Below are 90657 nucleotides of genomic sequence, written 5' to 3'. Positions count from 1 at the left end.
TTCTATAGAAAGGGCTTGAACTGGCGTAAGAACAAAAAAACTTTTGCCTGTGTTCATAAATGCTTCCATGATGATAGGAAGAGAGTCGACAGCGTTAACGAAAAAGTTGTGTTCCACGCATGGGACAGGTTTCGCATCAGGATCAAAGTGCATGACGACAGGCAAGGGTGGGGGGGTCTCCGACAACGTTCCCAGCCTTGAAAGTAGCTTTGCCCACATTTTGGGATCTTGATGATCATGACAGTTATAGCCGTAAATAAACCCAGGATGTAATGGAGTGTTACCTACAGTGACAACAACCCCCGTTTCTTCTTCCGACTCGACAAACCGGTGTCCACGGGTTAAGCGCTCTACCTCGGCAATGTACTCTGTAAAGTCGAATTTAGATGCCATCTACACTGTTCCCTTGATTTTCTTCTTCATCGTCAACAGTTGGCAGTAACAAGTACGAAATTAACCCGCCGTTGTACGCAGATAGATAGATAAGCAATAAGAGTACGTGGCCTGTAATCACTATAAAAGTTGATAGCATAGATGATTTCAATGCGTCAGGGAGATAGATTTCTGGCGAAACCAGCAATACAAACAAGATCGATAACACAACGTAATAGGGTTTCGTCACGAGCTGTTTCCAAACATTGAAAAACACTATGTAAGAGGGTAAGTAACCGTATTTCTTTCGTTCTTGACGTTTCATACGCTTGGAAATGGCTTTAATTGCATTGTTTTTTGCGAATTGACGCAAGGCTAATGCACTGGCAGCGTAAGGGAAACCCATTACTAAAGGAATGAATAACATCATTGTTCCGGCAATATGTTTGGCATCTTCGGGATCGGTTGGCGTACCGTCAAGTAATGAAGTGCCTCCCAGCGAGGTATATAACAAACCGAGCATAACCAAAGCGGTTATCAAGTAGACAACAAGAAACATTGAACTATAAGCAACGATGCCAAACAGCCCGAAGACTGAAACCTTACCTACCGCTGTTCGTTTCATTTTGGCGGTTATCATACTAAAGATACATATTGCGGCCAGTGTTTCAGCCCAAAGAAGTAACGAGCCCGAAGCCACAGCTTGTGCTATGTCTGTTGGAGCCGCAGACATGGCGGCTTTATACTCTAATGAGTACGCCTGAAGCTGCGTTACGCTGGCTATCACCACATAAAACATCAACATATATTTATGCGTTAAGATGATACGCCACGTTCTGTGTAATTCCTGCATAAAATACACTTTTAATTTCATTGAAAATCCTTTTCCTTTTCTTGAGAAATGTTGCGTTTAAAAGAATCCCATTCCTGACAAACTAGACCGGCGTTCATATTGGCTATACATTCTGATAAATACTCTGCACCTGGAACCCATTTTTTAAAGCCATCGAAAAAAACAATTTTTTCACCTGACACGACACTTTCAAAAGGATCGAGTGCGGCCTTTACATCGTCCATTGTCATTGTATGAGTTACGCCAAAGCATACAATATGTCCAAATTCAGTCGGAATGTAGAAAAAGTCACCGGAAGCCATTCGTTCGCGGTAGTCGTTTTGTACCAGTTGTTCCCTGACTTTATATTCTCGAAATAACCGGTTGAATTGGCTGTGCACGCTAGACTCCATCAACCTTACTATCGGTGTCATCGAGAACGCATCACTGTCATGATTCAGAAAATCATTCGTGTTTGACTCTGCTGAGAACGGATATATAACAATCAAATTAAACCCCTTAGCTAGATAACCATATTACTATAACCAAGATAATACATCAAGTAATATGGTTTTTATTTTTTATAGTCATCAGGATTTTGGCTGTTTTCCTCACCATCATCTTGCTGGTCTTGAGGGGTCTCCGGACCTGTATCTGTATCATCGCTTGGCGTTTCTTCGTCCTGGTCGTCTTGAGGCAAACTGGTCGCTTCACTGTTATCAGTCGCTGGCGCTGCCGCGCTATCCGGCCCCATATTGTCTCCTCCCATGGAGGTATCCCCATTTTCCGCATTGATCTTCTCATGCAACGCCTGCATGTTCGCCAATGTCGCTTCCGCTTGCTGTGCTTCACGCTGTAGCGCATCCGTAGTTTTGAAATTACCACTAATGGAGGCGTCACTTAATGCTCCTGCGAGCTTCCCAGGCATACTAGAAATAGTCTGTGTAAGTTGGTAGCCGACTTGCCCGGCTACATATTGTTCAAAGCCTAACGACTCAATGTACTTTTCATCATTTGCGCGTTTCATGTTAATTTTTTCTCTTAACATGTCAGGCATCGTTTTTAAAATACCCAGAGTAAACTTAAACAAGACAAACAAAGCAACATAGTAAACGACATAAAGAAAGATCTTCATGAACATAACCGCCAACCCTGATGACGATGCCGTTGACGCTTCTAATCCCATACTTAAAATCCAAAACGTCGTATTGACTGCATACAACAACACGACCATCAAGGACCAAGAGACCACTGCTGAAAGCCCAAAAAATACCGGTGTGACGTAGGCACTACCAAAATCTTGATAAAGTTTCATGAAGCCCTGTTTATATTCGCTTTCTATATTCAGAAGCTTTACGAATACATAAAAGGGGATGACGATACAAAAGGCTGCGATTAGAACCAGAAACATCAAGAGCATCATAAAGCCGTAGATATAAGCCAGCATCGGTAATAGGTAGGCAAAAATAATTCCTGCAATGGCCAATATCATGATGACAGGCATAAAAAGGTCTAACACCAAGTACGCCATTTCCATTATTTTAATGATCAGGTTCAACAGAAGCTTAACGAGTCCAGAAACCACACTTGCCACTGTATCGACCAATTGACCAGCATAGCGTTTAGACTTAGCCCACCAAGAATCTCCTTTTGACTTAGAAAAACCGGTCAGTTTTCCTTTCGATTTATTGATAACCTGGTCGAGGTCGGCATTAACAACCACTTTTAATATTCCATGCGTGACCATTAATGTCAGCATATTATCAACCAATTCACTTCCGAAATCAGAAAGCGCGATGAGCGGATGCTTCGCACCTGTTAGGCATTTATTCGTCCCTGACTCGAAACATTCTTGCAAACCACTACTAAAAGAGCTGTCAATCTCCATACCACTCGCTGACTTAATGTGATCCATCGGGCCAAACAGTATTTGTTCGAGATACCCCATGAAAACCTCCATCATTTCCTTCGACTTCATGTCGTCAGATCGGATCCCAGTTGGTCCCCCGTAGCTCCCCGTACTGTTAAAACCAACGGTAAGTAGGTTGTCGAGTTCGAAAGGGGCGTAAAGCTCATCAATCTTGTCCTGGTCCAAATTCTCGCCAAACGCAGAAGATTCAACAAAATTCAACCCCTTACCACCCGATTCAACACTGATCAGCCCCTCAATCGTCTTTCCTAGATGGGCCGCACTCCCTTTCGTTCTCCCATTGTAGAGAAGGGCACCTCCAAATACCCCCCAGCCTAGCTCCCGAAGATTAAGATCATTTGTCGCTTCTTCCTCTGCGGTAGACAGACTTGAACTAAGAGAGTCAGAGAGCGCTTTTTGGACGGAGGCGATATAAGACGCCAAAACAAATGTTTTATACTGAATGTCGCTATAAAGTTCAGAAGCAACATCCTCAGCCATATAATTTTGCGTTTCTATTAAGCCATCACTGTCTGATGAAAACTGGTAGCCGTCACCATCACCAATCTCGACGAGATCAGTAAACGCTTTATCGTCATCAACCATGTAGGTCACGTACCGGTCAAAATCCGTCTCTCCCTCTTCATCTTCAGTAAGAAACTTAATGCAACGATAAGACACAGAACGTGAACCGATGGCCGCAGCCAAATCGTCAGCGCTATCAGCATTCATATTATAATCAGCAATAACCTTTCTTGTTTCACGCTCATCTGCCCAATGTACCGCGCAATAGTATGATCTAATATCTTCCGCTATAGAACGGGCTTCGGAGAGCAGCGTGTCGAGCCCAAAAATGTCTTGGATACTTTCACCCTCATAATTAACGGGTAAATACGCCTTCGTTTTCCACAACCCATTACCGGCCATTTCGTAGAGATGCCCTGTACCGTCCGTCCATGAACCCGTAAAACTCCCACCAAGCAACGCCGTTCCTGCCGCCATGTATTTTGCTTGTCGCTCATCATTAGTCCCCTTACTCAAGGAAGGGATTTCGGCTAGTTGAGCCTCGATAATTGCGGCGTTCTCCATTGCTAATTCATCGATGTCGGCATACTTGTCTTTAGCCAAAATAGCGTCGTCTGATAATATTTTCTTTAAAGAATCTTTAATAATTAATTTGTAGCGACTGTAAACATCGGCTACATCAATAGCATCTTGAACCGTTTCGAGGACATCCTCCATATCATCGCCACTTTCAGATTCTTCCCCTTCAATGAGGGTTGCGTATTTATCCTGACCGTAATCATATTGGATCCTGCCACAGGTATGCGCATACCCGTACGCGTCAGGCTTATAGGAGAGACTTCCGGCACAGTAACTGGACATGAAATTCGTTTTATCTAGGGTAAAACGGCTTATACTGTCTGGAAACAACCCTTTTTCAGCCTTACCAACATAAGACAAGCAATTATCATAACGACCAACGATGTTTTCATTGTCAAAATCAAAATATTCTGTAAATGAAAAATTGCTAAAAAACTCAGAGTCCGGCTTAGCGTTCATTGAGAGCAAGGCGTTCCTTGTTTCATTCTCACACATTTGAGTTTCAACCAACTTATTCGTAGTTGACTGACCTTTTGGGAGCAAAAACTCCTCCTGGAGATTTATTTCTGTGGAAGCGGTATTTGTTGCGGCCAAGTAGGTTGAAAAGATGCCATTTCCGCTTTGAATTGCGGGGAGCCCCGCGGTTATTGCTAAAACCTGCCCTAGCATCAACGGCGGGAGACTTCCATCTTTCCCACCTGACAACCCAGCAGGCGCAACAAGCATTAACAACACGGATAGGTAGGCGATGAACTTAACACCGTCTCCTTGTGATTCAGCAAAATTTACCGAACCCGTTTTTTTAAAATGGTGAAGAACCTTCCAGGCTTTGGTTGCTATTAACGGACTAAGAAGCGTCCAGCCAACGACCGCTACGCCTGACAAAATGAGGTAAATTGGGAAAGAGACACCTAACGATTCATCAGCAAACGAAGTAAAATCACTGTCTAACGTGCTTGAATCTACGAAAAGAAGGAAGAGATCTCTGTAAGCGTCATCACCTAAAATTTCACCAAATAGAATGTAAAGTGATTGGAATGAAATGTCATTGGGGCATATCTCAAAACTTCCTGACTCAACCTCCACTCCATCGGCGGTCATTGTCATACCACAAGGCAACGATTCATCCTTCGCCGTATCCGTCGACTCCGCCTGTGCGTTGATGCTTAAAATACCAATAAAAATTACTAATACAAACTTAAAAAAAGGTGTAATTAAAGTTTTCATGCATCCTTGCCTGTGTGAAACTTATTTCAACTATTCTATCATAAAAATATTCTGATTCCGTCAGTGAGGTAGTAATACACCTGTATCATATGCGTTGATGACGTCATCCCGTCGGGATTGATTTTACTTCTGAAAAGTGAGAGCGATAATTACGCAAAGGATGAGCTTAAAAACAATTCTAGGTAAATGTCGCTTTTCGTTTTTAATTGCACTTAACGACAATACATTGCTTTTTAATAGAAGAAATTCATTAGGTTACATTGAAAGATTCCGCAACGGTAAGTCTCGCTCTCCCAGCTCTTTTTGATTTATAAAGGTAATGGTCTGCAAGCTTGGTCACTTCCCCAGCATTGCTTTCATAGATCACCGAGGGGACAACAAACGCCGCCCCGGCGCTCAAGGTTAGCTTGCCAGAAGGGGCTTGGGCATGCTCCACAGGCAATGTCAGGTTGCTTTTTGACCACTCAGATATCTCTTGGGAACCAAGTATATTTTCCCATGCTTTTTTTGTTATCGCCCCACACAGAACAAACTCTTCACCGCCATACCGAAAACATGAAAGCCCTAAGCGACCTGCTAATTTCTCAAGGTAGCTCGCCACTTGCACAAGACACAAATCTCCCTCTTCGTGACCGTAGTAATCGTTGTAAAGCTTGAAGTGATCTATATCTACAAAAAAAACTACGAAACCGTCAAAGTACTTTGCTGGTTTCCGGCTCAAAGCTCTCACTTCATCATAATACTCATAGAAACACTTCCTATTAGGTATTTTCGTCAAGGGATCTTGGTATATTTCTTCATAAATGGTGGCTTCTAGGCGCTCCATTTGTTTACGACGTATCACAGAAAGAAAGATCGGACTAAGAAGAACAACCATATTTGAAGCGATACTGAAAAAAGCTCTTTGTTCGAGAAGAGACAGAATGATGGACCATGACCAGATTGAAACGCTTAATATAATCACCCATTGAACAAAGCCGAAAAACCCATAATATTCCCGATTTTTCCTCCATGAAATAGGTGAGATAAGCACAAACAGCGAGGTTGGTATAAATGATTGAAGGAAAAGAAACAATTCACCCGATTGTTCTGTTCTGTTGAGTATCGGGGACAGTAGCAGAAAGGTAACCAACACATTCAACGCAGTCATGATGAGTTCAATATGGTTTTCATTCAGCCATTTTTGAGCTACCCCTGTATACTGAATAACAAGTTTAAAACAGAGTGAGGCTCCGAGTGTAGAGACCGCTAATGTATGGTAGAACGAAGTAGGGAAGTCGTTTTTTACTAAAGTATGAGTAAACAACGCGATGACAACCAGCCCTAAAGAATAGACAGTATTAAGCACATGCATTGATGCAGCTTGTTGTATAAACTCGTTTATCTTAACTGATTTCTTTTTTACCATTTCAACATCCATGTCGCGCACCGCGAAGCCAATTATCAGTCCGTTCCTACGATATCGTCTCTCAGTTCATCAAGCTCGTCTTCCCAGCGACTTTTGATGTTCTTCGTAAATTGGGAACTGTCGATCTTACCATTACGATAGAGGAGGCCGGCATCCTCAAACTCAGGTGGGATCACCGCATCCGTCACGTACGACTCCATTGCATCAGCACCATAACGCTCTTTGACTGTTTTTTCAGCCTGCTCACGAAAGGTGTCGATACCGGCGATGATAGCCTCGGTTCCAGTATCCTTAATCACTTCGACCCGAGAACAGATGGACTCAAGCAATTGATCTGAAAGGAGAGACAGAATCTCATCCATACCCGGCAATTGCATAGACATTAAACTATCAGTTGCCATTTCCAACTGATCTCCAATTGCGGACAAATCACCATAGAGCACGGATAAGCAAACAAGAGGATCTGATTCCGACTTCACTAGCTCGGTGCTTTTGTATGCGTCAGTCCATGCGTCATAATCATTCATAACCTTTCTGCTTGGATCTGGTAAATCCATGTAGGCCACAACCTCAGAGTATGAGCATTCTAAAACATTCTCACGATCCCCTAAGACAGAGGAGTCATCCGCGAACAATCCAGGGGAAAACATAATCGACACGGTAAGAAAAATCCCTTTTCTTAAAGAAAACATAACTGACTCCATTACATACATTGCTATATAATGTCACAACAAAAAAAATATTCGCATTTACGATACTTTTTTATCGCTTCGGCTTGGGGGTGGCTACAAGAGGCTCTCTAACTGGCTCTTTTTTCTCACCAATATCAACCCGAAACCTATCTACTATCACAGAGAGGCCTGACCGACTGTATGATTTTAATTCAGGATGCTGTGATGATATTTCTAATGCTTCATCAAGCTGAACGTCTTGTTTTATGTTGAGTAAATGCAATGCGCCACTGAGTTTTTTCGCTACAGAGCCAGAACCAGGGATCCGTAAGTGGCTATTCTCGGGGGTTTCGCCTCTTTTATTAAACAGTTCCGAAACGGAAATTTTTTCTGCGTCGTTAAACGCTCCCTTCCCCTGACGGACTTCAAGTTCAAATCCTGATGGGTCTGTGGCTTTCAACCGAACAACCTGATCTTCTTCGCCAGCCAGTCTTGCATGCCGACTTGGAGAAATAATCGCTGTCACCGCCAAAGACGCCACATTGTCAATCCGCGTCCGGGCTTGTTCATAACTGGAGATCTGTTTGCTTGCTATGTCGTCCTGAACATTCATAACTATATCCTTATTCAACCTTTTGATTATAGTATCTTCTTTTTCAAAATATTTTCCATGCGTAGGGTGTTTTGTTGTAAAAAAAAAGCCCATGCTCGAAAGCAATGGACCTGATGATAGGAATAGATTCAGTTTAGAAGCTTGCTAACCTTAAAGGCCATCGTCTTTGTTAGGTTTGACTTATAGAGCGGGTAGTAACGACGACGCTCCTCAGTTATCGACTTCATTTCACCCACTAGCTGAGCATTGTTCTCTGGCAGGGAGACATCAACACCGAGCTGCGCTAGGCGTTCGACTGCCTGACGCTTCACCACCCCAAGCACTAAAGTAATCGTTTTGATGTACTCTTGGTCATCTTGACTCAACTGTTTAAAATCACCAGTTTTAGTTTGCAGCTTCCACGCCCTATCAACGAAGTTAACAGCCGCAAGCCAACGCAAGGCAACCTCTTTCCCGGATGTTTGTGCGGCCCGCTTATCCAAAACCTGATAACTATTTTCTTGAATAATCGGGGGAACCGCGTGGTATCCAGACCCTTTCTTACGATAGAGAGCCCATACAGCTTTCCCTAAACTTGATTGTGGTTCACCAGAATTTACGTCGCACTGTTCGCAAGAAAACGAAAAAGCCGTTTTGCCCGCCTTGCTGACCGTGACATTCTTTAACATATTACCACTGCACCCCCCGCAACATATTGGGAGAGGAGGGTTCAAGATAGCGTCTCGAACACAGTCTTTCGATAAAAAAAGCGAAAAATCCCTGAATATAGTCGGATAGACCTGGAATGCACTTTTCAAATAAACGTTAATATCCACATTAATCTCCTGCTTTTTGACAGGAACCGACAAATCCCCTAGCAACCAACACTTTACACTTGAAGTTGCAGGTTCTTTTCATTGATGGTAGAAGCCCCCACTTCTAATATCCATAATGAAACCATACACAATTATAGCAACACTCTGTTAATATTACAAAGCTTTAGTATCTATTCTTCCGCTATCGACATAATCAAGAACCTTTTCCTCAATTAGCGAGTCTGCCTGCTCATCAAGTAAACTTGAATAGGTCGATATTCTATTAAACCCTGTTCTGTATCGTGCCCTTGTTAAAACCAATTCTTCTTCAAATCGTGTTATCGCGACATAAGCGATTCGGAAATCCTCTTCATTGCCGCTGCTAAACTCACTGGCTTCTTTAGGGAATACTCCGTCCTGCATTCCCACAATAACACCACATTTAAACTCCAACCCTTTTGCTTTATGTACCGTCATTAAGTTGACTTCATCCTTTTTCTCACCATCAAGCAACACGTCGTTTAACATACGTTGTTCCTGAAAGTCGAGAACGGTCGGTGTTACGTCTCGTAAAACGGCATCATGCACATAGTTCTCTATCACTGCTAAGAGATGAGTCAGGGTTATTGCTCGTTTTTCTCTTGTTTCTTCCTTGTAGAATTGGGTTAAATCCCAGTGGTAAAACCAATACTGGGCTGCTCCTACTAAATCCCCTGCATTAAGTAATTCCTTAGCACCTTCATAGAACATAACCAATTCGGAAACACGCTTTTTCTTCATTAGTGCTGCAGATGATTTTATGTGTGCGACCCAATCTACACCAGACTCGCGGCGATCTTCATCTTCCTTATCGATTGTCGCGGGTCCAATTCCATGCTTAATTTGAGCGAAGATATCTCTTAAAAAAAACGATTCATCGGGACGTTCGGTAAAACGTAAAAGCGCCATCAACAATTGTGATTCTTTTGTATCAAAGAGGGCGGTTCCATTATGAAGTTTGTAGGGGATCCCTTCCGCGATCATTGCTGATTCTAACTCGCGGGACATGCGGTTAGTCCGAAACAGAGTGGCCATACGATCAAAAGGCGTTCCTTGGGCATGCCAACGTGTTATTTGCTGCGCTATAGCTTCCGCTTCACTTTTACAATCTTCATGTATGCTAATTTTAACCGGTAAACCACGCCCCTTATGTGCGACAAGCGATTTACCGGCGCGTAGTGCGTTCTGTCCAATAACTTCATTGGCTAACGTCAGTATATTCCCCGCGCAGCGATAATTTCGGTTGAGCACGATGCACTTCGTTTTCTTGGAATTGAAAGAATCACGATATGATTTGAGAATATGCTCTATTTCTGCGCCACGCCAAGAGTAAATAAGCTGATCCTCGTCACCAACTTGTAGCAACTGGGTGTTTTCGCCACACAAGAGATTGAGGAAACGAAATTGCACTCTATTGGTGTCCTGATATTCATCAACCATCACATAGGGCCACTGAGTCCTGAGCGTGTCGACAAGGGGGCTGTTGGATTCCAGCATCGCAACCGTCTTTTCAAGCAAGTCATCGAAATCCATAACGTGCATTTGCGCTTTCATCTCGCGATATTTTCTTGCAAGCACACGAAACCCGGCAACATACGAGCTGTCGCCGGGTTCAGCTTTTTCAGGGTCAACCCCTTTGTTTCGGTTTAAGCCCAACCAGGATTTGAACTTTCTAAGCTCTATTTCTTGACCGGTTTCTGCCCGCATGTGTCCTGTGAGCAAGCGGAGCATTTTGTCCTTGTCATTATCATCAATAATTTCAACCTTTGACTGACCAAAGGCCCGCAACAAATCCGCCGCCAGGGAGTGAAAGGTACTCATCTTTACCCGTTGCCGCTCCCCAATCAAAGCCAACGTTCTCGTTCGCATTTCTAATGCCGCTTTTTTTGTAAAGGTTAAAGCTAATATGTTTTTCGAGGGTACCTTGCATTTTTTCACAAGGTAATAGATTCGGTGAACGAGGACGCGCGTTTTCCCGCTTCCTGCGCCAGCAATAAGCAGTATTTTTTTTAAGTCCTCGGTTTTATGACTTAAAGTGACAGCTTCCTTTTGTTCCGGGTTGAAATCGTCGAGGTTCAAAGGATTATCCTTAAATAATATGATGATATAAAAATATCAAAAACTTATGGGTATTGCAATAATAAAACCAAGAGTATGACGGAAACCATTAGGTTAAATACGTGATTTGTGTGATAAAATAATTAGACGTATAGATAATTTAATTCATAGATATTTAATAATGAAACCCAAAATTGTTGCTGTAAAATCTGCGCATACAGGTTGGGGCTTAAAGGTTAGAAAGCTCGCTAACCATCGCAATCCTCACAAAGGATTGAATGCTACCCACTTGAACTTACTCAACCCCCAGCGAGAGGGGCTAAAAATATTAAAAAAACCCATTGAACAAGTTACATACAAGGATTTTGATTCATCCTTCATTGTCTCTAGCCGACACATTCTCAATGCGGACAATTTTGACGGTGATATGCAGGAGAACTTTCACACTCTAAGCATAGTCGCAGACACCTTTTTCCCGGTTGCCCGACAAATGTACTTCCGGTTATTGAGTATGCCTAAAATTGATAACGGTATAGAACTCGATATTGACCGCGATATGAGTCTGGTTGTCTCTCCCCCTAAAATTCAAAAGCCGAGCCTGAAAAATAAGGGCAAAACGCCGCCCAAACCTAGATAACAAAAAAAGGTGCGTTAAATTGGTATTTAACGCACCTTTTCCCTCGGCCACTTCGGTTACTGGGAAATAGTTATTCCTACATCACCTAAAATATCAGCGTACGGTTTGTACCCTGGCACCTTTGTCGACTTTCCATCAACGGTGGTAAGGTACATAAATGGCGTTCCGTTAACACCGATGCTTCGGCCTAACTTATAGCCCGAATCAATCATATCACCACTACACCCTTCTTTATTCACTGCATCTGCGTAGGTTGTTGTATCACCTAAAGTAATTTCGCGATAGGCAACCGCTGGATTGTCTGAACAAAGAGCCTGGAGCCATCGTTGATAGCCCGGTTGCTGCTTACGCGCCCCCTCAATTCCAGAGCGAGGGAAGGGGATGTAATGAACAACGATGCCTTGGTCCAGGTAGTGGTCCAATTCCTTTTCAACCATCTTACAGTAACCGCACGTTGGGTCAGTTACGACATAGAGATCACCGGCGTAGGCCACCCCTTCTGGCAATTCATGCGAAATCCAGTTACCTTTACTTGATTCAATCAAAATCGGCGTTAAGATATCTGAGGCCGGCACCAACTTACCCCCGCTGGATACATACATCGCATTTGGACGAATCAAGCCATCACCTGTTGCCGTCGTTAAGAAATAGGAATCAGCGAATAAAACAGGGAAACTTTCACCGTCAACCTTTTCTTGGTAGGGAGCTAGCGTGAAGTCAGTCTTTATAGATTTAGCTAAATCTCCAACGCCAGAGGCTGTTAAGTGTGTTGACAGCTTTGTCAGTGCAGAATCAACTGCCTCACCATCCAAACCACCAGCCATAGCCGTTATTGATGACGCACCCAATACGGTCGCAACCGCAATCTTTTTCATTAATCCGTTAAACTTCATGAACAATCCTTTTATTTGGTTTGGCTAATAATCTGCGTAGCCCTTTCGATTCGGGATGCAGAAAATACTTCGGGATAAACTTGACTTCGATAAACAGTCAGAATCCTTTCAACGACCTGTTTGGCGTTGACTCGCATTTCATCGTCTTCACTTTTTTCAGCTACCCAATTCAGCAATTGGATGAAACGCTGTTGACGAGGCAAGCTTAACTTTTCAATATAAGTAAGAACAGAGACGGTATCTATCGTAGAAAGATGGCAAATAATGGTAAGTAAGATCTTATCGTCAAGCTTATCGTTTTTTATAGCTCGTTCCAAAAGACCGTAAAAGTCCTTCCAGAGCCGGCTCATCTGTGGCAACGTGACGTTTGCCGCCCAGGTTGAGCGTTCGTACTCTGTAATCCTAGCTTTTAAAGAGTCGGGGATTTTTATTGCTGTCCTTAACTCAATAGAACTGATGTGCCCAGCCATTACTTTCCATTCCTCATCCTTGATGATTAAAGGATACATTAATGGCGCTCAAGTAATCAAGGAAAAGTTAAAAAAACAACATAAATTTACAGATTTTAATGTATTTAACCTTTGTTATATTGTATAATACATGCAGTATCAGGGGGCGCTATGAAGCATGTACTTACACTTTTTTCCACGGTTTATTTATGTATCGAGATACAAGCTTGGCTTTTCCTGTCAAAGCTATACTCAACACCTCTAACGGCAAACACGTTGGGTGATTATGAGCGGTTCGGTTACGCCAGTTTTGGGGTGGGGGTTTCTGTACTTTTCTTCCGCGTTGTCGCAAAGAAGTACAGCACACAAAAAACGGCACTTGCTCTTGCTCTCATTCCTTTGATCTATATTACTAGTGTCTGGGCGGTATACGAGGCAGTACAACGTTCTTCATCGCTGATCAGTGATAAGCCAAAATCCTTGGCTTCTACAATACAAACTCTGTCCTCTCCGTCATGGGGTAATCTTTCTCTATATTACTTTGGGAACCCCAAGGTAGATAACGATGATGTGAGCCGATTTATGACGCTTTACCCCCCGTCAGAAAAGTTGATTCAAGCCTCTTACATTTCAGGTATACGCAATATTGCCCTCTATGCTGAGGTTTATAGGAAAGCGAAGAATAAACTCGACCGGAAGGTGATCAACGCGCTTATCAAGCGGGGCTTATTGTTCCAAACTGACCTGGTTAAAAATGCGAGGTTTCAGAAGCACCTAAATATTGTTGCGCTTCGTCAGGCAATCAATGAGTCTTACCTATGGGCTCTTAACCCTTGGTATAACATCGAATATCAAAACGCCATGGACGTTGCTCCGGTGACAATGGAAAAGGCAAAAGCCTATTACAACTCTCACCTAGCTGAAATTCGCTTCCATTCTCCACGTCTCAAGACTCGCTACACCTCGGACGAAGGACTGCTTGTGGAGATTGATCTGTTATCGTGGGATGCGGCCTTACCGTCGTTTCTGCTTGATGCTAAAAGAGTGCGTGAGCGTGAGCTTGTTGCGGATTTCTTGGGTTACAACCAGCCACCCGCCGCTGCCCCTTATCTTAGCGGGGATGATTATTTTCGTTACTTGGTGAGCCAGAAAATTTTTAGGTCGTTGGGAATAGAGGAACAGGCTGATTTCCCTTTAATTCCATGGGGCGAAAACGATCAATACACTCAAGAGTACGCTTTCCTTTTTGGTGCAGAAAAAATAGCGCCGTTCTTTTTTAACGACAGAACGACAATCGTTAATTTTTCAGATCTCACCAAAAGAGAAGTGCGCCTTGACTACATCGACAAAATCAGAGCTGGGCTTAACGCTAACTTGCGGTACTATTGGCACCAATACCAAGCCGAGAGCTACGCTGCGTTAAGTACCGATGCTCGTGCCTGGCAGAACCCGACGGATTACGCGCTAAACAAAGATCTGTTAAGAGTGGGGGCTATCTTGCCTTTGTTGCTGTTGCTTTCCACATTAATGATCATTGTTAATGTGGCGCTTAGCCTTACCAACAATAAGTCCATGGCTATCGGTGTCCTATTCGCCGTAGCCTTCACACTGTGCAGTGGACACCTATGGCCAGAGGATATATTACTCAAGTTTCTCTTGCCTATTTCGGTAAAAGCACCTCAGATTTTTGTATTTTAAGTGTTGGGCAGCGTCATCTAAACCGATAGCGCTGCTCTGGCTTATGCTCAGGTTCATCAACAAGTTCTCTAGCGACAAATAGCGCTGTCTGAAATTCGTTGATTGTCATCGGCTCAAATTTCGCTTGAGACAGAACTTCCTCGTCGTAAACGACCAATTCTTTACCCAGTACATGATGGGCATCCCCAGTCAAAGCCGGGATCTTGTTTTTTGACAGAAAACGTGCGGTTTCAAGGCCAGGGTTCTCTTTTCCCATTATGGAAAATGCGCTTTGCACTTGCTGAACCAAATCACCATACGTGATGCTATCGGGAGTTAAATTTAATCCGTGTAACACAATATCGTTCAACGCATTCTCATACAACTCAGGCATCTTTTCGATAAAATCATCATAGAGTTCCGGGGCTTCACCCTCATTACCCAGAATAATGTAGTCCCAGACCCGGCGAACCTGATCTTCTGACGAATAAAAACTAAGACCATTTTCCAGTGACTCGCTGTAGGCTTCGTAAAACATATCGTCAAGGAGATCGGCTATCTCTTCAGGTGAGTAATTCGATTCTAAATTCATCGCGTCATAATCGAGCGAGAGCACTCCTTTTTCACGGTAAAAGCATGTCAAGAAAGACATTTGGAGTGACATTAGCTTTTCCTCGTCATGAATGTAATCATCCCAATCCGGGGTTTCTTCAATACGGATATTAGGCAATTCAACATTGTGAACCACGCCATGGCGAATTTCGATTTCCAGCGCATCGGAATTAGACTGTAAATCTTCGTTCAGGGCATTGTTTATGGACGATAAATCCAGGTTGTTGATTGGCTGTTCTTGTTTCAGTGCGGATAAAATCCCGAACTCAACCGAGCCGGCCTCAAACATGTGGTTACCAAAGTACGCATATTCATCTGCCTCTTTGTAATGGCGATAATTTTCAAAGTAGTTTTCAACAACATCGGGGGAACCAAAATACATCCCCAAACCATGGCGTTGAACCCCAGTACCACCACCAACCATATCAAAGTTAGCTGTGGTGATTTTTACTGGTGATGCCGTGAAAGTTCGAATCATACCATTATCCTTTTTGGCTATTACTTTTATGTTATCACGAAAAAAGCCGTCGTTTGACGGCTGCTTTTTTCTGAGGCAAGGTCAGGTTTTAGCTCTTGAATCCCAAATGCTGATAGAAAACTGTTATCCAGTGCTCCGCGTAATCGATAATGAGATTGAGATCTTCTATGCGCTTATTCGGAAGGCTTTTGTAATCTAGGGGATCTTTAACGCCCTCAACTTCAAGTGCAATATCAACAATGAACGCCATTGACCACGAAGAAATAAAGTAAGGCTTTTCTGTCAGGTGGGATATCCGTTGATATAGCTCTTGGTATGCGTTTGCATGCTCAACAAAAATCGGGCCTTGGGTATTCAGCCATTTTCTGACCCAATCAGGCCCGTCAGGACTTGTGTTCCTAATCCCCATCGCGTAGGTTCTTTCACAAAATTTAGCGCTAAATGCCATCAACTTTTCGAGGTGTTCATTATTTGTTGGAACCTGGTCCCCTGAATTTTGTAAAACATAGGACTCGATGGCGTCTGAAACTATACGTATGTAAAAACCTGTGTGGGACTTTTCATCGTTTCGAAGTTCTTTTAATTGCTCGTCATTAAGCCCCACTTCATCCAGTTTCACCCAATCAAAAGTCAAGTCACCATAAACATCAATTTTATCGCTTTTGAATTCACTCATATCACACCAACCCATTTAAATATTTGATCAGAGACACAAGATCTTTGAATGGGGCCTTATTGTCCAGCTCTTCCATATTAACAAGGTACTTCCCATTAACGATAAAGGACGGCGTTCCTCTTAGTCCTCGTTTTAACAGTTCATTTTGAGCATCCACTTCTTTCAAAAAGCGCTTATTAATTTCTTCGTCTTGAACAAGGTCTAGCGCGTCCGCTTCATCAATATCGAGCACCTGAGCTAAAGCGGCTATCGGTTTGTCTATTTTCTCGCGGTGGAACTGCGGGAAAACAAGATCAAGGAACGCATCCCCTTTTTCTTTGTCCCTAGCAGCCATAAAGGCCTTAGCCATGAGGTTTTGAGAAGATTCACTGACAAACCCCATAAAATTAACAGGCGTTTGTTCTAGCGTGATATCGTCCCTAAGTGCTTTTTTAAGCATCGGGATACCTTGAAGCTCCATCGCGTAACAATGCCCGCAGTAAACAGAGAAATACTCGGTAACTGTATCTTTTGAATTTACCGAATCTGATACAACGGTGTAATTAACGCCCGGTTCGTATTCGTCAGCAAAACTTAATCCTGGCAAACACATTAAAGTAAAAATACAAATTCCTTTCTTCACATTTAACAACATAACATCTCCTTTAACCTACCCAGAGATAGGTTCTTTGTGGTTTTAAAATTTAAAATCGTCCAGGACTGCGTTTGTCGGCGGAACGAGTTCGCCATTCATCAAATCGCTTTTCCAAATCAAAACGTCTAGACTTAGCCAAAGATTGAGCGCGCTTGGCCGCGGCTTTCGCTCTGACTGCTTGAGCATACTCTGCACTTCTTTTCGCTTCACGACGTTGAAGTTCAACAGACAGGGCCTTATTGCTTTCGGTTGCGTTCTTGAAATCCAAATCTGCCTTGTACATCAAGGATTTCTCTAAGATGTCAACGCCATCTGTCATGAGTGACAACTGGTATTCTGCTTCAGCAAGCTCAAGCGCAGAATTCTCCAGGCTTCGGTAATATTCCTCAGTGACTTCAAAAGGTAAATTATTTTTCTTCATAACATTAATCACTTGGTTGGATGATTTATTATATCCACACCTTTGTTATATTGCAATTTTATATATAACTTGCTTATGTTTTTTTTATTACATAAAATAAAAGTGTCGCTTAGAGCAAAGCGAACGCCGTTTAGAGCAAAACGGTGAGTTTGTAACATCAAAAACAAGGTAATAATATGAACGTAAAGCAAAAAACACACTGCTTATGCGCCTTTTTTATAGGGCTCTTAGCAGCAAGCGTCATCGTCCCTCACGAACCAAGCCAAGCACAGTCTTTAGACTCTTTGGAGAAAAAAAATATTGAGATAGTTTGGGAATAAGGTCCCCCCTTTAAAGGGGGGTTAAGCTAACGCGGTTTACACTAAGCCCCTTTGGGGCTTCTTAGCATCACTGAGGACGTAATCAGGCGTCCCTAGGCCAGGGTCTTGGTATTCTGGAGAAGACAAAATTTCCACCGCTTCCTGCAATGCGTCTCCAGCAGGGTCATTTGTTGGGTACAAACAAAGTTGATTCAATTCCACCATTTCTTTTGATGAGATAGGATCGGGCATGCAAGTTATATCATTTTGCGCATCGACCAACGCCTCTACTGAAATCACTGGTTTCGGTGATGGAACTTCAGGTAACTCAATCGTGGAGCCAGCAAGGATCAGGTTGGGGTCTGTAATTGCGCTGTTCATTTCGACAACTTTATCGACATAGGAATCAATCATCATATAGTCATATGGGATTTGCGCTGCCTCCAGTCTGGCGGCAATAATTTCTGACAAGGTATCACCCGGTTGAATTTTATAAAACTCATTACTTATGTCTGGTAGTTCCTCGCTAGCCGGGGCGTCCCCGCCGGTAGGCTGGGTGCCATTATTCGCTAGCGCATCCTTTATTGTAGGCTCATCATGCGTGCTCGCCACCTCGGTGTTCACATCAGCGCTTGCACTGAGCGTGACATCCGGAGACGGCTGAGCCTCCCCATCAACAACAATTCCCATATTAGAAAGGAGATCCACTTCACTTTTGCTTGGGGCGTTTTCACCTGTAAAGATATCGATATCTCCTGAGCCCAACTTTAACGAAGAGTCCGCATATCCATCCTCTAGTGAGAATGGAAGAAAATCGTTTGTCGTCACGTCATCAACGAAGGCCATGCCTTTTTCTACAGCCTCAACGGGATCTATGACGCCGGTCATAGTTAGGACACCGAACGCTGCAACAGCGAGACCTCCGGCAATCATTTTGGCCGCACGAGGAGATAGTTTCTGGACTTCGCGTTTGATCGACGCTTTAATCCCTGATTTTTCCACCATATTATCTACGCTTGTCTTGATGCTATTCGCAAAAGGACGCATGGTCTTGGTGTTCATAATCACGGAAAGGCCTTTCGACACTAGGTACCCCGAGGGGTTATGCAGAATCATACCTGCTCGCAAGATGGCCGAGGCCTGTTTAAAAGGCTCCATTGCAGCCTCACCGATCGCTTTTGTTTTCATCGATTCAATTTCAGCTTTGAGTTCAGGCTTGCTCGTAGAGAAAAACTCGATCGTGGCGGCATGGGTCTTTCTTACGCCATCCGGTAAAAGAGATTCATCCATCTTTTTAGATATTGCGCGAATAGGGACGTCAACCTTATCAAGGAGTTGTTTTAATTGCTTAGGGTCAAACGTTTCTTTAATCTGCTTGTAAATATCATGGTCAAGGAGTCGAGAACCGACATACTCGAATTCATTCATCTGCATTGTTGCTGAAAGCGTTTCGAACTCTTTTCTTTCAGCATGGGGGAGGGGCGATCCATTTCCTTTTTCCTGCAGTGTTTCCCAACGCGTCCGTTTAGCCTGATATTCAGCGAGGAGATTATATTCTGGCTTGTAGTACTCGCGCGTAAACGCTTCCATCAAGCCCTTAAGCCGTGACTCTGACAGATCCGCAAAAAGTTTTTTATATTGTTCAGCTCGGGCCGCATACGCCGAATCAAAGTTATCGTTTCGAAACTTATTCAGCTCTTCTATATGTAAAATACGGCGAAAACTCTGCGCAGCGGAGGCCGCATATTTACCTCGCCCTTTGGCAAGGTGATCAATAGGCGCTTTCGTTGGCGCGTCGTTTTTTTTTGTTGTCTTTTTGCTGGGCATGACTGTCTTCCTTTATCAATCTACACTATTGATTTTATCACATAAAAAAAAAGGCCCACGCGAGCGTAGACCTTTTTTTGCACCGTAACTTTTCTATTGCGAATGACACATCTCTTGTGCTTCCAGAGGCTCTGCATTCAAATGATGAGCCTGCCTCAGACAGAAATTATTAATATCTGAACTTACGCTAATTAACGCGTTGCTGACGTGTTGGAAATGGGCTACTTGCGTGAACTCCGACTCCCCAGTTTCTCTTTCGACGATGTCGATATCGTCCACCCAATCTTTATTCATTGCAGCAAATCCGTCGTATGGTTCGAAACCAAGATAGGTCGACGCGGTGGATTTTACATGCAACGGATCCGATACTGCATTAATGTAGAGTGTAGCAAATATCGAAATGATGCCTATAAAAAATAATCTCATGGAGACTCCCGGTGATGTGTGAATTGGATGTTATTTATATTTTATTGTTATCCAGTGTAATCACTGTGATTACACTGGCCATCCTACACCAACAAATTTTAAACATCAATGGTGATTGTTAATTTAACAAAGATAATAAAGAAATACGATTGGTAACACGTTATCCCAAACGTCGACGCATGGACTCTTTTAATGACCGGTTGAGCTCTGTATTGCGAATTTCTCGTGGCGGTGGTGCATTCGGGTTGGCGGCCAATGCGATACCCATAAGTTCTCCCGGCATCTCAAAGGCGTCAACCCGCTCTCTAAAATGCTCCCCAAGCACTTCTGCAATTTCTTCCATTGTCAGGTCTTCTGGAGAGAGTTCCTCTTTCTGGAAATGCGGGATCATTTCAACAACACTGCGTTCCATTGGCATAGGAATTGTTGGGAGGTCTAGCTCTCTGAGGTTTTGCAGGGCGTTATCATACTCTTTCCCTAGTCCCGCAGATGCATCACGCGCAATCCGCATATACCCAAATAGGTCACCATCTTCGGTTTCAAAAAACACACCATTGGGATCACCTTTAAAGCTATAGGTGGAATGTGCTGTCTCTTCCAGCACATCACCCTTTGCCGATCCATCCAGAGCTAGATAGAGAAATGCCCCTTCTTTATCCTCAATCCCGGCGTGTAAGAAAATCATTCCATGCTCAACGGCTGCGTCCGTATCACTACCATTTGCAACCAGGATGGCTTCCGGTGAATACATGTCATAATCAACATTTCTACCAGGCCCGTCTGACGTCGGAAAACTTTCCTTGCTAGCAATCCGGAAGCCGGCATTGGAAAATTCGCCAACATCACGCAAAAACTTTTCTTCAGTAGGGCTTTTCGTGTAAGCAGCCTGATTTGTGTCATCCGTGATATCTAGGTCAAAAACCGACGTCCCATCTTCTGTTTTGTACAATTCTCTCACATTCGTCTCTCCATAAACTTCTTATAAAGATATTATCACAGGTCACATACTATTTTTTTTACGATCAAACTTATAATGTTGATTTGAGGCACGCAACAGCGTATTTTATGAGAAATGACTTTGTTAGAAAAACCAAGGAAGAAAATGAATACGGATTATGTAAAGTTAAATTTAAAAAGTTTTTTGGACGACATCTGCGCGAAGCACGTTGTACATTCTTTTGAGCTATCTGGGCGAGATAACGATTACGCCCTCGCAGAATTAAGTAAGCTCGCGAAAATCTGTCGTGCCGTCAATAACCAGGTTACAAAAGAAAGTATTGAGCTCAACGGGCCCGAATTCCGGGTTTACACCAAAGCTAAGGGTATAGAAGAAACCCAGTATTACGCACTGTTTCCTCATTTGCTTGGCGGCCACTGTCCTTTTGTTGTGTTCGAGAATCAAGGTCATAACAAGTCGCAGTACCCCATAAAGGGGGTCTTCGTTAAGATGGCGCGTTACAGTTATAATTACTGTCCTAAAACGATTAAGAAGCTGGCTAAAGAACTCTTCACGCAGCATCTTAAGGTGGGTCATTCGATTACTATGAAGGAGGCGAAAAAACTTATAAAGAAAGGGATTGAGGCAGAAAAAATCGATGTCCCCCTTTCAGAAAGCCGACAGCCTATTTCGTTTTATATTGATGTGGAGCACGGGGTCATCCTTAGTCGCCCGTCAAAAGCGGTTGCCCATGCAATTAGAGCATTCTTTCACATGGTCCTTAAAACAGCGGAAATCATCTTCCCTGGTGGAGGGGCCGAAGTTGGCATCAATGCCTGCCTCGAAAGCAATGAGATAGATGGACTTTCCACATTGCCATTCTCAATGAATGCCATTTCTCAGGGCTTATCTTCCCGTGCATACAACATAGACCAAATCGTTGATTACTATGGTGGGGGTCTTAACGAAAACGCAAACACATGCCCCGTTATGCCAACGTTTACTGCCAGTGCACATGCCCAAGACAACGGTCGTCAGCTCGTTCGATTTACGGATTCTATTTGTTTGTTTTCAGGGGATAGTGAAACAGAATACCCTTCCTTTGATAGGCTCTCGACATTCCGTAAGACCATGCAGCTGGATTACTTATCCCTTCGAGTCATTACCGAATTACCCTTAAGCACACAACTTAAAGCGTTCTTTGAGCTCGACCCCGAATATGCGGAAGAGCAGGGGATTGGCAACTTTGTAAATGTAGGGTTTGAAACCAGCGCAAGCAACGGAAATATCTGCTTCCAAATAAAAGAACGGCTTGGCCTATTCGCAAAGGCATGTAGTTTTCTTATCTACGCACACACTAGAGATAACAGTGTGAGCCCAGAAAACGCAGAATCGGTGCTTCTTTCATACTTAGGCGGGCTATTGGAGCCATTGCATGATAGCACTGAGCTCTTCATCAACCTGTATTTAGAGTCCAGTCAAATAGAAAAAGTGTTTGGGGAAGACGCTGAGGTGGCTGCATGAAAATAAATTAAGGCAGAGGTTCTCTCTGCCTTAATCTTTGAACTTTTCAGGCGGGTTCCTACGCCTGAATATCTAATGTCCACAACTGAAATCTTATTTAAGAAATTCCATCTTCTTCCATTGCAGCATTATCTTTTATCGCTTTTTCCTCGTTAAAGAAACCGTCTACACCATGAATATTTTGAAACTCAAAAAGCCAACCGGGTGTTATATTCTGTTCGCTTGCCTTTTTTGCCTTGGAGGTGAACGTGGGGCTTTTGCCTAATTGCGTCCGCATCGCGTCCGTATTGACACGGTAACCGAATTGCGCTTCTTCAAATCGTAATGCGTCATGAAACACATCAAGGATCACATTCCCCGGGGGACACTTAACGCCTAAAAACACCCCATCTTCAAATATGGCATATTCAGCCGGCGAAAGGAGCGAAAGTTCATCAATTAATATTTTTTTAAAAAGTTTCTTAAATTTATCTTCGATCTCAGGATCCACTACCATTACCTTAAGTGGGATAGGGAAAAACAATGCCATTAACATATTGAGCTTTAAAATAACCCGCTGTTCCTCGCGTCTCGTCGCCGGTTCAAAGGTGAATCCCTCCTCCGAGTGAACTTCGATATCAATAATGTTTCTTGCAAGATTGACTAATCTTGCGAATTTTCGGCTTCCCCACTGCGTGCATGTATAATCATTGAATTCCATTAAACGAATAATAAGTGCTTTGGGAATGATTGAGGAATAAAGTTTCGCCGTTTCTTTTCGGAGCTTTTGGTTTATATTGTCATACTCCAATTGCTCTTCATTACGCTCGCGCTTTTCTTCATCCGTTAAAATTCTCGGCTCGAACGTTCTTTTCTCAATTGAAAACCCCAGCTTACCCCAGAAATTCGACATATCCATCCTTGTGATACAATCATAAATAAGGAATAATTATACATCGTTTTTATGATATACGCATCAATCATAACATTTCGAGAAGACTTACTTTTAAACCGTGAACATATGGTTAGTACTAACCATATTCTGGAGGGGGCGGCGTCGGCCCAATTGTCGACACCTGGCATGACGTTCACGCTAAAAAAAACAACCCGATTTAAGAGTGTAATAGCCGCCACTAATGCTTTTTGTGCCCTGTTTGAAAAACAAAACGGCGTGTCTTCGCTAGGTATGCTTTTACACAAAGGAAAAAACATTTATCACGAGAAAACCCTTGAATTCTTTGTTTTCAAAGATGCAGGGGTCAATAGACGGACTATCATTAACCCGTTATACAAAGGATTGGGTAGCCCGCTTCGTGATCGGATTCACAATGTCATGTGCCTAGATGCAACACCTGCAACACAAAGCCAATTATTTGCAATGATACGAGGCAATAATGCCGACGCGAAATGGATGAAGCAATTTTTGCTTAAAGACCGTCAAAAAATGCAATTATATCGCTGGCAAGAAACCCATTTTAATGAAGAAAATAACCATAGCCCTGAAGAACTCCTGCATGTCGCTCGGAATATTGTTAATTTTGCAAAACTGCCGCCATTACCGATCACTTTCGAAGAGGAAGGGAAATCATGCTTTTTCTCTTTCTCTATGGCGGGGGGGGGCGTTCTAGATTCTGAATCCGTAAAAAAACAAGATTCTAGTGACATTTGGGGGTGGCTGAGGAGAGCAAACGATACGTCGTATGAAAAAATCGGGCAGCGCACTGAAGCTTCATCCGGGGTGAGGATCAGTGCAATGAGATTAACCATCCAGCTTAGCTGGGCGCTTACAGCCCCCATTATTATTCACGAAATCTGTCACTACATTGACTTCATCACGCCTAACCCATACCGAATAAACCAAGGAAAGCATCGGCTTTCCTTCCGCGACTATGAACATCTTTTCGCTGGGCACGGGGCTTCCTATACATCCATATTCGCCAGGGCGCTTATTGATTTCTACGGCGTAGATGAACAAGAAATGTATGAAAGCCTCAAGGCGGCTGACCTCTGGCATTTCTGGATAAAAAGCATCGCGGTAAAGGACATTATTGAGGGGATGGATCACTACGTTGAGCAACGCCTTAAGAGTTAAGCGTCGCGTGAGTAAAATTGTTTGATTTCATTTTCATTGTTTGTTATATTGTACATAAGAAAATAAATAAAGGCAGGGATAGAGCAATTTCTGCACCTTGTATTTCAAAGTGCCTCATTATCCGGTGAGGTCTGCGAATTAAATTTAGGTGATCAGATGGAATTGACTCTGATGAAAAATACGACAAAAACAATATTATCGCTGATTGGAATCGCACTTATAGCTTATTCCGCATATGTTCTCTACGGCTATGTGAAGCCAGGCTTTTATCTTCATGGTGAATCGATGTCTCCAACCATCTTGCCAGACAAAGTCTATTCTGGAAGAAGAATATGGGGGTTTCAAGCGATAGAACGCAACCGAGTAGTGGCGATATCCCCTGAGCTTCTATCTGACATCGACGTCAAACACCCTCCAGGTTTTTACATAAAAAGGATGGTAGGGCTTCCAGGTGACACCTTAGAGTTCTCCAAAAGCGAGGGTAATCTTCTTGCGATCAATGGAGTGCCTGTCCGTCTTACGCCTACAGATAAAGTCAAATCATATTTCTTGCGTAGCAAACGGGCTGATACCTACGGCGAACAAATATCTGGCGTTCCGTATGAATACCATGATCAATACGGCGGGGCGCACTACGTTTACGAATCAACGCGAAATCCAAAATCATCGACCAAAGGCAGTAAAGCTCTCATTTTTGCCGATGTAATCTTTGATATGCCTTTTCTGGATAAATTACCAAGCCAAAACGGGAACGTCTTCGTGGACATCCCTGATGGCTACTATTTCGCACTTTCTGATAACCGCACCGTCGGCACTGACAGTCGGCACTATGGGCTCGTACCGCGGGCCTCTATAAAAGCATATATTGATATTTAGGATGAAAACAATGGTTTACAATATTGAAGAATTTATAAACAAAATGAAAGAGAGGCACAAAGATGATGCCTTGAGCGAACTGATCCCTTGCCTTAATCAATTATGCGAATTGATTTCAATTCACCTCGCCAGAAAAATTGAAGCTGCTCACAAGGCCGGTGCTGACCATGTGAAGTTCATGAACTTTTGGAAAGTTCACTGGCGCTTCAATCGCGATAAAGAATTGACTTTTAGGGCTTCATTCGCGGCCTCGACAACAGCCCGAGGGTTAACCAGCCGTTTCATCGAAAACAATGATAAGGTGGATGATGTTATGATACAGCATTTCTTCAGCATTATTGCAAAACCACCGACTTTTATGGCGCTTGTCGATGAGATCACCGGTATAGTTTATGAGTCAAATAAAATGAATGAGTTCTTTAGTGATGACTTAACGGTTGGTAAAAATGTGTCCTACTTGCTTAACGTTCTCTTTAAGGGCATTCTCATCGTTTGCTATGACGACGGTGCAAAGGTGAACCTTCCTCTGATAGGCTCGTTTCAGCGCGCCTTTCGCTCAAAAAGGAAAAAGGAATTCGCATCTAAGCAAACGTCTGGCGGCATCCTCCAATTTGAAGTGGCACCGCAAAACGTTTGGCTCAAAAGTTGAGCCTTTATTTCAACATTAGAAAAACCCCGCTGTTGCGGGGTTTTTTGTCCTTTAACTTTTCACGTTTCGGCTCGGAGACACGCCTGTTTCAGGAACTAATCGATTGATAATTTCTGACTCTTCTTTACTAAACTGGTTGGTATCATCAATCGTCCAATCTAAGTCATATCCAAAAATTTCTTTGAATATTTTTGGTAAAGAATCATCCCAGTCAGGTTCATTTGGGTCATTTAGCCATTGATGCCTTACTGCATGCAATTCTGGTACGGTAATTAATTCAAAGGTTTTATCAATAGCGCTAAGTTGCTTCTGAGTTTCAAGCAATCGCCTTAAAAATTGTTTTCTGAAACTCAGCAAATAAGGGCCATATGTATAATCGTAAGTTAGCTCTTTTTGATCGTCTCTACGGATGTGGTTTCTAACTTTTCCTTGATTTTCTAATTGCGTGGTATCAGAAAGCTTGTTGCGTAGGTCAAGTAATGGTTCCATCCATTGTTCGCCATTTTGTATTAAACTTTCCATGGCTCTATCTTTAGTAACTACGGTACATGTCCAGCATCCAAACTTAGAATTCCCGCAGGAAGGTGTTGTTTCATCCCCCCCCCTAAGACGTTCCCCTTGACTTGATGAATACTTATATAAATTCCAAAGGGTTAGGTTTTTTCCGCCCCAAGGGTTTTCCCATTCAAGATCATATTTATCGAACCATTTATTTTTTGTGCCGTTTGGTGTTTCCTCACTAACTAAATGACATAGGCGTAGTATTTTCCAAACGTCATCTACACTCCAAGTATCAATTGGGGTATAGATAAAAGCGTTAGATAGTGACATGTGTTTAGCTAAATCTGAGCCATCAATTTTATGTTTTGCTATAACCTGCGCTGGGGATGTGCTTTCCTGAGATCTGGAACCCAAGACAACAACCACTTCTTCATATTTACTCACTTTATCAGTAATAAATGAGCTGACAGGATTGCTCTTCATCCGTTCTGTACACCAACGAAAATTCCTAGTTGGCGCTGGATAACCCTTTCCAAGTATGTTAACCCAAAACGTTTCGGATGTTTTTGGTACAACTTTATGAGAGGTAATTGGTAGGCTATCTCTTTTGGCACCACGGTTTATAGCTGCAAGTGAGTTATTTACATGATTAACTACTGCTGGGGTTTCGACTAAAGTATCAGACGCAACTACAAATATAGGTTTGTGACGCTCCTCTTCTTTTAAACCAAGCAAAGCCATGTATACTAAGGACATAACTGCAGCGGAGTCTTTTCCTCCACTGTATCCAATAACCCAAGGGCGATTGTCTGCTAAGTAAACACGTTGTACATTAGCTACGTATTCACTTAAATACCTTCCAGAAAACTTCTCATTCTCAATGAAGTCGATGTACTCTTCATCAAGATCGTGCTTATTCAATAAATTCATACGTCAAGGAATTCCTTTTCTCTTGTTAGATCATCTTCTAGTAGCGTACATTTTTAAATTTACTGGGGTCGTACTTTTTATTCAGGAACATACATTTAGAGAACATTCCCAGTTTCGAACATTATTTAACGTGCACATTAACTAACCTCTAATGGTTATTCGTTTTTTTTCATGATTCGTTTTCGGCTCAGGATCTTTGGGCGGAGCGGGGTCGACGTCCAGCAAGAGATCTACGTCCCTATCATTGTTTAATTTCAATTTCCCGACAGAGGGCAAGTCAAATTTAATCAACTCGTTTTTGAAATCACTGGACAAGATAAACTTAAGCGGGTCTGCTTTCCTGGCTAACACACCTGAAGCGAGACTGCTGTTTGCATCCAAATGAACCCTCAAAATCTTTCCCAACATCTTTCTTGTGGCGGTTAACTGCGTCGATAAACTCTTTGACCCAAGCATCTCAATACCGAAGGGGATCTCGCCCGTATTCCGCAGTTCTTTAAAACATTGATACTCAAAGCGAGCCGTTTGCAGACCCTCGAAAATCGTATCTTCACTCACCGCAGGAACATAACCTTGATTTTCCTTTAAATTATTAAGAGCCATAGAAATAACAGCTTTTAACGCATCAATGTCGCTATCATCTAGGTGTTTGTTGATCGGCAGTTGAAGAGGTAATTTATCGCCAAGTATTGCCTGACTCACTACCTTCATGACTTTCTTAATCGCCGACTCGCGCTCGGTTGGAACGGACTTCCCAAAAAACGCCTGTATAGCGTCCATTGAGGCTATTACATCTGGGGATGTTGCAATGCTAAGTAACTTAGGTTTAACGCTTGTGTTGACCTTACTCATGCTGTTTACGAGAACAAGGGCGGTGATCGCTTTTTCTACCTCTGCTTTCCAGCGCTGTTTTTCATCATCAGAGAGTAACTTGAAACGTTCCGTTCCGTACTCAGGAAAGAGCACCTGCACATTAACCATATCTCTACTGTTAGATCTGCATTTGAACCGTGCCGTACCCGCCTCTTCATTTGCAATAGAGATACCGTCAGCAGAAAACTGATTCATTAACTGCTTAGCTGACGCATTCACCAAATCTGTTGAATCCATAGAGACATGAGCCACTTCACGGGTAAATTGTTTCAGAGAACTTTCAACGGCCTGACGGGAAAATTGTTCTAAAACATTCATTTGAGGATTTAAGCCTGTCCTAAAACAAATGGCCGGCGTCATATAGGGATTTCTGAGCTTTTCCGCTGCCATATGAGCAACAACCATATACTCTTGAAAACAATCCCCCTCCAACCAAATATTCGCATGGTCTTCATCAACCATACACCTTTTGATTCCTCGAAAGGATTTGTAATCGTACACGTCTTGGTAGATTTGCTTAACCACTTCTGGGGCGATGCCTATCATGCCAGTCACTCCACGAATAAAGCTTGCAGGAACGTTTTTCACCGCCAATTCATGATGGTCAAGGACCAGCTCATACGCCCATGCTAACGCGTATCGTTCGGCATTTTCGGGATTCTTCTTTACAAAACTCTCTGCATTATATTTCAACAAATCAGTGTAGGTGACCCTCTTCTTAGCGGCTTCAATATCCGCCTTTTCCCTGACCCCTAACTTTCGGCCAGGGTTATAGATCTCACCGCACTCTCGTACTTTTGCCAGCAGAACCCCTTCTGGAATACCTCCCAGTGTTTCTGGGGTGGAGGAGTCTAGTAGCTCTCTAACTCCCGGCATTACACTAAACTTTGCAACATTCTGGGACGGCGTTAAATCAAACGCGTAGTGTTCTTGAAAATGACGCCATAACTTAGGTGGAAGCGCTGGAAAACCAAAGCTTTCAAAATCGACATACGCCAATTTTTTTACCGGCTTATTTTGGATCATGTCACGAATAGTGGCCATTCGGAGCAATTTTTGGATCCCATACTTCGGATATTGAACCTTGAACAAGCCTTGTGATATTTGCCCTACCAAATCCGCTCTATCGCTATCCAGTTTTGTCGTGATCCGCGACGACATTTCTGTGATAAACAAGTCATCACCTCGAACCTTGAGCAAGGCATCGCCTTTTATTGAGGGGAAATCAAAATTTTCCTGTTCATCAAGGAATGTATTTAAGTTATAGCCGGTATGTTCTGCATTAAAAAACTCATACCCCCCAATCTTACTTACTTTAAGGTTCATGTAGGCAATCTGATGGTTCTTTGCCAATGGTGCGGAATCCAAATGAATCGCATCTTGCATTCTCCCGTAGACTTCCGGGAAATTAACCCGAATAATGTTGTTGTCGTAAGGAAGATTGTGGGCTTGTATAATAAATTTTCCGGCACCGTCAAGCACTGACAGGATTTTATCTTGCGCCTCTTTAGCGGAACACCCGACCTCCGTCAACATATCCTGATCCATATTCGTTAGGTTTTTGGACTTAAAGGAAATCAGAATCGGCTTTGAACCGTCTTTTGAAATAACAAGGGAAAGCAATGACGCCTGCATCCTTTCGTTAACAATAATTTCCCCGGATTTGCCTCTATGCCAGTTACGCACATACTCAGGGTTACGCTTAAGCTTATCCTCAAACTCTTCTGGACTATTCTCAACGACCGTCCCACTATTAGGCACCGGCGTCATGATAAGCATACCAATGTTAAAACAAGGCGCATTGCCGGCCCCATCCGCCTCAACGTCCACAACAATGTAGCTGTCAGCCTTCTTCGTGCGCATCAAAGATAATGCGATGGCCTCGCCTGTATTAAAAACTTTTTCTGAATTGAACGAAAACTGAAGTGCTTCAATCCCCTCCTTGCGGGTGAATTTTTTCACCGGCACCGGTTTGTTCATGAAATACTCTTTGTAGAGAGCGGTTTGCCTTTCTCGCTCTAGATCTAACGGAGAGACCAATTGGGGAACATTGTGTGGGGCAAGTTGGTCTCCGGTTACAATATCATTTGCCATAAAAGCACCGTTCGGCAATAACTGTAAACTAAGCGCACCTCGATACCCGTCATTACTCACAGCCTTTAGTGCTTGGTTAGGTATCATTAGTGACGATGTCATCCCAAAATCGAGATATTCGCTCGTTATGACCCATTCGCGATTTTTCACCAACTCAGAAACCGTCATTTTTCTGAGCGTTTCTTTATCTTCAAAGGTCGTGTCCGGTGAAAGCCTCATCAACATAGACGGCGCGACCTTTCTTGATAGATGCACTCGCATAACTTCCATCACTTCTTTTACCACCTTTAGATGGGTAGTGGTTAATTCGAAAGAAGCGACCAAGGGTTGCGCATCAATGACCTTCTTCGCTTCTCGGTTAACGAAAGCGACGAACGTTTTTAGCAAATCATGCTCAGAGGTGATTGCTAGCGGGTTGTATTTCAAGGTAAGCCCACCAACTTGGCCATGCCCCCTGTATGTTGGAGAGATAAAGCCTAGCTCATCTCTCAACTCAAAAAGGATGTCGCTAATGGAAATCCTTCCATCGCTCCTCATTGATAAAGTTACTTCCCCTGGTCTCGAATACGTCAGACCCATATCAACAGGCTTACTCAAACTATGGTATGCCGTTTTGAGCTGATGAGCAGTAAATACATCATTAATCTCTGGTGAAATAGACTGCGTCAGCATGGCGAAATCCAATGATATTTCCGAGACAAGTTGATGGTCTCGAATGATCGTTAAAATATCCTTCTCAGCTCTACTAATACTCATCAACGTCTCTTCGGCAACAGCAAGCCACGGGTGCTTACTTTTGCTTGAAACCTGATTTTCATAATTAAAATTAAAAAAGTGCGGCCGCAATTCTTTCACGTAATCACGACCCACCGTTTCAGAGACTTTCACTGATTGGAGGAATTTTACGACCTCCAAACGGACATCTAGGGCTTTTGTTTCACCTTCGTCTCCGCCATCTGTTTTAAATATTTTAGGTAACACACTGATCAGTGCCGCGGCCGTGTGGTTTTCTTTGGCCATCAATTCTTGTATATCAAGTAACTCCTGAACTGCGGGAAGCCCCACAAACCCTTCCAGAGACTGTATTTTCTCTCTTTGTGTTGGTCTTATCCACTTACCTAATGAACGGCCACTACGCGTTATTCTAGCGAGGTCAAGTGCCTTATCGATATCCTCTTTTTGAAGGGGCTTTAAACGGATATCACAATCCACTTCATCAAGGAGGTTGGCTGCCCTCCCCATTTTTTTCATGGGCATGAGGAGTTCGTTAAATTCCTCATCACGCAAGCCGCTAAGGGTAAGGTCCTGGGTACGACGTCGCTTAAACACCTCTGACATCAACATGTAAACGAGAAAGCCGCCGCTGACACCACCACCGTTCCTTAAACCCAAGCTCATTGAGCCTTTCGCAAACGGGGAAACCAAGTAGGAGCGCTTCGTCATATTAACAGTCTGACCTAATGCCTCAACAAACTCATTTTTATCTGACTTCGCGTTTAGCCAAAGTAATTCCAGTTCTTCCTGTGACGCCAATGGCGATAATTGGGCAACATCGCCTTCCGTTAAAAAACCGACGCCAGGCTCGCCCGGGCGTCGATCTGACTCTAGGAAATCCATCAACCCCGCCTCAAACTTCATCATGGCGGAGAAGTCCGGCTTATGGTGATCAGCGACAATTAAATTGGCATTAGGATAGCGGAGGATAAAATCCTTTTGTTCAGCGCCTTGATTGGTCCCTAAATCTGCCACAATCACTGTAAATTCATCGGAGGACATTAAGCCTTGCTCTTTCAACCATCCGTCAATTTGTCCTAACTCAAATCCGTGATGGAATGGACTGTATGATTTCGACGCGACATGGATTTGACCAGGGTTAAAGTACTTTCTAGCATCAATCATAATTCCTTGAGCTAAGGAGCCATCATTGTCCGTGTCAGAAATCAACAGTACAGAGGATCCTGACTGTAAGGCCTGGTAAAGAGTTTCTGAGGCCGGGATAAGAGTGCGAATCGCCCTTATTTCTTCTTCTGGCGATTCGTAATCCACTTGATCAAAGCGATTGCTCATGATGTTACGGGCAAGGGCAACATCTCCTGAATAAACATTCTGCAATATCTTTTCAAAGATTTGCGGCGGGATACTGTTTAAAATATCCCTATCCCCCCTCGCGATCATGGAGGGGGTTGCGTTTTTCACTTCAACAATGAATTTTTTAACACTTTCTTCAGTGATCTTCTGTGGCATCATTATCATCCTATGATTATGCATAGTGTAATGATATCATTTTTTCTTCTATCTAAACGCAACATATTTGTTAACGCATCATATTTATTTCCCCCCATGAAGGAGCGCGGACACCTTCACAAAGACTTTGGACACCAATATGTTCTCTGCGTGTTTAACCACACCATCTGTGTTGCTCGACTCCAGGTTAAAATAAGCAGCCATCTCTCTGGGTAAACGCTCAATATAGGGGGTGCACACTCGCATCTCATAAAGCAGAATTCCGACGATAACCGTATCCATGATAACCCCCATAACCATAGACTCAAGTGACGACATTTCCATTGACCATTGCATGACAAAGTCCAGCGCACCAACAACGAGAACATTGAGTGAATAAAAGAATGAAAACATCACAAACATCACAATGATCCCAATAAGGAAAAATAAGAAATAAAGCCCAAGCCCAATGATTTTATGAAATGCGTCTTTCACTGCGTCCGAAACAAAACCCTCCTCAATATGCTCGGCGGGCGATAGGATAATTTTCAACGTGATTACAAGGATTTCCTTAATCACATCATAAAGCCATGCAACCAACATCGTGGTAATTTTAAGAAGAGGGATCCCTGGGATTATGACAACCAACACAAAACCAATTAGTAAATACAGGATATAAATTTCTTCGAATGTGTCGAAGATCATATATTTCCCCATTTTCGTCTTGGCCGCCTCACTGGGGTCGTAACCTGCTAACTCAAGCATTTGTTTTGAGATTGACGTTAACGTTGTTCTAACCCCCTTGGTTGCAATGATCCCATAAGTGGCATGGTCGATTATTTCAATCCCTCTCTTTGACAGTTCAGTGAAAGGATTGAGCGCAGGGGTTTCGCAGGCTGTTTGGTCAAGCCAACAATCAATATTGTCGAGATATAAGCCTAACCGTGGAAGTATCATGCCGTGACCGATGTTACCATTAATCAAATTGGAGGTGGTATCAGTACCGCTGGGTTTTATCATTTGTAACAACGCCCAGTATTTTTGCCCGGCATCAATTAAATCATAGCCCGTAGACACCTTGTAAACCTGAGCAAGCGTTTTCACAATACGCTTATCATCCATTGATTCACTTACACTACCAAAGAACAATGTGCCTGAAGACCAAACCCCCCGTCTTATCGAGAGGATCACATTATCCACATCGGCCTGGTTAACCCCCAAACTCCCACTGTCCGCGATTTCCGCCTTCCACTCATCCATTTGCGCATCCATTTTTTCCTTTTCTGAATCGGTCATACCATCCAATTCCAGAAGAGAGAGAAGGTCAGAAAAATGGTCAATTAAGGCAGAGGTCTTGCTGGTTATGCTTTCTCTTATCCCGTCTGCACCGTCCATCACCTCTTCTTTAAGTAGATCTTTAGACTCAACAGAAAGTGGGAGACCGTAATATGCCAGTGTTTCAACGCCCGATAAGGTGTCTGTTGTTGTTCCATACTCGTATGAATCACCTTTAACGCGAGCAACAAAGCAATTAGCAACCACCCCCCCTTTGAAATCAGGCAAGTCACCCTCCCGGCAAACCATCTCTTGCAGTTTAAGAGCGACGTTGCGCTTGTCGGTTTCAATATCGTCGTTCATATAGACGTCGAGAGCATTTTCTACTTGTTGTGTGCTCGCGCCGGACGGAAGGCTTATGTAGGTTTCCCCGCAACTGGTAAACGTATCAGGATCCTCCCCCCAACTTGCAATGGTTTGCTCATATTCGGTGACACATTGCTTTGTTTGAGAGAGCGTTTTGGGGGTAACGAGATAAGTGTCCACCCCCGCATCAATCGCAGTGACTTGCGTGATCTCATTGCTAAGGGACGCTCCGAACTGTCCTACCCCCATGAGGCACTTGTACAGTTCGTTTTCTTGAACATATGCCATATCCTGCGCACCCTCATTGTTCTCTTGGATACTCTTAATTAAAGCTTCCCGCTGCTCAATATCACAGGTGTAATTTAAGATTGATGCACCCACTTGGTTTTTAATGGAATCTTCAACGGAATCCTTGATTGTACTGCCCACATTCGTAAAAAATGAAGCAAGAAACAAATAGGTAACAGCTATTTTTGATAGCCATAAAAAAGCAGAAACGGACAATAAAGCGATAAACTGAATTGGGTTTACCCATCCTAAAAACGGGAAGGCTAGGAACCCTTTTACGGCTCCGCTCACACCATATTTCTGAAGATAAATCTTCACTGAATCGCCCGTTGTCCCTCCTTGCTGCCATCGAAGAACTTGGAGTCCTGAATGCCAGAACACCAAGAACACAAACACAGAAAAAACCCCCACATTGAAATAATACAATGTTGTGTGCATCGGGCTAAGTATTGAAAAGAGGAGGTCATCTCTCGAAAATCCGTGAGGCTCTTTGGTAAATGAAGAGAGAACATCCAATACTGAGACGAAATCAGGACCAATCATGGCCCCCAATATTTGAACCGCGACATCATCGGACAAAGGGAATCCTTGGCATGCTTCTATGACTTTGTTGGGGGCAATACCATCCAAGTCATCACCGTTGATAGACATAATTTTCTCACGGCACTCAATCATTTTGATTTCAGAGAGTAGCGCAACATCATCTGTGTCTTCTGCGGCATCTACAATAGGCACCAAAGGGAACAGTAATAGAAAAAAACATAATACCCGAGCCATACTACCGCCCCATCATCGTTAAAATGCCTTTCGCATCTTTCCAACCCACCGCCCGCTGATCGCCGAACGGACTATTTGTCATTTGGCCCAAAACCCACTCAACAGTAAAATCATAAAATGACTCTATGACGGTAAGCACCATGTTGTAGACAATGGCCACTACCACAAGGGAGATGCCCATAATAACAACCGTATCGATAAGTCCCCCTGCGGGCCCGTCGTTTGTTTCAAAAGCAAAAGACATACTACTCATCACTTTTGAAATGACGACATTAGATAAAAGCCAAGCCAACACAACGCCAATGACCGTTAACGGTAATTTCAAAATCACCGCTAGCCAATCAGCCCATACCGCATCAAATCCTTCTGTTAAAAATTCCGTATCACTATCAAAAATAACATCTGTTAATTTAAAGCCATGAAGCACGATTGTTTTAATGATTAAATAGAGGAATTTCGACAGGGCAGACAACACCAACAGCATCGGGAAAAGCGGAATAATTATGCCAAACACAACGCCGGCGATTAAGGCAATCAACAAGACTGTGTCAACAAAAGACATCAGTGCTGAGTCTGTACCGACAAGGCCAATAACGAACATGGCATCAACGCCCATGGTTGCACCCAGATCCGCCCACACAGACGAGTTCAATTCACCAAACTCATCGGTGACACCAAACCCAATATTCCCGGCCATTTCCGTTAAGTAGGAAACCGAGGTTGCTCCTGCTGCTGGCAAAACCAGTTCGCCCGTCCTCCTGATAGCTGACTGAACAGCGGTCCCCGCAGCCTCTTCGAGAGAACCCGTATTTTTCCCTGACAACGAAAAGAATCGACCGGTTCGAGACACGGTATCACCCATCAACAAAGCCGTTTTAAACGCAACTGCACCTTTTATTAGCTCAATACCAAATCGACTAAATTCTTGCGGCACATTGCTACAAACATAGCCATTTTTTACTTGAAGAGGACTTTGAACACAGGTTAATAGTCTGGAGTAGCCGGTGATCTTCGAAACACTCCCAAACTCCGGGGCAGGGGAGATGGTTGGGATACCTAGCCCCGACAAGGGCGTTACCAAATCACTCAAAATATTAGCTTTGTCCGAACCGTTCCCGCCATATTGAGGTACAGTGAAAGAAACAGACAAGGTTGGTTCACCTTGCTCATTGATGATCCCCTCACTGGAGTCGAAGAATGAAAATTGAAGCTGATTAAAAATGTTTTTCGCGCTATCACTGGCAGGGTGATGCAAAAATAGATTAAACATATAAAAACCAAGCATCATACTTCCACGATCTGCAATCCGGAAATCATTAGAACGCGTTGAATACATGTCTACGGCATTCGCACACGCATACAACCCTCCGGACAACAAGTTGGACTCAGAACATTGCTTCACCACGCACGCATCCAGCGCGACACTTTCGATATTTGAGGTGGACGCTGACGATTCTAGCAACTTGTAATTAGAGACATAAACACCTGACATGATATCGTCAATGGTTGCTTGATCCACACACATTGCGATTTGTTCTCTTTGATTTCCTGGAGACGATAGGTATTCATCTAAGGCACTGTAAGTGTCTGGATACACCAGCGCTTTAGTTATATGGTAAGAGCTGCACCGGGCGGTCAGTTGGTTAAAGAGGGCGCGGTCTTTTATCATGATGCTGTCACTGCCACTTGACCACTTCTCAAGTTCGTCACAATCTTCTAGCCACCGGGTCAGTTCGATGTTGTCTTTTTTTTGCGCGGTGTAGCTCAAAAGTGTTGGCTGTCCCGTATTCATATCCGAATAGGTATCCTCTTTGGCCAACTCTGCACTAAAGGAAAGAGCTCGTTCTAGCTGTTGTGTTAACACATTAGTCAACACGCTGATCTGCGTGTTGGCAAACATGTTTTCATCAAAATCAAAGGTCTCAGAATCTAGATTTAGGGCCTGCATGTCTTCATCTGTGCTGCGATCTACTCCTAACCGAACATCAAGACCGCACTCACCTATTTTCACCCGCCCACGCAAGACTTGCTCACCACTTCCTGGCTGCGGATAAAGCTTAAGCTCTTCTTGATACTCCGCATCTTGCTCCCTATATTCCTGCGTTCTAAGGCACGTAAAGAAAATATTCATGGCCATTGCCGAATCTTGTTTTGCATCAGAAGCCGGCAACGGCAATGTCGACAGCGTTTGCCGTTGCCTTTTTATCAAATCACTCGTTGCTTCATCACTTATTGCCGACGCCTTCCCTAATACGTCAAAAAGCAATGCTGTTACCGGGTTTGTATAAAATTGATCGTCAAGAAGGGTCGTTTTTAACGGAACTGGCAAAATGACCAAACCACCAAGTAAAACCAATTTAGCCCAAAAGCCACGACGCGTGTCTCCTGACATTCTCGACTTTCCATTACTTTTGAGTTCCCACACCTCCTTTATTCCAAAACCCCCGAGTTTCACCAGAAAGTAGATCACGCTAAGACCGTAAATTGCCGTTAACCCAATAATGAAAAGCTGACCAAAAACGGCATTAAATGGCTTCGACAATTGTGACAACTCCGACTCGTCAGCCACCGAAACCGCTTTAATATCCTCACTGTCATCGAGAAAATAAAGCAACAACCCTTTGCCGAAGAAAGCATAAATAAACTGGTTACTCGTGTTTCCCATCACCGTTTTCAGTTTTCCATATTGCCCCTCGTCCTCTGACGCTGCAGCGTCTTCAGCGAAGGCATGCCCCGGCGTAATAAGAAGAATAAATACCAAATAAACCCAACGCATCATCAGTCCACTTTCCCTTGCGAATCTTCTTTCCCACCATACATCTCATTGTATTCACCCATTTTACTTTGTGCCTTTTGGATCCGGCTTTGTAGTTCACCGCGAACTTCTCGCCGCCCTTGATTGGCTGTCTTAGCATGCGCGGAATCAAGTAGCTGCCGACCTTTGTCAAATAGCATCGCTTTAACGAAGTCGCCAATTTTGTCATCCATCGCCTTATGGTTCACGCCTAAACGTGTCAGCAGTTCGCCCAGCATATCTTCCATCAATTGGTAGGTGTAACGTAATCCCATGATGAAAATAAAAAAGATAAGAACCAGCGAAAACAACAAATCGAAGTAATGCCGAATAACCCCTGTGCTTTTAAATAATGGCAGCCCTTCAAGGAAGAGCGAAGACACGCCAACCGCGAATGCCACGACATAAAAAAAGTAATAAGCGAACATCGTCGTAACCACGGACAAGGTGGGGGAAAACATGATTTCAACACCATAATGAAGGCCGGCACTCTTAATCAGCTCTCTTTTTTCCTTAAAACGGAACATGAAAATGCACCACAGTAAAACGGAGAAGCTAGCCATAACCACGACCATAAACCATGAGACAAATTTCATATATAGGTATAGCTGGGGAATGACCGGTAAAACGTAAGCTAACACCGCGCCTATAATAGTGACACCCACCATTAAGGTCCCGAGTAAGTCGTACATAATGTCAATACTCGCGCTGGCCATATCAACCAATCCGAATAAGGTCTTTCCGAATTCACCCATTGATGTTTTTAGCAATTCCATCTCGTCATCAGAAACTGTCTTCCCATTATTACTTGGTCCACGCTTCAGAACAGCCTTTGAAATCGCCTTGGATGGAAGCGCTATACTGAAAAACTCAATGCCAACATCTAACATGTCATGTCCCAGCAACGTTAACTCAACAATAGGATCTGACAATGGGAAAGGGCATTCTGAGGGGTCCTCAAGGCATAATTCCTTGTCGTTATCAGTGTAATCAAAAGAGATGCCCAATCGGTCCAAATAGTCTTCTGAGAATGAGAACATTTCGAAAATCTTAAACGTGCCCATGTCATGCGAGCCGTCATCAAGAGGCTTTTGCCGGACTAGCATTTCTCTTTGCATCATCCAGGAGGCACTACTTACTAGGGGATCTACCTTGGTGAATTCTGGGTAAGTGCTATTGAACACTTCATCACCCGCATATGAATAAGGCATAAATTGTGCGTCCGTGGCCCGGTCAGTATCAACACTCGCACTGACATACCGCGAGTTGTAGTTAGGCTTCATGAACTGATATGTGTTTGTGATTTGGCGCACATCGTTTTTGTAGCTTTCGACAACTTGATTGATGTTCTTCAGGTAATCAGCAACGGCAAGGTACCCTTTTTGGCGCACATCAACCCACCAGCGATCTAACGTTCCTTCCTGAACGGATTCGGAAAATGAAGATTCAATGGCGCGGCGTTGTTTGGTTAAAAGTTCGACATGGGTCGTCCAGTCTTCGTTAAACTCCTCTTTTATCTCATTGAACCGGGCTAGCGCTTGTTGCCGATATTCTTCCGTTCCGTACTCTCCCAGATCACCCATGCGCTCCAAGACTTCTTTCTCGTCAATATCTAGACAGCGGGCGGACGCCGCTGCGGACAATCTATCACTCTCTCCGTTAAGGTAATCAACGGTTAGTTGTGTTTTTTCTAAGCCATCTTGAAAATCAAGACACTGCCCCCGTCTGATCCATTTAGCCAACTCCTTAGCTATCTGAAAATGCGAAGATATACCTGATTCAACAAGCGCTAAAGAGCCTGTTTTTCGTGCCCCTGAGCGAACAGAATGAATTTGCTCATATTCATGTTTTGATCCAAACAAAAGTGCATTCATGGCCGCCTGGTGCAACATCCTAGATGCACTTTGATAATGGGATCTTGCCGAATCCTCCAGAACACGATTCAGTGCAGCCCGGGTTTCCATAACTTCATTATCGACTGACACCAAGGTATTATCTTCATCCGCAAGGTTCGCGGCGGCAGATTTCTCAGCTAACGCTTTTTCAAGCAATGCTTTGAGCGTCGTCCAATGCTCGCTCACTAAGGATTTGAGCTCTGTTGGCTGTATATCAGCGGTGATCCCTGACTCCATAGATTCGAGGATATCAAAAAGCTCGCTAGGCTCGTCCAGAAGCGCAATAAGCGGATTGTTGGTCCAATTTGGATTAGATATCGTGACCCCTCCGCAGTGGTAAGGTTCTAACGTATCTCCTTCAATAAGACAGGCATCGGAGCGCGTCGGCTTCGTTTCAAAGACAATGTTTTTCAATGAGCTGTATCGGTACTTGCCCACGCCATAATTCGGCGTAAATCCTGTGTCATACCATCCGAAAGGAGGGATTTTGCTGTCATCTGTCCAATATTCTGTCAAGAAATCACCGTCTTCATTGTCTCCTACCTCGCAGGAATAACGGGATTCGTAACTTTCGGTGGTTGTTGTCCAACTGGATGCGCTCACTTTGTACGCTACAGTTTCCTGTTGGCACAGTGACATGGAGGTTAAGTAACGATAATAACTGTCCGCCATAAAACTATGACGTTCCCAAACACCGCTTGATACATCGGTATCCCGGACAACTTCAGGTTGTGTGTAGTTTTTAAAAAGAGATTGGTTCCCCGCATAAAACACACTCGTCGCCATGTTCGCAAGAGTAAGACTAAATGTCCCTAAGCTAAATACGAGCAATTGGCCGACAAAAAAACTTTTGTACGGCAGCAGGAATATACCGGCGAAAGCACCACCAACGGCCCAAGAACGCACGTCATCCTCATTCATGCTATTCGCATTGATGAACGACCCACCCTTCAGGACCCTTACGATACCGTGAACAGTTAAAAACAGGAGGTAAACTGAAATCAGTAAAATAATCAGAGCATAGAATAACCCTGACAGGGTGAAAAAAATCTCGTCACCATGATAATCGCCTAATAACACTTGGTCTTCGGGCGTATCGGCGACCGCAGAGAAATAATTTAGCGACCAAAGAGGCTTTATCTCTTCGACAAGGCTTGGGAAGATTTCGTTAATCAGCCCAAAAGCAATATCTCGGTCACAAATGGTGCCATCCGCGATCTTTATGCTGCCTTCGTCATCAAGTCCACAGTCGGTCCTAAAAGCTTCATTCCCCGCATCCTGCGCTGAGGCGTAAAAACTAAATATCAGCAGTAGTGCTGTAAAAAAAAAACGCATCACAACCTCACTAATTCGTAGAGAGATCGCGCGATATAATCGCGGGATGAGGGGCTATTTTGGATGTGGGCTTTTATGAGGTGCCGACAGAGTATCTGGGGGTTATCTACACCGGTTTGAATTTGCAATGTCTTTCTTGGTACCGAATCACACTGCAACAAGAAAACGGTGCTCAACCAAAGATTTTCGGCCATCGCGTATTTTAAGCAGGAATCACTCAGGCCCAACTCTAGCGCTTTACACGCATCAGGAAAACGTTCAAACCACGCACTTAAACGTGATACGTCCTGATTCAAAAAATCATCCTTTATGATTGGCCCGACCCGTGATCCTACGTCCACCATTGCCTCCATGCAAAACTACGCGTTCCATCAATAAATTATATCATAAATTATGCCTGCGCCGCGCTTTTATGCGTATCCAGTGGAATAAAACGCCATATCTGTTCTTTCAGTAACGTGTTTCTTTGATGTGAGCGGCGGCTTTTTACAATTTTTTTGATAACACGATCGTTGCCAATCATGTGTGCTTTTACTTGGCACCGAGTGACTAAGGTATATAGCCAATACCGATCCATCAAACTAAAATGATGTTCTGGTATCATAATGATGACATGGGGGTATTCAGAACCCTGTGATTTATGTCCAGATATCGCATACGCCAACGTCAGGTTGTAGAGGTCTTTTTTCGTGTATTCAACCAATCTCCCTGTCATGTCAGCAAGCATGACAGGGTCGTCTTTTGACACGCGTTCATCTTCGTCATAGACGCTTCTTACGATACCGACATCGCCGTTATAAACATCCATGTCGTAGTCGTTTACGGTCTGCATGATTTTGTCATTCTCTTCGATATGATTTTGCCCGTGTGGCTTGAAGCAAGATTTCACAATGCCATTTAGTTCTGCCACCCCCAAAGAACCTTTGTTCGTTGGCGAAAATACCTGTACGTCTTGGAAGGAAAGCCCTTGTGACTTCAACTCACCGATTAAGCCTGTTAGGCGTTCGCGGGACTCATCGTCATTTCGAGTGGGGTAATAAGACCATTCGTCATCATTGGGAACGTCGTAAAACTTCCCTTCCCGGATCCCATTGGAGATATGCAGAGGGGTAGGGAGCGTTCCATCCTCTTTCTTGATCCTCAGCACTTCTGTTAACCAATATACGGGCAAGGTATTGCTGTCAATTAAATCACGAAACACAGCCCCAGCTTGAACCGATGGTAACTGCTCAACATCCCCAATCATTATAAGTCGTGCGGCTTGAGGGATAGCCCTCAAAAGTGACCGGAAAATCAGAGTGTCCAACATAGACATTTCATCAACAAGAACGACGTCGACCGACAGGGGGTTGATGTCATTAAAAAGAAATTCGTCGGACTGATGGGTAGCACCAAGAGCTCTGTGGATCGTAGAGCATTCACGCCCTGTCACTTCACGCAATCTCTGGGATGCCTTCCCGGTAGGCGAGATAGCCAACACATTCAAGTTCTGATCTTCGATCAAGTCTAAAATAGTTCGAAGCAATGTCGTTTTCCCCGCACCTGGACGTCCCGTAATAATCGAAACCTTGTGCTTAAACGGCGCAACAACAGCCCTTCTTTGGTGCGATTTAAGCTTGAGCAGACGTTCATCACTCGCATCAAAAGACAGTTCTTTTTCGGCGGGCATCTCAATCAATAGGCTTAATCGATTCGCGATTTCTTTCTCCGCAGCATAAAACCACTGCGATTGAAGCAGAGGGCCTCTCTGCGTTTCCGTTACATAGATACGGCGGCGTTCTATCATGTAGTTAATTTCGTTTTCGACAAGGTATTTATCGATATTAAGATACCCAAGTGCATTCTTGAGAACCGACTGGTACGAATTAAGTGTATGCCCGTCATTACTCCCGGACTTCATCTGGTGCATAATCACTTCGCGAATACGGACTGGGTCCAACGGCGACCACCCCTGACCAAGGATGGCCCTATCAAACAAAACAAAATTAACTTTATTGCTTATTTTTCGATAAAGGGAGTAGGGGGCTCTTTCCAAAATCAGCAAAGCATTTTCTGGCGCTTGCTTAATTATTGATAATGACTCTGTAAACGTAAACCGGTACCTGTTTTGGAGAATCGTCATTTTTTCTTGTTGTGGCAAAGCATCTTGATACGATTCACGTATTTTTATGAAGGTCTTTACGCCTACCCCAGGCACCATGGTCAGTATGTTGATATCATGATTGAGAAGAGTGAGGGTTTGTTCTTTGTATGTATCAACAAGGTATCTAGCAATACGCTTCGTTATACCCTTAAAAATTCCCGAGGCGAGAAACAGGTAAATTCCCTCAGCCGTATCAGGCGGCATTACTTCGTAATGATGAACTTCAAAATTCATTCCGCCGCCACGGGGGTTCGGAACCTCCTTCCCAACCATGTTTAGCTTGTGACCCGCATATTGTGGCCCCATTTTACCCACAGCAATAAACCGCTTTCCGGTTTGGGTATCCAGCATTTCAATCACTGCAAAGTCGTTTTTTTCATTCAACCACTTTACTTTCTTGACTACACCACTGCGGTTCAAGCGCTATACCTCAAATGTCATTTTACCCGGCATGATACTGCCTACCTTCAATCGTAACGCAATCGTCTTCTGGACCTGTTCCACTTCTTGAGGATCATAACCGCCGGCAATTTCAAAGTGCGCGAAACGCCTTTGCGTTCCCTCTTCAAACTGGTCCATTTCGTAGTCGCGAAAGTACTTAAAAGTGGCTGATAACTTGGCTAGCTTTGGTTTGCCTGAATCGCAATCAGTATCTTGCGATGGGATAAGCAGGACTAAATCGACCTCTTTGACGCTTTCAATGAACGTTAAACTGACCGGCGCAAACACCACAATTTCTCTGCGTTCAATATAAGAAACAGGTACGGAAATAGGATTCTCCTTGTCTGCGATATTATCAATAAAAACCCCAGATACCAGGCCGATCTTTCTTTCGCTTAGCACAATATCTTTTACTGCTATCTTTGATGGAGACAGCAGTCGTTCCTTAATCTTTTTCATCATAAAAATTAACCCTTCCTTGGTTTGTTTTCGGTATGTTTACATGCTGGGTAGCGACTACACCCATAAAATTCAGAACGACTGGAACGCTTTAAGTATACGATTCCACTCTCACATGCGGGGCAGCGTCGGGCTGTCGACCATGTTTTATAATCAACCCCCAATTCCACCTCCACCTCTTCAACAAGGTGCCGAATCTTCCCTTGTAATCTTGCATTTAAATTAACCTTTCTATGTGTAAAGTTACGCAAGAACATCAACCTTTCAGCAAGGGTTTTGGCTAATGTGATTTGAACACGCTTTTTATTTTCATTCTTACGAGTCGGCATCAGAAGTCCTTGTAGTTAACGACGAACCCCGTTCGAGCGTGTGTTTTCAATAGGAATGCCAAGTTCGTGTTGCGGCAATGATTTTTCGAAATCGGGAATCGGTTCCCAGGGAAGCCCCTTGTTTTTAGCATTGAGCTTATGCGCGTCGTAGACTCTCTGAGCATAATCATCATCCGTCCCGCAAACCCCCATACAGACCCCGATGTCGATCTGCAAGCACATCCCTTTGCACGGCTTTCTGGCGTAAAAATCATCCATAAAATTTCCTTTCCATGAGAACACCTATTAATGATTGTATATCATTTTTTTGGGGATCTTGTTCAACTATATATCAGCATGGGAAGCCGGTCAATTCATGTTTATATTAGGTTATATTAATCCTAAGTGGGTTTTGTGTAAACTGTTTTTTACATAAAACCACCCAGCATTAGTTGAAGGAGGGTGGTTTCCGAATGTATAATGACTAAAATTAAAAAGGATTTTAATATGGCTGACTTAAGAAGCTTCTCGCAACTCATCGAAAAAGAAATCGCAATCCATGAGCACGACGTGGTACCTCGCTACATTCCAGATCTCAGAGACACGTTAAACGCTTGCTCTGTCTTGATGGATGTCATATACAATCAATATGATGACTTCAAACTCGTAGGGAAAGCCAAATCGCTCAAAAAAAGCCTTCCTACACTCGAAAAGTTAATGAATTTCATTCATTCAGACATAAAAAAGAATAGGCGCTGGTCTTTTTGGCATTTTATTGCCATCAACATCATCACTTCATTTGCGCATGAATACCTGATTTCAAAAAACAAGCACTCAACTATCGAGCTTGATAAACAAGAAACATGGAACTCCCCAAACTGGGAAATGGCTACGCTTTTTTTCTACTTTATCGCGAGCTCGCTATATAAAGACGAGTTGAATAAATTTATGAGCTTTCAAACCCAAACCGGCGTTGACATTGATACATTATCGCGCTTTCTCGTTCGCAAAATAAATCTCGTCAACGGCGCGGCGTAGACTGCAATGGACACTCAACACACCTCCGCATCGACGATGCGTCAAAATTGGCTTAACGCACAGACTGCGATGCTTACCTCTTTGTCAGCGGTTCATCCTGAATGTCGCCAATTTATTGAAAGCCTAAAAAAACGCATTGCAAACCGAGACATTAGTGATGATGCGGTCACCCAAGAAATGAACCGGTTAGGTCGTTACCTCATTCAAGAAAAAGATCTGCGAAGCCGGGAATACAGGATTGCCGCAGCAGAAATTAAATCTATTCTGAATAAAATTACGGCATCTAAACACCTTTCTGTGGAACAAAGGAAGCAACTGGATGCTTTGGACGTCGATAAATGCTCCTCTCCAACAGAGGCATTATCCTCTCTAGGCTTACTTTGTCGCTGCTTTGCCGATGAGTCTATCAAATTCCGAGAGTCATCCGCTGTCGTTGTCGGAGAAACGCATAAACATATACAACAACAGTCCGGCAACATTATTGCCGGAGATATATCTTGGTCGAGTAAAAAAATAATCAAATCACTCATACCTCTTCTTAAGCGGATAAATTTAACGTACCCTGGGCGAGGTATTATTGAAGCAAATCTACAAAAAGCGACAGCGCTTAACCAGATGTCGAATGTTGACTTTTTCGAAGCCCTTGATGTCATGGAGTCCACCACTCGTGAAGTGACAATTATTCAAGGTCTACGAGAGCAGGCTGAAGCCGAATATCTAAAGAGATTTCACTTACACCTAAAGAATATCCATTCATCACTTAAGTCAACGCTCTTAGGTAACACCACATTCACTGAAAAGACCAACGGTGAAACGAAGGGTTTTTTGGAAATGTTAGACCATTTCAAAGACGCGTCTGACGCTGAAACGGATCCGGAAAAGCTGAAAAAGTTGGTTTCGCACAATCTCGAATCACTTAACCTAAACTTTACGAAAATCATCTCAAGTCATGAGGCTCACATCCGGCAACAGCAGCGTGCGTTGAGCAGCCTTGAATCAGAAGTGCGGACACAGTCTCAACGGTATGCGGCGTCCCTAGAGGAGCAAAAAAAGCTAACGAAACTTGTAGAGTCGGCTACCGCTTTAGCAATGACAGATCAATTGACCGAGATCCCTAATCGTTTCTCATACACCCAAAGCATGAAAATCCTCGAACCGCAGCTGAGCCAACTTGATGACAAAGAACTGGAACGCTTTGGCCTTTGCGTCATAGATATCGACCATTTTAAAAACATTAATGACACTTATGGTCATGCCGCCGGCGACAAAATATTAAAAAACGTCGCCGAACTCTTAAAGCAGCTCATTAAGGGCGCGCATCTTCAACAAAAGGTTGAGCTCTATCGTTACGGAGGAGAGGAGTTTGTGCTTACTTACAAAAATATGCCACTAAAGGAAATGGCAAAATTCGCTGAGTTAGCACGCAAGAAAATGGTGACGACGCCCTTTTTTGTCAGCGAGAAGAAGACAATCAAGGTAACCTTCAGCGCCGGACTGGCCTCTTTCACACAGAACGACAAAAGGGGAGTGCACGTCTTTCAATTAGCAGACAAGGCGATGTATGAAGCGAAGCGTTCTGGCCGTGACAAAGTGTTATTATTCCAACGTGGTAAGCTAAAATACTTAAAAGGAGCTATTCCCATCACATCTAAAGGTGGGGAGGGGGCCCGGCGCACAGCTTGATGTGCTGCCGCCCGATGGCTTGCCGAGGCAGGCATTCTTTGATTAACGAGAAATGTTGTTAAAGCCCTCGCTTATCCCTTCAATAAGCATCCCCATTTTTTTCTTGAATTTATCATAATTAACCGTCACAGCAAAAGTGTATTCCTGACCCACTTCCATGATACTCAACCATGGTTGCCTAGCGTGAAAGAAACACATCGCCGAATGCTCATTCCCCAAGCTGTCGATAAAAAATACCGTCATATGCTCACCGGTCCTTGTCGCCTGCGCACGAGAAAACTTACCGTTAATAGCAAAAATAGGCGCTTCAAAACGTTGACCATAAGGTTCAAGTTTCTTCTGCTCATTAAGTAGTGTTAGGCCGTTTAAAATCTGCAAGCTGCCATCTTTAATTAAATGGTCAACCATTACCCTTGGATAAAAGTCGCCATCGTCCATTCCGGCATCTTTGGCGTCCTCTTTAACTGACCGATCAAACAGCTCTTGGAAGAGTGAGAATTGCTGCAACTCTATCGTTAACCCCATCGCGGCAGGGTGACCACCTGACTTGATAGAAGGGCAAAGCGGCTCTACTTTCTTCTTGACGATGTCTACTATACTCAGTCTATCGATACACCGTCCCGAACCAGAAATATGCCGTCCCGGTGAATCCGTCTCTTTTCTGTCGGATGGACTAAACACGATAGCGGGACAATTAAAGCGCTCTTTTATTCTACTGGCTACTATTCCATGGATCCCATGAGAGCCGTTCGGCAAATAAACAGACAATCCCCGCATCCCTTTTTCATAGTACTGTACAGAAGCATCCTCTAACGCCGCCTCCAGCATGGCGAGCTCTATATCTTTTCGCCGGTTATTTTTCACATTAAGCTGTTCATAGTAATAATTAGCTTCTTCAATGGTTTTTGACATCAAAAAATTCACAGCATTACTGCCGTCACCACCAGTCCTTGAGTCAGCGTTGATTGCGGGACCTAATTTGAAAGCCAGGTCTTGCGCGGTCAGCATATCTGCTGGCTTCCCCACTTTACGCTTTAACACATGCCACGCTGGGATAACTTCATTATTAATATCTTTTAACCCACGGCGAATAACGAAACGATTTATACCGCTCTTCAACGAGACGCAGTCTGCAACTGTCGCCAAACACGCGTACATTAGTAGTGAGCCTAGGTTAGGGGCCTCCGAAGGAAGCTCCCCCTCAGAGACCATGTGAGCGCGCGCTGCTGACATCACTAACAGTGCAACCATGCATCCACAGATAGTGGGGTCCTCAAAGTCATCATCCGGCCTTTGAGGATTAACGAAGGCCAGGGCTTCTGGACACATGTTTCCCTCATCAATATGGTGGTGGTCGGTCACGATAACATCAGCATGCTCATAGCCAAGTTCAGCCATTCGTTCTTTGTAGACACGCACCGTCTCTGAATCGTTAGAGCCTTGATCGGCGGTTATAACTAAGGTTGGTGGATTGTCTCCTGAATTCTCAAACATGGCCTCCATCGCAGGAAGAGAAAACCCATACCCAAGCTTCATCCGGTAGTTAACCCGGATCTTAACTTTATCTTCGTCAAACCCCATGTATTCTACGAGTGCTAATCTCATGACAACAGCGCTGGATATGCCATCGACATCAAAATCCGTCACCAAAGCGATGTGTTCGCCGGCTCTTTTCGCTTTCAAAATTCTATCTGCGGCAATATCAATATCTTTGAGCTTCCAGAGGTCCATATCGCCAATTGAGGGTTTTACAAGATCCTGATAAGCTCGCGCGGAAATATCTGTCGTCCTGTTGGCGGCGATAATAGAAACAACATTCGAACAACCACGGTCATGCATAGTTTTAAAGACACCCTGGTGTCTTTTTCTGAACTTCAATTCAGGCATTGGGACTTTAATGGCAGTGTTATTTATTTTTATCACGATGATGCGTTTCCTTGATTAGCATTGCTTCATTATATTTTAAAATCAGTTTGATTTAAACGAAAATATATTCTAATATTCAATATAACCAAATTACTAATCGGTGAATAGAGTGTCCACAAACAAAATGCTTACATTAAATAAAATTGGGGAAGCGACGAGCCCATTGTCGTCAACCATCGCTTTACCTTTCACTCTGCCTGGGCGAGGATCTAATTCTTTCTCGATGCCTGCCATTTTATACTACTTAGCCAAGGCGAGAACACTACAGAAACTCGGTATTTCTGATGAGTCTGAGGCGTTAAATAGTCATATTGACGGATACTTAGAAGCCACCCGGGTTATGATTAAAGATACCGCTCGGGAGGTCTATGCCAAGTTAGAAATCAGCAGCGGGGGGAAACGAGATAAATCCGTTCGTATCCAAAATGTCCTTCTTGGAAAACTCCTTGATGAGACTAGCACGGCAGTTAACGAATACAGTACAGGATCAATCGACATTAACGCGACGGCCGCGCAAAAGAACATTACCATTCCTAATTACCTTTATGAGCGATACTGCAACATGATTGGTTCTAAAATGGCTACGATCTCTTACATCAATCAGACCATGCGAGAGATTACTGAAACGTTGCGTCGAGAAGGATTTATTGAGACCAACGGTAAAACTGTCATCGGTCCACCTTCAAACTCTTCATGGGCACGTAAACTTCATAATAAAATGATCATAAAATTAGTTGAGATGAGCTTAAGTAAAGAGGTTAGAAATGGCTTACTTGATATTAATATGTGTCGGGATGTAAAGCTGGAAATCTTGTATCAAAAACATCTCCTGGTTGAATAGGGGTACCGCCGATAGCCGGCGGTAAATCCTTAAAAATCAAAACATCCTCAATTGATTCTCCTTTCTGATAACGCCATCTTTGCGAACTGGAGGAACATTAACGTTCGGATCGACGGTCGGGAGCTCTTTCTTAAGAACTGGCCGCTCCTCACCTTCCATCACCGGTGTTATTTCCGGAACACAAACAGGCTCTATCTCAGGTGAATCAGGATTGAGTAACGCCTCAGATACCGAATTGATATAAGGCCGGAAATCACCTCCATGAAGACCACTCTCTACTGCGTAGAGAAGTACGCTCGTTCCGGGTGTTACCAACGCATCCCAATTAACTCCCTCATATTGTGGGAATACAAAATGCGCATTTCCAAACGCTTCCATTCCTTGAAGTACCGCAGAAGCAACATTCTCTGACACTCGTGCGTTCTGTATCCAACGAGTAATTGAGACTCGGCTGTTTTCGTAATCTTGACGGGCGTTCTCGTAACCCAAAACATTCTCCTTGCTAAACGCTGGCGTTTCCGCCGCATGTTTTTTAGCAAGGGAAAGCGCAATACTGACCCCTTGTTCCTTAGCATCATACCCATCTTCGTGTGGATAAGTAGTAAGCACCATTTCTGATGAATTATTAAATTTCACTGCTTTCGTTCGCGATTGTTCCCCTTTTTTACCTGCAGTCATAAACTCATTGACAAGGGCAGCTCTGAGTAGGTCACAACCCGCATCAGAAAATCGTGAGCTAAACGTCACCCCATCTTTTACGCTCTCCGTTTTAACGTTGAAATACGTCTGACTCAAATAAAGAGAGTAAGGGGATTGCTCTCCAATTACGTTTGCCAAAGAACCGTCAGAAAACACGTTCGCCTTTTTCTCATCAATCTCCGCCATCGTATTTTTTGAGATAGCGTCCAGAAGCCCATTCTGGCTAGCTAAAACTTTTTCTAACGCAGAAGACACTACCTGATCACTCACGTTTTCGCCTTTTGTGTAGACCAGGTTCAAGAAGGCGGTCAGTGGGGTCATCGCTCCATCCTCCTCAATCCCTCTATAAAAATTAGGATGACGGATATGTCTACTAGGATAACGTCGGTCACGAGTCCCTTGATGTGCGGGGTGGCGGCTCAGCCCAACCAAAAACCACTTCAAGCGTTCTTCGACTATTGGATTGGGAGTGACGTTCTTGGACCAACGCCATCGCTTAGAGGTGTCATCCCTGCTAAGGCTCTCTGGTGCATCAAAATTATCGATATAATCATGGACCTCCATTTCCGTAATGCCCAGCGTATCCAATAACCCTGACTGAAACATCTCCATAGCAATTTCACTCTCATGGTCGAGCATTTCTGGCATATACGCTCTAATGTTGAACCCGGAAGAAGTGATTTCATCATGCTTAGAGTAAATATATCTTCTCAATTCATCATCACCGAGCTCACTAAACCTAACCGCTTTAAGATGCGTGCTCGCACTCTCAACATAACCAGGAGTAAGATGTCCGCTTACCAACTTTATTTCTTTGGATGCGTACGCGAGAAAATGCATGGCGGCAATGACGTACTGATCATCAAGTGGCAAGTGCGTTATGCTGCCCATTGAGTCAGAAAAAGATGTTACCTGTTCATAAGAAGCCGTTAACACCTCGCGGTAACGCTTGTACAAGTCACTATTGAGAAACCCATCTCTCGTCGGTAACGCGATACCCTGGTAGTGGTTCAATGGGGGGCGTTCTTTTTTACCAGCATCGGGCCATGACCGTAGTGTGTTGACTGCCATAGATTTCATCAGTAAATCCAAGTGTGCCTCACTCGGGTGAAGAGCCTCGGCCAATAACCCAAAACTTCTTCTCGCATGATCAACAAGGGTTCGGTGCCCTAGAAAAACATCAATAGGGCGCTTCTCTTCAACGTGTTCCACTAAATCTAGCAACGCTGATATTTGACCAGTAAATAAGGGGTAGGTTTGCCTTCCCGGCTTTTTCCCCGTACCTTTATCCCCCAATCGGAATAATGCATTCTGAAGCAAAGAAATAAGCTCACCTTCTTGGAATACGCCGGTATCATTTCCTTTTTCGTAAAAAGCACGCAGTGAGCTCTGTTCAAGTTTCGCTAACACCGCATACTGTTTTTCCAGTTCAAGGGTAGATACGGAACTCCCTTTTTTGTTGTTCCCTCGCCGCTTCACGTAGTTTGACGAAAGAGCAGACAACTCCCCCTTTTCCCAACGTTCCATTAAACGTCTGGACACTTCCGGATTCGGTTTATAGAAATAGTCATGAGTGTAATCACGAACCATTTCCAACTCATCGGGACTCCACTTATCTAACTCAAAATAAATGAGTTTTTGATAAAGTGAATTCGTTCCTAAATAATCATCAATGGGCGAGACCATCCTTATGTCAAACGCAAGCTTTTCATCATCGTCCTCGTTCTCTTTGACTTCCGCAATACGCACCCGCTCGGCAAAGCTCTCGATCGATTCGCCATTTTGGTAATGGTGCCGGTTGAGTAGAAATCCAATTTCTCCTACCCGCGCTATAATCTCCCTATCACTTAGCAATGTTGAAGAAAGCCCTGCTCCCCCCGCGACACCATCGAGCATTGAACTAAACGCTAATCTATCTATTTTTCCCGCCATATACTCGGCGATATAATTTCTAAGCCCGTTTTGCTCCATGCCTGTTACTTTGTCCAAAATAGGACGGTCTTGAAAATGCGTAATCTCATGAGCAATTGAGGTGGGATGGTCGACGTCAAAGGCTACTATTTTTAGGTTAGCATTAGCGAATCCTCGTGAGGGGGTATAGGACTCCTCTCCATCGTTATTCACATATGCAGCCAGACCACAAACACCGTAACCACCTAATAATCGACCTTTTAATTCGAATGCATCCGGAACGTCCAAATTCATTTTCTTTATTTCAACCAGGACATCATGAAATTTAACTAAAGGAATGCTTTGATCAATTTCAATACCTTTAATAAAAGGGATCTCTTTCAACATTGCGTTTATTCTCTTCAGTAGGTCTGGGTTGTTTTTATGCTTTGATGAAATCTGCAGTACACCGTCTACCCGTGAAATGTACGTGGACGTTTTCACCACACCATCAACCATCGCCCGTCCCGATGAGACACGTTCAAGGAACTCCGCTTTCTGTCCAGAACCCAAGGTCATTTTGAAATTTTGGACATCAAGGCAGGTGTCCATTAGGCGCTCTACAAACGGGGTCCATTTGTCAGCCATAGTTAAAACAGCGACGTAGTTCATTCTTTCGCTAAAAGGGGATTGAAGGCTTGGGATTGTGTTTTTGTCGAGCGCACGCAGTTTCCTGGTGATTTGACGAAACCCTTCAAAGTCAAACTCAGGGCCATAATTGCTAAAAGCGGCCTCATACACTCTGTCACTGATTTGGGATGGCGTTTTACGGTGTAATTGGTCACCTTTACGGATGGTGACCCCAAAAAGAGTTATCGATTTACTGCCGGGGTCATAGTGACCTTTAAACAATTCTCGTAAATCATTATTAACACTGGTTACTTCCGGTACGATATGACCTTCAGCGCCGCTCAACACACCAGCAACCTCAATGATCTTTTCTGCAGTTTTTAGCAGATCCGAGGCAAGGGATGATAAAACGTCATTTAACGGTGTGGACGCCGATAAATAAGACACTTTATTGACGAGAAAAGGCATGTCTTTTAACGCCAACAGTTCGACAAGAGATTTTGCATTAACTGCCATTTTATCAACGTCACGCATCGTCCCTGATTGCTTTAGCTTAGCCATTCAAAATCCCTATCAATTACTCTAACTTGATATTATCACATTAAATGTTGGGATTTATCAGGAAGGGAATTAATGCATTCTCACGCGAAAACACTTAACGTTTCACCATCGGGTTAAATATTTTTATGGCCAGTTCATCCGAGGTCATGGTGTTTTTAAATGCCCGCATTAAAATTTCATTTTGAATCCGACGGCTAAATGAACCGCCAGTTTTTAATTTATTTGGCGACATTCCCTCAACCACTTTCAGAACATCGTCAATAACCTCCCTTACATAGGGGTTTACATGCTTATATTCCGTATTAGGGTTAAGCCCATCTTTTTCTAATATCCACCGACAAAGATAAGCGTGGATCGTGACTGAAGGGGAACGCATATGCGTGACGGTATGCGCTTTGTTTTTTAACGTTTTTACAACGAGGTTATCTTCCGTGACTTCTAAATACTCATCCCATACAACGTGTCGAAAGATGAGCTCTTGCAACGTATTCGCGACCGATATATCCCGTCCTTTCTCCGCCTCCTCATGTGCAAAAATAAGTATATCGGTAAGATAACGCCTTACTATCTCATTTAACCCTTTTTCAACCTGCCGATTTTCTTCTTTAACGATCCCCATTTCACTCATGTAGCGAACTTTAAGGGCACTATAAAGAATTAAAGGTATTGTCGTGCCACACTGCTTTTTATTGAAGAATAAAGGAACGCGATGAATGTGGTTAATGTTTACTAGAAGGGGGGAAGCTAGCGCCTCTATTGTTGTATGTTGCCCTAGCCTTTTGGCGTTTGTTGTTTTAGTTAAAGCCTGCATTCAGACACCCTAAACGTCATTAATATAACCAAAGCTTAACATTAGCAAGCTGGCTTATCAATGTTTTATTTCAATAAACACCGGATGCTTGCATTTTTTTTGATTGCATATCGACATTAATTAAGCGACCAAATTCCCTCGTTTCTCTTAACTGCTTAAAACCCTCTATCTGCTGCTTGATAAACCGATTCGTTGGGCTAACCATAAAGTGATTATCAACAGTTCGACGACCCTCCTTAATTTTTACTAAATCACGGGAAGGGATGAATTTCTCAATAATGCCGACCTCATAGAGCTCTTCGAGCGCCTTAAGAATATTGTTTTTTCTTTTCGTTACATTTGAGAGAAGTGGGCAACCTGACGCCAAGATTGTCTCGTTCTGTTCAACAATTCTGTAATGACCCGTTTGCTGTTTTTTATTGGCCTGCTGCCAATAATGAGTGAATTGCTTATATAGAAAGCGAGCTATGGGACTTTTCATTGATAGCGCACATTGGGCATCGTAACTACGGTAGTGGCCCTCCAATATTCGCTGACTCGCTCGCTGGTCAAACAAAACGAAGTTGATTCGATCGCTTCGGATCTGATCGGTAGGGTGTCGATTCGGCATACTATCGAGTTCCGACACGATATAACCACGCGTGCGGGTCCTGTCCTCTTCGTTAATATAACGATATTTCGAAAGCGCAAGAACATCTAATCCTTCTCTAAGTTCAGAGAGGCGATACTCCTTTGACATCTTTTTCAATTCTCGACGGAGTTGATAAAGCGTAAAATAAACACCAAGACTGTTGGTTTTCTGGTCATACCGATATCCGGGCTCTCCACGCTCAATACTAAACTCGCCATTTTGGGCGAAAAGGATCAAACAATCTTCAATTAACGATTCTCGTGTACCAGGGTAGACCGCGTACTGAACCATGTAGGGAGAACCATCTTGATTTTCTTTTCCATCAGGCGAGGGGAAAGATAGCGTCGCAGGATGTATTTCATAACGTTCAGAACCGTTCATTACTATCGTTTTGATGAGTGGGCTTGACTGCTTAGAAAGGGGAGTTTTCTTTTCGACATTGCCATGAAGGAAACGAGGCTCTAGGTCATAATTGAGAAGCGTGTTGCCTCTCCCGCAGGAAATAGAAAATATATGCAACTGCTTTTGAGTGTTTGTAAATAAGGCGTTATCCATAACGTCATTTGTTTTTGATTGAGTTTCCACTTTCGCCAACATCCATGTTTGCTTTGGGCCTAATAATACACATTTGATAATCGAAAGTAAAACAAACAGGATCTTGAAATGATCCGGCGGGGCTGACGAAGAAAAAGGAGAGAGTTACTAAAGAGCGAGAATGAAAGAGAACATCTTTTATACTTACTTTAATATAGTTAGAGAGTTTAGAGGGAAGCCTATAAAGCTAAATAAAACAACAATATAAATGCAATGCATTACCTCAAACCCCCGTTAACTTTTCCTCAAACCCCTCTCCAAAACGATAGTCAAATACGAATTGTCAGTCCAAGAGATGCGATAATGTAAAACCAATTTCTTAATTGCCTCATTTTCATTGTTAACACGCCTTATCATTTTTTTTTCTTAGAGAAAATTTATTCGATGCAACTGGAGTACAATAAATTCATCATTATACATTTTTTTGTTTATACAAAGCGGAGCGAAGAGGCGTGTACCGACTATGAGTGAGATAGAAACAACGATCATTATCCCATCATCCTGTGAGAGCAAAAACAAGACGGCGATCCTTAATGCAATCAATAGCGTCATAGAGAGCGAAGGCGGGGCTGCTTGCGTCGTTTTTATTGCGAACGGCCAAAATGTCGATATTGATTTGCTGACGCAGATTGATGCTTTGACCGGAGTAGAGACCGTTTTGTTAAAAGAGCCCTCCGCGTCCAACGCAGTGAAGTACGGCGTGAAACATTATGTAAAAACCCCTTTTTTTGGCTTTCTTGATGATGATGACTATTACCTTCCTGGTGCAATCGCCCAGCGGCAGGCTTTGTTAAAGGCAAGCCCTGAGATCGACGTTGCGGTTGGGTTGGCTTTAAGAGAGCGGGATGGTGACTTAAAGCCTCAGTTGTCCAAATCAGAGATTGAGTTATGCCGGGATGCGCCCTTTAGGGCTATGTTGGAGCGTGGAGTGAATTGGTTGACAAGTTCCGCAGGCCTTTATAGGTCTTCACGCATTGGCAATGCCTATTTCGAAGAGCCAACACGCTTTTTTGAATGGACCTACCTGGCAGTTAAGATGATGATTGATCATGTCTCTTTCAGTTTCTCCGGGGTAACGGATCACGTTATTGTAGATAGCCCTAATTCTCTTTCAAAAAGCAGTGATTACCGTCGTTACGAGAGCGTGTTTTTTGAGATATTAAAGATATTACCTCTGACGCATGAGCAACGAGACTGTCTCTCGATTCGGGAGGCGGATTATTATCATTCTGTATATGATGAGTTGAGGAAGAGTGGTCAACGGGTTTTGGCGCTCAAGGCTCACTTAAAGTCAATGCGCTCTTGGTCCGGATTTAAAAAGTATGCCTTAAGTACAAGGAAAATAGTGTGTTAAGTAAATTGTTATGGTCTAAATATTGCTTTATTTCTTTATTGATTTCTAATTGAGGTATAAGAAAATGATGACATGGAAAAGCTTAATTTGGTGTTTTGTCGGGTTGTACACAACCCTACCAGGAGTCTCGCAGGCTGAGTGGTTACTCCAGGATTACTCCAATACCGAAAACTTGTCGAACGAGACGATTACACTCGTTTTTACCGGCCTAGAAGAGCACAGTTACGTCATGTTGAACTGGAACTTGTATCTTATCGACACTTGGGATGGGTACAATGAAGAACTTTCTTATGCTACCGATTATTGGGGGTTTTCCGTAGATGGAGAGTCGTATTCTTGGTCTTTTGCGGCGTATGGTTCGATGAACTCAGACGTCGACACCAACCCGGACGATAGCGGTGTAAAGTACCAATCCGGATCTTCCTTTTACGAAAGCGCTCCCGTAATAAGCTACACTGACTCAATCTATTATTACGACAATTATAATGGAGGTTGGATTTTCGAACATGACTCGGACACACTAACCATCACATTTTTCGCCTACGGATTGCAGAATATCTACGATGAGTCTTGGGCGATTGACGAGCTGTATATAGCCACGGCAACGGATGCAGAGACGCTGCTGTCTTTGGGCAACTTGCAGGACGTTAGCGAACCTATGTCGCCAGCGGCGTTGTTTAGTTTTTTGTTGTTTGGCTTATGGGGTCGTCGGCCTCGCTTATTTAAGCAAGGAATCTCCGTCCTTCCCCAAAACGTGGGCGGAGAGGATGTCAAGAACGGCTATAACGGTTGATATTAACGGTCGGTTTCCGTGGGTTTAAAGCCAAGGGCATGAGGGGAGTGCAGCTTTCTTTTCCAATTGGGATCCCGAATAACCCTGTCGAGTAATGCTAAGTCGTCAGGGTGAAGCGTTAGGTTAATACTATCTATTTGGGGGGGGCGTCCAATAAATCGCATAAAAAACCATTGTTCTAACTGCACTTCAAGTGCAACTGAAATTTCGACCTCGGGCCAAACGGCCAATGACGCCATGTCAATGTCACAATCCTTAAAGATGAGACGAAGGGATGGGAGTGAGATTTCGACACGAAAAAGGTTTTTTAGGTATTCGCCAAGTGTTTCAAGAAGCGATTCGTTAACTTCAATTTTAGTCATTTTCCTGCCTGGTAATTAGTTATAAGCACAGTTAATTTCATTCAGTATATCACCAAGTAAACCCATTTTATGATGAGTTTCCATAATTAAATAAGCGACTCCTTTCGTTGGGTGATGCAAGTTAATCTACATTTATACAATTATACTTCTATTTAATTATTTTTTTGATAAAGAAAAAAAATATAACTAGAATTGTAATGGAAATGAAACTTCATAGCTATTAGGGTTCGCCATTCCGTTGGCGTGCAAGTGTGATATCTATTTACGCGGAAGCATTATTATATGAATATTAGAAGGCTTAGAGGGCTGTTAAGTATCGGATTGCCCCTGTGCGTCACACCGGTGTTGGCAGAGGATGCCAGCATTATGGACTTCGATCTGGACACATCAAGTTGGGAAGAGTTCGGTGACGATTGGCGCTATGCTCGTCCTTATGACCAAAGCTGTGATTATATGGAAACGCAATCAAAACTTTGCAAAGGAACGCATCGTTTTTACATGTATTACAACAGTCAAAACAATGATCATATTGGTTGGTTGCGTTATGGGTATTTTGTACCAACCGGTGAATTCAGCATCGATGGCAATGCATTAAGAGTGGTGTATACCGGCGGCGCAAAATCTGACGATGACGGAGAAACGGTAGAGCTGGGTGAAGAGATCCGCGGTTATTACCAGTATTTAGATGCTTACGCTGAAAAAGGCGATGCCGTGTTTGCCGACGAAACCCTTCCAGCCACACCGACAATATACTACCATGATCATTACACCACCTCATCGCTAGGTATTTTTGATGATGCCAACCGCTTTACAACATATGTGTGGCGAGGTAGGGATGATGATCCTTACGTACAGTACGACCGCGATGAAAGCGATGTATCCACCGCCAGTAGAACCTTAGCCTGGTATCCATTTATTGATTCCGCCGTTTCGTCACACTATTACCATCAAGTATCAAATCGCGCCTTTGGGGGCTGGTTGAAAGCGGAGTTTGATGCCAACCCTACACATACTAATGCAGGAATAACAAATGACAACGGGTCTTTACCGTTAGGCGGTAACCATTACCCTTACGATGCCTATTCCTATTTTGAAAACGTCGCCAGCTTTGCCGTTCGGTTTCTTGGCCTTGAGGATTCCGACTCTCCCGCATCAGTTGTTACGGACGAATGGACGAAAAGCGATGTTAAGTATGAAAATGACTATACGATATCAAGTTTAGGGGTGAGTTATGACCCGGTAACCGGCAACTTCGACATCAGCTTTGAAGATAAATACCGTTGCCTTGATTGCGCTGCTAAATATGAAGTGAGATACAGCTTCTCTTCTATTGATGTAAGTAATTTTGATCAGGCCAGTGAGTTTGAGTCGGTGGAAAACTTCTTTTCTAATGATGATAACGAAGCTGGGGAAATTACTAAGCCGAATAATGGGTACAACCAGAATTGGGCTTATTTGATTTTGCCCTACGATGACGCCGTACGCTTCAAGTCGGGGGACCCGATATATTTCGCGGTAAAAGACATTAGCGATCGGGATTTTGATTATGACATCACCGATGACGAACTGGTATCCACCCCGTGGGGCGAATACAGACAACGTGATTTAATCAGAACGTTACAAGTCGATTATCACGAAACGCCTATAGCCCTCGACAATGACGGCAATACGGTAGATTACACACCGCTAGGCGGACAGATAGGGATCAGTATTGAAATAGACAGGGACGGCCTTGTCGCCTTCATGAATAACCCTCCACTCTATAACGAAACGGGCTACCTTGAAAGCAATTGGTTTTCCGTCGGTGATGATACCGGTGATGCGACGGAGTATTGCAGCGTCAATCTGGAATGTGAAGAATATGTTTTAGCGGATTTAGTGACGGGTTCAGTTGGAACCAACGATTTTGCCACATTGACGGAAAGCACTCAGGAAATGGCCGTGGAGGACTTTGAGGGTAACGCCATTTCATCGAAAGAAGTCTACAATCAAATCGTCGTTGAAGGGGCGGGGATTACACTTGACCCAACCGACACGATCACGTTCACGATTAAGAATGTTTCGGGCACGTCGGGGAAAGTGACACCCCGGGTCACCAGTTATATCAATGGGCGTCCTGAATTGATGAACAGCAAGCGTTACTATCAGCTTACCCAAACAGTCGATGATGAAGAGGAGATGGACTGGGTTGTGCCTGCTTCTGATTTTGCGGGTGAGTCTTTAACATCGGTGCTGATCAGTATTCCGCAATCAGCGGATTATGAGGTTACATCCATTAAATTAAATACCATGCAGGAGATTTCATGCTCTGGGTGCGGTGACCTGTTGGTCGACTATTTTGAGGATGGGGGAGCGACACATACATTTGGTTATGAAACCTGGACCAATGTAGTGAACCACACTTACACAAAACAAATCGGGGATGGTTACGGGATTGCTGTAGGCAGTAACTCTGGATATGACTCTGTGGCGATAACCGGTGAAACAGCATTAACCGACGATACCGCAACGGCGCATGTAGTCTGGTTAAACTACAGTGATGAGACATACACCTTCACCCCTCGTTATAACTTGAATGAGGTGGGTCGGCCGGGATTGACTACGACCGAGTGGTATGACAGCAATGAGGTTGTTATTGCGCCAGGTGGTAGCGCTGAACAACTGGTTCCTATCGACACGTCAACAAGAGTGATCAATATTAACGTGGGCATTGATAATCCGGGCGATTTGTCTTTAGACAAGATCACAATTACGGATTGATAACATCTGATAATTTCTGGATTTGCAACAAAAGCGTCTCGGCGCTTTTGTTGTTATTACGTCTTCAGGAAAGGGAGACCATAAAACGAGCACCGATTTGTGATACTATACTCAACGAATCAAAAGGATTTGAGTCGACTTAAAAAAAGGATTTTTCATGAGTTTTATCGGGATTGAAATAGCAGACCTCCCAAACTTAGAGGGTAAAATGGGCGCATTCGCCAAGCTCGAAACAAAAGGGCGCTGGGGTTTTCTGTCGAACCAGGATGTAAAAACCACTCATTGCTTAGGTTATGACATTCATTATGTCGGGCAAATGATTCTTCCAACCGACCCTCAAAATGTCTTTGACGCTCTTTCCCAGGCGAAAGGGACATTTGCGTATTACTTTGTGCAAGAAAGCATGGTGAATGTAGGAACGGACCCGATGGGTTTTTACCCACTTTATTATACAGACAATGCACATCTCCCCTTAGCTTTTTCGACATCCATCACACACCTTAAACGTAGGTTTAGGTCTTTAACACCAAATTGGGACGCGTGGAACCTGTTATTTAACGACGGGCATTTATTAGGGAAAATGACGACAATAAAGGAGTTTAGTCGCCTTCGCGAAGGGGAGGTACTTGTTTTTCCTCTCCACCCCTCGGGCAAGAGCAATCCCGAAATCCAAAGGTTTTCTTTCTATCATACGCCGGGGCCAGTTAGTGATAAGGATTTTGTAATGCGTGGAAATGCCCTCTTGTCCGATACGATGGAGGCGCTGATGAGAGATGAGCAGAATGTCGTTATCCCGTTATCCGCAGGTCATGATTCGCGTCGCTTGGCAGCCACAGCCAAACATCTTGACATACCTTTTAGCTCGATAACCCAATCGGTAAGAAATCCTCTAAATTATGATGTGGATACACTGGTGGCGAAGCAATTGGCCGACATGTTGTCACTACCGGAGGAACGGTACCGCCACCTCCCTATGCCTAACCGACGTGACAGTATTACACAAATGTTAGAGAAAGATTATTGGACAGGTTTTGAAACTCCTTCTCATGAATGGTCAATGAATATCGTTCACGCCACGCCCAGTAGCAGCTTGGTCTGTGACGGTATAGTGGGGGACCAGATAGTGACCAGCAGTTTGTATTACAATGCGCCAGAGAAAATGGATGCATTGCTTCAAAATAATGGAGCCTATGTTGACCACTTGATAAAGGAGAACTCGCCTTTACCACTCAAAAGAGAGGCGCAGGAACGACGTAGAGCGCTGATTACTTCGACCCTCAATGAATACGCTTGTGATCAGCATGCGATTGTACGTTATACTGTGTTTAATCGTACACGACGCAGCACTGCGGCATGGTACTACCCGTTTTTAAGTAAAGGAAGTCGGGTTTGCTTACCTTATGCCGATGTCGCGTTTTTCCACCACGGTCTAACGATGCCTCTCGACAAAAAAAAGGACCGGTTATGGCAAAAAATATGTCTTGAAGCCATCAATCCGGACATCGCTGGGCTTCATTCCACCCGGGACAGGCTTCCCGCTGAATACTGGCGAAATCAAGGTGCCAGTTATGTCCCTAGCAAAAAATTACCTTTTACGCAAAAACAGGTTGAAGTTCCAACCAAGGTCTTTCGTTGTTTGGAGAGAAGTCTCAAAGAGCGCATAATGGACACCGTTGGCTTGCACCTTATGCCTAACGTGGCATTAAAGCATCAGGCTTGGCGGTACCTGCCGTTACAACGTTGCGCTCTTTTCCTGGATTGGTTGAAAGAGGATGAGACCGCCTTGCCTGTACTCAGTAATGAGATGCCGGCATTTGTGAAAGAACGTGCACGTTAATTGGTAGAACAATAAGGCAAATCAAATGGGAATTTGGTATCACGGAAGTAAACAACAGGTTGATGTTTTGGATGTGAACAAGTCATCGGGCATGAATTTGTGGGGCGGGAGAGGCAGTTATTTGACTCAGAATAAGCGGGTCGCCGCTATGTTCGGACCGTGTGTTAACCGGTTTGAAATCGGCGATTTAGATGTTTTAAATACGGACAATGAAATTCATGATAACGATTTTTCGGCAGTTAATTCTATACTAAATGCGAATGTCCCTTTTATGACTCTTGCCCATGCTGACGTCAAAAGCTACGGTGAAGCCATGGCTTTGTGTGCTCAATTCGGATTGGGGAACAAGGAAACCGCGGTTCAAATATTTCAGGAAGTCTTGGGGTTTGATGCACTTCTAACAGAGGATGTGACTAGCGTGTTGCGGGGTGGGGCGATTAACGAGGGGGACTTGCTAATCCTTCTTTCACCAGAAAAAGCCCAATTTCTTGACGCGGAATATGTGCGGGTGCCAAATGGAGTGTTTTTCCATGGAGGCCGCAGTGAACAACCGATCCAACGTTTCGTACATGGCATATATCCCGCCAAGAGTGGTATTGAAGGGCTGGGGTGCGTCTCTGTGGAGCGACACGCATTCTTCTTCTCATCAGTTCCGGCAATGTCATCTGAATATGGGAACGTTCACGCTTATGCGCTTCCCACTAGTGGGTTCTTGGATATCAGGAATGACCTTTCTGCGGAGGATGCAGCAAAACTGGAGCAGGTAGGGATCAATACCCGTTGGATTGACGGCATGCCGACAGAATCGAAATGGCAAATTTTTGATGGAGAAGACGGCGATGCTTTGTCTGCCGCAATAAGAGAACTGGGGTATTGTGGTGTGGATTATTGGGAGTGCGACAAAAAAGGCATCCTACGGCATTGTCGTGCCGTTGTGGATAGTGAGATCCCAAAACCCCTCCCAATCCCGACAGAGGTGATATCCCAATTGGATGTTGTCTTATCGGTTGTTGACGCATTAAAGGAAGTGTCAAATGAAATCGAGAGCGCCAATGACAACGGGGTATCTAGCGTATTGATTAATGACATATTGGCTAATTTTGGATTGAAAGGCGATTCAGAGCGCCTTTTTACGCTGCTGAAGCGGTCTGATCATGAGGGGCTTGTCGAGGCCATTTCGATATCGAACCCAACTTTTTGTACTGGTGACGAGCCGAATGTCGACTTGTCAGTCCACTGCCGAGATACTATGCGTGTCAGGCGAAGTTGCTGATATCGCGTTCGCTGAACTTGTCGTCAAAAAATCTCCCGACCGACGTCGACCCAATTTAAAACAGACTGCGTTCTCCCCTTCGCCCGGATCGCAAACTGGGCTTTATAGAGTCGCGGTTGTGCTACTATTTGCGCGATATCTTCCATCACCTCATGCAGTCTTTTTCGTACATCCTCATTCGTGACTCTCTTTACAACAAACCCTTGTTTTAGGGCGTGAGTTTGTTTCGCTCGGTCATTTTTAAACGCATCTTTGGAGCGGTGAAATCCAAACCCGTCAGCTTCAACAAGGCAAGTATATCCGATGAGCATTTGCCGTTGGCCATTTCCATCAGCAATGTTAATTTTTCTGAACGGAGAAATTAAAGCAAAATCAAAGCGCCAGTCTTTCGTTCCTCCATCGATAATCAACTCCGTTAACAGCATGCCGCCATCGTTATAGCGGCCATACTTTGCTTCAAGTTGTTGGTAAAGCGCAACGAAGGGGTCCGTTGATGGCCAGGGGCAGTAAGTCAACCCATTAGCTGTATGCATCACCCGAGCACGTTTAGTTTCCCCTTTGGAGTAGGAACGTGCCGAACCTTTCGACTCATGGGCTTCAATGCGACTCGGTCGGGTTTGATTGTTAAATCCACCCTGTTGTTTTAACAGCGCCTCAATTTGTTTTTTTGCACTAAGCCCAAGCTTATTGATGTCGTCCTTGCTTTTAATACGCATTAATAAAGTCTCTGTCCTTAACATCGCGTGGAAATGATATTTTCATATTAATATAACCAAGCTACAAAATCAACGTGTGTGCGGTGATTAATGAGGGACACTTCAAACAAAGTGCTTACAAAATTAATGAAAATAAACCTCAGAGAGGACGGGAGCAGTTTCGCCGCAACAGTGGTGTTACGACGACAGTTTCATTGCAAGACAGGGACATTAATAACTAGCCCAAAAGAGGCTCAAGTTCTTCTCTAAAAGGGGAGTCTAGGGCCGGTAACGCTTGTTCGTGAAAAGCGTTAAAAAAATCAATCAAAGGCAAACAAAGCATGCCGTTTTCGGCATTGAGGGTTATCCATTCAGGTTTGTATGGGTTGACTGATTGGGAAACGGTGTAATACCCATTAGGAATGAGTGGCGCAGGAGCGTTAAGGGGGGCTTTCAGTGTATGGGGCGTATCAAATAAGCTAAGGAGGCGATCTCGCATTGCAGTTTCGCACGCTTGGGAAGCGAAGGTCGCACGTCCGTCGGCACTCAATGTTAACATGTTGGCATGGGCCAGTAAAAAATCAGATAGGGTGGGGGTTTGGGTCATAAATACATCCTTGTTAATTCAATAATTACTCATCATGAGTCTGGAATCATATTAACATGACAGGAAAAATTAAATCCAATAAATTCCCAAATTTCTGTCGCCGTTTTTCGAACGGATATATACGGGTTCCTGCACCTCAAAAGAAGTGTAAAATAATTTTTAATACCCGGATTATGTAAGGTGTCCATAGCGGGCTACGCGATCTTGATTCCCGGCCTCAATAATCCGCTGAGTTTGTGTGTGGGCACGATGGTAAGTACAAAGTTAAGCGTCAAGAACGAGTAAAGATATTTTTTAATATAACGTTCTTTACCTTTTGATGTTTGACGCACTCATTATGTCGTGATTTAATATAACAAAGATTGAGCCAATGGTTCATATTCAACAAACAAACGGGTAAATACATGGATGTTGTCACAGCGAGGCAAGCGATAGTAAATAAAGAGCAGGCCGCCATCGGGTATGAATTGCTTTTTCGCGACAGGCAAACTAATAGCTTCTCGTTTGGGATGGATCCTTATGTGGCGACGTGCAAGTTGATAGACCAAACTCACCTTAACTTTGGGCTGTCTGAGTTAAGCCTTGGAAAGCGAGCATTCATTAATTTTTCGGAAAAATGCTTACTTCAAGACTCCCCTTATTTGATGTCACCAAAAAACATCGTTGTCGAAGTGTTGGAGTCGGTTAGGCCCACTGATGCAATCTTTAAAAAAGTAAAAACCCTCTTTAAGGAAGGTTACACGATTGCACTCGATGATTTTGTTTTCAACCCAAAGTGGCAGCGATTTCTCCCCTTCGTCCAAATCATTAAAGTCGACATATCGCAAATGCCGATGGATAGCATCTCACCATTCATGAACAACCTAATGGCGTCTCAAAAGGGGCGTAAAACTCCACTCTTTTTTCTTGCTGAGCGTATTGAGACCGAAACGGATTTCCTCCAGGCGAAAGAGGTCGGGTTTGACTATTTTCAAGGTTATTATTTTTCCCGCCCTGAAATGTATTTTTATAAAGATGTTGATGTGTCACAGTTTGTACTAATGGCGTTATATGAAGCACTTTTTGTTCCGGACATTAACATGGATGAAATTGCTTGTTTTTTCCGCAGCGATGAGGCGTTAACATATAAGCTACAGACTTATTTGAACTCAGGTTTATTTGACGTTGACACTATGCCATTAGATATTAAACAAGCCCTTGACTATGTGGGTAAAGATAAAATTCGCAGGCTTGTCTCGTTACTGGTTACTTCTCAAATGGCAAAAAGTGAACGCCAAGTAACCTATAGAACGGGGCATACTCGCGTCCGAACATGCAAAATGCTGGCTACATCCGTGGCTCCTTAAAAGAGCGATGCGGCATTCTTGATGGGCTACTGCCAATTCTGCCGTCGACTCTGGAGGCCCTAAGCTCAGAACTTCTTTGTTTGTCTTTTCTTATGTAAGGAGAAAAAAAATAAAACCATATGTTACTATCAATATAGGGAGTGCATGATGCACTTGTTACCACTGAAAGGATTTTGTGATGATAGAAAATGCGACCCCTTCACAGCGAGAAACCACTCTTTCTGTTACGCCTCAAAAAAAACGCCAATACCTCCTCGACACCAACGTTCTTGTTTCAGATCCCCATGCCGTATTTAGTTTTGACGAGCATGATGTTGTTGTAAACATGACAGTGCTTGAAGAATTAGACCACCTTAAAGAAACGAAACGTAACGATCTTGTTCGAAAAGATGCCAGAGTGGCTATTCAGAATCTGAAACGTATTATAGCAAGTGCAGGCGTTGATTCTGCCGGGGCTAGAAAACTCCATAGTGGTATCCCTCTGCCACGGATGCTGCAAAAAATAGAAAGTGGTAACCTTCGTGTCATCAATGAACATTCCGGTGAAATAAAGCAGGTTTTACGAAAGGAAACGGAGGATAACTGGATAATATCAACCGCGCTCTATCTCCAAGAGCAAGACACTGATGTTGATACTATCTTGGTTACCAAAGACATTAATATGCAGCTTAAAGCATGGGCTGCGGGTGTGAAGCATGTTGAAGACTACCTCAACGACTACCAAGTGAAAGACATTGATCATTTAGCCTCCGGCGTTGAATTTGTTTCCAACGATATGATGGGGGAGCTGGATGCGGCAAGCCCTATGGAAGTTGTGGACAGTTCCGATTGGGCGTGTCCGATGTACATCACCGCCTATTCTTCGTTGCCTGGGTGGGCCAAGGACGTCTACATCAATAAGGTGTTTGTTGGGGAAGGTGACGTCAACAATGGAAATGTGTTGCGAGTCATCGAAGTCAACAAAGAAGCGGATATCATTCGTTTTGAACTTGTTAAACTTAAATCGCTGATGAAACGAAGCGTTTTCGGCATAAAACCCCGCAATACGCAACAGGCTTTGGCTATGGATGCGCTACTCGACCCCAGTATTTCATTGGTTATTCTTACCGGCCCTGCTGGCAGCGGAAAAACGCTGTTAGCCTGTGCTGCGGCAATGGATCGCGAAAATCGCTATGACCGCATTATATTAACCCGTTCTGCAACAGACATGACCGAGGGTATTGGTTTTCTTCCCGGCACAGAGTCAGAAAAAATGACCCCTTGGCTGGGCGGTTTTTTTGATGCACTAGAGACGTTAACCGCCGTGTCCTACGATGATAATGACTCCGAAGAAACCAAGCGGCTGGCGCAATCCGATTGCACGATGGAATTGATCCTTCAACGTTACAATATTCAGCTAAAATCCATGAACTACATGCGAGGTCGCTCCATTAACAATCGCAGCATTGTCTTACTTGATGAGGCCCAAAACCTAACGCCATCGCATATGAAGGCCATGTTGACCCGGATCGGTGAGGGGTCGAAAATCGTTGTGATGGGGAATTTGAGCCAGATAGATGCCCCGTTCGTGAATGAAAACTCAAGCGCCTTAACGCTTGCGGTTGAAGTCATGAAAGATTACCCAGGTGCCGCGGTCTTTAATCTCCCAGGTGGAGAAAGAAGTGAACTTTCGGCGTTTGTAGAAGAAAATATGTAAAAACAACTCCGCAGCAACAAGGTCTGTCGTGATGACAGGACTTGTTGCGTTTAATTTGATAAAAAATATCAAACACATTGTTTGTTGACTAAAAAAAACTGTAATGTATTATTTTTCACAGAAATAGAAGCAGCCATTGATGGCAGCGGTAATCGGTAATCGGTAATAAGGATGTTACTTTGAAGAAAAAACTCCACGTCTGGGTCGTTTTCGGTACGCGCCCAGAAGCGATAAAAATGCTCCCTCTTGTTCTTGCGATAAAGGAAAACCCTCTCTTTAAGGTTACTGTTTGTGTTACTGGACAGCATCGAGAAATGCTTGACCAAGTGATGGATAGATTCGGTGTTGTAGCTGATATTGACCTTAATGTAATGACACCAGGACAGTCTCTCCTCGAATTATCAAGCAAAATATCGGTTGGGTTAGATCGTGCATTAGCAAGTGCTGAAGTGAGACCGTCATACATCTTGGTGCACGGAGACACAACCACAACCTTGTCAGCCTCGTTTGCAGCATACTATCATCAAATCCCCGTTGGTCATGTTGAAGCCGGTTTGCGTACCTTCGATTTGTACAGTCCATTCCCTGAAGAAGGAAATCGGAAGATGACAGGGGCGATCAGTGCGCTACACTTTGCACCAACAGAACGTGCACGCCAAGCCTTACTTAATGAAGGGGTGTCTGACAGCGCTATTTCGGTTACCGGCAACACCGTTGTTGACGCGTTAAAGTGGATGGTTGACAAAATAGACGAACAGCCATCCCTCGCAGGAAAAGCGTTAGACGTGGTAAGTGAAATTAAACAACGTTACCGGCATTATATTTTAATTACAGCTCATCGTCGTGAAAATCACGGGGAAGGATTCGCTCGAATTTGCGCGGCGCTTCGCAGGATAGAAGCCGCAAACCCTGATGTGGCCATTATCTATCCAGTTCACCCTAATCCTAATATTATGGGGCCAGTCCGCGCGGAGTTAGGTGGGATAGAGAATATTAAGTTAATCGAACAACAGGAATATGCGCCTTTCATTTACTTAATGAAAAACGCATTCATGATCATAACGGATTCCGGCGGTGTCCAAGAAGAAGCCCCGTCTCTTGGCGTGCCTGTTTTGGTGGTGCGTGATACCACCGAGCGAGAAGAAGCGGTAGAGGTAGGAACAGTGCGCCTTGTAGGGACCGATCCTAAAAAAATAATCAAAGAAGTCCAGACCCTGATCGACGATCCTTACGCTTACTCTGCTATGTCAAGTAAGAAGAACCCCTATGGTGACGGCGGGGCATGTAAAAAAATTATCCAGGCTTTGGAATATGACGCGTTAAAAACGCAAACACTAAGGACAGTGAAAGATGAAGTTGAATGAAATTGCAATAGTAGGGCTGGGATACATTGGCCTTCCAACCGCCGCCTTGATAGCCTCAAAAGGATTGGATGTTGTCGGGTTAGAAATCAATGAAGATATTTGTAAGATCGTTAATGCTGGTGACATTCATATTGTAGAACCGGGATTGGCGGACATGGTGAAACAGGTGGTGGCATCTAAACGACTTCGCGCAACAACCGTGGTAGAGCAAGCCGATGTCTTTGTTATTGCGGTACCGACCCCGCACAAAGCAAATTACAGCCCTGACCTGAGCTATATTCGCGCTGCTTGTGAAAGTATTGCGGGAGTATTAAAGAAAGGGGATTTGATCATCTTGGAATCGACGTCTCCGGTAACGACTACCGACACGATGTCTGCGTGGCTCGCGTCAATCCGAAAAGATTTGTCATTCCCTATTGAAGGTCAATATGAGGGCGAAATTGATGTTAATATCGCCTACTGTCCAGAACGTGTTCTTCCCGGCAATGTGCTTGAAGAGCTGGTGAAAAACGACCGTTCAATTGGTGGTGTCACCCCAGCGTGCGCAGAAGCGGCCCGATCTTTCTATCAACTCTTCGTGGAAGGTGATTGTGTAACAACAACCGCGAGAACCGCAGAGATGGTTAAGTTGGTGGAGAATGCGAGTCGTGACGTAAACATTGCTTTTGCTAATGAACTCTCTTTGATAAGCGGACATTTTTCTATCGATGTTAGAGAGCTTATTTCGCTGGCCAACCGTCACCCTCGCGTGAATATCTTACAGCCTGGGGCTGGGGTAGGTGGACATTGCATTGCTGTCGATCCTTGGTTTCTAGTGAGTTCAGCACCCAGCTTGACCAAAATGATTCGGACAGCACGGGAGGTTAATGACAGTAAGCCAGAATGGGTGGTCGTTCAACTGGAGAAGAAATTGTCATCATACCTTCTGGCCAACCCTTCAAAAAACATGAATGCGGTGCGCATTGCCTTTTTTGGAATGGCGTTCAAACCTAACATTGATGATCTGCGTAACAGCCCAGCTATTGAGGTCATAAAGCTTTTCCGTGAGAAACACCCCAACATTAAGTTAGAGTTAATTGAACCTAACGTTACGGATTTAAGCGGTGTGGCTTTGCCTTGTGGAGAAGACCACGATGTGTCAGAGCTTTATCAGTTGACCAGCCTCGAAGAGGGATTGTCGGCGGATATAGGCGTCATACTGGTTGCACATGATGAATTTAAAAATGAACCGGCCTTAAATGCGCATCAGTTCATAAATGTAGTTTGGTAATACCGACGATCACCCACGACCCGATTGTGGGTGATCGGAATCACTCGTTTTCCTAGTCGTAGTCGTTCGGACAGCCCTGCGTGCAGCCATCGAAATCATGCGGGTTGTACTGCCAAGAAAACTTCCCACAGGAAGGACAATTCCAGCGTGATTTAGTATTGGGCTTTCGTCTTTTGTACTGCTTTAACCAATAGGGTTGTTTCAGGCCTGCCCCCTGAACCATTTTCCTTGGCGTGAAAGCAGACATAGGAAATGTCGGCCTTTTCAGTTTATCAACCATATCGAAAGGAAAGAGAGTGACATTGAGATTGGAAGTGAGAAAGCCGACCTCGTCTTTAGAAAAGAGTTTGGCTCGCTGAAAGTTGACAGTAGGGGAGTCGTCGCTTAGCCAATACACGTCGTTTCCAAGCCAGCGGTCGTTTTGGTACGCAACAAATTTCCCCGCGGCCTTGCTCGTAGGAGAGGCGAGAACAAGATGCTGGCAGTCTACTTTGTAGGTCGTTAACCTGTCCACACTGTCTGCGCAAAGAGGCTGGTCAAACTCTCGGCCGGAATCCCACGCTCTTTGAGCTTCGACCAGTGAGTACTCTTTCGCCTTATTAACGTCAGTGCAATAGGAGCCTTTTTTTGCATGGAATGCGACATTCCCGCCTACGGTGTCTCGAAAACACGCCAAATAAAAACGATCAGACATAATTTTCCTTTATGTATCAGTTTGTTCTATTGATTTCAGATATTCCTGAGTGTCTATGGTGAACTACTCGGTGCTAAAGCAACCGAGGTTGCGCAGGCAATTGCTCAATTTGATATAAGCCAAAATACACCTCGATCATTGTTTCTATACTGTATTGCGTATTAACTAGCGAGAGTCCCTGGTCGGCCATTGTTTGGCGAGTTGCTGTGTTCATGCCATACAATCGTTCTATCCCGCGAGCCAAAGCTGCAGAATCTTGGCCTTTAACAAGAATAGCTTCTTTCTCTGAAATAAAGTCGGTCACGCCTCCAACTTTAGGGCAGATCACAGGAAGAGTGCACGACATCGCTTCTAATATCGTGATTGGCATCGCCTCATAGTCCGAAGATAGAATGAAGCCATCGGCTTGATTGAGGTACGGGATCACCTCGCTTTGCAGTCCGCAAAACGTAATGTTTTCATTAAGGCTTAGTGACGCCGTTAGTTGCTTCAAGGCAGCGCGTTCGTTCCCCTCACCGACGATGTTGCAGTGAATTTTTACGTTGGGTCTGGACTGTTTAAAGGATGCGATAGCGTGAAGTAGTCGGGCGTGGTTTTTTACTTTCTCCAGCCGACCCACACACACCAAAGACAGTGCGTCTTTTTGTGCCGGGTTTACTGGCTGACGAGGTCGCGTTGCTACACCATTAAAAACAAATTTGACCTTTTCTTCGTTGACGCCCACGGAAGATATCACCCATCGCTTAAGGTCGTTAGACACAACAACGTATTTGTGGACGAAATGACTCATCATACGCCGTACCAAGCGTCTTTTTTTGCATGTTCCTTTGCTGCTGTCTCCGCCCATGCCGTGATCAGCGTGAATTCGTCGAGGAACACCACAAGCTTTCGCGACCGCATGGTATTCGATGGTACAGAAGTTATACGTATGAAAAACGGTGACACCTTTATCTTTGAGTAGTCGGTAAAGTGTTTTATATACCCGGAGATCGGTGCCAGGCCTTTTGTTTAGCGTGAATACTTCTACATTGGAAGGGAGGGTCTCTTTTAGGCTCGTGTTGTCAATTAAGGAGATAATTATGTGTTGCGTGTTCGGGTAGTGTTGGCTGTGCAAGATTGTATTCGCAATCACTTTTTCTAGCCCGCCATAACCAAAGCTATATGTGAGATGAGCCACGCATTGTGTTGACATAAAAATCCTTTTAGATGATGTCGGTATATTATTTTTTCGTTTTTCATACTAGCACAATCATGCGCGATGTACTTTATTGTTAAAGAAAAATATCTGTGGTATTTTGACGTTGAAACACGAGGTTTAACGACAGCAAGGACGCTAGGTTGAAGTACACGGTTGTAAATAAACGTCATACTAATGCAGGTACTATGGTGGCCTATCTCACCGAGTCCCGCAAGATTTGGGAGCGCCTTTACGGACGGCAAAGCGAATGTTTTCGTCGTTACTTTACGTCTTTCATCTTTCTAAAAAACTGGCTTTTGTTTTGGCCAGCAGACCGCCCTGTTTACAGCACCGCTTTATTTGCTGATGGCGCTTGTGTTGGCCTCACCTTCTTTACAGAGAATCAAGAACGCGTCGGACCGTTAATCACTCTTAAAACCGTGAGTATCTTTCGAAGTGGAAGCCCGGATATTGACCAGGTTTGGCCGGAGTATGTCGAACCTTTGTTGGTCTTACCTGCGGAGGAAAGGGCCGGAGCCTGGGCCTTTTGGCTTGAGGCTGTTTTTCGATTCACCGGGGCTCACCAAATCTATCAATATGTTGCGTTAAAAGAAAAAATGCAAAGCGTTGTGTCTGCTTCTTCACGGCTCCATTGTTTTATTGAAAATGAAGAGTTAGGGGCTATTTGTTCGTTGAACACACCATTTAGACCAAAATCATCGGTTCGGCGCAAACTCTCTCAGACCTCCCGAAAACTGGAACTAAGTCCTGACAATCTAAAAGAAGTTAGGGATGAGCATGAGCTCTCTCGTGTTTATGAAAATATGGCCGCTTGGCATTCCGATAAATGGAAAGACACAGCCACCCCGAGCGGTTTCGATAATCCGCTTTTCTACAAGGTGTGGTTGTCCCAGATGACGGAGGCTCTTCGCTCCTCGCAATGCGAATCTCGCCCCCGCTGTTTCTATATCGAAAGAAACGGCGAGATCCTTGGCGCGACACTTGTTCTTGAGGATGGGCCATGGGTGGGTTTCTATTTGTCGGGATTTAAGAACTTCAGACACAATCATATCCACCTGGGGATTTGGATGCATGCAGAGCTTATCGAAAGAATGCGTTTAGAGGGGCGTTCTGTGTATGATTTCATGGCGGGCGAGGCACAGTATAAAGCGCACTTCGCCGACCGTTACAATGTGCATGCAAGAGCGAGGTGGGTTCGCCGCAGACACCTTTTATTTTTCTTATTGAAGCTGAAAAACAAGATAGCCTCCCGCGCCAAGTGGTTTTCATTCATGCCATCTAATTAAAAGAAAAACGAAAACTAAACAGTTGAACTAACTCATATCTATGTTAATATAACCAAACCAAAACATTAAAAGGTGAATCCTGTATGTCTCGCTTTATCGTTCGTCTCGTTATTGCTCTGAATCTGCTCGCGGTCTCGAATTGCGCCTTGAGTGACATTACGGATAAATCATATTGGGTAAAAAAAATTCAATCCGTGGCGCAACACTCTCTCAAAGCGTGGAACGACCGTGATGATAAGGGGGAAAGTGACTCATCCTCCGCTGCCGACGCTGATGAGGTTGCGCCCAAAGTCTTGGCGTTCACTGGGGAACAGCTGGTGATTGATTATCATCGCTTTACGGTCTATTACGACTGTAATCGCCGCGGGTTTGACTACTCCACATTTGTTGCCCATGAAGACGTGGGGGATTTGCCTCGCTACGAGCCTTTCAATAAAGAGCCTTTGCTAGAAAACTATGACTGTCCTTCGCAAAAAACAACCAGCTCTTATAAAAAGACGCCTGGACACCCTCAATATCACCGTGGCCATGGGATCACCTCAAACCATAACGATGATAGTGAATATTACATGAGTCTAACTAACCGGATGACCAACGTTGTACCTCATAATGGCGTTCAAAATACCCGTGGGTTATGGCGTCATTTGGAAAAACGTGTGGAGTGTGCAAGGGATGTTGCTCCTGTCACCGTTTATCTAGGTAATTATTGGGGTAATGACACCTCTAATGATTTGTTTATACGCACCCATGGTGTTCCTACGCCAGACTATATATGGCGGATCCATGTCTATGACAAATACCCTAATCAAGCCTTTGTTTGGTTAATAAAAAATGACGAATCAACTTTGCCAGCAGACGAGGATAGTGCCCGTGTCGATCTGGAGAAATTAAAAACACTGTTGAGTTCAGAGTATGATATCAGCCTCCCGGACGAATGGGTGACATCGAACAATAAGGATCCTTATAGAAACCTTACTTGTTCGTTAAAATGAATGCGTTTGGCGAAGCGGGCGACTTACAATCGCCGCTAAGCCGCTATGCTTTTTATGATAAATGGGCCAATCAAGTTGGCGACCGATAAGGGAATTTTTTTCCAACACTTTACCGCAAGCGAAAACGTATCTTGGGGTTGCCGGTCTTCTGCTTTGAGCAAATCAGAGCTCTTATGCCAATAACATTGCTGGGGTTCCGCGCCCCACTGTAATTTAAACTTGTAAGTTCCAGCGTCAATTGTTGAGCGCCCAAAGTCAAACAACTTACGTCCCTCATCGATACAGCGCGATAGTATGTTGTAATACATGTGTGAATTGATCGCATAGCGATTCACCTCATTTAACGTACTGGCCCATGGAATGCTGATCCGGTCCCCATGGTCAAACAACCACCCACAACTCACCGGTTTGCCGTTCCAATAAACAACCGTTATGGTCGAGGGTGTATTATCGAGTATGCTTTGAAAAAAGTGCTTGCCATAAACTGGGGTGCCAAGCGCATGCATACGCTTCGCGAAAACCGAGTAAAAATCATTAAACAAGACATCATTGGTACCAAATTTCTGTTCGAGCGGAACGCCCATCTCTTTCGCCTTTCGTTCTGCAAGCTTGCATTGAGACCGGAGTTTCGAGCGTTTTTTTGCGTTCCCAACCCCAATCTTATTGATTGCATCAGGGAGCGCTAGAACAAGGCAGGCTTTATGTGTTTCTACTGAAAGTCCCCCTTGGTTTGAGTGATCTTTCATACAGCGCAACTCTAAAGACTGGTACCTACGTTTTATTCGGATTAATTTAGCTTCGTTAACAAGGGCCTCGCATGCCCCAAAAGAATCATATAGTGGGCCACCGTAATTATAGAAAGGTATAGAGGTGAGTTTGTCCCCAAAAAGAAAGCTTCTAATCCCGATAAGCGGTAGGACACCTTTTACTTCCCCTGAAGACCTGTCCGTTGCCATTAGACAGATGAGATCATGGTTGAAGGCTTTTTTGATTGCTTGCAGATAGCCGGATAAGTGGTGATGTCCCTCTTCTTGATGTCGAGAAACAAAAGCGTTCCATGCATGCTGGGTTTTAACGTCATTGAGATCTGTCGTGACGACATTGTAGATAGACACGTTTCAATTTCCATTTTTCAGAATCCATTCAGCGCACATATTAGCATGTTTTCTCTTTTTTTTTGGTTTTATAATTATTCAAAAAAATATTAAACCATGATATATTTTCAGTATCGTGCATAAGACAAGGAATGTTATACGTGTCACTCACAAACGTGATTTCGCTACTAGGGAAAGTGGTTAAATGGCGGTTTAACCCTCATGGCCATTCTGCCGTGCTCTATTTCCATCGAGTCCTCACGGAGCCTGATCCCTATTATCCTGACGACCCGACGGCAAACGAGCTGGACAGTTTATTTGGTGTATTGAAGAAATCATTCAACATTGTCAGTTTAAGAGAGATCGCGGAAAAACGCGTGGCGGATGTTGGTGAAAAACCCTTGCTGGGTATCAGTTTTGATGATGGGTATCTCGATAACTACTCACTTGCCCGACCTATACTGAATAAGCACAACATCAAAGCCACGTTTTTCATTTCCACCGTTGGAACCCGAGAAGGGATGCTATGGCAAGATAAAGTTATCGAGTGTGTTCGGCGATCTGGCAGTCATAATTGGGTGTTCGAGGTTGGCAGTGCCTTAGATGGAATGAACGAACGGTCCAAGATTAATTTTCTTATGGAAAGAATGAAGCGTCTCGATGTGGGAACCCGTGAAACGCAATTAACCCGGTGGTCATTTAAGCTAGGTGGGTTGCCTTACCCCGTGATGATGATGAATGATTCTCAAGTGAAAAGATTGAGTGATGAGGGGCACGATATTGGTGGTCATACACATAATCACGTTATCCTCAAGTCAGAATCATTAGAGCGCGTTGAAAAGGAAGTTACAGAAAACCGGGACTACCTAGAACGGTTAATAGGAAAAAAGGTAGACCTTTTCTGTTACCCGAATGGCCACCCCTTCCATGATATTGATGTGGGTCGCCATCCGGAAATGCTGCGTCGGCTAGGTTTTCGTTATGCTTTCACAACACAGGACGGCGGCGTCGAGCCATCAAGTGATCCAATGCTACTTCCGCGCTTTCTCCCTTACAGAAAGAACCCTTACCTTTTGACGTTATCTGCAATGAAAATCGCCGGGGAGAATGTATGAATGATGTAAGGAAACTGCGCGTGTTAATGATCGCGTTTGAATTCCCACCGAGCAATGGGGCGTCAGTTCAGCGGATCTTATCTGTTTACCGGCAATACCTTGATGCAGGCTATGCCGTAGATGTATTGACCGCGCATCCCTCTGCATACGACAACGTGCAGCCATTGGCGGAGGGGATGCTTCCTGAAAATCCCGATGGACAAATCATGCGCGTTATCGCACTGGATGCACAGAATGATTTGGCAATAGGAGGGAAACATATAGGTAGGCTTGCCACCCCCGACCGATGGAGTAAAACCTGGGTACCCTTATCTACGCTTAGGGGGTTTATGTACGCACGTCGTTATAAGCCAGACCTTATCTGGTCTAGTTCGCCAACGCCCAGCCCTCATATTATTGCCCGCCGCATCCAATTGATGACTGGGGCTAAGTGGATAGCGGACTATCGAGATCCAATGCCTCACTTGCATAGAGAAACCCCGAATTCGTTACGTCCGCAACTTGAAAAAATTGATGAAATGGTGTCGCTGAATGTCGATATGTACACGTTTGCGACGCCGGAAGTTAAAGCTCTTTATGCTGCTCGGTATAATTCCAGAGAGGTCGACTTGCACGTCATGCCTAATGGGTACGATGCCGCTTTACTTTCATCCGTTGCTCGGGAAGTGGATTCAAATGAAATGCAGTCCCTTCTTTTCCCCAAAGGCATCTTCAACATTTATTACGCAGGCGTATTGTATAGCGATGGTAGAGATCCCGTACCGTTATTTCATGCTCTTGCGCAATTCGTAAAAGAAAACCCAGACAAACCGGTTAATTTGGTTTTTCAGGGCGTTAAAAATGCGAGTGACTATACCGAGATTATTGCGAAGTTAAAGATTGAACACATGGTGAAATTCGAGCCGGGTGTGACCTTTAAAGAAGCCTTAAAAAATATGTATCTATCCGATGCATTGTTATTGATTCAGGGCGCGAAATTCAATCGACAAATCCCCGGGAAAGTGTACGAATACTTGGCAACAGGTAAGAGTATTTTCCTTATGACGCCTAAAGACAGCGCGACTTATTCCGCGTCCATGTCCCACGATGGGGTTTATCACGCGGATAGCCAGGGCGGTGTATACAGACGCTTATGCGATCTCGTGTTGCCGTTTTTTGAACAAGCAAATGACGGTAGCGCGTCAAAAAGTAATAACAGACATTCTGGATATTGGGAACGCAATATTGCCCATCACTCTCGCCAACACAGTACAAAGAAGCTGATTGCATGGAGTGCTGAACTATTAAAAAAATGACTCGACCGTCGAAAGAAAAGGATCGTCATCGAGAACCTACAGACTTATTAGCAAGGAGTAGCTAAATGAAATACGTTGTGCCCAAATCGGCTTTAGTTATGGCCGTCGCGATGATTGTTGGGGGGTGTGCAAATAACACCTTGCCTCCCGCCATGATGCAAGGCGCTATTGTTGATAGCAATGGCAATTATATCTACCGCATAGGCGTTGGCGATGTCATTTCTGTTTTTGTTTGGGATAACCCAGATGTGTCAGGGGATTACACGGTAAGACCTGACGGTAAAATTAGCATGGCTCTCACTGAAGCGATACCCGCGTCTGGATTGACAACCGAAATGCTTGCTGAACACATGACGGAAATCCTAAAGGATTACATTAACAATCCTAAAGTTACTGTTATTGTAAAGCAGGCATCTGGCTCCATGAGTGAACAGGTTAAGTTAATAGGTGATGCAGTGACCCCACGAGCGCTTCCATTCAAGCAAGGGATGACGCTGTTGGACCTCATGATTCAAGTTGGAGGTTTGAGCCCTTATGCTGATGGAAACAATGCAACGTTGATCCGCATTCAAGATGGAGATAAAAAGCTATACCGTGTGCGTATTGAAGATTTAATGGATGATGCGGACTTGGATGCCAATGTCGACCTCATGCCTGGGGATGTGGTTAAAATATCTGAGGCGTGGTTTTGATAATGAAGACGAAACTGTGCCTTTGCGTATCGGTAGCGTTGGGGATCACCGTTGTGAACGTTCATGCCGGTGAGTTAACCATTTCACCCAGTGCGACCCTAAAAGCCTACCAAGTAGATATTGATGGTGAGCCCGAAAACAACCAGCGTAACGAAGCCGTGTTTGCGTCGGAATTGGTTACAACCAGTGATTACGAAAGTAACCTATACTCTTCGTCACTTAAAGTGGAGTGGGTCGATTATCAGCACACGGAATCCCGTGACGTAGAACTAAATTATGTTGACGTCACTTGGGGGAACACTTGGTCTTTTCTTGAGGAACGCTTGACAGCTTACGCGGATTACTCAAGAAAACATGATTACCTTACCGACTTTCAAGGCAATTTCGACAGCCAATTGTTTGGTTATGAAAACAATATCCTGATGCACGAAAAGGGAGCCGGTCTGGCCTACCTTGTACCCGAAACAAAAGACTTAGATGGCGTCGTAAAGATAGATTACTCTGACAGTAGCAGCAGTAGCAGAGGGGAAGAGGACTCGGAGGCCGGCGACGTATCGACATCCTTTATCGACTCTGGGAATGTGACAGGATATGCCAAATTAGGACAATACGACAATGACCCTGACACAATGTGGTATGCCGACCTGACCCGAACAGAATATTACCGGAACGGCGATGATGTGTACGACTCTATTGAGTCATCGATAAAAGGGCGGTTGCCGCTTTATGGCCATCTTCATTTGGTCGCAACCGGTTATTACGGGGAAACAGACTCCTCGTCCTTGATCGATTTAGAGGGCGATAGCGATACTCAATCGCTAAAGACGAACGGAATTGGTTTGGCGTGGAAGCGGGGTGAACGCTTCTATGTTGAGGTGACTCATGAATGGAACCATAGTAACGACAGTACCTTTTTGGCGGGGGTTGCCAGTTGGCAAATAGCCCCCAACTGGTCCGCCTCTTGGGAAAAACAGAAGCGTGTGTATAGTGATGTTGAGTCCGCCTCTCTAATTTATGCCAACGAACGTCACACATTCACTGCCTCCCATAATGAGACAATAGAAGTTCGACGCCAAAATCAAAAAGTGTTAGTCGGTGAGACTTTATACGTGTGTGATATTGAGGACGCAGCGACTGCAGTTTGTTTCGAGCCAGAAAGTGACGATTATCTGGTTGGCGATGACCAGTTTACCTACACCGCCTCAAATTACGCTTATCCTATCGTTGAGCGATTAGTTTTCGTTGAAGAAACGGTCGCGGAATGGAAATACGATAACTTGTCCCAATGGCGGCATATCGTTAATGTCGAGTGGCGAGAAGAAAGTAGCATGGAATCGGAATCGGACGCCTCTTCTTCCACACTAGGAAAAGAGGTGTTTGAGGTTGATGTCGACGGGGAATGGACGTTGGATGATGTTAGTGCCATAAAACCCGCATTCTATTTTGCTGACACAAAAAGCGCTGGGTTAGGCCGTACCGTCGAGCGGCAGGCTAGTTTGGTTTACGAGCATGAGCTTAATCGCAATTCCGAAGTCTCTGTGGGCGTAAAACACACGAACATCGACTCCTTCCGTGAAAACTTCAAAGTTGATGGATATTCGGTTTTCGCAACGTATACGTATCACTTCGGTAAAAACAACAAATCCCGCCGGGGACTTTACCCCGAACGTTAAAAAGGGAGCCTCTTAGGCTCCCTTTTGCTAATTTGTAGCTTCAGATTGCTTGGAATGCGCGGGTTCTTCGGCTCGGAGCCCATAACGTTTGGCTCTCGCGTAGAAAGTGGGACGAGAAATACCAAGACTTTCTGCCGTTTCACTAATGTTGAATGAAAACTTCCGGTATCTTTCGAAGAGTATGCGAGCAAAGAAATCCTCTTCCATTTCAGTTAATGTTGCATCATCATCAACCTGGCTTCCGTAAAGCCAAGATGAGGGGGCGTAAAGCATCGATTCCTTGAATGGTAAGTCAAGGTGGACAGCCCCGATGACTTCCCCGTCACACAACAGCCCAGCACGTCTTACGCGACTTTGCAGCTCTCGGATGTTTCCAGGCCATTTATGGTGAAGCATAGCGGAGACCGCGTCGCTTCCAAACGACTTCGCTGAGACGTTACGCTCGGTATTACGCACCACACCGAGCATGTGTTCAGCAATAAGTAAGACGTCTTGGTCACGCTCTCTTAGCGGGGGGATCTTGAGCTCAAATTCGGCAAGACGAAAGTAGAGATCTTCCCTGAAGATTTTTTGTTTTGTCATCTGTTTCAAGTCGCGGTGTGTTGCGCAGATAATTCGGACATCGACATCTATCTGTTTACTACCGCCGACCCGCTCAATTTTACGTTCTTGCAGGAAGCGCAACATTTTTGATTGTAATTCAAGTGGCATATCACCAATTTCATCAAGGAAAAGCGTTCCTCCATTGGCCTGCTCAACCTTTCCTTTTTTAGCCTTTACCGCGCCGGTGAATGCCCCACGTTCATGACCAAACAGTTCACTTTCGAGAAGTTCGCCGGGGATTGATGCGCAATTAATAGCAATAATTTCACCGGTTCTTCCGCTGAGTCTATGAAGGTTCTGAGCGAACAGTTCTTTACCGGTACCACTTTCGCCGTTTAGCAGCGTACTAATGTCTGAGGGTGCTACCCGGGACATTAACCGCATCGTTTCCATCATCTTTTCGCTATGACCAAGAAGTGTGGATTTTACATCTACGTTTTGCGATTTTAGCGAGCGATTTTCTTGTTCAAGCTCATAGTGGAGGGCCGCCTGGTCGATGGCCGATTGTACTCGCTCGATATCAACGCCTTTTTGTAAGTATGATGCCGCCCCAAGTCGGATTGCTTCGCGAGCATGTTCGCGCTGTTCTGAGCCGGTTAAAACAATCACTCGTGTATTGGGATGGCAAACTTTAATGTCACTCAGTAATTTCAACCCAACAGAGGCGTTGTCCGGATCTGGGGGGAGTCCTAAATCGAGGAGTACGATTTCTGGCGTTTGCTTGTCTAACATTTCGATGGCAGAGTTTGCGTCCTCGGCCATCGAAATAACGTGTCCTTTCAAGCCCCACTTATATTGATTGCGGATACCTGCTTCATCTTCAATGATCAGTAAATTCATAGCCGTTCCTTGGTTTGCAGTTAGAGGGGTCGTCTCGCCTCTTCGCTGACCTCACTGTCAGCCTGTGTTATCCCCGCCCTCCTTGGGCAAGACTTTACGCACGAATAGGTAAAGTGAGGGCGATCGTCGTTCCGACGTTTATCTCACTATTCACATTGATGGTGCCGTCATGTTGTTCACAAAAGACCTTTGCGTCGTAAACGCCTAGGCCCATTCCTGCATTTCCTTTGGTGCTATCAAAGGGTTTGAAGAGACGCTTCCTTATGAATATATCATCCATTCCAACACCGTTATCTGTGACTTTAATAATAACATTTTTTTCAGTATTCCAACAACCCACGGAGACGACGGGATATTCCTTGTTTATCGAGGCTTGCTGAGCATTATCTAATAAATGGCGGATCACATTTTCGAATCTTCCCGCATCGCAAAAAAAGGCGCTCTCGCCGTTGATTGCGTGGGTTATTTGTGGGGTGATGTTGTGTTTTATCGATGCCGGATCTTCAACAATACGTCGTATTGTTTGCATGACGGGGATAATTTGCTTATTGGAAGTATGGTTATCCCTATTTTTATTTGTTAATTGAGAAAGCATCTTTTTCATTCGTCGCTCCATCCCATCAAGATCATTGAATACATCGTTGACAAATTCCGGGTTATCTCGGTGTTCTTTTGCATTTTTGGTGATCATGCTGAGTTGCGCGTAAACATTCTTCATATCATGTGTCACGAACGCGGACGTTTGGCTAAAGGCGAGTAGTTGGGAACTTTCATTCACATTTTGGTGGCTCATTTGGGCCTCGTAGTAACGATATAAATGCTGCGCTAATGCGTTGAGATAATCCCGTGTTTCCCAGTTTAACTCCCAGTGAGCGTACTCCTCTTTCCCAATCATTATCGCGGCAACAATCTGATTGCTTTTCGTGACGGGGATGACCCACAAAACGCCATCCTCAAGAAGGTTAGGGGTGCCGTTACTTAACATTGGGTATGTTGTCGGGGAGTGATTTAATTCCGTTACGTCAATGATCCAGTGTGTGTGTTCATCACTCATTTGACGCACGACGCTCTCTAACTCATAAAAAGAAGCTTCGTTGAGGTGGAGATTCACGGTCCCTTTCATCGTGACGTTCCCGCGGCGTGGATTTACGGTGAAGAAAGCGCCCCGAGTATGGTCAAGAATATTCAATAAGGCTTTAAGGCCGCAATCCGCTGCTTCTTTCCCATTAAGTGTCGGGTCAAGGGAATCCAGCAATTCGAGCCAGGTTCGGCGATAGTCAAACTGGCTTGCGAAAAAGTGTTTGTTGACCCAAACCCTAATTTCACTTCTGATCCTGCGGGACAAAAAGATATAGCTTATTGGGAAGAGGAGTCCTCCCACGAGAATACTCTTAGACGTATAGTCCCATTGATAATTAAAATAATTAGATAACGTTGTTAGTAAGGAGACGGCAAGTAGGTATGAGCCGACAATAAACATTATCGAACCATGGAATGCAAGCGGACGAGAAATGGACAGTCGTAGTGGCGATTTACGCAGTCCATTAATGCCCTTGTAGATGAGTGGAAAGGCAAACAACATGGCCATCATACGTAAGAGGACATGGCCCTGTTTGAAATGGGCTGAAAAAATGGCGTCGCAGTATGTAATAAACTCGACCAGAATAATTACCGTTAGGCCCACGATGAGGTGGAAATCTGTGTTGCCATCGGCCTTTATGCACACATGATAGGCACGCTCGCAAAAAAGCAATGAGGTAACACAAAATGCGATACCGGCCATGCCGTAGAAGGTTACCCGCCAGTCGGCGCTAATGGGTAAGAAAAACGCAATCACCATGATTGACAATGACAAAAAAGTGGCGGTCGACAGAAATTTCGGGTGGTTAATTTTATGCCGCGACAATTTGTACACAAAATAGACAATCCCCCCATTTTTTATAATGTCACCAAAGGCACCAAGCCACAGGTCGTTCGGAAAATAGAGGTGAAGTATGCCGTACAAGACGGCCCAGATAAAAACACCACCAAAGAGAATGCCGGAATGGGTGTTAACGGATGCCGTTTGGTTCTTGATGGTAAAGATAAACAACATAGACGCGGCGACCGCGGCGTCTATGACGGCGCATGAAAGGGTGAAAAGCGCAATCATGGGATTTCCGTGTACGTCTGGGCGCTCACTTCAAGGGCGCTAAGCCCGCACCACTCCCAGGTGAACCTTTTCACGAACCTTGCTTGGAGGGCGCGTGTTGGGGCGGCAGGTTTATTTTCTAGCGCGGAAAGGATCGCTGCCGCCCACGTTTTTCTTGCCTGCTCATCAGTCATGTCTTTTTGATTAGGAATGACGTAGCCTGACTCAGGGTACCGGGCAAGAATGTCGGGCGCGGCTCCAACGTTTGTCGTTATCGCAGGGCATCCGCACGTCATAGCTTCCGTCAGCACGTTAGGGCTTCCCTCGCCAAAGCTGCTAAGGCAAAATAAGGTTGCCGCGTTATACCAAAAAGGAAGGAGTTGATTACTCTCCATCCCAAAAAGCACGATGTCGTCACGCCTCCCCGTTAGGTTGATATAGTGCTTTATCTTTTTACGTAAAACAGATTCGAAGTTCCCCTCCATGCCTGGGCCACCAATAATGTAATACCGGATGGGGTTTTCTTTGCGTACAGTTGTATTTAGTTCGCAAATCGCGTCAATAACATGATGAAAACCCTTTCTTTCAATGGTTGCGCCTACTCCCAGAATAAGGTCGCTGTCTAATAGCTGAGGGCAAACCATAGCGCGAGCGACACGCTGATTAATATAGCCAAATTTAGACGTGTCTGTGCCATTGGATACAATTGAGCCACCGACGAATTTGCTGTGCTTATTCGCAAAATCTAACATTTCCTGACTGAGCGAAATCAAATTGTCGACTTTGCTGATATGGTTAAGAATGATATTGGAACGCCGGTCTTTGTCCGCCAAATAAAATGCCTCCATTCCACGCAATGTCAAAGTACAGGGGATACCCCATTGTTTCGCAAGCTTAATAGCGAGGGGTAGGTCAGGGTAGGTCCAGTGAACATCGATTCGCGTGAAATCTCTTTTTTCATGGAGTTTAAGTAGATAGGGCATCACATCTTCTATTAAACTCTCATGTTCCTGATCTTTTTTAAATCCTGGGATCGTTTTGTATCGCGGGCAAAATATATCCATGCCCCCACTTCTTCGCTGAAACGAGACGCTTTGTTGTGCTTTGTATCGAGGCATAAGGCGATGGATAAAGGACGTCGGGACCGGGTTGCATACGGTCACCTCAACATTAGTTTGCGCCGCCATTGCCTCTAAACGCTTAAATACGAAAAGCCCATGCGAGGGCATTTCTATTGTTGGGAATAAGGTGCTAATAGCAAGAATGCGTTCCATATAAAACCTCGTTACTTTAGATATTCTGGGTGGTTTTGTTCGATCCATTCCGCGAGAACAACAAGTTGCCAAAGGATGCGATGATGGTCGACTTTCCCACTGAAGTGTTCTTCACAGAGTGTTATAACAGCCCTTTTCTCGAAGAAGTGATCCAGTTTTTTCCCTTCTAGTAAGCGTTTTTTGATGTACCCCTGTAATGGGCCTTTAAACATCAGACAAAGAGGGGTTGGGAAGCCTAGTTTCTTACGATTTAAAATGTCGTCAGGGAGCTCCCCCTTTAGCATGTCCTTGAGGATGGCTTTGAATCTTCCTTTTTGGATTTTATAGTGAGAAGGTAGGGCGGCTGCAAACTCCACCATTCGGTGATCCAAAAAGGGTACGCGTAACTCTAAGGATGAACCCATGCTCATCCTGTCTGCCTTAATCAGGAGATCGTCGACAAGCCATGTTTTAGTATCAAACTCCAGCATTCGGCTGAGTAGCTCTTGTCCGCGCGTTTCCTTCATAATGCGTCGGGCAAACGCTTCATGTTCATTATTTGCTGAGAGGATGTTGTTAGTTAATAACGCTTTATGATAAGTGGGGTCATAGACACTAAGCCCTCGGTAACGATCTTCAAAAGGAACGCTCATCATATTGGCGTACTTGCGTATTTTATTGCCGGTCGGCAAGAGTTTGTCCGCGAGTCCTTTAATCAGTTTTGCGCCAAAAGGGGTGACGATTTTACGAAGAATTTCGAGGGTTTCCATATATAGATAGAGGTCATATCCGCCGAAAATTTCATCCGCCCCCTCACCAGATAGCACCACGCTAACGTGCTTTTTGGCCAGTTCTGACACGAAATGCAGCGAGAGCGCTGCTGCCTCCGTTACCGGTTCGTCCATAGTCCGGACGTATTCAGGGATATAATTTTCAAAGTCCTCTGCGGTCATGGTGAAAGTGTGATGTTCAGTCCCATACTTCTTTGACACCATCTCAGCAAAAATGGATTCATCATACCCAGTCCCATAATCGCCGATGTCATATCGAACCGAGAACGTTTTAAGCTGTCGGTCTGCATTAAGATGGTAAAGACCGGCTACAACGGCACTTGAGTCCAGCCCACCGCTAAGAAACACACCAAGATCGACATCCGAACGCAGTTGCAAGCGTAGCGCGTCAAAGAAGATTTGTCGGGCCTCTGTGACCGCGGTGGCGTAATTAACGTAAGTTTCACGACTCTTTTTAAGGGGGCGTTTAATGGTCCAGTATCGATGTGGTGCAGCCGCATTCCCATTTAAGCGAAGTAAGTGCCCGGGTTGAAGTCGCAAGATCCCTTCATCACAGGTCGTTTCACCGATACCATAGCCGTATTGCATATAACTTTTGATCTGCCCCATATTTAAAGGACATTTTTTTTTTAGTAATCCGCGAATTGCTTTGGCCTCCGAAGCAAAAAAGACGCCAGACGTTGTTGTTGCGTAGTATAATGGCTTTATGCCTAATCTGTCCCGAAGTAGAATCAATTCTTTATGTTTGTCGTTATAGATAGCGATGGCAAACATACCGTTAAATCGATGCACACAGTCAGGTCCCCATTCCGCATAAGCAGCCAAGACAACTTCGGAGTCGGTTGTTGTCTGGAAAGTGTATTTAGGAACCCCGCCAACCTCTATGATTTGGAGTTGTCGTTTTATTTCAATGTAATTATACACTTCGCCATTGAAGACCATACTTAGAACACCGTTGTCGGTTTCTAAGTGCATAGGTTGATTGCCTTCAGGGCGAGTATCTAAAATGCTAAGTCGTAGGTGTCCAAGTCGGACGGGGTGTTTTGCGTGAGCCCATTGTTCTTGAGCGTCAGGACCACGGTAAGCCATCAACGACATATTCTTAGACATTATCGCGTCATCGATATCTAGCGGTGAGCCATCAAAGTTGACGGCTCCAATAATACCACACATACGTAAATCCTTTTGTTTGACCCTCAACATCCTGTTAAGGCAGTAGAATATCAGTAGAACCGATGTCGCTTTTAAGTAAAAAACCGCGCCAGCGACTTTCCGTATCGGTCATTCAGTGCAATAGTTCCCGTCGGCGGGCTTGCTTCATTTCAATCGACCAGTCCATTGCGTCTTCACGATTGAAAAAGACACGAGCACGGTTGTGCATAAAGCTTAAAAGGGGGGTGATTGCTTGGTAATTATCCAGCATAGATTCAGGCATAACAATGGCCAACGAAATGCAGCCTTTTTCTTTGGCCCACGTTTCGAATTCAAAAATATTTGTTAAATGTTCAATAGATTCTACAGAGGTGTTTTCTTCAACTTCGAAGATGGTTCCCCATCCGTCTTTGTCTTGGCGTAGGGAGGCGGCGGTGTGGGCTTCCATGAGTACTTCACGAAGTGTCTCGTGATTGTTTTGCGTATTAACAGGTACGGTAAGGCAGTCACCCTGCCATCGGGTCATAACATCCATGTTTACATCCTTTGATTACAAAATCCATATTGTAAGGGCGAGCGCAATATCACTCCCGACAAACTATAAGGCCCCTCCGCCAGCCTGTCAACAATCCCTAAAATATTTTAATTATCCTCACCGCGATAAACGCGCAATGAATCCATAAAATGAGCCTATAAAGCTGAAGTTTTGTTTTTTTCTCTTTTTGAATGAAAAAGCATATTGAAGTATCACATAATGGTAGGTAGTATAAAGTTATTAATTTTACTTAACGCGTTAGCAGAATACTTGCCTGATTCATGTGATGAAAGGCAACAAAAGCTAATATTCGATTTTCACATGTGAAAATAAAATGGATTTTATCCGGGGGTAATATGCCAAAAGTGATCAGTTACGCGAATCAAAAGGGTGGGGTTGGGAAAAGCTCTCTCTGCGTGCAAACCGCGTTTTATCTTGCCGTGAAAAAGAAGAAAAAAGTACTTGTTATCGATATGGACGCGCAAGGAAACACGTCAAGCCGGATAGCAAACCGAATTCAGAACGAAGATGGTTCTTTTGACCCGGTCTTTTACGGTACGAAAACAGCAGAGCTGTTCAAAGATGAAGTATCAAATATTGTGGTTATGAACTGTCCATTCGGTATTGATTTGATCCATTCCCCTTCAAATGATCCCGACTTGTTCGAGGTCGAGTCCTCGGAGTTAGAAACAGCGTTGAATCCGCGCAAGCATGTGGCACCATTGCTTGAGAACTATGATTATGTCATCGTTGATTGCCCCCCGTCATTAGGACGTAAACTGTTAGCCGCCCTCACAATCGCAACGCATGTGGCGTTCCCGGTGAAACTATCAGGCTTTGCGATTGATGGTGTTGAAGGGCTAATAGAAAGTATTTTGGGGGTTCGAGAAGCGTTTAACAGCAATTTAGAAATCCTGGGAATCATCATTAATGACATGGACCGTTCGGTAAATCATGAGCGGTCATTGAAAGCACTTCAGGATGCAGTCCCAGAATTAATGTTTAAAAATAAAATCATGCATCGACCACCATTGGATACCGCGGTGTCGGACGGCGTGCCGATTTGGGATCTTCGCTATGGTCATGTGGCGGCCAAGGAAGTGGAAGCGGTGTTAGAAGAAATGTTGGAAAAGGTAGGCTAAAATGACGTTAAAAGTGCGGAACCTTCAAGGTTTAAAAGAAGCAGCCTTAAAGAATATCAATCAGAAAACCAAAGAAGTCCTTACGGTCAGTGTCAATGATGTCGTGTCTAAAAAACAGGTAAGAAAGGAGTTTGATGAACTTGAGGGCCTGGCGCAGACAATGCTAGTAGAGGGACAGCAAACGCCAATCATTGTCGGACCAAAAAACAAGGATGGTAAATACGTTATCCAAAAGGGCGAACGTCGGTGGCGTGCTTTGAAGTTGGCTAAGATTGACGAAATTGACATTATAGTCAACACCAAGGAACAGTCAAAATCAGATGAGATCATTGGCGAACTGATTGAGAATATCCAGCGAGAAAACTTGAAGCCGATGGAGGAGGCTGAAGGGATTCGAGATGCGCTCGAAGCGGATCCCTCGTTGACAAAATCCGCGCTGGCAGAGCGATTAGGGAAAAGCAACGCTTACATCTCCCAACACCTTGCCTTATTGAAAATGCCTGCTTGTGTAAGGCACATTTATGATATAGGTGTGAGTCGAGATCCAGAAACACTGAATAACCTGAGACAATTGTCCGAATTGGATCAACAGCGTTGTGAGTCGGTATGCGAGATAGCTATAAAAAGCGGAATTACCCGTAAGGCCAGTCGTGACATCCTAAATGACGCGAGAACAATGCGGGGCAGCCAGCAAC

General features: G+C 44.2%; 70 protein-coding genes. 26 read left to right on the top strand and 44 right to left on the bottom strand.

The features are described 5' to 3' along the window. From V5298_RS01340 to V5298_RS01300, 9 genes are all read right to left on the bottom strand, one after another. On the bottom strand, positions 1-393 hold a 393-nt coding region (locus V5298_RS01340), incomplete at its 3' end, for a hypothetical protein (RefSeq protein ID WP_332929660.1). Beyond that, positions 383-1246, bottom strand: coding sequence for a hypothetical protein (locus V5298_RS01335; RefSeq protein ID WP_332929659.1), 864 nt, complete (start codon positions 1244-1246; stop codon positions 383-385). The genes V5298_RS01335 and V5298_RS01340, both read right to left, overlap by 11 nt. Further along, a complete protein-coding gene (locus tag V5298_RS01330; RefSeq protein WP_332929658.1) occupies positions 1243-1605 on the bottom strand; it encodes a hypothetical protein in 363 nt (120 codons plus the stop codon). The genes V5298_RS01335 and V5298_RS01330 overlap by 4 nt, the downstream gene beginning before the upstream one ends. Positions 1606-1778: 173 nt before the next feature. Further along, positions 1779-5444, bottom strand: a complete 3666-nt coding sequence (locus V5298_RS01325; protein WP_332929657.1) for a hypothetical protein — start codon at positions 5442-5444, stop codon at positions 1779-1781. A gap of 250 nt (positions 5445-5694) precedes the next feature. After that, positions 5695-6864, bottom strand: a complete 1170-nt coding sequence (locus tag V5298_RS01320; protein ID WP_332929656.1) for a GGDEF domain-containing protein — start codon at positions 6862-6864, stop codon at positions 5695-5697. Positions 6865-6887: 23 nt separating this feature from the next. Next, a complete protein-coding gene (locus V5298_RS01315; RefSeq protein WP_332929655.1) occupies positions 6888-7544 on the bottom strand; it encodes a hypothetical protein in 657 nt (218 codons plus the stop codon). Between the two features lie 70 nt (positions 7545-7614). Then, positions 7615-8136, bottom strand: a complete 522-nt coding sequence (locus tag V5298_RS01310; RefSeq protein WP_332929654.1) for a hypothetical protein — start codon at positions 8134-8136, stop codon at positions 7615-7617. Positions 8137-8264: 128 nt separating this feature from the next. After that, on the bottom strand, positions 8265-8804 hold the full coding sequence (locus V5298_RS01305; protein ID WP_332929653.1) for a hypothetical protein: 540 nt from the start codon (positions 8802-8804) through the stop codon (positions 8265-8267). Between the two features lie 300 nt (positions 8805-9104). Further along, positions 9105-11048, bottom strand: a complete 1944-nt coding sequence (locus V5298_RS01300) for an ATP-dependent helicase (protein ID WP_332929652.1) — start codon at positions 11046-11048, stop codon at positions 9105-9107. A 160-nt stretch (positions 11049-11208) separates the two neighbouring features. Here V5298_RS01300 and V5298_RS01295 point away from each other — a divergent pair, with 160 nt between their 5' ends. After that, complete coding sequence (locus V5298_RS01295) at positions 11209-11664, top strand: hypothetical protein (RefSeq protein ID WP_332929651.1); 456 nt, start codon at positions 11209-11211, stop codon at positions 11662-11664. A 56-nt stretch (positions 11665-11720) separates the two neighbouring features. On the opposite strand, the gene V5298_RS01290 is transcribed toward V5298_RS01295, so the two are convergent. Together V5298_RS01290 and V5298_RS01285 are read right to left on the bottom strand one after the other, a co-directional pair. After that, positions 11721-12557, bottom strand: coding sequence for a thioredoxin fold domain-containing protein (locus tag V5298_RS01290; protein WP_332929650.1), 837 nt, complete (start codon positions 12555-12557; stop codon positions 11721-11723). Between the two features lie 11 nt (positions 12558-12568). Continuing rightward, positions 12569-13066: a hypothetical protein gene (locus V5298_RS01285; protein WP_332929649.1), complete on the bottom strand. Its 498-nt coding sequence runs from the start codon at positions 13064-13066 to the stop codon at positions 12569-12571. Between the two features lie 111 nt (positions 13067-13177). Here V5298_RS01285 and V5298_RS01280 point away from each other — a divergent pair, with 111 nt between their 5' ends. Further along, the gene (locus tag V5298_RS01280; protein WP_332929648.1) at positions 13178-14704 is read left to right on the top strand and encodes a hypothetical protein; all 1527 of its coding nucleotides are present in this window, start codon (positions 13178-13180) and stop codon (positions 14702-14704) included. A gap of 13 nt (positions 14705-14717) precedes the next feature. On the opposite strand, the gene V5298_RS01275 is transcribed toward V5298_RS01280, so the two are convergent. The 7 genes from V5298_RS01275 to V5298_RS01245 form a co-directional block, all read right to left on the bottom strand. After that, the gene (locus V5298_RS01275) at positions 14718-15773 is read right to left on the bottom strand and encodes a hypothetical protein (RefSeq protein WP_332929647.1); all 1056 of its coding nucleotides are present in this window, start codon (positions 15771-15773) and stop codon (positions 14718-14720) included. Between the two features lie 88 nt (positions 15774-15861). Beyond that, the gene (locus V5298_RS01270) at positions 15862-16449 is read right to left on the bottom strand and encodes a hypothetical protein (RefSeq protein ID WP_332929646.1); all 588 of its coding nucleotides are present in this window, start codon (positions 16447-16449) and stop codon (positions 15862-15864) included. A gap of 1 nt (position 16450) precedes the next feature. Continuing rightward, entirely contained in the window at positions 16451-17083 is a 633-nt protein-coding gene (locus tag V5298_RS01265) for a DsbA family protein (RefSeq protein ID WP_332929645.1), read from the bottom strand. A gap of 49 nt (positions 17084-17132) precedes the next feature. Beyond that, positions 17133-17504, bottom strand: coding sequence for a hypothetical protein (locus tag V5298_RS01260; protein ID WP_332929644.1), 372 nt, complete (start codon positions 17502-17504; stop codon positions 17133-17135). Positions 17505-17860: 356 nt separating this feature from the next. Continuing rightward, a complete protein-coding gene (locus tag V5298_RS01255; RefSeq protein ID WP_332929643.1) occupies positions 17861-19630 on the bottom strand; it encodes a hypothetical protein in 1770 nt (589 codons plus the stop codon). Positions 19631-19723: 93 nt separating this feature from the next. Next, positions 19724-20056 (bottom strand): hypothetical protein, encoded by a 333-nt coding sequence (locus V5298_RS01250; RefSeq protein ID WP_332929642.1) that lies wholly within the window; start codon positions 20054-20056, stop codon positions 19724-19726. 160 nt (positions 20057-20216) lie between these two features. Further along, the gene (locus V5298_RS01245; RefSeq protein WP_332929641.1) at positions 20217-21014 is read right to left on the bottom strand and encodes a hypothetical protein; all 798 of its coding nucleotides are present in this window, start codon (positions 21012-21014) and stop codon (positions 20217-20219) included. Between the two features lie 120 nt (positions 21015-21134). On the opposite strand from V5298_RS01245, the gene V5298_RS01240 reads away from it, so the two are divergent. Further along, a complete protein-coding gene (locus tag V5298_RS01240; protein WP_332929640.1) occupies positions 21135-22517 on the top strand; it encodes a hypothetical protein in 1383 nt (460 codons plus the stop codon). Between the two features lie 97 nt (positions 22518-22614). Here V5298_RS01240 and V5298_RS01235 read toward each other — a convergent pair whose 3' ends face one another. Further along, positions 22615-23409: a hypothetical protein gene (locus V5298_RS01235; RefSeq protein WP_332929639.1), complete on the bottom strand. Its 795-nt coding sequence runs from the start codon at positions 23407-23409 to the stop codon at positions 22615-22617. 168 nt (positions 23410-23577) lie between these two features. On the opposite strand from V5298_RS01235, the gene V5298_RS01230 reads away from it, so the two are divergent. The 3 genes from V5298_RS01230 (at position 23578) to V5298_RS01220 (ending at position 26113) form a co-directional block, all read left to right on the top strand. Further along, entirely contained in the window at positions 23578-24588 is a 1011-nt protein-coding gene (locus V5298_RS01230; protein ID WP_332929638.1) for a hypothetical protein, read from the top strand. 156 nt (positions 24589-24744) lie between these two features. After that, a complete protein-coding gene (gene lepB / locus V5298_RS01225) occupies positions 24745-25464 on the top strand; it encodes a signal peptidase I (protein ID WP_332929637.1) in 720 nt (239 codons plus the stop codon). A 10-nt stretch (positions 25465-25474) separates the two neighbouring features. Further along, positions 25475-26113: a hypothetical protein gene (locus tag V5298_RS01220; RefSeq protein WP_332929636.1), complete on the top strand. Its 639-nt coding sequence runs from the start codon at positions 25475-25477 to the stop codon at positions 26111-26113. A 51-nt stretch (positions 26114-26164) separates the two neighbouring features. Here the strand turns inward: V5298_RS01220 and V5298_RS01215 are convergent, their stop codons facing one another. From V5298_RS01215 to V5298_RS01175, 10 genes are all read right to left on the bottom strand, one after another. After that, on the bottom strand, positions 26165-27544 hold the full coding sequence (locus V5298_RS01215) for a phosphoadenosine phosphosulfate reductase family protein (protein ID WP_332929635.1): 1380 nt from the start codon (positions 27542-27544) through the stop codon (positions 26165-26167). A 141-nt stretch (positions 27545-27685) separates the two neighbouring features. Continuing rightward, complete coding sequence (locus V5298_RS01210) at positions 27686-32758, bottom strand: hypothetical protein (RefSeq protein ID WP_332929634.1); 5073 nt, start codon at positions 32756-32758, stop codon at positions 27686-27688. An 81-nt stretch (positions 32759-32839) separates the two neighbouring features. Beyond that, positions 32840-35440: a hypothetical protein gene (locus tag V5298_RS01205; protein WP_332929633.1), complete on the bottom strand. Its 2601-nt coding sequence runs from the start codon at positions 35438-35440 to the stop codon at positions 32840-32842. 1 nt (position 35441) lies between these two features. Beyond that, entirely contained in the window at positions 35442-38219 is a 2778-nt protein-coding gene (locus V5298_RS01200) for a hypothetical protein (RefSeq protein WP_332929632.1), read from the bottom strand. Beyond that, a complete protein-coding gene (locus tag V5298_RS01195) occupies positions 38219-41464 on the bottom strand; it encodes a hypothetical protein (RefSeq protein ID WP_332929631.1) in 3246 nt (1081 codons plus the stop codon). Before V5298_RS01195 ends, V5298_RS01200 begins: the two co-directional genes overlap by 1 nt. Next, a complete protein-coding gene (locus V5298_RS01190) occupies positions 41464-41760 on the bottom strand; it encodes a hypothetical protein (protein WP_332929630.1) in 297 nt (98 codons plus the stop codon). Before V5298_RS01190 ends, V5298_RS01195 begins: the two co-directional genes overlap by 1 nt. Before the next feature lie 95 nt (positions 41761-41855). Next, on the bottom strand, positions 41856-44027 hold the full coding sequence (locus V5298_RS01185) for an AAA family ATPase (protein ID WP_332929629.1): 2172 nt from the start codon (positions 44025-44027) through the stop codon (positions 41856-41858). 3 nt (positions 44028-44030) lie between these two features. Next, positions 44031-44510 carry a hypothetical protein gene (locus V5298_RS01180; RefSeq protein ID WP_332929628.1) on the bottom strand — a complete coding sequence of 160 codons (480 nt, stop codon included), beginning with the start codon at positions 44508-44510 and terminating at the stop codon, positions 44031-44033. 5 nt (positions 44511-44515) lie between these two features. After that, entirely contained in the window at positions 44516-44764 is a 249-nt protein-coding gene (locus V5298_RS21005) for a topoisomerase DNA-binding C4 zinc finger domain-containing protein (protein WP_416351132.1), read from the bottom strand. 87 nt (positions 44765-44851) lie between these two features. Next, positions 44852-45094 carry a hypothetical protein gene (locus V5298_RS01175; RefSeq protein WP_332929627.1) on the bottom strand — a complete coding sequence of 81 codons (243 nt, stop codon included), beginning with the start codon at positions 45092-45094 and terminating at the stop codon, positions 44852-44854. Positions 45095-45322: 228 nt separating this feature from the next. Here V5298_RS01175 and V5298_RS01170 point away from each other — a divergent pair, with 228 nt between their 5' ends. Then, positions 45323-45853: a hypothetical protein gene (locus V5298_RS01170; RefSeq protein ID WP_332929626.1), complete on the top strand. Its 531-nt coding sequence runs from the start codon at positions 45323-45325 to the stop codon at positions 45851-45853. 6 nt (positions 45854-45859) lie between these two features. Further along, positions 45860-47536 carry a GGDEF domain-containing protein gene (locus tag V5298_RS01165; RefSeq protein WP_332929625.1) on the top strand — a complete coding sequence of 559 codons (1677 nt, stop codon included), beginning with the start codon at positions 45860-45862 and terminating at the stop codon, positions 47534-47536. Positions 47537-47578: 42 nt separating this feature from the next. Here V5298_RS01165 and V5298_RS01160 read toward each other — a convergent pair whose 3' ends face one another. Beyond that, the gene (locus V5298_RS01160) at positions 47579-49459 is read right to left on the bottom strand and encodes a single-stranded-DNA-specific exonuclease RecJ (protein WP_332929624.1); all 1881 of its coding nucleotides are present in this window, start codon (positions 49457-49459) and stop codon (positions 47579-47581) included. Positions 49460-49571: 112 nt separating this feature from the next. Here V5298_RS01160 and V5298_RS01155 point away from each other — a divergent pair, with 112 nt between their 5' ends. Next, a complete protein-coding gene (locus V5298_RS01155) occupies positions 49572-50303 on the top strand; it encodes a hypothetical protein (RefSeq protein ID WP_332929623.1) in 732 nt (243 codons plus the stop codon). Positions 50304-50339: 36 nt separating this feature from the next. Here the strand turns inward: V5298_RS01155 and V5298_RS01150 are convergent, their stop codons facing one another. The 3 genes from V5298_RS01150 to V5298_RS01140 all read right to left on the bottom strand — a co-directional run bounded on the left by V5298_RS01150 (position 50340) and on the right by V5298_RS01140 (position 56122). Continuing rightward, positions 50340-54083 (bottom strand): hypothetical protein, encoded by a 3744-nt coding sequence (locus V5298_RS01150; RefSeq protein WP_332929622.1) that lies wholly within the window; start codon positions 54081-54083, stop codon positions 50340-50342. A gap of 94 nt (positions 54084-54177) precedes the next feature. Then, on the bottom strand, positions 54178-54894 hold the full coding sequence (locus tag V5298_RS01145; protein WP_332929621.1) for a hypothetical protein: 717 nt from the start codon (positions 54892-54894) through the stop codon (positions 54178-54180). Positions 54895-54964: 70 nt separating this feature from the next. Further along, positions 54965-56122: a hypothetical protein gene (locus V5298_RS01140; RefSeq protein WP_332929620.1), complete on the bottom strand. Its 1158-nt coding sequence runs from the start codon at positions 56120-56122 to the stop codon at positions 54965-54967. Between the two features lie 460 nt (positions 56123-56582). On the opposite strand from V5298_RS01140, the gene V5298_RS01135 reads away from it, so the two are divergent. Both V5298_RS01135 and V5298_RS01130 read left to right on the top strand, forming a co-directional pair. After that, positions 56583-57473 carry a glycosyltransferase family A protein gene (locus V5298_RS01135; protein WP_332929619.1) on the top strand — a complete coding sequence of 297 codons (891 nt, stop codon included), beginning with the start codon at positions 56583-56585 and terminating at the stop codon, positions 57471-57473. 64 nt (positions 57474-57537) lie between these two features. Next, positions 57538-58266: a hypothetical protein gene (locus V5298_RS01130; protein WP_332929618.1), complete on the top strand. Its 729-nt coding sequence runs from the start codon at positions 57538-57540 to the stop codon at positions 58264-58266. A gap of 2 nt (positions 58267-58268) precedes the next feature. Here V5298_RS01130 and V5298_RS01125 read toward each other — a convergent pair whose 3' ends face one another. Continuing rightward, a complete protein-coding gene (locus V5298_RS01125; RefSeq protein WP_332929617.1) occupies positions 58269-58628 on the bottom strand; it encodes a hypothetical protein in 360 nt (119 codons plus the stop codon). 282 nt (positions 58629-58910) lie between these two features. Between V5298_RS01125 and V5298_RS01120 the strand changes: the two genes are divergently transcribed. From V5298_RS01120 to V5298_RS01110, 3 genes are all read left to right on the top strand, one after another. Next, the gene (locus V5298_RS01120; protein WP_332929616.1) at positions 58911-61388 is read left to right on the top strand and encodes a hypothetical protein; all 2478 of its coding nucleotides are present in this window, start codon (positions 58911-58913) and stop codon (positions 61386-61388) included. A 157-nt stretch (positions 61389-61545) separates the two neighbouring features. After that, entirely contained in the window at positions 61546-63225 is a 1680-nt protein-coding gene (locus V5298_RS01115; protein WP_332929615.1) for a hypothetical protein, read from the top strand. A 25-nt stretch (positions 63226-63250) separates the two neighbouring features. Then, positions 63251-64498 carry a hypothetical protein gene (locus V5298_RS01110; RefSeq protein ID WP_332929614.1) on the top strand — a complete coding sequence of 416 codons (1248 nt, stop codon included), beginning with the start codon at positions 63251-63253 and terminating at the stop codon, positions 64496-64498. Positions 64499-64521: 23 nt separating this feature from the next. On the opposite strand, the gene V5298_RS01105 is transcribed toward V5298_RS01110, so the two are convergent. Both V5298_RS01105 and V5298_RS01100 read right to left on the bottom strand, forming a co-directional pair. Next, on the bottom strand, positions 64522-65214 hold the full coding sequence (locus V5298_RS01105; RefSeq protein WP_332929613.1) for a hypothetical protein: 693 nt from the start codon (positions 65212-65214) through the stop codon (positions 64522-64524). Positions 65215-65431: 217 nt separating this feature from the next. Beyond that, on the bottom strand, positions 65432-65800 hold the full coding sequence (locus tag V5298_RS01100) for a hypothetical protein (RefSeq protein ID WP_332929612.1): 369 nt from the start codon (positions 65798-65800) through the stop codon (positions 65432-65434). A gap of 404 nt (positions 65801-66204) precedes the next feature. On the opposite strand from V5298_RS01100, the gene V5298_RS01095 reads away from it, so the two are divergent. The 4 genes from V5298_RS01095 (at position 66205) to wecC (ending at position 71476) form a co-directional block, all read left to right on the top strand. Beyond that, entirely contained in the window at positions 66205-67146 is a 942-nt protein-coding gene (locus V5298_RS01095) for an EAL and HDOD domain-containing protein (RefSeq protein ID WP_332929611.1), read from the top strand. 178 nt (positions 67147-67324) lie between these two features. Continuing rightward, positions 67325-68842, top strand: coding sequence for a PhoH family protein (locus V5298_RS01090; protein ID WP_332929610.1), 1518 nt, complete (start codon positions 67325-67327; stop codon positions 68840-68842). 179 nt (positions 68843-69021) lie between these two features. Further along, positions 69022-70206, top strand: a complete 1185-nt coding sequence (wecB, locus tag V5298_RS01085) for a non-hydrolyzing UDP-N-acetylglucosamine 2-epimerase (protein WP_332929609.1) — start codon at positions 69022-69024, stop codon at positions 70204-70206. Next, the gene (wecC, locus tag V5298_RS01080) at positions 70193-71476 is read left to right on the top strand and encodes a UDP-N-acetyl-D-mannosamine dehydrogenase (RefSeq protein ID WP_332929608.1); all 1284 of its coding nucleotides are present in this window, start codon (positions 70193-70195) and stop codon (positions 71474-71476) included. The genes wecB and wecC overlap by 14 nt, the downstream gene beginning before the upstream one ends. Before the next feature lie 52 nt (positions 71477-71528). Here wecC and V5298_RS01075 read toward each other — a convergent pair whose 3' ends face one another. Then, positions 71529-72170 carry a hypothetical protein gene (locus V5298_RS01075; RefSeq protein WP_332929607.1) on the bottom strand — a complete coding sequence of 214 codons (642 nt, stop codon included), beginning with the start codon at positions 72168-72170 and terminating at the stop codon, positions 71529-71531. A 73-nt stretch (positions 72171-72243) separates the two neighbouring features. Next, entirely contained in the window at positions 72244-73362 is a 1119-nt protein-coding gene (locus tag V5298_RS01070; protein WP_332929606.1) for a glycosyltransferase, read from the bottom strand. A 146-nt stretch (positions 73363-73508) separates the two neighbouring features. Here V5298_RS01070 and V5298_RS01065 point away from each other — a divergent pair, with 146 nt between their 5' ends. Then, positions 73509-74654, top strand: coding sequence for a GNAT family N-acetyltransferase (locus tag V5298_RS01065; protein ID WP_332929605.1), 1146 nt, complete (start codon positions 73509-73511; stop codon positions 74652-74654). Between the two features lie 83 nt (positions 74655-74737). After that, positions 74738-75646 (top strand): DNA/RNA non-specific endonuclease, encoded by a 909-nt coding sequence (locus V5298_RS01060; RefSeq protein ID WP_332929604.1) that lies wholly within the window; start codon positions 74738-74740, stop codon positions 75644-75646. 35 nt (positions 75647-75681) lie between these two features. Here V5298_RS01060 and V5298_RS01055 read toward each other — a convergent pair whose 3' ends face one another. Beyond that, complete coding sequence (locus V5298_RS01055) at positions 75682-76761, bottom strand: GNAT family N-acetyltransferase (protein ID WP_332929603.1); 1080 nt, start codon at positions 76759-76761, stop codon at positions 75682-75684. Between the two features lie 140 nt (positions 76762-76901). Between V5298_RS01055 and V5298_RS01050 the strand changes: the two genes are divergently transcribed. The 4 genes from V5298_RS01050 to V5298_RS01035 all read left to right on the top strand — a co-directional run bounded on the left by V5298_RS01050 (position 76902) and on the right by V5298_RS01035 (position 81515). Further along, complete coding sequence (locus V5298_RS01050) at positions 76902-77855, top strand: polysaccharide deacetylase family protein (protein ID WP_332929602.1); 954 nt, start codon at positions 76902-76904, stop codon at positions 77853-77855. After that, a complete protein-coding gene (locus V5298_RS01045) occupies positions 77852-79150 on the top strand; it encodes a glycosyltransferase (protein ID WP_332929601.1) in 1299 nt (432 codons plus the stop codon). Before V5298_RS01050 ends, V5298_RS01045 begins: the two co-directional genes overlap by 4 nt. A gap of 65 nt (positions 79151-79215) precedes the next feature. Continuing rightward, on the top strand, positions 79216-79842 hold the full coding sequence (locus V5298_RS01040; protein ID WP_332929600.1) for an XrtA/PEP-CTERM system exopolysaccharide export protein: 627 nt from the start codon (positions 79216-79218) through the stop codon (positions 79840-79842). Positions 79843-79844: 2 nt separating this feature from the next. Beyond that, entirely contained in the window at positions 79845-81515 is a 1671-nt protein-coding gene (locus V5298_RS01035; RefSeq protein ID WP_332929599.1) for a hypothetical protein, read from the top strand. A gap of 27 nt (positions 81516-81542) precedes the next feature. Here V5298_RS01035 and prsR read toward each other — a convergent pair whose 3' ends face one another. The 5 genes from prsR to V5298_RS01010 form a co-directional block, all read right to left on the bottom strand. Then, positions 81543-82958 (bottom strand): PEP-CTERM-box response regulator transcription factor, encoded by a 1416-nt coding sequence (gene prsR, locus V5298_RS01030; protein ID WP_332929598.1) that lies wholly within the window; start codon positions 82956-82958, stop codon positions 81543-81545. A 94-nt stretch (positions 82959-83052) separates the two neighbouring features. Then, on the bottom strand, positions 83053-85110 hold the full coding sequence (gene prsK, locus V5298_RS01025; protein ID WP_332929597.1) for an XrtA/PEP-CTERM system histidine kinase PrsK: 2058 nt from the start codon (positions 85108-85110) through the stop codon (positions 83053-83055). Continuing rightward, positions 85107-86363, bottom strand: coding sequence for a glycosyltransferase (locus V5298_RS01020; protein ID WP_332929596.1), 1257 nt, complete (start codon positions 86361-86363; stop codon positions 85107-85109). Before V5298_RS01020 ends, prsK begins: the two co-directional genes overlap by 4 nt. Positions 86364-86374: 11 nt before the next feature. Further along, positions 86375-88306 (bottom strand): asparagine synthase (glutamine-hydrolyzing), encoded by a 1932-nt coding sequence (gene asnB, locus V5298_RS01015; protein ID WP_332929595.1) that lies wholly within the window; start codon positions 88304-88306, stop codon positions 86375-86377. A gap of 112 nt (positions 88307-88418) precedes the next feature. Then, on the bottom strand, positions 88419-88820 hold the full coding sequence (locus tag V5298_RS01010) for a hypothetical protein (protein ID WP_332929594.1): 402 nt from the start codon (positions 88818-88820) through the stop codon (positions 88419-88421). Between the two features lie 356 nt (positions 88821-89176). On the opposite strand from V5298_RS01010, the gene V5298_RS01005 reads away from it, so the two are divergent. Both V5298_RS01005 and V5298_RS01000 read left to right on the top strand, forming a co-directional pair. Further along, positions 89177-89962 (top strand): ParA family protein, encoded by a 786-nt coding sequence (locus V5298_RS01005; protein ID WP_332929593.1) that lies wholly within the window; start codon positions 89177-89179, stop codon positions 89960-89962. Between the two features lies 1 nt (position 89963). Beyond that, the coding region (locus tag V5298_RS01000) for a ParB/RepB/Spo0J family partition protein (RefSeq protein WP_332929592.1) at positions 89964-90657 on the top strand (694 nt) is incomplete at its 3' end.

This window comes from Alteromonas sp. 14N.309.X.WAT.G.H12 (assembly GCF_036697315.1).
Lineage (GTDB): Bacteria > Pseudomonadota > Gammaproteobacteria > Enterobacterales > Alteromonadaceae > Alteromonas.
Note: the sequence above shows the minus strand (reverse complement) of the source record. Positions and strands in the feature narration are given on the sequence as shown.

What these genes read in the sequence shown, in the direction of transcription:
- V5298_RS01335 (WP_332929659.1), bottom strand. Translation starts at nt 1,246, where the DNA reads ATGAAATTAAAAGTGTATTTTATGCAGGAATTACACAGAACGTGGCGT.
- V5298_RS01325 (WP_332929657.1), bottom strand. Translation starts at nt 5,444, where the DNA reads ATGAAAACTTTAATTACACCTTTTTTTAAGTTTGTATTAGTAATTTTT.
- V5298_RS01320 (WP_332929656.1), bottom strand. Translation starts at nt 6,864, where the DNA reads ATGGATGTTGAAATGGTAAAAAAGAAATCAGTTAAGATAAACGAGTTT.
- V5298_RS01315 (WP_332929655.1), bottom strand. Translation starts at nt 7,544, where the DNA reads ATGTTTTCTTTAAGAAAAGGGATTTTTCTTACCGTGTCGATTATGTTT.
- V5298_RS01310 (WP_332929654.1), bottom strand. Translation starts at nt 8,136, where the DNA reads ATGAATGTTCAGGACGACATAGCAAGCAAACAGATCTCCAGTTATGAA.
- V5298_RS01305 (WP_332929653.1), bottom strand. Translation starts at nt 8,804, where the DNA reads ATGTTAAAGAATGTCACGGTCAGCAAGGCGGGCAAAACGGCTTTTTCG.
- V5298_RS01295 (WP_332929651.1), top strand. Translation starts at nt 11,209, where the DNA reads ATGAAACCCAAAATTGTTGCTGTAAAATCTGCGCATACAGGTTGGGGC.
- V5298_RS01290 (WP_332929650.1), bottom strand. Translation starts at nt 12,557, where the DNA reads ATGAAGTTTAACGGATTAATGAAAAAGATTGCGGTTGCGACCGTATTG.
- V5298_RS01285 (WP_332929649.1), bottom strand. Translation starts at nt 13,066, where the DNA reads ATGTATCCTTTAATCATCAAGGATGAGGAATGGAAAGTAATGGCTGGG.
- V5298_RS01280 (WP_332929648.1), top strand. Translation starts at nt 13,178, where the DNA reads ATGAAGCATGTACTTACACTTTTTTCCACGGTTTATTTATGTATCGAG.
- V5298_RS01275 (WP_332929647.1), bottom strand. Translation starts at nt 15,773, where the DNA reads ATGATTCGAACTTTCACGGCATCACCAGTAAAAATCACCACAGCTAAC.
- V5298_RS01270 (WP_332929646.1), bottom strand. Translation starts at nt 16,449, where the DNA reads ATGAGTGAATTCAAAAGCGATAAAATTGATGTTTATGGTGACTTGACT.
- V5298_RS01265 (WP_332929645.1), bottom strand. Translation starts at nt 17,083, where the DNA reads ATGTTGTTAAATGTGAAGAAAGGAATTTGTATTTTTACTTTAATGTGT.
- V5298_RS01260 (WP_332929644.1), bottom strand. Translation starts at nt 17,504, where the DNA reads ATGAAGAAAAATAATTTACCTTTTGAAGTCACTGAGGAATATTACCGA.
- V5298_RS01255 (WP_332929643.1), bottom strand. Translation starts at nt 19,630, where the DNA reads ATGCCCAGCAAAAAGACAACAAAAAAAAACGACGCGCCAACGAAAGCG.
- V5298_RS01250 (WP_332929642.1), bottom strand. Translation starts at nt 20,056, where the DNA reads ATGAGATTATTTTTTATAGGCATCATTTCGATATTTGCTACACTCTAC.
- V5298_RS01235 (WP_332929639.1), bottom strand. Translation starts at nt 23,409, where the DNA reads ATGTCGAATTTCTGGGGTAAGCTGGGGTTTTCAATTGAGAAAAGAACG.
- V5298_RS01230 (WP_332929638.1), top strand. Translation starts at nt 23,578, where the DNA reads ATGACGTTCACGCTAAAAAAAACAACCCGATTTAAGAGTGTAATAGCC.
- lepB (WP_332929637.1), top strand. Translation starts at nt 24,745, where the DNA reads ATGGAATTGACTCTGATGAAAAATACGACAAAAACAATATTATCGCTG.
- V5298_RS01220 (WP_332929636.1), top strand. Translation starts at nt 25,475, where the DNA reads ATGGTTTACAATATTGAAGAATTTATAAACAAAATGAAAGAGAGGCAC.
- V5298_RS01215 (WP_332929635.1), bottom strand. Translation starts at nt 27,544, where the DNA reads ATGAATTTATTGAATAAGCACGATCTTGATGAAGAGTACATCGACTTC.
- V5298_RS01210 (WP_332929634.1), bottom strand. Translation starts at nt 32,758, where the DNA reads ATGATGCCACAGAAGATCACTGAAGAAAGTGTTAAAAAATTCATTGTT.
- V5298_RS01205 (WP_332929633.1), bottom strand. Translation starts at nt 35,440, where the DNA reads ATGGCTCGGGTATTATGTTTTTTTCTATTACTGTTCCCTTTGGTGCCT.
- V5298_RS01200 (WP_332929632.1), bottom strand. Translation starts at nt 38,219, where the DNA reads ATGATGCGTTGGGTTTATTTGGTATTTATTCTTCTTATTACGCCGGGG.
- V5298_RS01195 (WP_332929631.1), bottom strand. Translation starts at nt 41,464, where the DNA reads ATGCGTTTTTTTTTTACAGCACTACTGCTGATATTTAGTTTTTACGCC.
- V5298_RS01180 (WP_332929628.1), bottom strand. Translation starts at nt 44,510, where the DNA reads ATGATGAAAAAGATTAAGGAACGACTGCTGTCTCCATCAAAGATAGCA.
- V5298_RS21005 (WP_416351132.1), bottom strand. Translation starts at nt 44,764, where the DNA reads ATGTTCTTGCGTAACTTTACACATAGAAAGGTTAATTTAAATGCAAGA.
- V5298_RS01175 (WP_332929627.1), bottom strand. Translation starts at nt 45,094, where the DNA reads ATGGATGATTTTTACGCCAGAAAGCCGTGCAAAGGGATGTGCTTGCAG.
- V5298_RS01170 (WP_332929626.1), top strand. Translation starts at nt 45,323, where the DNA reads ATGGCTGACTTAAGAAGCTTCTCGCAACTCATCGAAAAAGAAATCGCA.
- V5298_RS01165 (WP_332929625.1), top strand. Translation starts at nt 45,860, where the DNA reads ATGGACACTCAACACACCTCCGCATCGACGATGCGTCAAAATTGGCTT.
- V5298_RS01150 (WP_332929622.1), bottom strand. Translation starts at nt 54,083, where the DNA reads ATGGCTAAGCTAAAGCAATCAGGGACGATGCGTGACGTTGATAAAATG.
- V5298_RS01145 (WP_332929621.1), bottom strand. Translation starts at nt 54,894, where the DNA reads ATGCAGGCTTTAACTAAAACAACAAACGCCAAAAGGCTAGGGCAACAT.
- V5298_RS01140 (WP_332929620.1), bottom strand. Translation starts at nt 56,122, where the DNA reads ATGTTGGCGAAAGTGGAAACTCAATCAAAAACAAATGACGTTATGGAT.
- V5298_RS01135 (WP_332929619.1), top strand. Translation starts at nt 56,583, where the DNA reads ATGAGTGAGATAGAAACAACGATCATTATCCCATCATCCTGTGAGAGC.
- V5298_RS01130 (WP_332929618.1), top strand. Translation starts at nt 57,538, where the DNA reads ATGATGACATGGAAAAGCTTAATTTGGTGTTTTGTCGGGTTGTACACA.
- V5298_RS01125 (WP_332929617.1), bottom strand. Translation starts at nt 58,628, where the DNA reads ATGACTAAAATTGAAGTTAACGAATCGCTTCTTGAAACACTTGGCGAA.
- V5298_RS01120 (WP_332929616.1), top strand. Translation starts at nt 58,911, where the DNA reads ATGAATATTAGAAGGCTTAGAGGGCTGTTAAGTATCGGATTGCCCCTG.
- V5298_RS01115 (WP_332929615.1), top strand. Translation starts at nt 61,546, where the DNA reads ATGAGTTTTATCGGGATTGAAATAGCAGACCTCCCAAACTTAGAGGGT.
- V5298_RS01110 (WP_332929614.1), top strand. Translation starts at nt 63,251, where the DNA reads ATGGGAATTTGGTATCACGGAAGTAAACAACAGGTTGATGTTTTGGAT.
- V5298_RS01105 (WP_332929613.1), bottom strand. Translation starts at nt 65,214, where the DNA reads ATGCGTATTAAAAGCAAGGACGACATCAATAAGCTTGGGCTTAGTGCA.
- V5298_RS01100 (WP_332929612.1), bottom strand. Translation starts at nt 65,800, where the DNA reads ATGACCCAAACCCCCACCCTATCTGATTTTTTACTGGCCCATGCCAAC.
- V5298_RS01095 (WP_332929611.1), top strand. Translation starts at nt 66,205, where the DNA reads ATGGATGTTGTCACAGCGAGGCAAGCGATAGTAAATAAAGAGCAGGCC.
- V5298_RS01090 (WP_332929610.1), top strand. Translation starts at nt 67,325, where the DNA reads ATGATAGAAAATGCGACCCCTTCACAGCGAGAAACCACTCTTTCTGTT.
- wecC (WP_332929608.1), top strand. Translation starts at nt 70,193, where the DNA reads ATGAAGTTGAATGAAATTGCAATAGTAGGGCTGGGATACATTGGCCTT.
- V5298_RS01075 (WP_332929607.1), bottom strand. Translation starts at nt 72,170, where the DNA reads ATGTCTGATCGTTTTTATTTGGCGTGTTTTCGAGACACCGTAGGCGGG.
- V5298_RS01070 (WP_332929606.1), bottom strand. Translation starts at nt 73,362, where the DNA reads ATGTCAACACAATGCGTGGCTCATCTCACATATAGCTTTGGTTATGGC.
- V5298_RS01060 (WP_332929604.1), top strand. Translation starts at nt 74,738, where the DNA reads ATGTCTCGCTTTATCGTTCGTCTCGTTATTGCTCTGAATCTGCTCGCG.
- V5298_RS01045 (WP_332929601.1), top strand. Translation starts at nt 77,852, where the DNA reads ATGAATGATGTAAGGAAACTGCGCGTGTTAATGATCGCGTTTGAATTC.
- V5298_RS01040 (WP_332929600.1), top strand. Translation starts at nt 79,216, where the DNA reads ATGAAATACGTTGTGCCCAAATCGGCTTTAGTTATGGCCGTCGCGATG.
- V5298_RS01035 (WP_332929599.1), top strand. Translation starts at nt 79,845, where the DNA reads ATGAAGACGAAACTGTGCCTTTGCGTATCGGTAGCGTTGGGGATCACC.
- prsR (WP_332929598.1), bottom strand. Translation starts at nt 82,958, where the DNA reads ATGAATTTACTGATCATTGAAGATGAAGCAGGTATCCGCAATCAATAT.
- prsK (WP_332929597.1), bottom strand. Translation starts at nt 85,110, where the DNA reads ATGATTGCGCTTTTCACCCTTTCATGCGCCGTCATAGACGCCGCGGTC.
- V5298_RS01020 (WP_332929596.1), bottom strand. Translation starts at nt 86,363, where the DNA reads ATGGAACGCATTCTTGCTATTAGCACCTTATTCCCAACAATAGAAATG.
- asnB (WP_332929595.1), bottom strand. Translation starts at nt 88,306, where the DNA reads ATGTGTGGTATTATTGGAGCCGTCAACTTTGATGGCTCACCGCTAGAT.
- V5298_RS01010 (WP_332929594.1), bottom strand. Translation starts at nt 88,820, where the DNA reads ATGGATGTTATGACCCGATGGCAGGGTGACTGCCTTACCGTACCTGTT.
- V5298_RS01005 (WP_332929593.1), top strand. Translation starts at nt 89,177, where the DNA reads ATGCCAAAAGTGATCAGTTACGCGAATCAAAAGGGTGGGGTTGGGAAA.